The sequence below is a fragment of the Streptococcus mitis genome (assembly GCF_047459985.1).
In the GTDB taxonomy this organism is placed as follows: Bacteria; Bacillota; Bacilli; order Lactobacillales; family Streptococcaceae; genus Streptococcus; species Streptococcus mitis_DZ.
Genome location: NZ_JASHHD010000001.1, coordinates 114,185 through 229,527, shown reverse-complemented (window position 1 = coordinate 229,527; position 115,343 = coordinate 114,185). Strand labels below are relative to the sequence as shown.

The following is a 115,343-nucleotide window of genomic DNA, read 5'->3' as shown; positions in this document are numbered from 1 at the left end:
ATATCGAACTGTTAAATGAAGCTGGGAATGAGTTTTCAGAGGAAGCTATTTTGGCTGGAGAATTGACGCCAGTCTTCTTCGGTTCAGCTTTGACAAACTTTGGTGTGCAGACCTTCCTTGAAACCTTCCTCAAGTTTGCTCCAGAACCACATGGACACAAGAAAACAGACGGAGAAATTGTGGATCCTTACGACAAGGACTTCTCAGGATTTGTCTTTAAAATCCAAGCCAATATGGACCCTCGTCACCGTGACCGTATCGCCTTTGTCCGTATCGTATCGGGTGAATTTGAGCGTGGTATGAGTGTCAATCTTCCTCGTACTGGTAAGGGTGCCAAACTGTCGAATGTCACTCAGTTTATGGCTGAAAGTCGTGAGAATGTGACCAATGCGGTAGCAGGAGATATCATCGGGGTTTACGATACAGGTACTTATCAGGTTGGGGACACTTTGACGGTTGGAAAAAACAAGTTTGAATTTGAACCCCTGCCAACCTTTACACCTGAGATTTTCATGAAAGTTTCTGCTAAGAATGTCATGAAGCAAAAATCCTTCCACAAGGGTATCGAGCAATTGGTGCAAGAAGGTGCTGTTCAGCTTTATAAAAATTACCAAACAGGTGAGTACATGCTGGGAGCGGTAGGTCAACTCCAGTTTGAAGTCTTTAAGCACCGTATGGAAGGCGAGTACAATGCGGAAGTAGTTATGAGCCCGATGGGTAAAAAGACTGTTCGTTGGATCAAGCCTGAGGACTTGGATGAACGCATGTCGTCAAGCCGAAATATCTTGGCCAAAGACCGTTTTGATCAACCGGTCTTCCTCTTTGAAAATGACTTTGCCCTCCGCTGGTTTGCGGACAAGTATCCAGACGTAGAGTTGGAAGAGAAGATGTAACTCAGTACCAACAACTGGAACTAAAGTTCCTAATTGTTGGACGCTAGTCGCTATTTGGCGAACTAGCTAACTGCCTTACTAACTACGTTTGGCAAATAGAATCGATTTGCCAAACTGCGTGTCGTAGTGTAACAATCGGCTTACCTAAACGCTTCACTAGGAAAAATCCACGAATATTATCGATTCGTGGATTTTTCCGTCGTAATAGATAAAAAAGGGTAACTGCCTTGCTAGCTGAGTTTGGCAAATGGAATCGATTTGCCAAACTCTGTGTAGTGGATAATAAGATAGCAAAGTATGTAGGGTTTTACCTTAGCCTTTTATAAAAAGATGTTGAATATTAGACCTTGTTCGTCCTATTATTAACATTTATGGTAATAACTTACAAATAAAAGAAAACTTCAGATATTCACCTTTTGTGATTGGTCTGAAGTTTTCTTTTTTACTGTCCGTATTTTTGGTAAAAATCAACTTTTACTTGGATGAAGGTTTTGGCTTCACGGAGGAGTTGAAGAAGGGTGGCACGGGTTTCAAATTCTTCTCTTGTCTTGGGTAGACTGCGGTTCCGAAAGACTTCTAGATAGCGTTCGATTTCATCTAGCAAATCAGAAGCAGGATTGGTCTGGCTTAGTTGACCTGCAATTTTTGAAAAGAGTTGCGCTAAAATCAGACTTTCGCTGGCAGCTAGGTGACAGGTATTGATCTGCTGGGCCATGTTTCGCAGGATACGACTTTGTCGTTGTCTCATCTCAAAGTAGTGGATATGGTAGTCGGTTTGGTGAAAGAGGTGGTCAGAGTGATCCAAATAGACCAGTCTGAGGGCTTCTTCCAAAAGGGTGTCTAATTCTTCAACCAGCTGTGCTCGATTGCGTCCGTCCCCTCTGGATAAATAATATTTGAAGCGTTGGAGGATATCTTTTAACTTTTCTTCTACTAATATGTGGTAGTGATGAATTTCCTCTTCTCGTGAAGGCATATAGAGATTGACCAGTAAGGCAAATCCTGTACCGATAGCAAAGAGAAGGAATTCATTGACTAGGAGATCTAGAGAGGTTGATTCTTGTACCAAGAGATGGCTAACCAAAACGCTACTTGGTGTGATGCCAATTTCCCAGCCCATCTTATAGGCCAGAGGAACGTATAGGGCAAGATAGAGGCCAAGGCTCCAGATATGAAATCCGCTCAAGTGAAAAGCCAAAACACCGATAGCCAGAGCGAGAAGCATTGAAAAAAGACGATTGCGGGCCAGTTTTAAAGTACTTCTACGTGTATCAGAGAGGCTTAAAAGAGCAATAATTCCAGCCGAGACAGCTGAAGAAAGATTGAGAAAATAAGCAAGAAGGCAGGCAAGACAGGTAGCTAAGATGAGTTTTGTCGTACGTTGGCTAATAGACATAAGAATTTCCTAGTAAGTTATACTCAATGAAAATCAAAAAGCAAACTAGGAATCTAGCCGCAGGCTGCTCAAAACACTGTTTTGAGGTTGCAGATAGAACTGACGAAGTCAGCTTAAAACACTGTTTTGAGGTTGTAGATAAGACTGACGAAGTCAGTAACCATACCTACGGCAAGGTGAAGCTGACGTGGTTTGAAGAGATTTTCGAAGAGTATTAGAATAAAAGCGGAAAAGACAAGACCGAAGTAGGCTTGTCTTTATGAGTTATTTTTTGCGGGCTGCTGCGTATTCGGCAACGGCAGTAAAGAGGACATCTGTAGAAGAGTTAAGAGCTGTTTCACATGAGTCTTGGATAACTCCAATCACAAATCCAACACCGACAACTTGCATGGCAATATCGTTAGAAATACCAAAAAGGCTACAAGCAACTGGGATAAGAAGGAGGGACCCTCCGGCAATACCAGAAGCACCACAGGCTGAGATAGCTGCGACTACACTAAGGACAAAGGCTGTAGCAAAGTCAACAGGAATTCCAAGAGTATTTACTGCAGCAAGGGTTAGAACGTTAATGGTAATCGCTGCTCCTGCCATGTTGATAGTAGATCCAAGTGGGATAGAAACTGAATAGGTATCTGGGTTGAGTCCAAGATCATGGCATAGTTTCATGTTGACAGGGATGTTGGCAGCAGAACTACGAGTGAAGAAGGCTGTTACACCGCTGACACGCAAACATTTCCAAACGAGAGGATAAGGATTTCTCTTCATAAAGAGGAAGGCAATTAGTGGATTGACTACTAGAGCTATAAAGAACATGGTTGTCACCAAGAGGGCAAGTAAGATTCCATAGTTAGCTAGACTTCCGATTCCTTTATCAGAGATAGTTTTGAAAACAAGGCCAAGGATTCCAAATGGAGCTAGGTTGATGATCCATTCGACAATTTTAGAAGTCACATCAGCCATGGTTTTTAGCAATTCTTTACTGTTTTTGCTGGCCTCTTTCATGGCAATCCCAAAAATAACTGCCCAAGATAGAATACCAATGTAGTTGGCAGTAATGAGGGCATTGACTGGATTGTCAACTAGTTTGAGTAAAAGGTTGCTGAGGACCTGGCCAATCCCATCTGGTGGTGTAATTTCTGTATTGACACTATTTAAGGTAATTTCAACTGGAACGATGAAACTAGCAAAGACAGCCACAAGTGCCGCTGCAAAGGTTCCCACTAAATAAAGAAAGATAACGGTTTTCATATTGCTATCTTGGCCCTTTTGATGTTGGGAAAGGGCGTTAGCAACGAGGGCAAATACCAGAATTGGTGCGATGGCTTTTAGACCACCAACAAAGAGATCTCCAAGTAGACCAATTCCTGAAACAGTAGGAAACGTCAGTCCAAGGATTCCTCCAAGAAGCATGCCAATCAAAATCCGTTTGATCAGGCTTGCCTTATTCCAAGCATGAATGAATTTTTTCATAACAATCTCCTTTATTGTGTAATGTTTATGATTATAGTATAAATATGAACTAAAATCAAGAATTTTCTGTCTATTTTTGAAATTATTTTTGAATATTTATGGAGATTCATCACTTGTGAAAGTATGGTATAATAAATGAAAGGAGTTTTCTATGCAAGAATTTTTTCAAACCTACCTCAATAAGCTTGATATAACAACGATTATTGAGAATATCCTAACAAAGTTAATTTCTCTGTTATTTCTATTTTTACTTTTCTATATAGCTAAGAAATTGCTCCATACCATGGTGCAGAGAATTGTCAAACCTTCTCTAAAAATGTCTCGTCATGATGTTGGACGTCAGAAAACAATCTCACGTCTGTTAGAAAATATGTTTAATTATACTCTTTATTTCTTTTTGCTCTATTGCATTTTGTCGATTTTAGGTTTGCCAGTTTCTAGTTTGCTGGCAGGTGCTGGGATTGCTGGGGTGGCTATTGGGATGGGAGCTCAAGGCTTTCTGTCTGATGTCATCAATGGCTTTTTTATCCTTTTTGAACGTCAACTGGATGTGGGAGATGAGGTTGTTCTGACAAATGGTCCTATTACTGTATCGGGCAAGGTCATCAGCGTCGGTATTCGAACAACTCAACTCAGAGGAGAAGACCAGGTTCTGCACTTCGTTCCCAATCGGAATATCACCGTCGTCAGCAATTTCTCTCGGACAGACCAGGTCTGAAATTTTAGTAGATTTATGGTATAATGGAAAGAGTTTGGTAAAGGAGAAAAGATGTTTTTAGAAAAACAGTTGGGCAATGGTTGTACCTGGATTAACCTAGATTTGGACAAGTTGAAAAAACTAGAGGACCTTTCTGAAATCTACGGTTTGGACAAGGAAACCATCGAATACGCACTGGATAGAAATGAGCGTGCCCACATGGATTATCACCGTGAAAATGGAACGGTGACCTTTATCTACAATGTCTTGGACTTGAAAAAGGATAAGGCATACTATGAAGCCTTTCCCATGACCTTTATCGTGGAACATCGTCGCCTGATTACCATCAGTAATACCAAGAACGCCTATGTCATTGAACAGATGACTCGTTATCTGGACAGTCATGATATGCTTTCGATTTACAAGTTTCTCTTTGCCAGTCTGGAGATCATCAGTAATGCCTACTACCCTGTCATCGAGCAGATGGATAAGAGTAAGGACGAGGTCAATGGTCTCTTGCGTCAGCGAACGACTAAGAAAAACCTCTTTGCTCTTTCCGACTTGGAAACTGGTATGGTTTATCTTACTGCGGCTGCCAAGCAAAATCGCATGTTGCTGGAACATATCCAAGGGCATGCCCTCTATCGCAGTTTTAACGAGATTGAGAGAGAGCAGTTTGATGATGCCATGATTGAGGCTCATCAACTGGTGTCCATGACAGACTTGATTTCTCAAGTCCTCCAACAACTATCAGCATCTTACAACAACATCCTAAACAATAATCTGAATGATAATTTGACAACCTTGACCATCATTTCAGTCTTGCTAGCCGTTTTGGCAGTCGTGACAGGCTTTTTCGGAATGAATGTTCCCCTACCTTTAACAGATGAGCCCCATGCTTGGATCTATATCAGCTTGGCTAGTGCAGGTTTATGTATTGTTTTGTCATTGTTATTAAGGAAAATTGCGAAAAAAAGTTAAGAAAAGGAGCCAGAATGGCGATTGAAAATTACATGCCAGATTTTGCTGTGGAAGCAGTCTATGATCTGACAGTTCCAAGCTTGCAGGCGCAGGGAATCAAGGCTGTTTTGGTCGATTTGGATAATACCCTCATTGCTTGGAACAACCCTGATGGGACGCCAGAGATGAAACAATGGCTACATGACCTTCGGGACGCGGGTATTCGCATCATCGTGGTCTCAAATAACACTAAAAAACGCGTCCAACGAGCAGTTGAGAAATTTGGGATTGACTATGTTTATTGGGCTTTGAAGCCTTTCACATTTGGGATTGATCGTGCCATGAGGGAATTTCACTATGGGAAAAATGAAGTGGTCATGGTAGGTGACCAACTTATGACGGATATTCGGGCAGCCCACCGTGCAGGCATTCGCTCAATCTTGGTCAAACCTTTGGTTCAACATGACTCGATCAAAACGCAGATTAACCGAGCTCGCGAGCGTCGTATGATGCGAAAAATCACTGAAAAGTACGGACCGATTACATATAAAAAAGGAATTTAACTATGGAAGAAATTCTCTGTATTGGTTGTGGAGCAACCATTCAGACGACAGACAAGGCTGGTCTTGGTTTTACGCCCCAGTCGGCACTTGAAAAAGGTTTGGAGACTGGCGAAGTCTATTGCCAACGCTGTTTCCGTCTCCGCCACTACAATGAAATCACAGATGTCCAGTTGACGGACAATGATTTCCTCAAGCTCTTGCACGAGGTGGGGGACAGTGATGCCTTGGTGGTCAATGTTATTGATATCTTTGACTTTAACGGTTCTGTCATCCCAGGTTTACCACGTTTCGTTTCGGGCAATGATGTCCTCTTAGTGGGAAATAAAAAAGATATCTTGCCCAAGTCTGTTAAACCGGGCAAGATTAGCCAGTGGTTGATGGAGCGTGCCCACGATGAGGGCCTTCGTCCAGTCGATGTCGTCCTAACTTCGGCACAAAACAAACATGCCATTAAGGAAGTCATTGACAAGATTGAACATTACCGTAAGGGCCGTGATGTCTATGTCGTTGGGGTAACCAATGTTGGGAAATCAACTCTTATTAATGCTATTATCCAGGAAATTACGGGTGACCAGAATATCATTACGACTTCGCGCTTCCCAGGGACAACCTTGGACAAGATTGAGATTCCGCTTGACGACGGTTCGTATATCTACGACACACCGGGAATCATCCACCGTCACCAGATGGCTCACTACTTGACAGCCAAAAATCTCAAGTATGTCAGTCCTAAAAAGGAAATCAAACCTAAAACCTACCAGCTCAATCCAGATCAAACCCTGTTTCTAGGAGGTCTAGGACGCTTTGACTTCATTGCAGGTGAGAAGCAAGGTTTCACTGCCTTCTTTGATAATGAACTCAAACTCCATCGTACCAAGCTAGAAGGAGCTAGTGCCTTTTACGACAAGCACCTTGGAACCCTCCTAACACCACCAAATAGCAAGGAAAAAGAAGATTTTCCAAAACTAATCCAACATGTCTTTAACATCAAGGATAAGACAGACCTAGTCATCTCAGGACTAGGCTGGATTCGCGTAACAGGTACCGCCAAAGTAGCAGTCTGGGCACCAGAAGGCGTCGCCGTCGTCACACGCAAAGCAATTATTTAAACACAGAAAGGAAAGGGTTATCTGAATTCGGGCGAGCATTGCGAGCCCATAACGAATACTTTTCGCCGTGGTGGCAGTTGGTACAAGAAATTGTACCAACAACGGAAAATCTGAAACCTTAGGCTCAAATTTTAGTCATGAAAGTCCGAAGGACTTTGCTGACGTCCGTCACCACTTCAGAAAAGTATAAAAAGAAACTCTTTTAAATGAAATATGTCATTAACATCAAAACAACGTGCCTTCCTCAACAGCCAGGCACACACCCTCAAACCCATCATCCAAATCGGGAAGAATGGCCTCAACGACCAAATCAAAACCAGTGTTCGTCAGGCTCTTGACGCTCGTGAATTGATCAAGGTTACTCTCTTGCAAAACACAGATGAAAATATCCACGAAGTAGCTGAAATCTTGGAAGAAGAAATCGGCGTGGATACAGTTCAAAAAATCGGACGCATCTTGATTTTGTATAAACAATCCAGCAAGAAAGAAAATCGCAAGATTTCTAAAAAAGTTAAAGAAATCTAAGAATGACACTCCCAAAAACTGTTTTTACAGAAGAGTAAAGGAGATTAACCTATGGCAATCGAATTATTAACTCCCTTTACGAAAGTGGAGTTAGAGCCAGAAATCAAGGATAAAAAACGGAAACAAGTCGGTATTTTAGGAGGGAATTTTAATCCCGTTCATAATGCCCATCTGATTGTTGCAGATCAAGTGCGCCAACAGTTGGGATTGGATCAAGTTTTGCTCATGCCCGAATACCAACCACCTCACGTAGATAAAAAGGAAACCATCCCTGAGCACCATCGCCTCAAGATGTTAGAATTGGCGATTGATGGGGTTGAGGGTCTAGCTATTGAGACCATCGAGCTAGAGCGTAAGGGGATTTCTTACACCTACGACACCATGAAGCTTCTAACAGAGAAGAATCCAGATACAGATTACTATTTCATTATCGGTGCCGATATGGTAGACTATCTGCCTAAATGGTACCGAATTGATGAGTTGGTGGAACTAGTTCAGTTTGTGGGAGTTCAGCGCCCACGTTACAAAGCAGGGACTTCTTATCCAGTCATCTGGGTGGATGTGCCCCTCATGGATATTTCATCTAGTATGGTGCGTGACTTTATCGCTCAAGGACGAACACCTAACTTTCTCCTACCTAAGCCTGTACTAGACTATATCGAGAAAGAAGGGCTTTACTGATGGCATACCAGGACTATATAAACTGTTCCCGTGAGGAATTATTGAAAAAAATGGCAGAGCTTCTACCCGAGAAACGTTTGACCCATTGTTTGGGTGTAGAGCGCGCAGCCATTGAACTTGCAGAACGATTTGGAGTGGATGCCGAGAAAGCAGGTCTAGCAGGTCTCCTTCATGACTATGCTAAAAAGCTATCAGATCAAGAATTTCTAGACTTGATTGACCGTTATCAGCTAGATCCTGACCTCAAAAACTGGGGCAATAATGTTTGGCATGGTATGGTCGGTATCTACAAAATTCAGGAAGATTTGGATTTGCATGATTCTGAAATCCTGCGATCCATTGAAATTCATACAGTAGGAGCGAGTCAGATGACAGACCTTGACAAGGTTATCTACGTCGCAGACTATATCGAGCACAATCGTGCCTTTCCAGGAGTGGATGAGGCGCGTGAGATTGCTGAGCTATCGCTCAATAAGGCAGTTGCCTACGAAACAGCTCGTACCGTGGAGCATCTAGCTCATCAGGGATTTCCCGTCTATCCCCAAACCCTTGAAACCTATAACGCTTATGTGCACTATTTGAAAGAGGACTAAATGAAGACGGCTTTTATAATCATTGATGTTCAGAATATTTTAGTGGAAACTGGGTTTCAGACAAAAAGTCTATTGGAAAAAATTTCTTATTTACAAAACCAGGCTAGAAGCAAGAATATCGAAATTATCTATGTTCAACATATTGAGAACTCTGAAGCTCAAACATCAGAAGATTGGCAGTTATCTGAGTTTTTAAGTCGAAAACCTAATGAAAAGGTCTTTCAGAAGAAGTATAACAGTATTTTCAAAGAAACTGGTTTAAAAGAATACTTGGATAAACAGGGGATTGAAAAATTAGTTTTATGTGGTATGCAGACAGAATATTGTGTGGATACCTCTGTCAAGGTTGCCTTTGAATATGGCTATCAGCTTATTATTCCAGAAGGAACTTGCACAACGTTTGATGGCGATGACATTCCAGCAGAAACGATAAATGAATTTTATGAGGGCATTTGGGAGGGGCGCTTTGCAGATGTCCTAGATTACAAACATATTTTCTAGAAAGAGGATTAAATGAAAGAAAAAGAATTACTAGAACTAGTCGTGAAGGCGGCTGATGAGAAACGTGCGGAAGATATCCTTGCACTTGACGTACAAGATTTGACCAGCGTGACGGACTACTTTGTCATTACTAGCTCGATGAATAGCCGTCAGTTGGACGCTATCGCTGACAATATCCGTGAAAAAGTAGCTGAAGCAGGCTTTAAAGGCAGCCATGTCGAAGGCGATGCAGCTGGAGGTTGGGTCTTGCTAGACCTCGGCAGTGTCGTTGTGCATATCTTCTCAGAAGAAATGCGTGCCCACTATAACCTTGAAAAACTATGGCATGAGGCGGATTCAGTAGACATTTCAGAAGCTTTGGCCTAGAAGATGAACTCAGTTGTAGTCAACTGGGTTTTATTTGCTTATTTTAGAAAAAATGGATAGAAAGGTAAGGGCTAGTGGTGTTTACCATGGAGCTCTTAGTAGCATGATTATGGCGACTTATGAAACCTTTGCGGCTGTTTATGATGCTGTGATGGACGATAGTTTATACGATAAATGGACGGATTTTTCCCTCCGTCATTTGCCAAAGACTAAGGAGAGAAAGAAACTCTTGGAGTTGGCTTGTGGGACAGGTATTCAGTCTGTGCGCTTTTCTCAGGCAGGTTTTGATGTAACTGGACTGGACTTGAGCGCGGATATGTTAAAGATAGCGGAGAAGAGAGCAGCTTCAGCCAAGCAAAAGATTGATTTTATTGAAGGCAATATGCTGGATTTGTCCAAGGCAGGTAAATACGATTTTGTCACGTGTTACTCGGACTCAATCTGTTACATGCAGGATGAGGTGGAAGTAGGGGACGTTTTTAAAGAAGTCTATAATGCCTTAAATGAAGATGGTGTTTTTATCTTTGATGTGCATTCGACTTACCAGACTGACGACGTTTTTCCAGGTTATTCCTATCATGAAAATGCAGAAGACTTTGCTATGCTTTGGGATACTTATGAGGACGAAGCCCCTCACTCTATCGTGCATGAACTGACTTTCTTTATCAAGGAAGCAGACGGATCCTTTAGTCGTCACGATGAGGTGCATGAGGAGCGTACATACGAGGTCTTAACCTATGATATTTTGCTGGAACAGGCTGGTTTCAAATCCTTCAAACTCTATGCGGACTTTGAGGACAAGGAGCCAACAGAAACTAGCAACCGTTGGTTTTTTGTGGCACAGAAGTAGGAGAATATCATGACCATCACAGGTATTATAGCGGAGTTCAATCCTTTTCACAATGGCCACAAATACCTGCTAGATCAGGCTGATGGACTGAAAATCGTGGCTATGTCAGGGAATTTTATGCAGAGAGGTGAGCCTGCAATTGTGGACAAGTGGACACGAGCCCAGATGGCATTGGAAAATGGCGCAGACTTGGTAGTAGAATTGCCCTTTTTAGTCAGTGTTCAGGCAGCAGATTTCTTTGGCCAAGGGGCTGTGGACATCTTGGCTCGTTTGGGCATTGATACTCTAGCCTTTGGGACAGAGGAAGTTCTGGATTACCAGAAAATCGCTGACTTATACACGGACCAGGCTACTGAGATGGAGAAATTTGTGGACAATCTGCCTGATTCCCTTTCCTATCCACAGAAAACCCAAGCCATGTGGAAGGAATTTGCAGGTCTTGATTTTTCGGGTGATACGCCCAATCATGTCCTTGCTCTTGCCTATGCCAAGGCGGTTGCTGGACGAAACATCAAACTGCATCCGATTCAGCGTCAGGGGGCAGGTTATCATTCTGTGGATAAGGATGTGGATTTTGCCTCGGCGACAGCTCTGCGTCAGCATCAGTCAGACCAAGATTTCTTAGAACGCTTTATGCCCTCTGTTGAACTCTTTGAGCAGGCCAGTAAGGTGAGCTGGAAAGATTATTTTCCACTTTTACGCTATCAAATTTTGTCAAATCCAGACCTAACCATCATCTATCAGGTCAATCAAGAAATGGCTGTGCGTATCAAGGAAGCTATCAAGACAGCCCAGTCTGTGGAAGAATTGGTCGAGGAGGTTGCGACCAAACGCTATACCAAGGCGCGTGTCAGACGCCTCTTGACCTATATCCTAGTGCAGGCCAGAGAAAGTGACTTGCCAGAAGCCATTCATGTCCTTGGCTTTACCGATAATGGTAGACAGCATCTCAAGTCTTTGAAAGAGCAGGTCAATCTAGTCAGCCGAATTGGAAAAAAAACATGGGATGCCGTGACCCAAAAGGCAGATCAAATCTACCAACTAGGACACCCGAGTATAGCAGAACAGAATTTCGGCAGAGTACCCATTAGAATAGAATCAAACTAAGTCTACTGAAAGGTAGGCTTTTCTAAACAACAAGTTTATTTTAGTGAATGTATTATAAATTCCCAAAAACATATTCTATTTTAGGTTTGTGAAAATCACTTTTTTATGGTAGAATGTAAAAGAATGTATGTCATTCGGAATAACAATAAAATGAGGTAAAAACATGGAAATCATGTCGCTTGCGATTGCTGTTTTTGCCGTCATCATTGGTTTAGTCATTGGATATGTCAGCATCTCAGCCAAGATGAAATCATCTCAGGAAGCTGCGGAGTTGATGCTTTTAAATGCTGAACAAGAAGCAACTAATTTACGTGGACAAGCTGAGCGTGAAGCGGATTTACTTGTTAATGAAGCCAAACGTGAAAGCAAGTCTCTTAAAAAAGAAGCACTATTGGAGGCCAAAGAAGAAGCCAGAAAATACCGTGAAGAAGTGGACGCTGAATTCAAATCAGAACGTCAAGAACTCAAACAAATCGAAAGTCGTTTGACAGAGAGAGCTACTAGCCTTGACCGTAAGGACGACAATTTGACGAGTAAAGAACAAACACTTGAACAAAAAGAACAAAGTATTTCTGATAGGGCGAAAAACCTTGATGCGCGTGAAGAGCAATTAGAGGAAGTCGAAAGACAAAAAGAAGCTGAACTAGAGCGTATTGGTGCTCTGTCTCAGGCAGAAGCACGAGATATTATCTTGGCTCAGACAGAGGAGAACTTGACCAAGGAGATTGCCAGTCGCATTCGCGAAGCTGAGCAAGAGGTCAAGGAACGTTCTGACAAAATGGCCAAGGACATCTTGGTTCAAGCTATGCAACGTATCGCTGGTGAATATGTAGCGGAGTCAACAAACTCAACAGTTCATCTGCCGGATGATACTATGAAGGGACGCATTATTGGTCGTGAAGGTCGTAACATTCGTACCTTTGAAAGTTTGACAGGGGTCGATGTGATTATCGACGATACGCCAGAAGTGGTGACCTTGTCAGGATTTGACCCGATTCGTCGCGAGATTGCCCGTATGACCATGGAAATGTTGCTCAAGGATGGTCGTATTCATCCGGCTCGTATCGAAGAGTTGGTTGAGAAAAACCGTCAAGAGATTGACAATAAAATCCGTGAATATGGTGAGGCTGCTGCCTATGAGATTGGTGCGCCAAACCTTCATCCAGACTTGATGAAAATCATGGGTCGCTTGCAGTTCCGTACTTCATATGGACAAAATGTCTTGCGTCATTCGATTGAGGTTGCTAAGCTGGCTGGTATCATGGCGAGCGAGCTTGGTGAAAATGCGGCTCTTGCCCGTCGTGCAGGATTCCTTCACGATATCGGGAAAGCTATTGACCGTGAGGTTGAAGGTAGCCATGTGGAAATCGGTATGGAATTGGCCCGTAAGTACAAGGAACATCCAGTTGTGGTGAATACGATTGCTAGCCACCACGGCGATGTTGAAGCTGAAAGCGTGATTGCAGTGATCGTTGCTGCAGCAGATGCCTTGAGCGCAGCCCGTCCGGGCGCTCGTAGTGAGTCTCTTGAAAGCTATATCAAGCGTCTTCATGATTTGGAAGAAATTGCGAACGGCTTTGAAGGAGTACAAACTAGCTTTGCTCTTCAAGCAGGACGTGAAATCCGTATCATGGTCAATCCAGGACAAATCAAAGACGACAAAGTCACAATCTTGGCTCACAAAGTTCGTGAGAAAATTGAAAATAATCTCGATTACCCAGGAAATATCAAGGTAACCGTGATTCGCGAGCTTCGTGCAGTAGATTATGCTAAATAAATAAGAAAGAGCAGTTGAAAAATTACTGCTTTTTTGTTACACTAGATAGAAAGATTGTAGTGTGCAGAAATGGCTTTAGACATATAATCTTACAGAAATTTTCAAGTCATTTCACAAACTATCTAAAGGAGACATCATGGCAGACCGTGGCTTACTAATCGTTTTTTCAGGCCCTTCTGGAGTTGGGAAAGGAACGGTTAGACGAGAAATTTTTGAGAGTTCTGATAATCAATTTCAATATTCAGTATCTATGACGACACGGGCACAACGTCCAGGCGAAGTAGATGGTGTTGACTATTTCTTCCGTACGCGTGAAGAATTTGAAGAATTGATCCGTCAAGGACAAATGTTAGAGTATGCAGAGTATGTAGGAAACTACTATGGAACTCCTCTGACTTATGTCAATGAAACGCTTGATAAGGGTATTGACGTCTTCCTTGAAATTGAAGTGCAAGGAGCTCTTCAGGTCAAGAAAAAAGTTCCAGATGCAGTCTTTATCTTTTTGACACCGCCAGATTTAGAAGAATTGCAAGACCGTCTCGTAGGCCGTGGTACGGATAGCGCAGAAGTGATTGCTCAGCGTATCGAAAAAGCCAAGGAAGAAATTGCTTTGATGCGTGAGTATGACTACGCTATTGTAAATGACCATGTTCCTCTTGCCGCAGAACGTGTAAAACGTGTGATTGAAGCAGAACATTTCCGTGTAGACCGCGTGATTGGTCATTATCAGGATATGCTACCAAAGTCTCCGACTATTCGATAAACTATAGAAAACAGGTACAAACAAATGATGCTTAAACCCTCTATTGATACCTTACTTGACAAGGTACCATCAAAATATTCACTCGTAATCTTGTTAGCAAAACGTGCTCACGAATTAGAAGCTGGAGCACCTCCAACTCAAGAATTCAAATCTGAAAAATCAACTCTTCGTGCCTTGGAAGAAATTGAATCAGGGAATGTAACCATCCATCCAGATCCAGAAGGAAAACGCGAAGCTGTTCGTCGCCGTATCGAAGAAGAAAAACGCCGCAAAGAAGAAGAAGAAAAGAAAATCAAAGAGCAAATCGCTAAAGAAAAAGAAGATGGTGAAAAAATTTAAGGTTGGGGGGACTCAATCTTATTTTTTCTATTGCAAGAACGTACTGATACTCAATGAAAATCAAAAAGCAAACTAGGAAGCTAGCCGCAAGCTGTACTTGAGTACGGTAAGGCGACGCTGACGTGGTTTGAATTTGATTTTCGAAGAGTATGACAAGGAGGAGGTGAGAAGATGACCATAGCCAATATTATCGTAGATGTACCCTTGATGCAGACAGACCAGCCCTATAGTTATAGGATTCCGGAGGAATTTGAGGGAATGCTGGAAGTTGGGATGCGGGTTCATGTGCCTTTTGGCAAGGGGAATCGCCTGATTCAAGGGATTGTTCTTGGTTTGGAGTCCCAATCAGATGAAGAAGAGATAGAGCAAGATTTAAAAGATATTGTCGAGGTGCTGGATTTTTCTCCTGTTCTCACGCAAGAACAACTCTGGCTGGCTGAGGAGCTCCGCAAATCTGTCTTCTCCTACAAAATCTCCATCCTCAAGGCCATGTTGCCGGGATTTCTAAATTCCAGCTATGACAAGATTCTCTATCCTCAGGAAGGTTTAAGTCAGGAAGACCGAGAGCGCTTGTTTGGTTCTGAAGATTCGCTAGCCTTTTCCTCTCTGGATTTAGCTAAGCAAGCTGAAATGATGCGGTTGACTAGAAAAGGTCTGCTTGGTCTGGAATATCAGGCAGTCGATCAAAAGAAGGTCAAGACCCAATCTTGGTATGAGGTGAATCTTGCTCAATTAGAGGGTGTTGAGATTTCTGTACGCGCCAAGAAAAAGTTGGAATTGAAAGACTATTTATTGTCTCATCCTGAGAGTGCTTCCTTGGCTAGTTTGTTAGAGTCCTACTCGCGAGAGCAAGTCAACTTCTTTGTAGAACAAGGTGCTGTTACCATAGTTCAAAAGGAAGTTCAACGCTCGGCTGCTTATTTTGAAGGCATTGAGGCAAGTCGACCTTTGGAGTTGAATCCGGAGCAAAGACAGGCGCGAGATGCGGTTGTGAGTGCGATTGGCAGTCATCAGCCACCCTTCCTCCTTCAAGGGATTACAGGAAGTGGGAAGACCGAGGTTTACTTGCAGATTATCCAAGGGGCCTTGGATAAGGGCAAGACAGCTATTTTGCTGGTACCTGAGATTTCCTTGACTCCTCAGATGACGGAGCGTTTTATAGCACGTTTTGGGGACAAGGTTGCCATTCTTCACTCAGGCTTATCCAATGGTGAAAAGTATGATGAATGGCGCAAGGTAGAACGTGGCGATGCTCAAGTTGTTGTTGGTGCCAGATCGGCTATCTTTGCTCCGCTGAAAAATCTGGGTGTCATGATTATTGATGAAGAGCATGAAGCGACTTATAAGCAAGACAGCAATCCCCGTTACCATGCCCGAGAGGTGGCTATTTTACGGGCCCAGTATAATCAAGCGGCTCTGGTGCTTGGGTCTGCGACACCGAGCTTAGAGAGCCGTGCGAGGGCTGGAAAAGGTGTCTATCAACACTTACGTCTGACCCAACGGGCTAATCCTTTAGCTACGATCCCTGAGGTTCAAGTGATTGATTTTCGGGACTATATAGGACAGAATGAGACGTCAAATTTTACGCCCCCTTTGCTAGAAGCCATTCAGGACCGTCTAGCTAAAAAAGAGCAGGTGGTTCTCATGCTCAATCGCCGTGGCTATTCTAGCTTTGTTATGTGCCGGGAATGTGGGACTGTTGATACCTGTCCAAACTGCGATATTTCTCTTACCCTGCACATGGATACCAAGACTATGAACTGTCATTATTGTGGTTTTTCTAAGGAAATTCCTCATGTCTGTCCAAACTGTCAAAGTCGCAGTATTCGCTATTATGGCACAGGGACTCAGAAGGCTTACGATGAGCTAGCAGAGCTCTTTCCGCAAGCACGTATTCTGCGCATGGATGTGGATACCACTCGTAAGAAAGGCAGCCACCAAGCCTTGCTTGATCAGTTCGGGAAAGGCGAAGCTGATATTTTACTTGGAACCCAGATGATTGCCAAGGGCTTGGATTTTCCAAATGTGACTTTGGTTGGTGTTCTCAATGCGGATACAGCCTTGAACTTACCTGATTTTCGTTCTTCAGAGAGAACCTTCCAACTATTGACTCAGGTGGCAGGTCGAGCAGGTCGAGCCGAAAAGGCTGGGCAGGTCTTGATTCAGTCCTACAATCCTCAGCACTATGCTATAAGATTTGCCAAAGATCAAGACTACGAAGGCTTTTATGCCTATGAAATGGGAATCAGACGACAACTTGGTTATCCACCTTACTATTTCACCATTGGAATTACCCTTTCTCACAAGAAAGAAGAAGAGGTGGTCAAACGTGCTTATGAAGTTATGAATATTTTGCGGTCAGGTTTGTCCGAAACCAGTAACCTTCTAGGGCCAACGCCCAAACCTATTGCTCGTACCCACAACCTCTATCATTACCAGATTTTAATTAAATACCGCTTAGAAGATGAGCTGGAGCCAACCCTCAATCAGGTCTTGGCCTTGACTCAAGAAAGGGAAAATAGTGAGCTCCGTCTCAGCATTGACCATGAGCCACAGCAATTTTTATAAGAAGGAGAATATATGACAAAACTAATTTTTATGGGGACGCCCGACTTTTCAGCAACCGTCTTAAAAGGTCTTTTGACAGATGACCGCTATGAGATTGTAGCGGTTGTAACTCAGCCAGACCGGGCTGTTGGTCGTAAAAAAGTGATCCAAGAAACCCCAGTCAAGCAGGCTGCCAAGGAAGCAGGCCTTCCTATTTATCAACCTGAAAAATTATCTGGAAGTCCAGAGATGGAAGCTATTATGAAGCTAGGAGCAGATGGAATTGTGACTGCTGCTTTTGGCCAGTTTCTTCCAAGTAAACTCCTTGATAGTATGGACTTTGCGGTCAATGTTCACGCTTCTCTTCTTCCTAAACACCGTGGTGGTGCTCCTATCCATTACGCCTTGATTCAAGGGGATGAGGAAGCTGGTGTGACTATAATGGAGATGGTTAAGGAAATGGATGCAGGGGATATGATTTCTCGTCGCAGTATTCCGATCACGGATGAGGACAATGTCGGTACCTTGTTTGAGAAATTGGCGCTAGTTGGTCGTGATTTGCTTTTGGACACTTTGCCTGCCTATATTGCTGGGGAAATTCAACCTGAACCGCAGGATCCAAGCCAAGTAACTTTCTCACCAAATATCAAACCTGAGGAAGAAAAATTGGACTGGAACAAGACCAATCGTCAACTCTTTAATCAAATCCGTGGGATGAATCCATGGCCTGTTGCCCATACTTTTCTCAAAGGTGACCGCTTTAAGATTTATGAAGCCCTACCAGTAGAAGGCCAGGGAAATCCAGGTGAAATCCTCTCTATTGGTAAGAAAGAATTGATTGTCGCAACGGCTCAAGGAGCTCTATCTTTCAAACAGGTGCAGCCAGCGGGTAAGCCTAAGATGGACATTGCTTCCTTCCTCAATGGAGTTGGACGTACATTAACTGTGGGAGAACGATTTGGTGATTAAAGTAGAAACGGCTAGAAGTTTAGCCTTGGAGGTGTTGGAGGATGTTCTCGTCAATCAAGCATACTCAAATATTGCCTTAAATAAACATCTCAAGGGGAGTCAACTTTCGGCAACAGACAAGGGTTTGGTGACCGAGCTGGTCTATGGAACGGTAGCCCGTAAACTGACTCTGGAATGGTACCTATCCCACTTTATCCAAGACAGAGACCAGTTAGACAGCTGGCTCTATGTCCTTCTCCTCATGAGTGCCTATCAACTCCAATATTTGGATAAGCTTCCTGACCATGCAGTGGTCAATGAGGCAGTGGAAATTGCAAAATCTCGTAAGAAGGGTAGTGAAAAACTGGTCAATGCTGTTCTTCGTCGTATTTTGCGTGAGGGCTTGCCAGATATTGCCAGTATCAAGCGTAAAAATAAGCGTGATTCCATTGCCTACTCTCTTCCAGTTTGGTTGGTTTCTAAGCTCAAGGAAGAATATGGTGAAGAACGAGCGCAAGCTATTTTTGAAAGCCTCTTAGTGCGAAACAAGGCCAGTATTCGTGTAACAGACCTTGACCGAAAAGAGGAAATCAAAAAATTGCTCGGTGCAAGTGATTCCATGTTGTCAGCCACAGGTTTGGTCAAAGAGCAAGGGAATTTTGCAGGCCATGATTTGTTTGCGAATGGTTCCATTACTATCCAAGACGAGTCCAGCCAGTTGGTTGCTCCAACGCTTGATTTACAAGGTGAAGAGAAGGTTCTAGATGCCTGTGCCGCTCCAGGTGGAAAAACAGCCCATATAGCCTCTTATCTCACGACAGGTCAGGTTACTGCTCTGGACTTGTATGACCACAAGTTGGACTTAATCCAAGAAAATGCAGAGCGTTTAGGAGTTGCATATCGGGTCCAAACGCAAAAATTGGATGCCAGAAAAGTGCACGAGTTTTTTGGTCAGGATTCATTTGATAAGATTTTGGTGGATGCTCCCTGTTCAGGCATTGGTCTTCTGCGCCGCAAACCAGATATCAAATACAATAAAGAAACGGCAGATTTCGCGTCCTTGCAGGAAATTCAGCTAGAAATATTAGGTAGTGTTTGTCAAACACTAGGCAAAGGTGGTATAATAACTTATAGTACCTGTACTATCGTCTCAGAAGAGAACTTTCAAGTCGTACAGGCATTTTTAGAAAGTCATCCTGAATTTGAGCAGGTAAAACTAGAACATGAATGTAAGGATATCATGAAAGACGGCTGTATCCTCATTACACCTGAATTGTATGGAAGTGATGGATTCTTCATCAGTCAATTTCGTAAGATATCGGATTAGGAAGGAACTGACACATGGAAATTTCATTATTAACAGATGTTGGTCAGAAACGAACAAATAACCAAGACTATGTCAACCACTATGTCAATAGAGCTGGGCGTACCATGATTATTTTAGCTGATGGTATGGGAGGTCATCGCGCAGGGAATATCGCTAGTGAAATGGCGGTAACAGATCTAGGTATAGCTTGGGTTGATACCCAAATCGATACAGTCAATGGAGTGCGTGAATGGTTTGCCCATTACCTAGAAATTGAAAATCAAAAGATTCATCAACTTGGACAAGATGATGCCTATAAAGGAATGGGGACAACTCTTGAGGCTGTTGCTATTATTGGCAATCAGGCTATCTATGCCCACATTGGAGATTCTCGTATTGGTTTGATTCGTGGGGAAGAGTACCACCAGTTAACGAGCGACCATTCCTTGGTCAATGAATTGCTTAAAGCTGGTCAATTGACGCCAGAAGAAGCAGCTAGTCACCCACAAAAGAATATTATTACTCAATCTATCGGTCAAAAAGATGAAATTCAGCCTGATTTTGGAATGATTACCCTTGAGCCAGGAGACTATCTCTTGCTCAATAGCGATGGTCTGACAAATATGATTTCAGCTAGTGAAATCTGTGATATTGTCACAAGTGATATCTCACTTGATGATAAAGCGGCGACCTTGATTCGTTTTGCAAACAATGCCGGAGGGCTTGATAACATCACAGTTGCCCTTGTTTCTATTGAGGAGGAGGCGGCACAATGATCCAGATCGGCAAGATTTTTGCCGGGCGGTATCGGATTGTCAAACAAATTGGCCGTGGAGGTATGGCAGATGTCTACCTGGCCAAAGATTTGATTCTAGACGGAGAAGAAGTGGCAGTGAAGGTCCTGAGGACCAACTACCAGACGGACCCGATAGCTGTAGCTCGTTTTCAGCGTGAAGCGCGTGCAATGGCTGACTTAGATCATCCCCATATCGTTCGGATAACGGATATTGGCGAAGAGGACGGTCAACAGTACCTGGCTATGGAATATGTAGCCGGTCTTGATCTCAAGCGCTATATCAAAGAACACTATCCCCTATCAAATGAAGAAGCTGTCCGTATTATGGGACAAATCCTATTGGCTATGCGCTTGGCGCACACTAAAGGTATTGTCCATCGTGACTTAAAACCTCAAAACATTCTGTTAACTCCGGATGGAACTGCCAAGGTTACAGACTTTGGGATTGCGGTAGCCTTTGCAGAGACGAGTTTGACTCAGACTAATTCAATGCTGGGTTCGGTTCATTATTTATCTCCAGAGCAGGCGCGTGGTTCTAAGGCGACTGTACAGAGTGATATCTATGCCATGGGGATTATTTTCTATGAGATGCTGACAGGCCATATCCCTTATGACGGGGATAGTGCGGTGACTATCGCCCTCCAGCATTTCCAGAAACCACTACCGTCAGTTATTGATGAAAATCCATCTGTGCCTCAGGCTTTGGAAAATGTTGTTATCAAGGCAACTGCCAAGAAATTGACAGATCGTTATCAGTCAGTTGCAGAGATGTATGTGGACTTGTCTAGTAGCTTGTCTTATAATCGTCGCAATGAGCCTAAACTGGTATTTAATGATACTACTAAGGCAGACACCAAGACTCTACCAAAAGTATCCCAGAGTACCTTGACCTCGATTCCTAAGGTACAAACACAAAGTCCGAAGCCACAGACTGCGAAGCCGAGTCAGCAGGTTTCAGAAGACGATTACGCAACCAAGCCTGTTAAGAAACGGAAATTTAGAGTTCGTTATATGATTTTATTGGCCAGCATTGTTTTGGTGGCAGCCTCTCTGATTTGGATACTATCCAGAACTCCTGCAACTATTGCTATTCCAGATGTGGCAGGTAAGACAGTTGCGGAGGCCAAGGAAACTCTCAAGAAAGCCAATTTTGAGATTGGCGAGGAGAAATCAGAGGCTAGTGAAAAGGTGGAAGAAGGGCGGATTATTCGTACAGATCCTGACGCTGGAACTGGTCGAAAAGAAGGAACGAAAATCAATTTGGTTGTCTCATCAGGTAAGCAATCTTTCCAATTGAGTAACTATATCGGCCGTAAATCGACAGATGTTATCGCAGAACTCAAGCAGAAGAAGGTTCCTGAAAATCTCATCAAGATCGAGGAAGAAGAATCAAGTGAGAGTGAAGCAGGAACTGTTCTCAGACAGAGTCCAGCTGCCGGAACAACCTATGATTTGAGCAAGGCCTCAACGATTACCTTAACCGTTGCTAAGAAAGTAACTAGCGTTGCCATGCCAAGTTATACAGGATCTAGTCTTGAATTCACTAAAAATAACTTGATTCAAATTGTTGGGGTGAAAGAAGCCAATATTGAAGTTGTAGAAGTGTCGACAGCTCCCGCTGGAACTGCTGAAGGTACAGTCGTTGAACAGAGTCCAAAAGCAGGTGAAAAGGTTGATTTGACTAATACGCGTGTCAAGATTTCAATCTACAAACCAAAAACACCGCCGTCAACGTCATCATCAGCACCAGCCCAACGTGGAAACCAAGGTTCTACTACAACACCAAATCAGGGGAACCAACAAGGAAATCAACGAGAGAATGCACCTGTTACTACTCAATCAAGTAGTGAAGGGAACCACGGAAATTCTCGTGATTAAACGAATCTTTGTCATGATTTCATGGCAAAGATTTTTTTTGACTCCAGATTTGTGATAAAATAGAGGGAGTTGATAAAAGGAGGAAAGCATGGAAGAATCAAGAGAATTAAATGCCGTCATTGATGTGATTATGCTAGCAGGAACCATTCTCCTAAAAAGTGGTTCAGAGATTCATCGCGTAGAAGATACCATGATTCGTATTGCGCATTCGCAGGGGATTGTAGATTGCAATGTTCTTGCCATGCCTGCCGCTATCTTTTTCTCCATTGAAAATACCAATATTTCGCGCATGAAGCGCGTGACCTCCTCTTCTTATAACATCGAAAAAGTCTGCGATGTGAACCAGATTTCTCGACAGTTGGTTGGGGGGAAGATTGATTTAGAGAAAGCCTTCAAGCAATTGACAGCCTTGCAAGTCCAACCCCTTCCTTATACCAAGCTGCAGGTAACTCTAGCTGCGACCTTTAGTGCTCCTTTCTTTTCAATTATGTTTAGTGGAAATATTTATGATGCACTTGGGGCAGGAGTGGCTACCTTATTTGGTTTTACCTTTTCCCTCTATGTGGAGAAGTTTATCCGAATTCCTTTTGTGACAGCCTTTGCTGGAGCCTTTGTCTTTGGGATGATAGCCCAGTTTTGGGCTCGCTACACAGGCTTTCCTTCAACAGCGGATTTGATTATAGCTGGTGCGGTCATGCCTTTTGTACCAGGGATTGCCTTGACCAACGCGGTTCGTGATATTATGACCAACCACATAAACTCTGGTATGAGTAAGATGTTTGAATCCCTGCTCATTACCCTCGCTTTAGGGGCAGGAACTTCTGTCGCCTTGGTATTGATGAACTGATATGACACTTACAACCTTTTTATTACAAGCAGTAGCAAGTCTTCTTGCCATTATTACCTTTTTAATCGTACTCAATGTGCAACGCTCCATGCTCTTACCTGGAGGGATTTTGGGCATGGCTGTCTGGCTAATCTATCTCTTGCTCAAGGAACCAACCAATGTTATTGTGGCTACCTTCATTGCGGCCATTATCGGTTCATGTGTCAGCCAGATTTTGAGTATTCTTTATAAGACACCTGCTGTGGTCTTTATCTTGGCCATTTTGGCACCTCTGGTTCCGGGTTATCTCTCCTATCGAACAACCGCCTTTTTTGTGACGGGGGATTACAGTCACGCCATTGCTAGTGCAACCTTGGTTGTTATGTTGGCTTTGGTGATTTCCATTGGCATGGCTAGTGGAACAGTGATTCTCAGACTTTACTCCTACTTACGAAAACAGCATAAAAGTTAGATTACTAAGCGACTTGATTTGGTGAATCAAGTCTTTTTTCTCTCTTTTACTGTCATTTGTGATAAAATAGTATAGAACGATTTTTTACAATGAATGATAAAACAGAGGTAAATATGACAATCGGTATTGATAAGATTGGTTTTGCGACCAGTCAATATGTCTTGAAATTACAAGACTTAGCAGAAGCGAGGGGAATTGACCCTGAAAAATTAAGCAAAGGACTCTTACTCAAAGAATTGAGTATTGCGCCCCTAACTGAGGACATCGTGACCTTGGCGGCCAGTGCAAGTGACTCTATTTTAACTGAGCAAGAAAGAGCAGAAATTGATATGGTCATTGTGGCTACCGAGTCAGGAATTGACCAGAGTAAGGCTGCGGCCGTCTTTGTGCATGGTTTGCTGGGTATCCAGCCCTTTGCGCGTAGTTTCGAGATTAAAGAAGCCTGCTACGGAGCGACTGCTGCCCTCCATTATGCCAAATTGCATGTGGAAAATTCTCCAGAGTCTAAAGTCTTGGTCATTGCTAGTGATATTGCCAAATATGGTATTGAAACTCCAGGAGAACCAACTCAGGGTGCTGGAAGTGTGGCTATGTTGATTACACAAAATCCACGCATTATGGCCTTTAATAATGACAATGTAGCTCAGACCCGTGACATCATGGATTTCTGGCGACCAAATTACTCGACAACACCTTATGTAAATGGTGTCTATTCTACCCAACAATATTTGGATAGTTTGAAAACGACATGGCTTGAATACCAAAAACGCTACCAGCTTACTTTGGATGATTTTGCTGCTATTTGTTTCCACTTGCCTTACCCTAAATTAGCGCTAAAAGGCTTGAAAAAAATCATGGATAAGAGCCTGCCCCAAGAGAAAAAGGACCTCTTGCAAAAGCATTTTGACCAGTCTATTCTCTACAGTCAAAAGGTGGGGAATATCTACACAGGTTCACTTTTCCTTGGACTTTTGTCTCTTTTGGAAAATACAGATAGCTTGAAAGCTGGGGATAAAATCGCCCTTTATAGTTACGGAAGTGGTGCCGTGGCTGAGTTCTTTAGTGGTGAATTGGTTGAAGGTTATGAAGCCTATCTAGACAAAGACCGCTTGAACAAGCTCAACCAACGAACTGCCTTATCTGTTGCAGACTACGAAAAAGTCTTCTTTGAGGAAATAGACTTGAATGAAACAAACTCTGCCCAGTTTGCAGGTTATGAAAATCAAGACTATGCCTTGGTTGAAATTCTCGACCACCAACGCCGTTATAGCAAGGTTGAAAAATAATGAAAATAAGTTGGAATGGATTTTCTAAAAAATCATACCAAGAGCGCCTCGAGCTACTAAAAGCTCAGGCGCTCCTTAGTCCTGAGAGACAAGCGAGTCTGGAGCAGGATGAACAGATTGGTGTGACTGTTGCAGACCAGCTGAGTGAGAATGTGGTGGGAACTTTTTCACTGCCTTATTCGCTGGTTCCGGAGGTTCTTGTCAACGGTCAGGACTACACCGTTCCCTATGTGACAGAAGAACCATCTGTGGTTGCTGCGGCCAGCTACGCCAGTAAAATTATCAAGCGAGCAGGCGGTTTTACTGCACAAGTCCATCAGCGTCAGATGATTGGACAGGTAGCCCTTTATCAAGTTGCTAATCCTGAACAAGCGCAAGTGAAGATTACCTGTAAGAAAGCTGAACTCTTGGAGCTTGCCAATCAAGCCTATCCTTCTATCGTTAAACGAGGAGGCGGTGCGCGTGATTTGCATGTAGAAGAGATTAAAGGCGAAACAGACTTTCTTGTTGTTTATCTTCATGTCGATACCCAGGAAGCCATGGGTGCCAATATGCTCAACACCATGTTGGAGGCCTTGAAACCCGTCTTAGAAGAACTCAGTCAGGGACAGAGTCTCATGGGAATTCTGTCTAATTACGCGACAGATTCTCTGGTGACAGCAAGTTGTCGCATCGCTTTTCGCTATTTGAGCCGCCAAAAGGATCAAGGACGAGAAATTGCGGAGAAAATAGCTTTGGCTAGCCAGTTTGCGCAGGCTGACCCTTATCGAGCCGCTACTCATAATAAAGGGATTTTTAATGGTATTGATGCCATTTTGATTGCCACTGGTAATGACTGGCGTGCCATTGAAGCAGGGGCCCATGCCTTTGTCAGTCGAGATGGACACTACCAAGGTCTTAGTCGCTGGACACTGGACCTTGAAAGAGAAGAATTGATCGGTGAAATGACTCTGCCAATGCCTGTAGCGACTAAGGGTGGTTCTATCGGCCTCAATCCTCGTGTAGCTCTCAGTCATGAACTACTGGGAAATCCTTCTGCCAAAGAATTAGCCCAGATTATCGTGTCTACCGGGCTTGCCCAAAACTTTGCGGCCCTGAAAGCTCTGGTCAGTACAGGAATCCAGCAAGGCCACATGAAATTGCAGGCCAAATCCTTAGCTCTCCTAGCAGGTGCTAGTGAAACCGAGGTAGCTCCTCTAGTCGAGCGCCTCATCGCAGATAAAACTTTTAACCTAGAGACAGCCCAGCGCTATCTCGAAAATTTAAGATCATAAAAAAACTCAGACAAATCAGTCTGAGTTTTCTTGTACTTATACTCAATGAAAATCAAAAAGCAAACTAGGAAGCTAGCCGTAGGTTGCTCAAAGCATTGCTTTGAGGTTGTAGATAAGACTGACGAAGTCAGTTACATATATCTACGGTAAGGCGACGCTGACGTGGTTTGAAGAGATTTTCGAAGAGTATTAAATACTTTTTCCAGGCAATAATGTAACTGGTAAAAAGTAACCTGTTGTTGCGACTTCCTTGCCTTCGATCTTTTGCAAGAGGAGGTCAACAGTGAGGCAGGCAATTTCTTCCATAGGTTGTTTCACAGTCGTCAAATGAGGGTAGTAATTCTCGATAAAGTAGGTACCATCATAGCCGATGACCTTGAGCTCTTCTGGGACAGAAATGCCCAGTTCTTGAGCAATTTTGATAACCAAAATAGCTGTCAAATCATCCGAAGCAAAAATAGCATCTGGTCTTTGTCGAGTTAAGATATTCTTGATTTCCATTTCTTTTCTGACAGGAGAAAAGTCACTGGAAACATTAATAATAGGAGCTTTTGGGAGTACGGATGCAAAACCAGCGTGGCGTAGTCCAGTTGGTGAATTAGAATTGTCATTCCCTGTAATCATGATGATAGACTGGGCGCCTGTCTTGACCAAGGTCTGGGCGGCTAGGACCCCACCAGCATAGTTGTCAGACGAGACAACAGGAATATCTGGTGACAGGTTTCGGTCAAAGGAAATAATCGGCGCTGTTACACGATTGTAGTCTTCAATTCCCAAGTTGTGACTGCCAGAAATGATGCCGTCTACCTGATTGGCTTCTAACATTTCGATGTATTCGCGTTCCTTCTCAGAATCGTGTTCGCTGTTGCAGATGATGGCCTTGTAACCATTCTTGAAGAGTTGATGTTCCAATTTATCAATCAATTCTGCATAGAAAACGTTGGAAATATTTGGGAAAATCAAACCGATTAACTTAGCTGATTTTCCTTGCAGACTACGAGCTAGGTTGTTGGGTTTATAGCCCAATTCCCGCATGGCTTCATTGACTTTTTGGATGGTTTTCTCAGAGAGATAGCCTTTTTTATTGATAACCCGAGAAACGGTAGTAGGGCTGACGCCTGCAAGTTTGGCGACATCAGTTAGTTTTGCGACCATAATCTAATTCATAGTAAGTTCCAGTTGGGTTTCCAGATTTGATCAGGATACCATTTTGGTCTGCATGTGGGAAGACACGACCAGAAAATACTTTTTCTCCTTTGTTGATGAAAATTTCAAAGACAGAGTTATCGATGAAAATCGTGGCAGTAGTGGCCTGATTGTCGATTGGGCAAGAACGAGTTGTACCAAATTCTTGGGCGTACTGTTCACCAGCTTGGCTACGATCCACTGTCACTTGACCATTTACAAGGTCAAAGTTGATGGAAAGTCCCTTGCCTTCTTTGTCAGCAAGTAAGACAATCTCGCTCTGACTATTGGCTTCTAAGTTGAGTTCGAGTTCGTATGTGTTCTTGGTTTGAGCACGATTTGAGAACATCTCTTCAGAAGCACGAAGGTCCTTGATAGCTGCGACTGGGTATTGGTAGAGTTTACCGTCTTTGATAGTGAGTTCTTTGACCAAAGAGAAGGTTCCTTGGTGGTCAAAACGGTCAGATGGGTAAGAAACATCTGGTAAACCAAGCCAGCTAACTGCTAGAGCACGTCCGTCAGGAGCGTTGAAGGCTTGAGTTGCATAGGCTTCGAAACCATAATCCATGTTTTGAAGTTGAGACACATCTACCATTTTGGAATTTTCAGGGTCAAAGGAAGCCCCAATCTTATACATATTTGGATAGATATTATCGTAGTCTAGAACTTTCTTATCCAATCCTTGTGGACAGTAGAGGAGGACAGGTTGCTCCCCTACAAAGACCAGATTTGGGCATTCCATCATGTAGGCAGTACGGTCGTTAGCAAAGTCAAGGTCGCCAACTGCTTGCCAGTTTGTATAGTCATTATCGACAGCCTTGTAGAGACGGACGAAGCCTTTTTTCTCTAAGTCCTGTCCACCGACGATAGCATAGTATTGACCCTTAAAGTTAAAAATTTGCGGATCGCGGAAGTGGTCAGTTGAGTCAGCAGGCTGGTCAATCAAGATCTTGTCAATCTTGCTAATCTTGCCATCTTTATCCATCAAAGCCCCAATCTGGTACGGGTGACGGATCCAGTTTTCATCACGGACATTTCCTGTATAAAATAGGAACAAGTTATCGCCAAACTGCATGGCAGAACCAGAGTAAGCACCGTGGCTATCTAATGGAGTATCAGGCAAAACTTTGACTCCGGTTTCTCTAAAGTGAACCAAATCATCACTTTCAAGCTGAACCCAAGATTTTAAGCCGTGGGCTGCACCAAAAGGGAAGTTCTGGTAAAAAACAATCCACTTGCCATCAAAGTAAGAAAAGCCATTTGGGTCGTTGAGAAGTCCTGTTTTTGGCTCAACATGGTAATGAGTATGCCATGGAGATTGTGCCATATTTTCCTTTATATGTTGAATTTCTTCTTGCGTCCAATCTTGATAAAGTCTGTAACGACGCTCAGTTGTCCATTCCATTCATTCATTCCTCCGAAAATCTTATCACTTTTAATAGTAACCGTTTTCGATAAAAAATGCAAGCCTTTTATGTTAAAAAAGAGAAAAAACTGTCAAACGTTTATCATAAAATAAAAGCAGGAAATCAGTCATCTATCTACAGAAAATTGAAAGAAAGTGAAACAAAATCCTTTTTAACTCAGATTTTAAACTATTTTTTTAAAGAACACTTTCATAAAACTCTCACAATCTATCAAAACAAAAGACCTTACTCTAAGAAACAAATATTTTTTCTGCAAAACGCTTGACATATTTTTTAAACGTGATAGAATAATATTCGTAGGGCGGATAAAATCGCTTTCAAACATTTTACAAATTTTTTATAAGGAGATTTTTGCAAATGACGAATACAGAAATTGCAAAAAGAGTCATCGAAGCCTTAGGCGGACGTGAGAACGTTAACAGTGTTGCGCACTGTGCGACTCGCCTTCGTGTCATGGTTAAAGATGAAGCGAAAATTAACAAAGATGCTATCGAGAGCTTGGAAAAAGTTCAAGGTGCTTTCTTTAACTCAGGTCAATACCAAATCATCTTTGGTACTGGTACAGTAAACAAGATGTACGATGAAGTCGTAGCCCTTGGTTTGCCAACTTCAACAAAAGCTGAAATGAAAGCAGAAGCTGCTAAACAAGGAAATTGGTTCCAACGTGCCATCCGTACTTTCGGTGACGTCTTCGTTCCAATCATTCCAGTTATCGTAGCAACTGGTCTCTTCATGGGTGTTCGTGGTCTCTTGACTGCTCTTGGAATGACACTTCCAGAAGATGTGACAACTTATACTCAGATCTTGACAGACACTGCCTTTATTATCTTGCCAGGTTTGGTTGTTTGGTCAACTTTCCGTGTATTCGGTGGTAACCCAGCTGTTGGTATCGTTCTTGGTATGATGCTCGTTTCTGGTTCACTTCCAAATGCCTGGGCTGTTGCGTCTGGTGGTGAAGTAACTGCAATGCAGTTCTTCGGATTTATCCCAGTTGTAGGTTTGCAAGGTTCAGTTCTTCCAGCCTTCATCATCGGGGTTGTCGGAGCTAAGTTTGAAAAAGCAGTTCGTAAGGTTGTTCCAGATGTACTTGATCTCTTGGTAACACCGTTTGTAACACTCCTTGTAATGTCAATTCTTGGATTGTTTGTTATCGGACCAGTCTTCCACGTTGTTGAAAACTACATTCTCATTGGAACTAAAGCAATTCTTAACTTGCCATTCGGACTTGGTGGTTTCTTGATTGGTGGAGTTCACCAATTAATCGTCGTATCAGGTGTTCACCACATCTTCAACTTGCTTGAAGTTCAATTGCTTGCTGCTGACCATGCTAACCCATTTAACGCTATCATCACAGCTGCCATGACTGCTCAAGGTGCTGCGACTGTAGCCGTTGGTGTGAAAACTAAAAATCCTAAACTTAAAACACTTGCTTTCCCAGCTGCTCTTTCTGCCTTCCTAGGTATTACTGAGCCTGCTATCTTCGGGGTTAACTTGCGTTTCCGTAAACCATTCTTCCTTTCATTGATTGCTGGTGCAATCGGTGGTGGATTGGCATCTATCCTTGGTCTTGCTGGTACTGGTAATGGTATCACAATCATCCCAGGTACAATGCTTTACATTGGTAACGGACAACTTGCACAATACCTTCTTATGGTAGCTGTATCATTTGCCCTTGGTTTTGCCCTTACTTACATGTTTGGTTACGAAGATGAAGTAGAGGTTGCTGAAGGAACTACTACAGAACGCTTCGTTGAAGAAGCAGTTACTGGAAATGTTGTTGCTCTTCAAAATGAAACACTTGTCACTCCTATCGTTGGTGATGTTGTTGCTCTTGCTGATGTCAATGACCCAGTCTTCTCAAGTGGAGCTATGGGACAAGGTATCGCTGTGAAACCTAGCCAAGGTGTGGTCTATGCACCAGCTGATGCTGAAGTTTCAATCGCCTTTCCAACAGGGCACGCTTTTGGTTTGAAAACAACCGATGGTGCTGAAGTTTTGATTCACGTTGGTATCGACACTGTAACAATGAACGGTGACGGTTTTGAAGCAAAAGTTGCTCAAGGTGACAAGGTCAAAGCTGGCGATGTTCTTGGAACATTTGACTCAAACAAAATTGCTGCAGCTGGACTTGATGATACAACAATGATTATCGTTACAAACACAGCTGACTACGCTTCAGTAGCTCCAGTAGCAACAGGTTCAGTTGCGAAGGGTGATGCTGTGATCGAAGTGAAAATCTAATCAATCCTCTCTAAAGTGAAAACGAACAAATGACATGTTTGTTCGTTTTTGCTTGAATGGTAAGATTTACAGAGGAAAATCTAAAAAATAGAGAAATTTAGACTTTCGAAATATGCTATAATAAAGAAAATAAAAACAAGAGGTTTATCATGACAAAATTATATGGGAGCTTGGAAGCGGGCGGTACAAAGTTTGTCTGTGCTGTCGGTGATGAAAACTTTAACGTTGTAGAAAAAACACAATTTCCAACAACAACTCCAATCGAAACAATCGATAAAACCATCGAGTTTTTCTCAAAATTCGATAATCTTGCTGGTCTTGCAGTTGGTTCATTTGGTCCGATTGATATTGACAAAAACTCAAAAACCTATGGCTTTATCACAACGACTCCAAAACCAAACTGGGCAAATGTGGACTTACTTGGTGCTCTTCGCCGCGCCCTCAACGTGCCAATGTACTTCACTACAGACGTAAACAGCTCTGCCTACGGTGAAGTGGTTGCCCGTAACAATGCTGGTGGCCGTATCGAAAACTTGGTTTACTACACAATCGGTACAGGGATCGGTGCAGGAGTCATCCAACGTGGTGAGTTTATCGGTGGTGTTGGTCACCCTGAAATGGGTCACTATTATGTGGCTAGACACCCAATGGATATTGAAAAAGAATTTAAAGGAGTTTGTCCTTTCCATAATGGATGTTTGGAAGGCTATGCAGCTGGTCCAAGTCTGGAAGCTCGTACAGGTGTTCGTGGGGAAAATATCGAACTTAACAACTCTGTATGGGATGTCCAAGCCTACTACATCGCTCAAGCTGCAGTCAATGCGACAGTGACTTTCCGACCAGACGTGATCGTCTTTGGTGGTGGAGTTATGGCTCAACAACACATGCTTGATCGTGTGCGTGAGAAATTCACATCTTTGCTCAACGGTTACCTACCAGTGCCAGATGTGCGTGATTATATCGTTACACCGGCTGTTGCAGGCAATGGTTCAGCTACACTGGGGAACTTCGTTCTTGCTAAGAGCGTTGCAAAATAAAGCACAAAATCCGCTTGGGAAACCAAACGGATTTTTTATGTGTCAAAGCATTTGCCAGAAAAAGTCAATAATATAAGTCAAACCGTAGGTATAAACTACGAGGGTAAAGGGCTTGGTCAGAACGATGATGGTCATATAGCGCTTGAAGCTCATCTTGGTCAGGGCAGCCAGCATACAGAGAAAGTCAGCGGGACTAATGGGCCAAATCATCATAAAAATAAAGAAACGGTCAAAACGATTGCCCTTATCCAACCAACCGATGTACTTGTCGTAGGTGCGCTTGCTGACGACAGACTGGACAAAGGCAGCCCCATAGAGGCGCACCAGATAAAAGATAATAGCGCAGCCAATCACGATACCGATATAGTTGTAGATAGTCCCGATGATGTGCCCGTAGATAAAGACCCCAGCCACTGAGGTCAAGGCCCCAGGAATGATAGGGACGACCGTTTGTAAAATCTGTAAAAAGATAAAGAGAGGTGGTCCCCAGATACCTGCTTGCTGAATAAAGGCAGAGAGGGTTTCCTTAGACTGTAAAATCCCAGCCTGATAAGCCCAAATACAGAAAATCAAACTCCCAACCCCACCAACAATCGATGAGATATTGATAACTTGCTGCAGAAGGGGAGATACAGCTTTCATTTGTTTATCCTGTGACATGTAAACTCCTCATAGATAGTATAAATCTACTATACCATATTTTGAGGAGAAAGACTACACGGGATACTTCGTGTGACTTTGTCTCAAGTATGGTAAAATGGGAATAAGAAAATGACAGCTTAGAATGAGGAAAATCATGTTAGGATTGAAGTTTAATGGTACTTGGCGCAACTACCAAAAACAAGTCTTGGACAACTTTCAGGAATACCAAGCAGATGGCCATGTCCACTTGGTGGCAGCACCAGGTTCTGGGAAAACAACCATTGGTATCGAGTTGATTGCCCGCTTTGATAAGCCAGCTCTAGTTTTGGTGCCAACTGTTACCATTCGGGAACAATGGGTGGACAGGATTCGTCAGGCCTTTTTAGAGGATGAGGACCAGGTCACAAGTCTCGTGTCTCAAAATCTCAAGGATATGAAGCAAATCACCATCGCCACCTATCAAGCTTTTCACAGTGCCATGCAACAGGTACAATCTCAAGAAGATAATGGCGAGGTTGAAGACTTTGTCGGCTTTGACCTGCTTGCTAGACTTAAGGAAAAAGGCGTTGAAACCCTCTGTTTGGATGAATGCCATCACTTGAGAAATGAATGGTGGAAAAGCCTAGAAGATTTCCGTAAAAATTACCAACAACTGCAAGTCATCTCTCTCACAGCAACACCGCCTTATGACAGTGAGCCAGAACTCTGGGAACGCTATCTCCAGATGTGTGGCGAAATCGACCAAGAAATCACGGTGCCAGAACTAGTCAAGGAAGACACCCTCTGCCCTCACCAGGACTTTGTCTATATCTGTTTTCCGACCAAGGAAGAAGACAAGAAACTGGAAGAATTTGAGGATACCAAGTGGCAGTATGTCAGCCAACTAGTCGTTGATCCTGATTTTCAAGAGTTGATTAAGAGTTCCAAGGTTCTCAAAGGGGAAATCTCTGCGGATATGCTCCTTGAAGATCCCAAGTATCTTTCAGCCCTCCTTATTTATTTACAGGCTCAAAAACTGGAAATTCCCAAGCATCTACGAGATTTACTAGGAGCTGAAGGCTTGCCTGCTCTTAATTACTACTGGCTCGAAGTCCTCTTGCAAGGCCTTCTCTATCAGACACCCGACTGGTATGAGTATCCACAGGAGACAAAGAAAAAGATAGAAGCTGAGTTGAAATCAAGAGGATTGATTGAAAAACGTCAGGTCTTCTTGGTCAAATCCAAGGCCAATGACCAAATCCTCAATCAATCTCTAGGAAAACTGGCTGGCATCGTATCTATCTTTGAAACCGAGTATGCTAGTCTAGGTCAGGACTTGAGACAGTTAGTCTTGGCGGACTATATTCGCAAGGACTTTTCCAGTTATCTGGGAGATGACCAAGCACCAATCACGCAATTAGGTGTCCTCCCTTACTTTGAAACCATTCGCAGAAGTGCACAAAAACAAGGCTTGTCTGTCCCTATAGCAGTCCTTTCTGGTAGTGTCGTGATCATACCGGCTAGTGTCAAGGGAGAACTTCAAGCCCTCATTCCAAACACTAGCTTAAGCTTCTCTGCCATTGGAAAACTCGATCAAGGTGCTTATCTCCAAGTAGGCTTTCCATCTAGCTTTAAGGGGATGGTCGCAGCAGTGACCGAGCTCTTCCAACGTGGTTCTATCCAGGTCTTGGTCGGAACCAAGTCTCTCTTGGGAGAAGGATGGGATGCGCCTTGCGTCAATTCTCTCATCCTAGGAAGTTTTGTCGGAAGCTTTATGCTGAGTAATCAGATGCGAGGCCGTGCTATCCGTATCTGGCCAGGACATCCAGATAAGACCAGCAATATCTGGCACCTAGTAGCCATCAAACCTTACAAAAATCCAGCCTTTTCTAATGAAAATCAAGAAGAACAAGACCTCAATCCATATCAGGACCTGCACACCCTAGCCCGACGTATGGACCACTTCCTTGGCTTGTCCTATAAGGAAGATACCATCGAAACAGGTCTGGATCGCTTGAACTTCCCTGAGTTTCCATTTAAGAAAAAGAAACTCGAAGACTACAACGAGAAAATCATGGAACTATCCAAGGATCGTGCCTCCCTTCGTAAAAAATGGCAGGAATCTCTCATCGTTGCTGACAAGATTGAGATTGTCAATGAAGTAGCGACTGACAGTAAACGAATCCCTCTGCTTGCCCTAGCGGATGCTGAAAAGTGGGTTCGCTATTCTTTCTTACTGATTGCAGTTAATCTCCTCCTCTATCTTTTTAAAACAAATGGTATTCGTCTTGCTTGGTTAACGACTATTAGTCTTGTTTTGCTTACTATTGCTTTGGTCCGTTATTTCTTTTACAAGAGTCCTTATGTACGCCTACGTCAGGTGGGTGAAGGTATTCGTAATGCCATGCTAAAGATGGGGCATCTTTCCGATGATCAGTCGCGCGTGCAGGTGGAAGAAGATAAGGATAGCTATTGCGTTTTTGCCTATCTAAAAGGTGGCAGTATGCGAGATAAGGAGCTCTTCTCTCAGACCTTGGGCGAATTCTTTGCTCCCGTGGACAATCAACGCTACCTCTTAGTAGCAAAAAAAGCACCAGAAGGTCAATCCAAGTATTTTGTAGTTCCTAGCCTCTTTGAAAAGCGCAAGGAAGAAGCTCAGCTCTTTCTAGACGCAATCGCACCTCAGCTAGGTGATTACCAGTTAGTCTACACCCGCAACGAAGCAGGCAGAAAAATCCTGCTCGAAGCCAGACTCAAATCCCTAGCCAACAAAAACGACCGCATCATCACCAAGAAAAAGGTCAAAAGTGCCTTGAAATAGAAAAAATCACAATATATAAATAAATTTTCTTAAAAGATAAACACAAATAGAGACAGTAAGAAACGATTGACTGGTTCCAATAAGAAGGAGAAAAAAGTAAAAGTAGAAGAAGCGAGAACAGTGGCAGGATAAAAATAAACGTCTGTAGATATATTATTATCTAAAGGCGTTTTTTGGTGGATTCGTGGTATAATTTTTATAAAAGTAGGCGCTATGAAATATTTTGTTTTTTAGAAAGAAATACTATGGATGATAGATTTATTACATTAAAGCACATTGATACTTCAGTAGCAGCTAAAAATGTTGCTAAATTACTTGAAGAAAATAAAACTTATTTCTTAAATGGGAACTGGGGTTCTGGAAAAACAGAATTTCTAGTTGAAGTTGGTAAGAATACTAATAAAAAATTAGTTACGATAGACTTTTGGAGATTAAGCGATAACCGCTCAACGATTGAGATTGTTTTTTCAAAATTACACCCGTTGGTATATAGCCTTTTAAGGATTTTCATAGTTTTATGTGTCGCAGTTTCTATCTTAATGACTAATGTAGTTGATTTGGGTTTAAGTTCTTTTTTTGAATCTTTTTGTGTTAAATTAATTATTGGGAGTATTGTTTTATTAGTAGCAATCTATCAATTTTTTAAAATCAAATCAGATGGTTTTTACAGTTGTTTACTAACTTCTAAATGTCTATCATTATCTCGAAAAGTATTAGTTATTGATGATTTTGATCGAATGTCTAACAAACAACAAGAGGAGAGTTATAAAATTTTTAGCTTGCTTAATGGCAAGATTCCAATTGTTTTTGTTGGAGATATTGAGAAAGTGCATCTTAACGACAATAATTTCCTCTCTAAAATTATTGATAGACGGATAGAACTACCATTTGTTCTTCACCCATCAAATATTTGGCAAGATTATTTTGAGTTGTTAAGTAAAAAACTCAATACGAGTTTGTCAGATGATTTTTGGAGAAGGTTTAGCTTTGAAAACAGAAATTTGCGAGATCGTAATCATTTTAATGACTATGTCAATCAAGAATTCTTTTCAAGGAAGAAGTTTGAACATGTTCAAGAAGAACAGCAACTTTGGATTATCTACGCTTATCTTTTTTATCCTGAATTATATAAACAACTATTAAAGAACGAAGAAATAAAAGTTAAGGATGATGAAGAAACAAGTTTTACAGAGATTTTCAAGTTTGGGCGAAGCATACAGGAAATATTATCTGACATTCAGCAATCAGACCATAACCAATATCCACCGAACTATAAAAAGAATAAACCAGCCTATTTTCTCTATGAAGAACCTCTAAATCATACAAAAGAGGAATTTAATACATTACTTGAAACAGACAGTAATGAATTATCCAGAGAACTAAGAGAGGCAAACTATAACAAAGATTTTTATCAATATCTCTCAAGCGAATATAAATCTTTTTCTGAAATTCAGAAAGCTAAACTACTACGTATTACTATACAGGAATCTCTGAAATCTTATAATAGCTCTGCAATGGACTATATTGTTGAAGAAAAATTGAATGAAGAAATCCCTAGATATGAGAGAAATACTCCTTTAAGCAAGGAAACAATAGCTAGGATTGTAAATTTTTGGGAAACTATTCTTAGGAAAGAAGGTTTAGACCAGTCTGAAATCATTTATTTTATGGAAAAGCATAGAGTACTTAGCTTCCATGATTTGGGACTTCACTATACAAAATTAGAGATTAATAATGAAAATTTTGCCAAGCTAAATCGGAAAGATTTCTTCCTATTGACCTATCTAAGTGCGGTTAATAAATTTGGGCAATTTAAGAAATGGGATAGTAGTATATGGAATGCGATAGATTGTTTTGGAGATAAGGAATTTTTATCATTTTGGAAATTTCAAGGGATTCTATCTACTGATGAGAATTATTTTGATTTTGATATTATCCCAGAAAATATGATCTATACTCTTTGGATAGGTAAATACACTTTTGAACCACCACATGATTTTGAAGATTATAGGGAGGATGTTATTAAAAAGATTCGCCTGAAACTTGATCAGCTGGAATCAAAAGGATTCACATTTGATGAGAAAATAGATGGAGAACATAGACGCAGGGATTAGGATTTTAAAATTTGGGTATTTTTCTAGTTTATTGCTTATTTCTTACCGTTACACTAAATTAGCATTTTCTATAAAAATTACTTGCTCTACTCAGGTCGAGTGGTTTTTATAGAATTATGATAAAATAGGAGTAATAATACATTTTTGAAAGAGTTTTAGATACAACTTTGTTTCCGTATTTCCTGGGAACTAGTAGAAAGTAAGGAGAAATATGGAAAATACCAACCAACGTGCCCTTTGTCAGCAACTCTGGGCGGAAAATAAATACCTTGTTTTGAGCCATTCCAGCAATATTTACAAGGAGATTCGCCAGTATCTCAAGCAAGAAGTGGTGGAGTTGAGTCATGTTCAAGAGATGATTGACTGTGCCTGCCAGATTCCAGAACACAGGGGTCAGGTTTGCAATGCCTTTCAGCATATTTGGGGCTATTTTAAAAAGCAAGCCAGTCTTGATGAGCGCAAAGACTATATGCTTTTGCTGGATCGCTACCGCTTTGGTCAAGCCTCTAAGGAGGACTTGATTGCTAGAACTAGAGACTTGCTTGATCGCTATCCAAATAGTTACTTGCAACATTCGACCTTGCTGAAAGGAGACTCCCATGAGACTTTGGCATGAGGCTTTGATTTCACAACTTCCCCGTCCTCAGCTTTTGGGGCAACATCGAGAGTGCTGTGCCCTGCGTGGGAATGGCTGGGGCAGAAAGCATGCGACGGTTGACTATGTCTTTACCCACTCGCCCTATCGTCTATATGCCTATCACCGCTTGATCATGGAGGAGATGGCTGGCCGTGGCTATAATGTCAGTCCAGAGTGGCTGGATAAGAACTATCGTGGAAAGACCTGCCCTCCTTATGAAAACTTAGCAGAGGAAAAGCTGAAAAGTCCAATCTATAGTGAGCATGACAATGCCTACTATGAGGAGTGTCTGGCTAATCTCCGAGAGAAGGGGATAGACCTATAGTCTTTTCTAATAACAAGCCATAGGCAATTCTCAGTTTAATCAAGTTTGACTATGAACAGGGCTATCTTGAAAATCTGTTAATCATTGTTTATCAAAGGATTTGGGGAATCTTCTCCAAATCTTTTTTTGTACTTCAAATAACGATATAGTTTCAAACTATATCAAAGCCTAATTTTTTACAATTATACAGACGCTTTCTTTTCTGTTAAGATAGTTTCAACAACAATTTTTGGAGGACAAAACATGTCAACTACAATTATCGGTTTCCCACGTTTGGGTGAATTCCGTGAATTAAAATTTACAACTGAAAAATACTTTAGAAAAGAAATCTCAGAAGAAGAACTCTTGGCTGCTGCGAAAGAATTGCGTGCAAAACACTGGAACATCGTCAAGGAAAAAGGTATCACTGAAATCCCATCAAATGACTTTTCTCACTATGACAACTTCCTTGATGCTGCTTTCCTTTTCAACGTAGTTCCTGCATCAGTACAAAACTTGGACTTGTCTGATCTTGAACGCTACTTTGCTTTGGGACGTGGTTACCAAGGAGAAAAAGGGGATGTTCGTGCCCTTCCGATGAAGAAATGGTTCAACACAAACTACCACTACATCGTTCCAAAATTTGCAAAAGACACTCAAGTAAAATTGGCTGGTCACAAGATTTTCGATGAGTTCCAAGAAGCTAAAGAACTTGGTCTCAACACTCGTCCTGTCCTTGTAGGTCCATTCACTTTCCTTCAATTATCAGACTTTGAAGAAGGCGTGAAAGCAGAAGACTTCGTAGATAGCTTAGTAGCTGCTTACCAAGATGTTTTTGCGAAATTGGCTGAACTTGGTGCCACTCGTATCCAACTCGATGAAGCTGCTCTTGTCAAAGACTTGACAGAAGAAGAAAAAGCCCTCTTCTTGAACATCTACAACAAACTCTTGGCTGATAAAAAAGGTCTTGAAGTCTTGCTTCAAACTTACTTCGGTGACGTTCGTGACGTTTACGCTGACCTTGTGAAATTGCCAGTAGATGCGATCGGTCTTGACTTCGTTGAAGGTAAGAAAACTCTTGAACTTGTTAAAGGTGGATTCCCAGCTGACAAGACTCTTTATGCAGGTATTGTCAATGGTAAGAACATCTGGCGCAACAACTACGAAAAGAGCTTGGCTGTTCTTGAGCAAATCCCAGCTGAAAACATCGTTTTGACAAGCTCATGTTCACTTCTTCATGTGCCATTTACAACTGCTAATGAAGAATTTGAACCAGCTATCTTGAACCACTTTGCATTTGCAGTTGAAAAATTGGATGAGATCCGTGACTTGGATGCTATCCGCAACGGTCAAGGTGCAGAAGCTCTTGCAGCTAACAAAGAACTCTTTGCGACTGAACGTGTTGGTGAAAATGCGGAACTTCGTGCTCGTATCGCTGGATTGACAGACGCAGACTACACTCGTTTGCCAGCCTTCGCAGAACGTGAAGCAATCCAAGAAGAAGCATTCAAACTTCCAGCTCTTCCAACAACAACAATCGGTTCATTCCCTCAAACTAAGGAAGTTCGTGCTAAACGTTTGGCCTTCCGTAAGGGTGAATTGTCACAAGAAGAATACGATGCCTTCCTTGCTGAAACCATCGACGAATGGATCAAATGGCAAGAAGAAGTTGGATTTGACGTGCTTGTACACGGTGAATTCGAGCGTAACGACATGGTTGAGTACTTCGGTCAAAACTTGTCAGGTTACCTCTTCTCTAAGAACGGTTGGGTACAATCATACGGTATGCGTGGGGTTAAACCACCAATCATCTGGGGTGATGTAACTCGTCTCAACCCAATCACTGTGAAATGGTCTAGCTACGCACAAAGCCGTACAGACAAACCTGTTAAAGGTATGTTGACTGGACCTGTTACAATTCTTAACTGGTCATTCCCACGTGAAGACATCTCTATCAAGGATTCTACTCTTCAAATCGCTCTTGCTATCAAGGATGAAGTTCTTGACCTTGAAGCTGCAGGCGTGAAAATCATCCAAATCGACGAGGCTGCCCTTCGTGAGAAATTGCCACTTCGTCGTAGCGACTGGTACGAAGATTACCTTGACTGGGCTATTCCAGCCTTCCGTTTGGTACACTCAACAGTAGCACCAGACACACAAATTCACACTCACATGTGTTACTCAGAATTTACAGATATCATCCCAGCTATCGACAACATGGATGCAGACGTTATCTCATTTGAGGCTAGCCGTTCAAACCTTGAAATCTTGGACGAACTCAAAGCGAAAAACTTCCAAACTGAAGTTGGACCTGGGGTTTACGATATCCACTCACCTCGTGTGCCTAACGAAGGCGAAATCGACCACACCATCGAAGCAATTCTTGCGAAAGTACCTAGCAAGAAAGTTTGGATCAACCCTGACTGTGGTTTGAAAACACGTGGTATTCCAGAAACGAAAGAAAGCTTGATCCGCCTTGTAGAAGCTGCGAAAGCTGCGCGTGAGAAATTGTAAGAAAAGACAGTTCTCTATACATGGTTGATCAGTAAGAAATCAACTAGAAAAAGGTTCATACATATGTCACGTCAAACACCGTCCCTCTCATTTGAAGTTTTCCCTCCAAACCCAGCAGTAGGCAATGACAAAATTATTGCGGCCCTGAAAGATATGCAGGACTTGGCGCCACACTTCATCAGTGTGACTGCCAGCAATAATAAATTTAATATCAAAGAGACGACGGTTCGTTTGGCAGACTATATCCAAAATGACTTGGAGATTCCAACCATTGCTCACTTGCCAGCTATCTATCTGACTAAGGATAAGGTGGCTGAGACTATTGCAGATTTGGATAAGGTTGGGGTTCAGAAAATCTTGGCTCTTCGTGGAGATATCATTCCTGATGTGGAGCCACAAAAAGATTTCCGTTACGCGACAGATTTGATCGAATTTATCAAGGAACAGGCGCCACATTTTGAAATTATTGGAGCTTGTTACCCAGAAGGGCACCCTGATTCACCAAACCAAATCTCAGATATTCAAAATCTCAAGAAAAAAGTAGATGCAGGCTGTTCAAGCCTTGTCACTCAGCTTTTCTTTGACAACGAGCGTTTCTACGATTTCCAAGACAAATGCACCTTGGCAGGAATTGATGTTCCTATTCATGCAGGAATCATGCCAATCCTGAATCGTAACCAAGCGCTTCGTCTCTTGAAGACTTGTGAGAATATCCATCTCCCACGTAAGTTTAAGGCTATCTTGGACAAGTATGAGAATGACCCTGAGTCACTCAGAGCAGCAGGACTTGCCTATGCCGTGGACCAAATCGTGGACTTGGTAACGCAAGACGTAGTAGGCGTGCATCTCTACACCATGAACAATGCAGACACTGCTCAGTACATTCACCAAGCAACCCATGCCTTGTTTAATCATCAATCTTAAAATAACAAAAAGCAAACCATTCTTCTTTTCATAGAGGAATGGTTCCTTTTTAATAGAAAAGACCGTACTTTTTAAGAAAAATATGATAAAATAGACTCTGTACGTACTTGATACAAAGATGAGGGTATAAACGATATTTAAGCAGTCTTAATCTTATGTCAAAGAGATGTAAGTTAAAGAATCAGAACTAAAGTAATTTCGGAGTTGAACACGGGCTAAATCCCTAGTGAAAAAGATAGATTTCCTGGTGTGAGTGGCACACTGCTTTAATCTCTGCTATCATGCGTAATTGAACCCGGCCGAAAAGCTGTGTAAAAAAGATAAACTGTCTTGTCTTCATCGAAGACTTCGCCAGTTTCCTATTTTTCTACAGAAATGTTCGGCAAGCCGAAACGTCCAAAATATCTTGATCTTTGTAGGCAAGGCGTATAATTTTATCAATCCAAAGGGGATTAAAATGACAAAACAAGTGTTTCAAACGACTTTTGCGGGTCGTGAGTTGATCGTAGAGACTGGTCAGGTTGCTAAGCAAGCAAATGGCTCTGTTGTCGTGCGTTATGGTGAGTCAACTGTCTTGACTGCTGCCGTCATGTCTAAGAAAATGGCGACTGGGGATTTCTTCCCACTTCAAGTCAACTACGAAGAAAAAATGTATGCGGCTGGGAAATTTCCTGGTGGCTTTATGAAACGTGAAGGACGTCCTTCAACAGATGCAACCTTGACAGCGCGTTTGATTGACCGTCCAATCCGTCCAATGTTTGCGGAAGGTTTCCGTAACGAAGTGCAAGTTATCAACACTGTCCTTTCTTACGATGAAAATGCATCTGCACCAATGGCAGCTATGTTTGGTTCATCATTAGCACTATCTATCTCAGATATTCCATTTGACGGCCCAATCGCTGGGGTTCAAGTAGGCTATGTTGATGGAGAAATCGTCATCAACCCTACTCAAGAACAAGCAGAGCAATCTCTTCTTGAATTGACAGTAGCTGGTACTAAGCATGCTATCAACATGGTAGAGTCTGGTGCCAAAGAATTGTCAGAAGAAATCATGTTGGAAGCTCTTCTCAAAGGGCACGAAGCTGTCAAAGAATTGATTGCCTTCCAAGAAGAAATCGTTGCGGCAGTCGGTAAAGAAAAAGCAGAAGTAGAATTGCTTCATGTGGATGCTGAATTGCAAGCTGAAATCATTGCAGCCTACAACAGCGACCTTCAAACAGCGGTTCAAGTAGAAGAAAAATTGGCTCGTGAGGCTGCAACTCAAGCAGTTAAGGACCAAGTCACAGCAGTTTATCAAGAAAAATATGCAGACCATGAAGAATTTGACCGTATCATGCGGGATGTGGCTGAAATCTTGGAACAAATGGAACACGCAGAAGTGCGCCGTTTGATCACAGAAGACAAGGTTCGTCCTGATGGTCGTAAGGTCGATGAAATCCGTCCTTTGGATGCGGTTGTTGACTTCGTTCCCCGTGTGCACGGTTCAGGTCTCTTTACTCGTGGACAAACTCAAGCCCTTTCTATCTTGACTTTGGCACCAATGGGTGAAACGCAAATCATTGATGGTTTGGATCCAGAGTACAAGAAACGCTTTATGCACCACTATAATTTCCCTCAATATTCTGTAGGGGAAACTGGTCGTTACGGTGCACCTGGTCGTCGTGAGATTGGTCATGGTGCTCTTGGTGAGCGTGCTCTTGCTCAAGTCTTGCCAAGCTTAGAAGAATTTCCTTACGCGATTCGTCTTGTAGCAGAAGTATTGGAATCAAACGGTTCTTCTTCTCAAGCCTCTATCTGTGCGGGAACTCTTGCCCTTATGGCTGGTGGTGTGCCAATCAAGGCGCCAGTAGCTGGTATTGCAATGGGTCTTATCTCAGATGGTAATAACTACACAGTTTTGACAGATATCCAAGGTTTGGAAGACCACTTTGGAGACATGGACTTCAAGGTTGCAGGAACTCGTGACGGGATTACAGCCCTTCAAATGGATATCAAAATCCAAGGAATTACTGCAGAAATCTTGACTGAGGCTCTTGCTCAAGCCAAGAAAGCTCGTTTTGAAATCCTTGATGTGATTGAAGAAACAATCCCAGAAGTTCGTCCAGAATTGGCTCCAACTGCTCCGAAAATTGATACCATCAAAATCGATGTGGATAAGATCAAGATTGTCATCGGTAAGGGTGGAGAAACCATCGACAAGATCATCGCTGAAACAGGCGTTAAGATTGATATCGACGAAGAAGGAAACGTGTCTATCTACTCAAGCGACCAAGATGCTATTAACCGTGCTAAAGAAATTATTGCTGGTTTGGTTCGTGAAGCGAAAGTGGACGAAGTTTACCATGCCAAAGTTGTTCGTATCGAAAAATTCGGTGCCTTTGTCAACCTCTTTGACAAGACTGATGCCCTCGTTCATATCTCTGAAATGGCTTGGACTCGCACTAACCGTGTCGAAGACTTGGTAGCCATCGGTGATGAAGTGGATGTCAAGATTATCAAGATTGACGAAAAAGGTCGTGTAGATGCTTCGATGAAAGCACTCTTGCCACGTCCACCGAAACCTGAACATTCAGAAGATAAAGGTGAAAAGGGTCATCGTCATGGCGATCGTCCTCGTCACCACCACAAGGACCACAAACCTAAGAAAGAAACTACAGAAACACCAAAAGACTCAGAATAAGAAAAGGAGAATTGTATGGGATGGTGGCGTGAAACCATTGATATCGTAAAAGAAAATGATCCAGCGGCTCGCACCACTTTGGAGGTTCTTTTGACCTATCCTGGTGTGAAAGCCTTGGCTGCCCACCGTCTCTCTCATTTTCTCTGGGAGAATGGCTTTAAGCTCTTAGCTCGTATGCACAGCCAGTTTTGGCGCTTTTGGACACAAATCGAGATTCATCCGGGTGCTCAGATTGACTCAGGTGTCTTCATCGACCACGGTTCTGGTCTTGTGATTGGGGAAACAGCTATTGTTGAAAAAGGGGTTCTTCTCTACCACGGGGTAACTCTTGGTGGGACAGGGAAGGATGTTGGCAAACGCCATCCGACCGTGCGTAAGGGAGCTCTCATATCTGCACATGCCCAAGTTATCGGGCCTGTAGAAATCGGTGAAAATGCCAAAGTCGGTGCTGCAGCGGTTGTTGTTGCAGATGTACCTAGCGATGTAACGGTTGTCGGTATTCCTGCTAAGATTGTCCGAGTGCATGGTCAAAAGGATGAACCAACCATTCACGAAGTCGAAGAAAAACGAGAGTATTACGTCAATAAACTCGAGCAAGCGAGAGATGCCAGTCATAGATCGTCTGAGCTTTAACATTTGATTTCGTCCGTTTGAAAAGATTGGCTTTGTCAAACAAACCCAAGTGGTTTATCTGAATGCGAAAGAGTAATAAATGCTATTAGAAGAATTTGAAAATGTACCTGCTGTTATCGAGCCAACTGATCGAAGCCTTCTTAGTGGTGGAGAAATCTGTGATACCATTATCTTGTCTTTTAATGGAGAAATCCTTGAACGAGTAAAGCAGATAGATGGTGTCTACGAAGGTGGCTATCTTACCAATCTAAATGGCAAACTGCCATGGTATATCTATGAAAAAGATGGGAGTAAGGTAGCAGTTGCTATGGCTACGATTGGTGCTCCAATGGTTGTTGGACTCTTAGAAGAACTCAAAGCGAGAGGTTTTAAAAACTTTATCGTTTTAGGGTCTTGTGGAGTTCTGGACCAGTCTATTCAAGCAGATAAGATTATCCTACCAAGCTCGGCTTTACGTGATGAAGGTACTAGTTATCACTATGCTCCAGCAAGTGATGAAATAGCCTATGAGCAATCTCTACTCTTTACTATGGAAAAAGCCTTGGATAAAGCTGGCATTGAGCATATTCGAACAAAGTCTTGGACCACAGATGCCTTCTATCGTGAAACAGCTGCTAAGGTCAAACGAAGACTAGCAGCAGGAGCTAGAGTTGTAGATATGGAAGCTTCAGCTATCATGGCCTGGGCCCAATATCGACAAGCCGATGTCTATCAATTTTTCTACACAGCTGACTATGTCGACCATCACAATCACGAATGGGATGCTAGACGCGAGGATAGAAAGGCGGATGCTATGACTTTCTTTGAGATTGCCCTAGTCATTGCTCAAGAGCTAGTCATTGCTCAAGAGTTAGTTTAGACTAGTCTTTACGATAAATTCGAAACAAGAAAGGAAGGGAGCCTAACGGAAAACATAGAAATAAAACTTCCGTAGTGACTCCCTTCATCTTTTTACTTCATTCTTCTTTTATGTTTAGAAAGGAGCAAGGAAATCCGATTTGTGACAGGCAATCGGGCTAAAATTTCGTTGAACAGTTAGTTATGAAAATACCTGTTTATGAATTTTAGCTTTCCTGACTATTATTTTATGATTAAAATCTATGACACCATGTCTCGTGATTTGCGAGAATTTGTCCCAATCGAGGACGGCAAGGTTAAGATGTATGTATGTGGGCCGACAGTTTATAACTATATCCACGTAGGGAATGCCCGCTCAACAGTAGCCTTCGATACCATTCGTCGCTACTTTGAGTACCGTGGTTATGAGGTTGCCTACATTTCCAACTTTACCGATGTAGATGACAAGATTATCAACCGTGCCAAGGAAGAAGGTATCACACCTCAGGAAGTAGCGGACAAGTACATTGCGGCCTTTCGTGAGGATGTGACAGCTTTGGGTGTTAAACCTGCGACTCGTCATCCACGTGTTGTAGAGTTTATGGCTGATATCATCCGCTTTGTAGAAGACTTGATTGAAAAGGGCTATGCTTATGAGAGTCAAGGGGATGTATATTTTCGTGTAGAAAAATCCCACAACTATGCTAAGTTGGCCAATAAAACCCTAGAAGACTTGGAACTAGGTGCTTCAGGTCGTACAGATGAGGAAACAGCTCGTAAGGAAAATCCTGTGGACTTTGCCCTCTGGAAAGCTGCCAAACCAGGTGAGATTTCTTGGGATAGTCCATGGGGACCAGGTCGTCCAGGCTGGCACATCGAGTGTTCAGTCATGTCAACTGAGATTTTAGGAGATACCATCGATATTCACGGTGGTGGAGCTGACCTTGAGTTTCCGCACCACACCAACGAAATTGCCCAGTCAGAAGCCAAAACAGGCAAGACCTTCGCCAACTACTGGATGCACAATGGCTTTGTCAATATCGACAATGTCAAGATGTCTAAGTCTTTGGGAAACTTCATTACGGTACACGATGCTCTCAAAACTATCGACGGTCAAGTATTGAGATTCTTCTTTGCGACTCAGCACTACCGTAAGCCAATCAATTTTACGGAAAAAGCAGTGCGGGATGCCGAGACTAATCTCAAGTATCTGAAGAACACTTATGAGCAACCGTTTACTGGAATTGTAGATGTTCAAGAATTACAAGCATTTAAAGATAAGTTTGTAGCGGCTATGGATGAAGATTTCAACTCCGCAAACGGTATCACAGTAGTCTTTGAAATGGCCAAATGGATCAACTCAGGTAACTACGATGCGGCTGTTAAGGAAGCTCTTGCGGCGATGTTAGAAGTCTTTGGAGTGGTCTTTGTTGAGGAAGATTTGGATGAAGAGATTGAAGCCTTGATTCAAAAACGCCAAGAAGCGCGTGCCAATCGTGACTTTGCGACAGCTGACCAAATCCGTGACCAACTAGCTGCACAAGGGATTAAACTACTTGATACCAAGGATGGAGTGAGGTGGACTCGTGATTGATGTCAATCTCATTAACGGGATTGCGTTAGCCTTTGAAGGTGACGCGGTTTATTCTATGTATATCCGCCGTCATCTCATTCTTAAAGGCATGACCAAGCCCAATAAACTCCATCAAGAGGCCACTAAGTATGTATCAGCCAAGGCTCAAGCACGCTTGATTTCCCTCATGTTGGAGGAGCAAGTCCTAACGGAAAAAGAAGAAGAAATCTATAAACGGGGGCGCAATACCAATAGTCACACCAAGGCAAAGAACGCAGATGTAGTGACCTACCGTATGTCTACAGGTTTTGAAGCGGTCATGGGTTATCTTCATATGACTGAAAATGTGGAACGCCTAGAAACCTTGATTTCTTGGTGCATCCAAAAATTGGAGGGCTTGGAATGATTGCAAAAGAATTACTAGATTGGTTTCCACAAGCTCAAATCGTAGACCAACCAGTCGATAAGGAAGGTTATCTGACGCTTCCAGTATCCGCAAATCAGTGGATTTTGCTGGAGGAAGCTAGTCTGAGCGAGCGTGAAAAACAGTTGGTTGCCCTTTTGACCCAGCAGGAGCAGGCTCGTTCGCTCAATCCTTGGTATTCTTATCTGATTGAGGGCAAGGGACAAGCCCCACATGCTTTTAAAAAGATTCAGTTGGTTTATTGTCATCTTTCCTATTTTCAGCAGGAAAATCTGGCTTCTTGGTTGGATATGATGCGAACCCTATTTCCTAACTGTCAGACGGTGATTCAGGTCGGAGCTCAGGACTATGTTTTCGTGCTTCAACAAGACAAATACACCTCTGTACGAGCTATTTTAAGTGATACGATTGAAGCGGTTGAGTATGACTTTGGACTGCGTCTCTCTATCATGTTGGGTCAGGTTTGGTCTCAGACAGGACATCAAGTCCTATCAGACTTAATCAAAGCGGAGCGGAATTTGTTTAAGACTTGGTGGCGTCAGGGTCACCAAGGTGTTCACACTTTTTCACAGCTCTATCTCTGGAGTATGGGGGAAAGAGTCGTGGATTTGAGAGTAATCAAGGAATGCCTACACCAGATGATTTTGGATCAGGATCAAATTCAGGAAATTATTCTCTCATTATGGGAAAATAGTGCTGTTCTCACTAAAACAGCCCAGCAACTCTATCTGCACCGCAATTCTCTCCAGTACAAGATTGACAAATGGGAAGAGTTGACAGGGCTTCAGTTGAAGGAGTTGACGGACCTCACCTTATGTTATCAGTTGATTTTACCTGATATTATTTAAAGTTTTGTGCAAGTTGCACAGAACTTTTTCATTTTTTTGGTCACCTTGCCATAGAAATGTAAAGCGTTTTCATCTATAATATAACTATCAAATGACAAAAGGAGTTCACCACAATGGTAGAATTAAATCTTAAAAATATTTACAAAAAATATCCAAATAGCGAACACTATTCAGTTGAAGATTTCAACTTGAACATTAAAGACAAAGAGTTCATCGTTTTCGTAGGACCTTCAGGATGTGGTAAATCAACTACTCTTCGTATGATTGCAGGTCTTGAAGACATCACAGAAGGTACTGCATCTATCGATGGCGTGGTTGTCAATGACGTAGCTCCAAAAGACCGTGACATCGCCATGGTATTCCAAAACTACGCTCTTTACCCACACATGACTGTATACGATAACATGGCTTTTGGTTTGAAATTGCGTAAATACAGCAAAGAAGACATTGACAAACGTGTACAAGAAGCAGCTGAAATTCTTGGTTTGAAAGAATTCTTGGATCGTAAACCAGCTGACCTTTCAGGTGGTCAACGTCAACGTGTTGCCATGGGTCGTGCAATCGTCCGTGATGCAAAAGTATTCTTGATGGACGAACCTTTGTCAAACTTGGATGCAAAACTTCGTGTATCAATGCGTGCTGAAATCGCTAAAATCCACCGTCGTATCGGAGCTACAACTATCTACGTAACTCACGACCAAACAGAAGCGATGACACTTGCAGACCGTATCGTTATCATGTCAGCAACTAAAAACCCTGCTGGTACTGGTACTATCGGACGTGTTGAACAAATCGGTACTCCTCAAGAAGTTTACAAAAACCCAGTTAACAAATTCGTAGCAGGATTTATCGGAAGCCCAGCTATGAACTTCATCAATGTTAAATTGAACGGTGACCGCATTGTTGCTGACGGATTTACTTTGAAAGTTCCAGAAGGTGCTTTGAAAGTTCTTCGTGAAAAAGGCTACGAAGGAAAAGAATTGATCTTCGGTATCCGTCCAGAAGACGTAAATGCAGAACCTGCTTTCCTTGAAACATTCCCAGAATCAGTTGTGAAAGCAACAATCTCTGTATCAGAATTGCTTGGTTCAGAATCTCACCTATACTGCCAAGTTGGTAAAGATGAGTTCGTTGCAAAAGTTGACGCTCGTGACTACTTGCAAGCAGGTGCAACAGTTGAACTTGGCTTTGACTTGAACAAAGCACACTTCTTCGACGTAGAAACTGAAAGAACAGTTTACTAAGATAAATGAAACTCAAAACACTGCTAGAGAAATCTGGCAGTGTTTTTTGCGGTTGAGTAGAAAAACTCCTGAGATATCCCAGAAGAATGTGATTGATTATTTGAACTTGAATCCTTCGTAAATAAGCTCTGCTTTTGGATTTTGTTTCTTAATCTGTTTGGCAAGTGACTTCATCATAGAAAGAGGGCCACACATATAGACGGTTGCATGTTGGGGTACTTCTTTTTGTTCAAAATTAAGATAGCCGTCTTTTGTACTGTCTACTAGATGGAGTTCAAAATTAGGATTTTTCTGAGCATAGTCACGGAGCAAATCCAGATAGACTGCATTTTCTTCTCCACGGAAACTATAGTAGAAGTGAACCTGTTTATCTAAAATAGGATGTTCACGGATGTAAGAGATGAAGGGGGTAATCCCAATACCTCCAGCAATCCAAATCTGATTTTCTCGTCCTTCTTCTATAATCATGTGTCCGTAAGCTCTGTCTACGCTTACTTTGCTGCCGACTTGAAGATTGTCATAGATATTCTTGGTATGGTCACCTGAATTTTTGACAGTAAAGTAAAGTGTTTGGCCATGACCTCCTGAGATAGAAAAGGGATGCGGAGCACTTTCAAAGCCTTCTTGGAAAATCTTTAGGAAGGCAAACTGTCCTGATTGATAGTTGAAAGGTCTGCTAAGATGGATTTGAATTTCTCTAGTATCGTGATTTAAGCGTTTGAGATTGGTAATTTTCTCTAGATAGGGGAAGGAAATCTTTTGATAAAGGAAGGTGATATAAAAACCAGCCAGTAAGCCTAAAAGAGCATAGCTACCAACAAGAAAACTCTCCAATTGAACTGGAGAGTGGCTGTTTATTCTGCAGCTTGTTGCCAACGTTTTGCTAGCATATGAGACAGGCTAGAAATTGCTAGGTTAAAGCTGAAGTAGATGAGGGCAGTCAGGATGTAAAGGCTAAAGACCTGCTCTGGTTCGAAATAACGGCCCATGAGAATTTGGCTGGCTCCAAAGAGTTCTTGTAGGGCGATAACAGAGTAGAGAAGACTGGTATCCTTAATCACGGTTACAAACTGAGAAATGATGGCAGGCAACATTTTGCGGATGGCTTGTGGGAGAATGATGTGATAGAGGATTTGGGCTGAGGTGAAGCCTTGTGACATTCCTGCTTCGTACTGTCCCTTGTCTACGGCATTGAGACCACCTCGGATAATCTCAGCTAAGGCTGCTGAGGTAAAGAGGGTAAAGGCTGTAATACCTGCTGGTGTCGACTTCATCTTGAACACCAAAAAGATAGTGAAAATCCAGAGAAGGTTGGGAACGTTACGCACAAATTCGATATAAATGCTGGAGATGATTCGCAAGACAGGATTTTTCCCATTTCGCATGACCGCAAGTACCGTCCCAATCAGGGTAGAGAGTACGATGGCAATCAGAGAAATATAGAGGGTCAAGCCAAATCCTTTAAAGATGAAGATTAGGTTATCTGGGGTCAAAACTTCTAAAATGGATTCCATAGTAACCTCCTAAAGTGAATAGGCTTTTTTGTTGGTTTGCTCCATTTTGCGACCAAACTGGGCAACAGGGAAGCATAGAGAAAAGTAGAGAAGGGCAGCGCCTAAGAATGCTGGAATGTAGTTTCCGTTAAGTGCTGACCAAGACTTAGTCACAAACATCAAGTCGACTCCAGAGATGATAGCGACTGTAGAGGTGTTCTTGATGAGGTTGACGATTTGGTTGGTCAAAGGAGGGAGAATGATACGGAAAGCCTGAGGCAAGATAATCAAGCGCATAGCACTGATATAGGTAAACCCTTGCGACAAGGCGGCCTCCATCTGACCGCTAGGAATAGACTGAATACCTGAACGAATAACCTCAGCAATATAGGCGCCGTGATAGAGACCTACACAGAGTACAGCTGTCCAATAAATCGGAATCATGATGATGTGGTCACTGATAAGAGGTAGACCATAGAAGACGATAACAAACTGCACCAAGAGGGGAGTGTTTTGGTAAAATTCGACAAAGATGCGAGCTAAAATGCGCAAAATTGGGCGTTTACTGGTCGACATAGCTCCAAAGAAGATACCTAAGACCATGGCGAGGATAAAGGATCCGATTGCCAGGGCAAGAGTAAAGAGGAAGCCATTGAAAAATTGTCCAAAATCCTGAAAATAGGCTGTCCAAGATGATAAATCTGTCATGGGGTGTCCTCCTTAATCTGCAGTATGGCTAGATGGCTTGAGCTTGTAACGGTCATAAAGTTTTTGCAAACTGCCATCCTTGCTCCATTTGGTAACCAAGTTATCAAGATAGTCGTTGAGCTCGGTATTTGATTTTTTAGTAACGATACCGTAGTCAGATGGCTTGAAACTATCATCTAGCAGTTCTGTCCGTTTACTGATGTAACCAGATAGGATAGAGCGGTCAACGGAAAAAGCATCAATACGGTGAGCGTGGAGGGAAGTAATCAATTCTGGGTAGGAACCAAGTTCGACGAATTTAAAGGTCAGGCCTTTCTTTTTACCCAGTTCGGTAATCAAGCGTTGGGTAATGGAACCTTGGGCAATGCCGATGGTTTTTCCGTTTAGGTCTTCAATGCTTTTGATTTTGGCAGACTTATTGACCAAAAAGCCAGAAGCATCTGTGTAGTAAGGGCTGGTGAAGTTATAGAGTTTTTTGCGTTCGTCTGTGATGGTAAAGGTCGCTATATCCATATCGACCTGCTCATTGTCTAGAAGGGGGCCACGAGTTTGCGCTGTAACAGGCACATAGCGAACCTTGACCTTGAGTTCATCAGCTACCATCTTGGCCAAGTCAGTTTCGATACCAGAATAGGTTCCTGTCTTGGGATCCTTGTAACCGAAATTGGGAACGTCTTGTTTCACACCGACAACTAGCTCGCCTCTTTTTTGAATGTCTGCGACACTGGTATCAGCTTGGACTGGTTTTGTAGCAGCAAGACCGAAAAGGCTAATCAATATTGCTGATAAAAAGAATTTCTTTTTCATAGGTGCCTCCTTATTTGACTTTGTCACTTTCGTGGTTGATGATTTTGCTGAGGAATTGTTGAGCGCGAGGTTCACTTGGATTATCGAAAAAGTCATCGACATCTGTCGTATCCACCAAAACTTCTCCGTCAGCCATAAAGATGATGCGGTCGGCAACTTCACGGGCAAAGCCCATTTCATGGGTAACGATAATCATATTCATACCCTCGTGGGCCAATTTTTGCATAACTGCAAGAACATCGCCGATGGTTTCAGGGTCAAGAGCAGATGTTGGTTCATCAAAGAGGAGGAGTTCAGGATGCATAGCGAGTCCACGTGCAATGGCGATCCGTTGTTTTTGTCCACCAGATAGCATGGCTGGATAAGAATCTTTTTTGTCCCACATATTTACAAATTCCAAATATTTTTGAGCTGTTTTTTCAGCTTCTTTTTTATCAATTCCTAGAACTTTTACAGGCGCTAGTGTTACGTTTTCTAACACAGTTTTATGAGGATAGAGGTTGAAATGTTGGAAAACCATGCCAACTTCCTTGCGAAGGGGCACCAAATCTTTCTGGCTGGCACCAGCAACTTGGTGACCATTTACTAGAAGACTTCCTTTGTCAACAGCCTCTAAACCATTGATGGTACGGATAAGAGTGGACTTTCCAGAACCAGATGGTCCGAGTAGGACAACGACTTGTCCTTTTTCAAAACGGAGATTGATGTCACGGAGTGCATGGTAGTCTCCGTAATATTTTTCGACGTGTTCAAATTCTACTAAAGCCATAAGGAATCTCCTTTGTGTTACATTTTATAACATGATTCTACACCAAAAGATTTGTCTTGTCAAATCATATCAGAAAAAAGTTAGTAAAATTTTTGTAGAAAGTAATCTGGATAGAGAAAAAGTCTAAATCATGTTATAATGAAGCAATAGAATTCTTAGAAAGAGTGGATGTCTTTTTGATAACACCTACTTATGAATGGCAGTTTGCCCCGCAGGTTGAAGATGCGGATTTTACAAAGATAGCCAAGAAGGCTGGATTGGGTCCTGAGGTGGCTCGCTTATTATTTGAGAGAGGGATTCAGGACGAAGAAAGTCTGAAAAAGTTTTTAGAACCTTCCTTGGAGGACTTGCATGACCCTTATCTGCTCCATGATATGGATAAGGCAGTAGAACGGATTCGTCAGGCCATTGAAGAAGGGGAAAATATTCTCATCTATGGAGATTACGATGCAGATGGCATGACTTCGTCTTCTATTGTGAAGGAAAGTTTGGAACAGCTTGGTGCTGAGTGCCGTGTTTACCTGCCCAATCGTTTTACAGATGGTTATGGACCTAATGCCAGTGTTTATAAATACTTCATCGAGCAAGAAGGAATTTCCTTGATTGTGACGGTGGATAATGGGGTTGCGGGTCATGAGGCGATTGAATTGGCTCAGTCTATGGGAGTGGATGTCATTGTGACTGACCACCATTCAATGCCTGAAACCTTGCCAGATGCCTATGCTATTGTCCATCCTGAGCATCCAGATGCGGACTATCCTTTCAAATATTTGGCTGGTTGTGGAGTAGCCTTCAAGTTAGCTTGTGCCTTGTTAGAAGAAGTACAAGTTGAATTGCTTGATTTAGTCGCTATTGGTACCATTGCAGATATGGTCAGTTTGACGGATGAAAACCGTATCTTGGTTCAATATGGTCTGGAAATGTTGGGGCACACTCAGCGTGTTGGTCTACAAGAAATGCTGAATATGGCTGGGATTGCTGCTAACGAAGTAACAGAAGAAACGGTTGGTTTCCAGATTGCTCCTCGTTTGAATGCCTTGGGTCGCTTGGATGATCCCAATCCAGCAATTGATTTGCTGACTGGATTTGATGATGAGGAAGCGCACGAGATTGCCCTTATGATTCACCAGAAAAATGAAGAGCGCAAGGAAATCGTACAATCTATCTATGAAGAAGCCAAAACCATGGTGGATCCCGAGAAGAAGGTCCAAGTCTTGGCCAAGGAAGACTGGAATCCTGGGGTTCTAGGGATTGTGGCTGGTCGTTTGTTGGAAGAATTGGGGCAGACAGTCATCGTTCTTAATATAGAAGACGGTCGTGCCAAGGGTAGCGCTCGTAGTGTTGAAGCGGTCGATATTTTTGAAGCCTTGGATCCTTATCGTGACCTCTTCATTGCATTTGGTGGTCATGCTGGCGCAGCAGGAATGACGCTGGAAATTGAGAAACTCTCAGATTTATCTCAGGTTTTAGAAGACTATGTCCGTGAAAAAGGTGCAGATGCTGCTGGCAAGAATAAGTTAAACCTAGATGAAGAGCTGGATTTGGAGACTTTGAGTCTTGAAACAGTCAAGAACTTTGAACGTTTAGCTCCCTTTGGAATGGACAATCAGAAACCTGTCTTTTATATCAAGGATTTTCAGGTTGAAAGTGCTCGTACTATGGGAGCAGGCAATGCCCATCTCAAACTGAAAATCTCTAAGGGTGAAGCCAGTTTTGAAGTGGTGGCATTTGGACAAGGCAGATGGGCAACGGAGTTTGCTCAAACCAAGAATCTAGAGTTAGCAGTCAAATTGTCTGTCAACCAATGGAATGGCCAAACCGCTCTTCAGTTGATGATGGTGGATGCGCGTGTGGAGGGTGTTCAACTCTTTAATATTCGTGGGAAGAATACCACCTTGCCAGAGGGAGTTCCAGTCTTGGATTTTGCTGGAGAAGTGCCAGATTTAGCGACTAGTGAAGCTGTTGTCGTAAAAACCATTCCTGAGGATATTACTCAGCTGAAGACCATTTTTCAGGAACAGAATTTCTCTGCGGTTTATTTCAAAAATGACATTGACAAGGCCTATTATCTGACAGGTTATGGGACTAGAGAGCAGTTTGCCAAATTGTACAAGACCATCTACCAGTTTCCAGAGTTTGATATTCGCTACAAGCTCAAAGATTTATCTACTTATCTCAATATTCAACAAATCTTGTTGGTCAAGATGATTCAAGTGTTTGAAGAACTAGGATTTGTGACAATTAAAGATGGTGTCATGACAGTCAATAAAGAGGCACCAAAGCGGGAAATCGGAGAAAGCCAGATTTACCAACATCTCAAACAAACCGTCAAAGATCAAGAAATGATGGCGCTGGGTACCGTGCAAGAAATTTATGACTTTTTAATGGAAAAAGAGTAGACGATAGGAAAGAGTTGGCTTGCTGACTCTTTTTTATGTTCATGAATAGGCTTCAAAAGGAGCCAGTTTAGTGTTATAATAAAAAAAGAGGACTAGTTAGCTAGATAACTGGCCAAAGGAAAGCTTAGAGGTGTCAAATGGATAAGATGAAGAAAAAGAGATTACGAGCGGACTATAAAAAGCAAGAAAGACAAAAGTTCGAAGAAAGTTTGCCCTTGTCAAGGGAGCTCTTTTTTGACTTGTTTGACTTTTTGGATGTAGAACTTGAAACTCAAGCTTGTCAGGACGATTTTTTATTAACACAAACATTTCTAGAGAAGCACAATGTGGAAGTCGAAACAGTTAGAGACTTTTTAGAAGCAAATGGAGCCTACTGTGACTGCGAAGTGCTATTCAATGTCGCGGAAAGATTTGAAGAGTAACAGGAAACTAGTCAGAAACATTCTTTTTAGTTTTTCCCAGTTCTTTCTTGTTTGTGCCTTGGAGAAGAGTTGTTTATAGTTCTTTAGCTGGAAACCTTCATTTTGAAAATCATCAAAAAAATGGTATAATAGTAGGAAAAGATTCGGCTAAAAGCAATAGTGCTTTTAGAATAAAAGGGTAAGCAACCCTATAATCAAGATAAACTAAGCTTTCGGAGGAAAAATGAGTAATATCAGTTTAACAACACTTGGTGGTGTGCGTGAAAATGGGAAAAATATGTATATCGCTGAAATCGATGGGTCTATTTTCGTTTTGGATGCAGGTCTAAAATACCCTGAAAATGAACAACTAGGGGTGGATGTAGTCATTCCCAATATGGACTACCTTTTTGAAAATAGCGACCGTATTGCAGGGGTCTTCTTGACCCACGGACATGCCGATGCTATTGGCGCGCTTCCTTATCTCTTGGCTGAAGCCAGGGTGCCTGTATTTGGATCGGAGTTGACCATTGAGTTGGCCAAACTCTTTGTCAAAGGAAATGACGCAGTTAAGAAATTCAATGATTTCCATGTCATTGATGAAGATACGGAGATTGATTTTGGAGGGACTGTGGTTTCCTTCTTCCGTACGACCCACTCTATCCCAGAGAGTCTGGGTGTGGTTTTGAAGACGGCTGAAGGTAGTATCGTTTATACAGGTGACTTCAAATTTGACCAGACAGCTAGTGAATCCTATGCGACAGACTTCGCTCGTTTGGCAGAAATCGGTCGTGATGGAGTTCTAGCGCTTCTCAGTGACTCAGCCAATGCGGACAGTAATATCCAAGTGGCTAGCGAAAGTGAAGTTGGGGACGAAATCACTCAAACCATTGCAGACTGGGATGGCCGTATCATTGTTGCAGCAGTAGCTAGCAACCTCTCTCGTATTCAGCAGGTGTTTGACGCTGCGGATGAAACAGGCCGTCGTGTGGTCTTGACAGGATTTGATATTGAAAATATCGTCCGTACTGCTATTCGCCTCAAGAAATTGTCTCTAGCTAACGAGAGTCTTTTGATTAAGCCAAAAGATATGTCTCGTTTTGAAGACCATGAGTTGATTATCCTTGAGACAGGCCGTATGGGTGAGCCAATCAACGGTCTTCGCAAGATGTCGATTGGTCGCCACCGTTATGTGGAAATCAAGGACGGTGACTTAGTCTATATCGTAACGACTCCGTCTATCGCTAAAGAAGCAGTCATGGCACGTGTGGAAAACATGATTTACCAAGCTGGTGGAGTTGTCAAACTGATTACCCAAAGCTTGCGCGTCTCAGGGCATGGAAATGCGCGTGATTTGCAGCTGATGATTAACCTCTTGCAACCCAAGTATCTCTTCCCAATTCAAGGGGAATACCGTGAGTTAGATGCCCATGCTAAGGCTGCTATGGCAGTTGGGATGTTGCCAGAACGCATTTTCATCCCTAAAAAGGGAACCAGCATGGCTTATGAGAATGGAGACTTTGTCCCAGCTGGAGCGGTTTCGGCAGGGGATGTCTTGATTGACGGAAATGCCATCGGTGATGTTGGAAATGTGGTCCTTCGTGACCGTAAGGTCCTGTCAGAGGACGGTATTTTCATCGTCGCAATCACCGTTAACCGTCGTGAGAAGAAAATTGTAGCCAAGGCCCGTGTTCACACGCGTGGATTTGTTTATCTCAAGAAGAGTCGCGATATTCTCCGTGAAAGTTCAGAATTGATTAACCAAACGGTGGAAGACTATCTTCAAGGAGATGACTTTGACTGGGCAGATCTTAAAGGGAAGGTTCGTGATAATTTGACCAAGTACCTTTTTGACCAAACCAAGCGACGTCCAGCTATTTTACCAGTAGTCATGGAAGCAAAATAATCATTGAAATAAACAGAGAGAAAGTCGAATGTCGGCTTTTTCTTATAGAAAAATAGAGGAAAAATATGGCAGTAATGAAAATAGAGTATTACTCACAAGTTTTGGATATGGAGTGGGGAGTAAATGTCCTCTATCCAGATGCCAATCGAGTGGAAGAACCAGAGTGTAAAGATATTCCCGTCTTGTACCTCTTGCACGGGATGTCTGGCAATCATAATAGTTGGCTCAAGCGGACCAATGTAGAACGCTTGCTTCGAGGCACTAATCTTATCGTCATCATGCCCAATACCAGCAACGGTTGGTACACCGATACTCAGTATGGTTTTGACTATTACACAGCTCTAGCAGAGGAATTACCACAGGTTCTAAAACGCTTCTTCCCTAATATGACCAGCAAGCGTGAAAAGACCTTTATCGCTGGCCTTTCTATGGGAGGATACGGATGCTTTAAATTGGCTCTTGCTACAAATCGTTTTTCTCATGCAGCTAGTTTCTCAGGTGCCCTTAGCTTTCAATATTTTTCTCCTGAAAGCCAAGATTTGGGAACGCCAGCTTATTGGAGAGGTGTTTTTGGGGAAATTAAAGATTGGACAACCAGTCCCTATTCTCTTGAAAGTTTGTCTAAAAAATCGGATAAAAAGACTAAACTTTGGGCTTGGTGTGGCGAGCAGGATTTCTTGTACGCTGCCAATAATCTAGCAGTGAAAAACCTCAAAAAACTGAAATTTGATGTGACCTATAGCCATAGCGCTGGAACTCACGAGTGGTATTATTGGGAAAAACAATTGGAAGTTTTTTTAGCAACCCTGCCAATCGATTTCAAATTAGAAGAGAGATTGTCATAATTTAGCTTTCTTTCAGCTTGTTTTAGTAAAATAGTTTTTATTTGCTAGAAAGGTGGAGAGACATGCGCTGGATTTTTCATTTGATAGGGGCTTTCTTTTCTTTTGTGTGGCGTTTGTTTTGGCGCCTGGTTTGGACGGTTGTTCTCTTATGTGCTCTTGCATTTGCTTTTCTCTGGTATCTGAACGGGGATTTTCAAGGAGCGCTAAAGCAAGCAGAACAATCAGTAAAGATTGGTCAACAAAGTATCGACCAATGGGAAAAAACAGGGCAACTGCCTAAGTTGAACCAGACAGATAGTTACCAACACTCTGAAGGAAGGTGGTCACAGGCTTCTGCTCGTATTTACCTGGATCCCAAAATGGATTCACGCTTTCAAGAGGCATATTTAGAAGCGATTCAGAATTGGAATCAAACTGGTGCCTTTAACTTTGAACTTGTGACTGAGTCCAGCAAGGCAGATATCTTAGCTACGGAGATGAATGACGGAGGCACTCCTGTTGCAGGAGAGGCGGAAAGTCAGACCAATCTATTAACAGGGCAATTCTTGTCTGTAACGGTGCGGTTGAATCATTATTATCTGTCCAATCCTAACTATGGTTATTCCTATGAGCGCATTGTTCATACGGCAGAACATGAGTTGGGGCATGCGATTGGCTTGGACCATACAGATGAGAAGTCTGTCATGCAACCTGCAGGTTCTTTTTATGGTATCCAGGAAGAGGATGTTGCAAACCTCCGAAAATTATATGAGACAAATGAGTAGGGAACTATTTTTCCCTACTTTTTTGCTATAATGGAACTATGAATAACTTGATTAAATCAAAACTAGAGCTCTTGCCGACCAGCCCTGGTTGCTACATTCACAAGGATAAAAACGGCACCATTATCTATGTAGGAAAGGCTAAAAATCTGCGAAACCGCGTGCGGTCTTATTTCCGTGGAAGTCATGATACCAAAACAGAAGCTCTGGTATCTGAAATTGTAGATTTTGAGTTTATTGTTACTGAGTCTAATATTGAGGCACTCCTTCTGGAAATCAATCTCATCAAGGAAAACAAGCCCAAATACAATATCATGCTTAAGGATGATAAGTCTTATCCCTTCATCAAGATTACCAATGAACGTTATCCTCGTTTGATTATCACCCGTCAGGTCAAGAAGGACGGGGGTCTTTATTTTGGTCCTTATCCGGATGTGGGTGCGGCCAATGAAATTAAACGGCTACTAGATCGGATTTTCCCTTTTCGTAAGTGTACCAATCCACCGTCTAAGGTCTGTTTTTACTACCATATCGGCCAATGTATGGCCCATACCATCTGTAAGAAGGATGAGGCCTATTTCAAGTCCATGGCCCAGGAAGTCTCTGATTTCCTCAAGGGTCAGGATGACAAAATTATCGATGAGCTAAAGGGCAAGATGGCAACGGCAGCCCAGACGATGGAATTTGAACGTGCTGCGGAATACCGTGACCTGATTCATGCCATTGGAACGCTTCGGACCAAGCAACGGGTTATGGCCAAGGATCTCCAAAATCGGGATGTCTTTGGCTACTATGTGGACAAGGGCTGGATGTGTGTCCAGGTTTTCTTTGTCCGTCAGGGCAAACTTATCGAACGAGATGTCAATCTCTTCCCCTACTACAATGATCCAGACGAGGACTTCTTAACCTATGTGGGACAATTTTATCAAGAAAAATCTCACCTAGTTCCCAATGAAGTATTGATTCCGCAGGATATTGATCAAGAAGCTGTCAAGGCCTTGGTGTATACTAAGATTGTCAAACCCCAGCGTGGTGAGAAAAAACAACTGGTCAATCTAGCCATAAAAAATGCCCGTGTCAGTCTGGAGCAGAAATTTAACCTGCTAGAGAAATCTGTTGAAAAGACCCAAGGGGCTATTGAAAATCTGGGACGCTTGCTCCAAATTCCGACCCCAGTTCGCATCGAGTCTTTCGATAACTCCAATATCATGGGGACCAGCCCTGTTTCAGCCATGGTAGTCTTTGTTAACGGCAAGCCGAGTAAGAAGGATTACCGTAAGTATAAAATCAAGACTGTTGTTGGGCCGGATGACTATGCCAGTATGCGAGAGGTCATTCGCAGGCGTTATGGTCGAGTTCAACGTGACGGTTTGACTCCTCCTGATTTGATTGTCATTGATGGAGGACAAGGTCAAGTCAATATCGCTAAGAAAGTCATCCAAGAGGAACTGGGTTTGGATATCCCCATTGCAGGTTTGCAAAAGAATGACAAGCACCAAACCCATGAATTGCTCTTTGGAGATCCGCTTGAGGTGGTGGAGTTGTCTCGCAATTCTCAGGAATTTTTCCTCCTCCAACGCATTCAAGATGAGGTGCACCGCTTTGCTATTACCTTTCACCGCCAACTGCGCTCTAAAAACTCCTTTTCATCCCAATTGGATGGGATTGACGGTCTGGGACCTAAACGCAAGCAAAATCTCATGAAGCATTTCAAGTCTTTGACTAAAATCAAGGAAGCTAGTGTGGATGAGATTGTCGAAGTTGGGGTACCAAGAGCTGTCGCAGAAGCTGTGCAGAGGAAGTTGAATCCGCAGGAAGCAGTGGAATTAGCTCAAGTTGCGGAAGAAAGAGTAGATTACCAAACAGAAGGAGACCATCATGAACCATAAAATCGCAATTTTATCAGATATTCATGGGAATACGACAGCCTTAGAAGCAGTGATTGCAGATGCTAAAAATCAAGGAGTCAGTGAATATTGGCTTCTGGGGGATATTTTTCTTCCTGGTCCAGGTGCAAATGACTTGGTCGCCCTGCTACAAGACCTTCCGATTACTGTGGCTGTTCGTGGGAACTGGGATGATTGTGTCCTGGAGGCCTTGGATGGCGAATACGGTTTGGAACATCCGCAAGAAATCCAGCTCATGCGAATGACACAATTTTTGATGGAGCAAGTGGATCCTGAAACGATTGTCTGGCTACGAAACTTGCCTTTGCTGGAAAAGAAAGAAATTGACGGACTGCGCTTTTCTATCTCTCATAATTTGCCAAATAAGAACTATGGTGGTGACTTGCTAGTTGAGAATGATACAGAGAAATTTGACCAACTCCTAGATGATAAAGTTGACGTGGCAGTCTATGGTCACGTCCACAAGCAGTTGCTTCGTTATGGAAGTCAAGGGCAACAAATCATCAATCCAGGTACGATTGGTATGCCTTATTTTAATTGGCAAGCACTGAAAAATCACCGTGCCCAGTATGCCGTGATAGAAGTTGAAGATGGGGAATTGGTCAATATCCTATTTCGTAAAGTCGCTTATGATTATGAAGCGGAGTTAGAATTGGCCAAGTCCAAGGGTCTTCCCTTTATCGAAATGTATGAAGAGCTACGCAGAGAAGACAACTATCAGGGGCACAATCTGGAATTATTAGCCAGCTTAATAGAGAAGCATGGATATGTAGAAGATGTAAAGGATTTCTTGGAGGCTATAAAGTCAGAATATAAGATAGACTAGTTTCTTTAAATTGCTGAACATTAGTTGAAACTGGATGAGGGGATTCCTGATTTAAATGATTTTCTTCATTCGGTTGCTTATCCTTGTTCCAATTTCTTTCTATGAAAAATCTCTGCAAGCTCTTTCAAATTATGGTAAAATGGAAGCAGTAGAATTAGAAAAGGAAATCGATTATGAAATTTCTTGAATTAAATAAAAAACGTCATGCGACTAAGCATTTTACTGATAAGCCAGTTGATCCAAAAGATGTGCGTACGGCTATCGAAATTGCAACCTTGGCTCCAAGCGCCCACAACAGTCAGCCTTGGAAATTTGTGGTGGTTCGTGAGAAAAATGCTGAACTGGCAAAATTGGCTTACGGTTCAAACTTTGAGCAAGTCGCAACTGCTCCTGTAACTATTGCCTTATTTACAGATACTGACCTAGCTAAACGAGCTCGCAAGATTGCCCGTGTTGGTGGAGCAAAGAATTTCTCAGAAGAACAGCTTCAGTACTTTATGAAAAATCTTCCAGCAGAGTTTGCACGTTACAATGAACAACAAATCAGTGACTACTTGGCCCTCAATGCGGGGCTTGTAGCTATGAACCTAGTTTTGGCTCTGACAGACCAAGGAATCGGTTCAAATATTATCCTTGGTTTTGATAAATCAAAAGCCAATGAAGTCTTGGAAATCGAAGAACGCTTCCGTCCAGAGCTGTTGATTACAGTAGGCTACACAGACGAGAAGCTGGAGCCAAGTTACCGCTTGCCAGTAGATGAAATTATCGAAAAAAGATAGGAAGTAAAAATGACAGTTATTGATTTTACAGCAGAAGTAGAAAAACGCAAAGAAGCCCTCTTGGCTGACCTATTCAGTCTATTGGAAATTAATTCAGAACGTGATGACAGCAAGGCTGATGCGCAACATCCTTTTGGACCTGGTCCAGTGAAAGCCTTGGAAAAATTCCTTGAAATCGCAGACCGTGATGGTTACCCAACAAAAAATATTGACAACTATGCAGGACATTTTGAGTTTGGTCAAGGAGAAGAAGTTCTCGGAATCTTTGCCCACATGGACGTAGTGCCTGCTGGTAGCGGTTGGGATACAGATCCATACACACCAACTATCAAAGATGGTCGCCTTTATGCGCGTGGTGCTTCTGATGACAAGGGACCTACAACAGCTTGTTACTATGGTTTGAAAATCATCAAAGAATTGGGCCTTCCAACTTCTAAGAAAGTTCGCTTTATTGTCGGAACTGATGAAGAATCAGGTTGGGCAGATATGGACTACTACTTTGAACATGTAGGACTAGCAAAACCAGACTTTGGTTTCTCTCCAGATGCTGAATTCCCAATCATCAATGGTGAAAAAGGAAATATCACAGAATATCTCCATTTTGCAGGTGAAAATACTGGTGCAGCTCGTCTTCACAGCTTCTCAGGTGGTTTGCGTGAAAACATGGTTCCTGAATCAGCAACTGCAGTCGTTTCAGGTGACTTGGCTGACTTGCAAGCGAAACTAGATGCTTTTGTTGCAGAGCACAAACTTAGAGGAGAAATCCAAGAAGAAAATGGTCAGTATAAGGTTACGATTATCGGTAAATCTGCCCACGGTGCTATGCCTGCTTCAGGTGTCAATGGTGCAACTTATCTTGCCCTCTTCCTCAGCCAGTTTGCTTTTGAAGGACCTGCAAAAGACTACCTTGACATTGCTGGTAAGATTCTCTTAAATGACCATGAAGGCAAAAACTTGAAAGTGGCTCATGTGGATGAAAAGATGGGTGCTCTTTCTATGAATGCCGGTGTCTTCCGCTTTGACGAAGCAAGTGCTGATAATACTATTGCCCTCAACTTCCGTTATCCAAAAGGAACGAGCCCAGAGCAAATCAAGTCAGTTCTTGAAGACTTGCCAGTTGCTTCTGTTAGCCTTTCTGAACATGGTCATACGCCTCACTATGTGCCAATGGAAGATCCACTTGTGCAAACCTTGTTGAATGTTTATGAAAAGCAAACTGGCCTTCAAGGTCACGAGCAAGTCATCGGTGGTGGTACTTTTGGTCGCCTGCTCGAACGAGGAGTTGCCTACGGTGCCATGTTCCCAGACTCAATTGACACCATGCACCAAGCCAATGAATTTATCGCCTTGGATGATCTATTCCGAGCGGCAGCAATCTACGCCGAAGCTATTTACGAATTGATCAAATAATACTCAATGAAAATCAAAAAGCAAACTAGGAAGCTAGCCGCAGGTTGCTCAAAACGCTGTTTTGAGGTTGCAGATAGAACTGACGAAGTCAGTAACATCTATACGGCAAGGTGAAGCTGACGTGGTTTGAAGAGATTTTCGAAGAGTATAAAACGATAGAAGTCTGAGATGGTATGCTTAGACTTCTTTTTGGAGGGAAAGTAGATGTCTCAAATCGAAAGAATCAAGCAGGATATCATGGCTGATCCACAGAATGCCAGCTATACCGAACGCGGAATAGAGCCTCTCTTTGCAGCGCCAAAGACTGCTCGCATCAATATCATCGGTCAGGCACCGGGACTTAAAACCCAAGAAGCTGGCCTTTACTGGAAAGATAAGAGTGGTGATCGTCTGCGGGACTGGCTAGGCGTGGATGAAGACACTTTTTACAATTCAGGCTATTTTGCTGTTTTGCCTATGGATTTCTATTTTCCAGGACATGGCAAGTCGGGTGATTTACCGCCGCGAACTGGCTTTGCAGAAAAATGGCATCCGCAGCTCTTGAAAGAATTGCCCGATATTCAATTGACCCTCTTGATTGGGCAATATGCCCAGGCCTACTATTTAAAGGAGAAAGTCAGTGGTAAGGTGACAGAACGGGTAAAATATTACCAGAACTACTTGCCAACCTATTTTCCACTGGTACACCCATCACCACGAAATCAAATCTGGATGGCCAAAAATCCTTGGTTTGAGTCAGAAGTGGTGCCAGATTTGAAAAAAAGAATTAAAACTATTTTAGGAGAAAAAGAATGAAAGAAATTTCCTTTGACGCATTTTACCAGCTTTACCAAAACGACCAACTTTCTCTAGTGGACGTGAGAGAAGTGGAAGAGTTTGAAACTCTTCATTTAGAAGGTGCCCACAACCTACCGCTGAGTCAATTGGCTGATATATATGATCAGTTGGACAAGAACCACTTGCATTATGTCATTTGCAAATCTGGAATGAGATCGGCGCGTGCTTGCCAATTCCTATCAGAACAAGGTTATGAGGTTATCAATGTCCAAGGTGGCATGACTGCCTTTGAAGAACTCTAAACGTATTTCTCCTACTTGGTGTGATCTGGGTAGGAGAGTTTTATTTTTAGATAATTCTCGTTTTTCTGAATCTTGAAAACATTCAATATTTACTTCGTGAAGCTTTTTTCATACTCCTATTCATGATATACTAGGTCAGTATTTTATAAATATGAAGGAGATTTACATGGCTAAAAAAGGTGCCCTAACAGGTTTACTCCTGTTTGGAATATTTTTTGGTGCGGGGAACTTGATTTTTCCGCCTTCTCTAGGTGCTCTATCTGGAGAACATTTTCTTCCTGCCATCGCAGGTTTTGTCTTTTCAGGTGTCGGTATCGCCGTCTTGACTCTTATTATTGGAACGCTAAATCCTAAAGGATATATCTACGAGATTTCAACAAAGATAGCGCCTTGGTTTGCGACTCTTTACCTCTCAGTTCTTTACTTGTCAATTGGTCCATTCTTTGCTATCCCACGTACCGCTACAACAGCTTACGAAGTAGGGATTAGCCCACTTTTGTCGGATGCAAATAAAGGTCTTGGTTTGATTGTTTTTACCGTACTTTACTTTGCGGCGGCGTATTTAATCTCGCTTAATCCATCAAAAATCTTGGACCGTATTGGACGAATTTTAACACCAGTCTTTGCGATTTTGATTGTTATCTTGGTTGTTCTAGGAGCTATCAAATACGGTGGAACAAGTCCTCAAGCTGCCTCAGCTGCTTATCAAGCTTCTGCTTTTGGTACAGGTTTCCTAGAAGGTTACAATACCTTGGATGCCCTTGCCTCAGTTGCCTTCAGTGTAATCGCAGTTCAAACCTTGAAACAGCTTGGATTTTCAAGTAAGAAAGAATACATTTCAACTATTTGGGTTGTTGGGATCGTTGTAGCCCTTGCCTTCAGCGCTCTTTACATCGGTTTAGGTTTCCTTGGAAATCATTTCCCAGTACCAGCTGAAGCGATGAAGGGTGGAACACCAGGTGTTTACATCTTGTCACAAGCGACTCAAGAAATCTTTGGCTCAACAGCTCAACTCTTCCTGGCAGCTATGGTTACTGTAACCTGCTTCACAACTACAGTTGGTTTGATCGTGTCAACAGCTGAGTTCTTTAATGAACGCTTCCCACAAATCAGCTACAAGGTTTATGCGACAGCCTTTACCTTGATTGGATTTGCCATTGCTAATCTTGGACTTGATGCGATTATTAAGTACTCCATTCCAGTACTGGTTATCTTGTACCCAATCACGATTGCCATCGTTATGATTGTCATTGTCAACAAATTTGTGGCTCTTTCAAAACCAGGTATGCAGTTGACAATTGCTGTTGTTACAGCTATTGCCATTGCAAGCGTACTAGGAAGCTCATTTAAAGTTGAGTTTCTTGCAAATCTTGTGAACGCTCTTCCTTTTGCCAAGGCATCACTCCCATGGTTGGTGCCAGCCATCGTCGGAATCTTGCTCTCATTGGTTCTACCAAACAAGCAAGAAAGCGATGTTTTTGAAATGGAATAATGATAATACTCAATGAAAATCAAAGAGCAAACTAGGAAGCTAGCCGCAGGCTGCTCAAAACACTGTTTTGAGGTTGCAGATGGAAGCTGACGTGGTTTGAAGAGATTTTTGAAGAGTATAAAATCACTTTTGTAGCCAAGTCTACAAGAGTGATTTTCTTTTTTTATCCGATGATAAATGTGTTATAATAGGTAGCAAAAGAGGTGAAGAAATGAATCAAACAGTAGAATATATCAAAGAACTGACAGCCATTGCGTCGCCAACGGGTTTTACTCGTGAGATTTCGGACTATTTAGTCAAAACTTTAGAAGGTTTTGGTTGCCAGCCGGTTCGCACAGCCAAGGGTGGTGTTAATGTAACTATTAAAGGTCAAAATGATGAAGAGCATCGCTATGTGACTGCTCATGTGGATACGCTGGGTGCCATTGTCCGTGCTGTCAAACCAGACGGTCGTCTCAAATTGGATCGTATAGGTGGTTTTCCTTGGAACATGATTGAAGGAGAAAACTGTACCGTTCACGTAGCTAGCACAGGTCAAAAGCTATCAGGAACCATCCTCATCCACCAAACTTCTTGCCATGTCTACAAGGATGCAGGAACTGCAGAACGCACGCAGGACAATATGGAAGTGCGTTTGGATGCAAAAGTAACCAATGAAAAAGAAACTCGTGCCTTGGGGATTGAGGTCGGTGATTTTATCAGCTTTAATCCACGAACTGTCGTGACAGAGACAGGTTTTATCAAGTCTCGTCATTTGGACGATAAGGTCAGTGCAGCCATTTTGCTCAATCTCCTTCATATTTATAAGGAAGAGAAGATTGAATTGCCAGTAACAACCCATTTTGCTTTTTCAGTTTTTGAAGAAGTGGGACATGGTGCTAATTCTAATATTCCTGCTCAGGTAGTCGAATATCTAGCAGTAGATATGGGAGCCATGGGGGATGACCAGCAGACGGATGAGTACACAGTTTCTATCTGTGTCAAGGATGCTTCTGGACCATATAACTATGACTTCCGTCAACACTTGGTTTCCTTGGCTAAAGAGCAAGATATTCCATTTAAGCTGGATATCTATCCGTTTTATGGTTCGGATGCTTCAGCGGCTATGTCTGCAGGGGCAGAAGTCAAACACGCCCTTCTTGGTGCTGGTATCGAGTCTAGTCATTCTTATGAGCGTACTCATATTGACTCGGTGGTCGCAACAGAGCGTATGGTTGATGCTTACCTTAAGAGCGCATTGGTAGACTAATATGTGCTTGATTTGCCAGAGAATTGAGCTCATCAAGAAGGGAGAAAATCCCTATTTTGTAAAAGAGTTGGAAACAGGCTATCTTGTGATTGGAGACCACCAATATTTTGCAGGCTATAGTCTCTTTCTAGCCAAGGAACATGTCACCGAATTGCACCATTTAGAAAAGGAAACGAGACTCCGTTTTCTAGAGGAAATGAGTGTGGTCCAAGAGGCAGTTGCTAAGGCCTTCGCTGCTGAGAAAATGAATATCGAACTGCTAGGAAACAGATGCCCATCTTCATTGGCATCTGTTTCCTAGACGAACAGGTGATATGAATGGTCACGGCCTCAAGGGACGTGGTCCAGTATGGTGGGTTCCCTTTGAAGAAATGACCTCAGAGACCTGCCAAGCAAAACCGGATGAGATTAAAAGATTAGTCAAACTTTTATCGTATGAAGTAGATAAACTATTAGAAATAAAGGAGTAGAAATGAAAAAAAGATACCTTGTCTTGACAGCCTTGCTAGCCTTGAGTCTAGCAGCGTGTTCGCAAGAAAAAGCAAAAAATGAAGATGGTGCAGCTAAAACAGAACAAACTGCCAAAGCTGGTGGGACAGTCGGCAGTAAGTCTCAAGGAGCTACCCAGAAAAAAGCAGAAGTGGTCAATAAAGGAGACTACTACAGCATCCAAGGAAAATACGATGAAATCATCGTAGCAAATAAACACTATCCCTTGTCAAAAGACTACAATCCAGGGGAAAATCCAACAGCCAAGGCTGAGTTGGTCAAACTCATCAAAGCTATGCAAGAGGCAGGTTTCCCGATTAGCGACCATTACAGTGGTTTTAGAAGTTATGAAACTCAGACCAAGCTCTATCAAGATTATGTCAACCAAGATGGAAAGGTAGCTGCCGACCGTTACTCTGCCCGTCCTGGCTATAGCGAACACCAAACAGGCTTGGCCTTTGATGTTATTGGGACTGATGGTGATTTGGTAACAGAGGAAAAAGCAGCTCAATGGCTTTTGGACCATGCGGCTGATTATGGCTTTGTTGTCCGTTATCTCAAAGGTAAGGAAAAAGAAACAGGCTATATGGCTGAGGAATGGCACCTTCGTTATGTCGGAAAAGAAGCAAAAGAAATTGCTGAGAGTGGTCTCAGTTTGGAAGAATACTATGGCTTTGAAGGCGGAGATTACGTCGATTAAAAAATAAACTTTTCTCTTGCAATTCTAGATAAATAGTGTATAATAGATGAGTATGTGTAAAGCATACTTGTGGGAGGTAAAAATCTCTAATTACCGCCAAAACCACAAAGGAGGATTTAAAAATGGCTAAAAAAGTCGAAAAACTTGTAAAATTGCAAATCCCTGCTGGTAAAGCTACACCAGCTCCACCGGTTGGACCTGCTCTTGGTCAAGCTGGTATCAACATCATGGGATTCACAAAAGAGTTCAACGCTCGTACAGCTGACCAAGCTGGTATGATCATTCCAGTTGTTATCTCAGTGTACGAAGATAAATCATTTACTTTCATCACTAAAACACCACCAGCTGCTGTTCTTTTGAAAAAAGCTGCAGGTGTTGAAAAAGGATCAGGTACACCTAATAAAACTAAAGTTGCTACAGTTACTCGTGCGCAAGTACAAGAAATTGCAGAAACTAAGATGCCAGATTTGAACGCAGCAAACGTAGAGTCTGCAATGCGTATGATCGAAGGTACTGCTCGTTCTATGGGATTCACTGTTGTTGACTAATCAATAACATCCCTATATAACCCGCAAGACTTCATCATTTCGAGAAGTGACGTGGGAGATGAAAATCGATTGAACCACTTACAAGGAGAATAGAAAATGGCTAAAAAAAGCAAACAACTTCGTGCTGCTCTTGAGAAGATCGACAGCACAAAAGCATACAGCGTTGAAGAAGCTGTAGCTCTTGCAAAAGAAACTAACTTTGCAAAATTCGATGCAACTGTAGAAGTTGCTTACAACTTGAACATTGACGTTAAAAAAGCTGACCAACAAATCCGTGGAGCAATGGTATTGCCAAACGGTACTGGTAAAACAGCTCGCGTTCTTGTATTTGCACGTGGTGCAAAAGCTGAAGAAGCAAAAGCTGCTGGTGCAGACTTCGTTGGTGAAGACGACCTTGTTGCTAAAATCAACGACGGTTGGTTGGACTTCGACGTAGTTATCGCAACACCTGACATGATGGCTCTTGTTGGACGTCTTGGACGTGTCCTTGGACCACGTAACTTGATGCCAAACCCTAAAACTGGTACTGTAACAATGGATGTTGCTAAAGCAGTTGAAGAGTCTAAAGGTGGTAAAATCACTTACCGTGCGGACCGTGCAGGTATCGTACAAGCGATCATCGGTAAAGTTTCATTTGAAGCTGACAAGTTGGTTGAAAACTTCAAAGCATTTAACGAAACAATCCAAAAAGCTAAACCAGCTACTGCTAAAGGAACTTACGTAACAAGCTTGACAATTACAACTACTCAAGGTGTTGGTATCAAGGTTGACGTTAACTCACTTTAATCAGTAGTTTATATCAGAGGACGAGTACGAAAGTGCTCGTTTTTGTATGTAAGTTATAGTCTCTATAAAATGGTTGTCTTATTTGGCTTATAGGGTGAGTAGCAAATGAAATACTGTTTTCTCTTCCTTCTTTACTAGAAAATATGGTATAATAGGGAGTAAAAAACTTTGAAAGAAAGAAAAAGATGAATTTAAAAGATTACATTGCAACAATTGAAAATTATCCTAAGGAAGGTATTACTTTCCGTGATATCAGTCCTTTGATGGCTGATGGAAATGCTTATAGCTATGCTGTTCGTGAAATCGTTCAATATGCTACTGACAAGAAAATTGATATGATCGTAGGGCCTGAGGCTCGTGGATTTATCGTGGGTTGTCCTGTTGCTTTTGAGTTGGGAATTGGTTTTGCGCCTGTTCGTAAGCCAGGAAAATTGCCACGCGAAGTCATTTCTGCTGACTATGAAAAAGAGTACGGTGTTGATACCTTGACTATGCACGCGGATGCCATCAAGCCAGGTCAACGTGTTCTTATTGTAGATGACCTCTTAGCAACAGGTGGAACTGTTAAGGCAACCATCGAGATGATTGAAAAACTTGGCGGTGTTGTGGCAGGTTGTGCCTTCCTTGTTGAATTGGATGAATTGAAGGGCCGTGAAAAAATCGGTGACTACGACTACAAAGTTTTGATGCATTATTAATGAAAAACAGTCCCTAGGGCTGTTTTCTCTACATTAGGATATAAAAATAGACTATAGCTAGTTAGAGAAAAACTATAATTGAAAACTATATCTTCTTGCAGTATAATAAAAGGACTAAGTGTTTGAGATTTGACTTCAAACACATTCAATTATTTCTAAAAGAGTACAGTTAGGAGAAGGTTATGCCGATTAGAATTGATAAAAAATTGCCAGCTGTTGAGATTTTACGGACTGAGAATATCTTTGTCATGGATGATCAACGTGCGGCCCACCAAGATATCCGTCCCTTGAAAATTTTGATTTTAAACCTAATGCCCAAAAAAGTGGTCACAGAGACCCAGTTGTTACGGCATTTAGCAAATACTCCTTTGCAATTGGACATAGACTTTCTCTATATGGAGAGCCACCGTTCCAAGACGACTCGTGCAGAGCACATGGAGACCTTTTATAAAACTTTTCCTGAAGTCAAGGACGAGTATTTTGATGGGATGATTATCACAGGGGCTCCGATTGAGCATTTACCATTTGAGGAAGTGGACTATTGGGAGGAATTCAGTCAGGTGCTTGAGTGGTCCAAGACCCATGTCTATTCGACCCTTCATATCTGTTGGGGTGCTCAGGCTGGTCTTTATCTGCGCTATGGAGTGGAAAAATACCAGATGGACAGTAAGCTATCAGGTATTTATCCTCAAGACACCCTAAAAGAGGGTCACCTTCTTTTTAGAGGCTTTGATGATAGCTACGTTTCCCCTCATTCACGGCACACGGAGATTTCTAAGGAAGAGGTCTTAAACAAAACTAATCTCGAGATTTTATCAGAGGGTCCTCAGGTTGGGGTTTCGATTTTGGCCAGTCGGGATTTACGAGAAATTTATAGTTTTGGGCATTTGGAATATGACCGTGATACCCTGGCAAAAGAGTATTTTAGGGATCGTGATGCAGGTTTAGATCCTCATATTCCAGAAAATTACTTTAAGGATGATGATGTCAACCAGACACCTTGTCTTTGTTGGTCTTCATCAGCAGCCCTCTTTTTCAGTAACTGGGTAAACTATGCGGTCTATCAGGAAACACCTTTTGACTGGAGAAAGATAGAAGATGATGCATCTGCATATGGGTATTTATAAGAGGAATTATGACATATTTAGACGCTTTTAAATCAGGGAACTTGGTTTTACCGAGTGCCCTGCTCTTGCATTTTAAGGAACTCTTTCCTTCTAGCGACGATTTTCTGGTTTGGCAATTTTTCTATTTGCAAAATACGACAGGTTTGGAAGAAATGTCGCCAAGCCAGATTGCTGACAGGATTGGCAAGGAAATTTCGGATGTCAATCAGGCTATTTCCAATCTGACAGAGAGGGGACTGCTTCAGTATCGAACCATCGAATTGAATGGTGAAATCGAATTGCTTTTTGATGCTAGCTTGGCTTTGGAACGTTTGGATGACTTGCTTGGAGTTGCTCATTCAAGTTCAGACCAGTTGACACCTCAAAATCAGCTCAAGGATTTGGTAGAAACCTTCCAGCAGGAGTTGGGACGCTTGTTGACACCTTTTGAGATTGAGGATTTGACTAAGACACTAAAGGAAGATGGAACCAGTGCTGACTTGATTAAGGAAGCTCTTCGTGAAGCTGTTTTGAATGGGAAACCAAACTGGAAGTACATTCAGGCTATTTTGAGAAACTGGCGCCATGAAGGTATCAAAAGTGTGGCTCAAATTGAGGCTAAGCGGGCAGAGAGAGAAGCAAGCAATCCTCAGTTGACACAGGTATCTGCAGATTTCAGAAATGCTATGGATCTCTGGAAGGATTAATCCATGTCAGCAGGCTTGAAATTTGAGTAAGATTTGCAAGCTGTGTCTAATTGTGATAAAATAAATAGAAAATAAATTGAAAAAAGAGGTATGTGAAATGTCACGTAAACCATTTATCGCTGGTAACTGGAAAATGAACAAAAATCCAGAAGAAGCTAAAGCATTCATTGAAGCAGTTGCATCAAAACTTCCTTCATCAGATCTTGTTGAAGCAGGTATCGCAGCTCCAGCTCTTGATTTGACAACTGTTCTTGCTGCTGCAAAAGGTTCAAACCTTAAAGTTGCTGCTCAAAACTGCTACTTTGAAAATGCAGGTGCTTTCACTGGTGAAACAAGCCCACAAGTTTTGAAAGAAATCGGTACTGACTACGTTGTTATCGGTCACTCAGAACGTCGTGACTACTTCCATGAAACTGACGAAGATATCAACAAAAAAGCAAAAGCAATCTTTGCAAACGGTATGCTTCCAATCATCTGTTGTGGTGAGTCTCTTGAAACTTACGAAGCTGGTAAAGCTGCTGAATTCGTAGGTGCTCAAGTTTCAGCAGCTCTTGCAGGATTGACTGCAGAACAAGTAGCTTCAACAGTTATCGCTTATGAGCCAATCTGGGCTATCGGTACTGGTAAATCAGCTTCACAAGACGACGCACAAAAAATGTGTAAAGTTGTTCGTGACGTTGTAGCCGCTGACTTTGGTCAAGAAGTTGCGGACAAAGTTCGTGTTCAATATGGCGGTTCAGTTAAACCTGAAAACGTTGCTTCATACATGGCTTGCCCAGACGTTGACGGTGCCCTTGTTGGTGGTGCGTCACTTGAAGCAGAGAGCTTCTTGGCTTTGCTTGACTTTGTAAAATAATTAGTAAGCAGCAAAAGCTAGGTGGAACAGCATTCAGGTGTCTGTTCCATTTTTTATAGGAGAGGAAAGATTGAAAACAAAGATTGGTAAAATTGGATTAGCAAGTCTCTGTTTACTGGGTTTGGCAGTTAATCATGTCGCTGCAAATGAAGCTGAAGTGAAAGCATCTTCGGAAGAAAGCAGTGTTCAAGCTTCTTCTGGTAAGTTAGAAGAAAAGAAATCAGAAACGACTGCAAGTCAAAAAGAAGAAGAGAAAAAAGTTGAGACTTCTTCTAGTCAGCGTCAAGAGAAAAAGGAAGAAGTAAAAGAGACGCGAGCTAGTAGTCAGAAAGAAGAAAGTAAGCCAAATTCGACATCAGCACATTGGGAAGGTGACTTCTATGTAAAAGCAGATGGTTCAAAAGCTAAGAGCGAGTGGATTTTCGATACTAGCTACAAGGCTTGGTTCTATATAAAAGCAGATGGTCGTTATGCCCAAAAAGAATGGCATGGGAACTATTACCTCAAAGCGGGTGGTTACATGGCTAAAAATGAATGGGTTTACGATGACCATTATAAAAGCTGGTTCTACCTCAAGGCAGACGGTTCTTATGCAGATCAAGAATGGCAGAAAATCAATGGCAAATGGTACTATTTTAAGAAGTGGGGCTATATGGCTAAAAGTCAGTGGCAAGGAAATTATTTCTTGAATGGTCAAGGTGCCATGATGCAAAACGAATGGCTTTACGATCATCATTATAAGAGTAAGTTCTATCTTAAGGCGGATGGTTCTTACGCTAATGAACAGTGGCAAAAGATTGATGGCAAGTGGTATTATTTCAAGAAGTGGGGATACATGGCTCAAGATGAGTGGCATGGAAATTACTACCTTACTGAAAGTGGTGCTATGGCAACAGGTGAGTTAATTATGGACGATACTCGCTATACTTTTGCTGATTCAGGGGAACTGAAAGAAAAGAAAGCCTTGAATGTTGGTTGGGTTTATCGAAACGGACACCGTTACTTCTTTAACCATCGTGAAGAACAGGTCGGAACAGACCGGGCTAAGAAGGTTATCGATGTCAGCGAGCACAATGGCCACATTAGTGATTGGAAAAAGGTTATCCAGGAAAATGGGGTTGATGGCGTTATTGTTCGTCTGGGATATAGCGGTGTAGAAGATAAGGAATTGGCTTACAATATTCAAGAACTTAATCGTCAGGGTATTCCTTATGGTGTCTATCTTTATACCTATGCCGAAAATGAAAAAGATGCTGAGGATGATGCCAATCAGACTATTGAACTCTTGAAAAAATACAAGATGAACTTGTCATATCCTATCTACTATGATGTTGAGAACTGGGAATATGTCAATAAAAGTAAGAGAGCTCCAAGTGATACTGGAATCTGGATCAAGATTATCAATAAGTATATGGAAACCATGAAGCAGGCTGGTTACCAAAATGTGAAAGTTTATAGCTATCGCCAACTCTTGCAAACTCGTTTGAATCATCCAGATATTTTACAACATGTCAACTGGGTTGCAGCCTATACGGATGCACTTGATTGGAATAATCCTCATTATTCAGGAGAAAAAGGATGGCAATATACTTCATCTGAATACCTAAAAGGAATCCGAGGTCGTGTTGATATTAGTGTTTGGTATTAAGATGTAAAACCGAGAAAAGAGTGTACAATTGTATGCTCTTTTCTTTATTTTATCTCTGTTAAGAGAGTTTGAAAGTGACTGTGTTTTATTTTAAAAAATTCTTAAATTATCAGTCTATTGCAACTTTTCTCATGTGAGACATTTGGCTTGCTATTGGTTTTTATTAGTAGTATACTAAGGGAGTAAACACTAAGAAGTGGTTACAAAAAAAGAATTATGAGGTGAGAAACATGGTAGAATTGAAAAAAGAAGCAGTAAAAGACGTAACATCATTGACAAAATCAGCGCCAGTAGCATTGGCAAAAACAAAGGAAGTTTTGAATCAAGCGGTTGCTGATTTGTATGTAGCTCACGTTGCTTTGCACCAAGTACACTGGTACATGCGTGGTCGTGGTTTCCTTGTATGGCATCCAAAAATGGATGAGTATATGGAAGCTCTTGACGGTCAATTGGATGAAATCAGCGAACGTTTGATTACACTTGGTGGTAGCCCATTCTCTACATTGACAGAATTTCTTCAAAATAGTGAAATCGAAGAAGAAGTCGGAGAGTTCCGCAATGTAGAAGAAAGTTTGGGGCGTGTCCTTGAAATTTATCGTTACCTCATCACTCTTTTCCAAAAAGCTTTGGATGTAACAGATGAAGAAGGCGATGATGTTACGAATGATATCTTTGTTGGTGCTAAGGCTGACCTTGAAAAAACAGTCTGGATGCTTGCAGCAGAACTTGGACAAGCACCTGGTTTGTAAGAAATAATAGGAACATATATAAATCTGTAGGAAATTTCTTACAGATTTTTTCTATCTTGTAAGCTATTCCAAACCAGTCTTTTTTTGAGTTTTTTGATAAAATAGTACTATCAGTGAAAAGGATGGAAGCATGACTAAGAAAATCGTAGCTATTTGGGCCCAGGATGAAGAGGGTGTGATTGGTAAGGACAATCGTCTGCCTTGGCATTTGCCAGCAGAATTGCAACACTTCAAAGAAACAACTCTGAATCATGCTATCTTGATGGGGCGTGTGACCTTTGATGGGATGGGGCGTCGCTTGCTTCCACAACGGGAGACCCTGATTTTGACTCGTAACCCAGAAGAAAACATAGACGGAGTTGCTACTTTTCAGGATGTCCAGTCGGTCTTGGACTGGTTTCATCATCAGGATAAAAATCTGTACATCATCGGCGGCAAGCAGATTTTTCAGCTTTTTGAATCCTATCTGGATGAGATCATTGTGACACAAATTCATGCTCAAGTTGAAGGGGATACCTATTTCCCAGAAAATTTTGACTTGACGGTTTTTGAAACTTTTGCAAGTAAATCTTATTTCAAAGATGAAAAAAATGCCTATGATTTTACCATCGAATATAGAAAGAGAAAGGAAGTCTAATGGAGCGCAGTATTTTTGGATTTTTTACAGCTCTTTTGTGTGCTGTCTGTCTAGTAGCTGGAACACACGCTTTTCGTAAAAAGCGCTTTGGACTTGCTACTCTGCTTTGGCTTAATGCTTTTACAAACTTGGTGAATAGCATTCATGCTTTTTATATGACCTTATTTTAGATAGAAAGAATAGTTAGAACGGAAGGGAATCATGCCTACAAATAGGAAAAATGATATGATGGTTTATTGCTCATTTTGTGGCAAAAGCCAAGAAGAAGTACAAAAAATAATCGCAGGCAACAACGCTTTTATCTGTAATGAATGTGTGGAGTTGGCTCAGGAAATCATTCGAGAGGAGTTGGCTGAGGAAGTCTTGGCAGACTTGTCTGAGGTACCAAAACCAATTGAACTCCTCCATATCTTGAACCACTATGTAATTGGTCAAGACCGTGCTAAGCGTGCCCTGGCAGTGGCAGTTTACAACCACTACAAACGCATCAATTTCCACGATACGCGTGAAGAGTCGGAAGATGTGGATTTGCAGAAATCAAACATTTTGATGATTGGCCCTACTGGTTCAGGGAAAACTTTCCTTGCTCAGACCTTGGCTAAGAGCTTAAATGTGCCTTTTGCGATCGCAGATGCGACAGCTCTTACTGAGGCTGGTTATGTAGGTGAGGATGTGGAAAATATCCTCCTCAAACTCTTGCAAGCTGCTGACTTTAACATTGAACGTGCAGAACGTGGGATTATCTACGTGGATGAAATTGACAAGATTGCCAAGAAGAGCGAGAACGTATCGATCACACGTGATGTTTCTGGTGAAGGGGTGCAACAAGCCCTTCTCAAGATTATCGAGGGAACCGTTGCTAGCGTGCCGCCTCAAGGTGGACGCAAGCATCCACAACAAGAGATGATTCAAGTGGATACTAAAAATATCCTCTTCATCGTGGGTGGTGCCTTTGATGGCATTGAAGAAATCGTTAAACAACGTCTGGGTGAAAAAGTCATCGGATTTGGTCAAAATAATAAAGCGATTGATGAAAATAGCTCTTACATGCAAGAAATCATCGCAGAAGACATTCAAAAATTCGGTATTATTCCAGAATTGATTGGACGTTTGCCTGTCTTTGCAGCTCTTGAGCAATTGACGGTTGAAGACTTGGTTCGCATCTTAAAAGAACCAAGAAATGCCTTGGTCAAACAATACCAAACCTTGCTTTCTTATGATGATGTCGAGTTGGAATTTGACGACGAAGCCCTTCAAGAAATTGCTAATAAAGCCATTGAACGCAAGACAGGGGCGCGTGGTCTTCGCTCGATTATCGAAGAAACCATGCTGGACGTTATGTTTGAAGTACCGAGTCAGGAAAATGTGAAATTGGTCCGCATCACAAAAGAAGCTGTCGATGGAACGGCTAAGCCAATTCTAGAGACAGCCTAGAGGTGACTATGGAACTTAATACACACAATGCAGAAATCTTACTCAGTGCGGCAAATAAGTCCCACTATCCGCAGGATGAACTGCCAGAGATTGCCCTAGCAGGGCGTTCCAATGTTGGTAAGTCTAGCTTTATCAATACCATGCTGAACCGTAAGAATCTGGCTCGTACGTCAGGGAAGCCTGGGAAAACCCAGTTACTCAACTTCTTTAATATTGACGACAAGATGCGCTTTGTGGATGTGCCTGGCTATGGCTATGCCCGCGTTTCCAAAAAGGAACGTGAAAAGTGGGGGCGTATGATTGAAGAGTATCTAACAACTCGGGAAAATCTCCGTGTGGTAGTCAGTTTGGTGGATCTTCGTCATGACCCGTCAGCAGATGATGTGCAGATGTACGAATTTCTCAAGTACTATGAGATTCCGGTCATCATCGTTGCGACTAAGGCAGACAAGATTCCTCGTGGTAAATGGAACAAGCATGAATCAGCAATCAAAAAGAAATTAAACTTTGACCCAAGTGACGACTTTATCCTCTTTTCATCTGTCAGCAAGGCAGGAATGGATGAGGCTTGGGATGCAATCTTAGAAAAATTGTGAGGAAAAGAAATGGCAAAAACAATTCATACAGATAAGGCTCCAAAGGCTATCGGACCATATGTTCAAGGAAAAATCGTTGGCAATCTTTTGTTTGCTAGCGGTCAAGTTCCCCTATCTCCTGAAACTGGGGAAATCGTTGGAGAAACAATCCAAGAACAGACAGAACAAGTCTTGAAAAACATCGGTGCTATTTTGGCAGAAGCAGGAACAGATTTTGACCATGTTGTCAAAACAACTTGCTTCTTGAGTGATATGAACGACTTTGTTCCTTTTAACGAGGTTTACCAAACGGCCTTTAAAGAGGAATTTCCAGCTCGTTCAGCTGTGGAAGTAGCTCGTCTTCCTCGTGATGTAAAAGTCGAAATTGAAGTCATCGCAGAGATTGGATAAGCTAGTTGAAGTTTGGTGTTGCCAAACTTCTTTTGATATAAGGAGAAACAGATGACAAAGAAACAACTTCACTTGGTGATTGTGACAGGGATGAGTGGTGCAGGAAAAACAGTAGCTATTCAGTCCTTCGAGGATTTGGGATATTTCACTATTGATAATATGCCGCCAGCCCTCTTGCCTAAGTTTTTGCAGTTGGTGGAAACAAAGGAAGACGATCATAAGTTGGCCTTGGTAGTGGATATGCGTAGCCGTTCTTTCTTTTCAGAGATTCAAGCTGTTTTGGATGAGTTGGAAAATCAGGAAGAACTGGACTTTAAAATCCTCTTTTTGGATGCGGCTGATAAGGAATTGGTCGCGCGTTATAAGGAAACCAGACGAAGTCACCCTCTAGCAGCAGACGGACGGATTTTGGATGGGATTAAGCTGGAACGTGAGCTTTTGGCACCTTTGAAAAATATGAGCCAAAATGTGGTGGATACAACTGAACTCACTCCACGTGAGCTGCGTAAAACCATTGCAGAGCAGTTTTCAGATCAAGAGCAAGCCCAGTCTTTCCGTATTGAAGTCATGTCTTTTGGCTTTAAATATGGAATTCCGATTGATGCGGACTTGGTCTTTGATGTTCGTTTCTTACCAAATCCCTACTACCTTCCAGAGTTACGAAATCAAACGGGTGTGGATGAACCAGTGTACGACTATGTCATGAACCATCCTGAGTCAGAAGATTTTTATCAACATTTGTTGGCCTTGATTGAGCCGATTTTGCCAAGTTACCAAAAGGAAGGGAAGTCCGTTTTGACCATTGCCATGGGTTGTACGGGTGGGCAACACCGTAGTGTGGCCTTTGCCAAACGCTTGGCACAAGACTTATCCAAGAATTGGCCTGTCAATGAAGGACATCGTGACAAAGACCGAAGAAAGGAAACGGTAAACCGTTCATGAGAAAACCAAAGATAACGGTGATTGGTGGAGGAACTGGGATCCCCGTCATTCTTAAAAGTCTGCGTGAAAAAGATGTGGAAATCGCTGCTATCGTAACGGTGGCGGATGATGGTGGTTCATCAGGTGAACTCCGAAAAAATATGCAACAATTGACACCGCCAGGTGATCTTCGTAATGTCCTTGTGGCCATGTCGGATATGCCTAAGTTCTATGAGAAGGTCTTTCAGTACCGCTTTTCTGAGGATGCAGGAGCCTTTGCTGGCCATCCATTGGGCAATCTCATCATTGCAGGTCTGTCAGAAATGCAGGGTTCGACCTATAATGCCATGCAGTTATTGAGTAAATTTTTCCATACAACAGGGAAGATTTATCCTTCCAGTGACCATCCTTTGACCCTGCACGCAGTTTTTCAGGATGGGACAGAAGTAGCTGGAGAGAGTCATATAGCAGACCATCCAGGCATGATTGATCACGTCTATGTGACCAATACCCTCAACGATGATACACCTCTGGCTAGCCGTCGAGTGGTGCAGACCATTCTTGAAAGTGATATGATTGTTCTGGGACCTGGTTCCCTCTTTACTTCTATTTTGCCCAATATCGTGATTAAGGAAATCGGGCAGGCGCTTTTGGAAACCAAGGCAGAAATTGCCTATGTCTGCAATATCATGACCCAACGTGGGGAGACGGAACACTTTACAGATAGTGATCACGTGGAGGTCTTGCATGGTCACCTTGGCCGACCTTTTATCGATACTGTCTTGGTGAATATTGAAAAAGTGCCTCAGGAATACATGAATTCCAACCGTTTTGATGAATACTTGGTGCAGGTGGAACATGATTTTGCTGGCCTTTGTAAACAAGTTCCGCGAGTGATTTCATCCAACTTCCTTCGTCTGGAAAATGGCGGTGCCTTCCACGATGGGGATTTGATTGTGGACGAATTGATGCGGATTATACAGGTGAGAAAATGAGTTTCACAGTAGCAGTTAAAGAAGAAATCCTAGGTCAGCATCATCTAAGCCGGCATGAATTATCTGCCATTATCAAGATGTCTGGTAGTATCGGTCTCTCGACTTCGGGCTTGACCTTGTCTGTCGTGACAGAAAATGCCAAGCTGGCTCGTCACCTCTATGAGTCCTTTCTTCATTTCTATGAAATCAAATCGGAAATTCGCCACCACCAACGGAGCAATCTTCGCAAGAATCGAGTCTATACCGTTTTTACAGATGAAAAGGTGCAGGACTTGTTAAGTGATTTGCACTTGGCAGACTCCTTCTTTGGCCTGGAAACAGGTATTGATGAGGAGATTTTATCGGATGAGGAAGCAGGTCGTGCTTATCTCTGTGGCGCTTTTTTGGCAAATGGAAGCATTCGTGACCCTGAGTCAGGCAAGTACCAGTTGGAAATCAGTTCTGTTTATCTGGACCACGCGCAAGGAATTGCCTCCCTTCTCCAGCAGTTTTTACTGGATGCCAAGGTGCTTGAGCGTAAGAAGGGGGCTGTGACCTATCTCCAGCGTGCCGAAGACATTATGGACTTTCTTATAGTGATTGGAGCCATGCAGGCGCGTGATGATTTTGAGCGAGTTAAGATTTTGCGAGAAACCCGTAACGACCTTAATCGGGCCAATAATGCTGAAACGGCTAATATTGCTCGGACAGTTTCTGCCAGCATGAAGACCATCAACAATATCAGCACAATCAAAGATATCATGGGCTTAGAAAATCTGCCGGTGGATTTGCAGGAGGTAGCGCGGTTGCGGATTCAGCACCCAGATTACTCTATCCAGCAGTTAGCAGATAGTCTCAGCACTCCTCTGACCAAAAGTGGTGTCAACCACAGACTCAGAAAAATCAATAAGATAGCCGATGAACTATAAAACCACGAATCCTATGTGACTCGTGGTTCTTTTCTTATAAACTAGTTGAGTGTTTTGGTTGTACTTTTTGCTCAGGGTCAATGTAGTTGATGGCATTGTTGACAGCAGTTGGAGCTTCTCCAAGCCCTGTTGCAATCAAGTCGATCTTTCCGTCATAGTAGCAGCAGTCACCGATAGCATAGATACCTGCTTGGCTGGATTCTTGTTTGCTGTTGACAATAATCTTGTGACGGTTGAGTTCCAGAGCCCAGTTTTTAAGGTTACCGACAGAAGATTTAAAACCATAGTTGACAAAGAGGTGATCTAAGTCGATAGTTTCTGTTTCATCAGATTTGACTTTTGTGATTTCAAGTTTATCGAGCCTTTTTCCATCTCCAAGGAGTTGACTAGGGACGAATGGTGTCTTGATGTTTACAGATGATTCTTGCAAAGCTTGGACACTATGCTCTAAGGCACGGAAATTATCTCTGCGGTGAACAAGGGTAGTTGGTGCAATTTTTTCAAAAGCTAAAGCCCAATCCACAGCTGAGTCTCCCCCACCAAGAATCGTCACTTTCTTACCAGCATATTGCTGGATGTTGGAAACGTGGTAGTGGATATTTTCATAGCCTTCAACGCCTTCTAGTTCCAGCGGACGTGGTTTAAAGGCACCGCCACCCATAGCGATGATAACTGTTTTAGACAAGTGACTTCCTTTAGAAGTTGTAATGGCAAAGCCTTCTTCTTGTTTTTCAATCTCAAGAACCGTTTCATTGAGATGAATAGGGGTGTCAAAGCCGTTTAACTGTTCAATCAAGCGGTTGGTCAACTCTTCTCCAGTCAGGTTTGGGAAACCTGGTACGTCTAGGATTTCCTTTTCAGGATAGAGAATAGCAGGTTGTCCACCTAGTTGAGGAAGGGAGTCGATGATTTGGACCTTGGCTTGGCGTAGGTGGGCATAGAAGGCTGCAAAGAGCCCGACAGGACCACCACCTACAATGGTAATATCATAGAGTTGAGACATGGTTTCTCCTTTGTTTTTTCTAGTCAGTTTATTTTATCATATTTTTCCTTAATTTAAAATGAAGTAGGATAGGGAAAAAAATGCCAGAAAAATGGTATAATAGAAAGGAACGTGTTTGGACAGAGAGGAGACAGCAGATGAACTTTCAACAATTATCCAACCTGCAATATTGGACTAGCTTGTTTTCTAGTCCTTGGAGTATTGCCATCAATGTGTTTGATATTTTGATTGTGGCCTATATTTTATATCGTTTTACAAAAGCGATAGCTGGTACCAAGATTATGATTTTGGTGCGGGGGGTCTTGATCTTTGTATTAGCTCAGGTTGTGGCCAATATCCTTGGCTTGACAACGATTTCTTGGTTGATTAATCAGATTATCACCTATGGGGTGATTGCTGCAGTTGTTATCTTCTCTCCAGAGATTAGGACTGGTTTGGAACGCTTGGGAAGGGCGACAGATTTCTTTTCTACTACTCAAATTAGTGCAGAGGAGCAAATGATTCGTGCCTTTGTCAAATCTGTTGAATATATGAGTCCTCGTAAGATTGGTGCCCTAGTTGCCATTCAACGAGTTCGCACCTTGCAAGAATACATTGCGACAGGGATTCCCTTGGATGCCAACATTTCAGCAGAACTCCTCATTAATATCTTTATCCCCAACACTCCCCTACACGATGGTGCTGTGATTATCAGAGGAAATCGAATTGCAGTAACCTCTGCCTACCTGCCTTTAACAGAAAGCACAGGGATTTCCAAGGAATTTGGGACCAGACACAGGGCGGCTATTGGCTTATCAGAAGTGTCTGATGCCTTGACCTTCATCGTCTCAGAGGAAACAGGTGGTATTTCTATTACTTACAATGGGGTCTTCAAGCATGATTTGACGATTGAAGAATTTGAAGCAGAGCTAAGAAGAATTCTTTTGCCAGCTGTTGAGGAAAAAGCCAGTTTCAAGGAACGTTTGCTAGGAGGTTGGAAATATGAGAAAAAATAGTCTATATATCATTTCATCTCTCTTTTTTGCTTGTGTCTTATTCATCTATGCAACGTCAACCAACTTTCAAAATAGCAATACCGCAAGGCAGGTCAAATCAGAAACCTACACCAATACGATAACGAACGTTCCTATCGATATTCACTATGATGATGACCAGTATTTTATTAGCGGATTTGCATCAGAAGTTTCAGTGATATTAACCGGAGCTAATCGTGTAAGCTTGGCTAGCGAAATGCAGGAAAGCACTCGTAAGTTTAAGGTCACAGCGGATTTGACGGATGCCAGTGTTGGAACGATCGAAGTTCCCTTGAATATTGAAAATCTTCCAAGTGGAATGACTGCTGTGGCAACGCCTCAAAAGATTACAGTAAAAGTTGGGAAGAAGGTTAAGCGAGATGGGATGATTGTTGTGCCACAAGTTGACCAAAGTCAGATTGATCCCAAGTTACAAATCGATAGTGTAACCGTGTCAAATGAAAGGGTTTCTGTCACAACTGACCAAGAAACATTAGCTAAGATTGACAAAATTATTGCGCTTTTACCAACTAGCGAACGCATAACAGGTAATTACAGTGGTTCAGTACCTTTGCAGGCAATCGACCGTAATGGTGTTGTATTACCAGTAGTTATCACTCCATTTGATACAACAATGAAGGTGACGACAAAACCTGTGGCACCAAGTTCAAGCACATCAAATTCAACTACAAGCAGTTCGTCAGAGACATCTTCGTCAACGAAAGCAACTAGTTCAAAAACGAATTAAAAATAGGAAAAGGATTTTATAAAAATGGGTAAATATTTTGGGACTGATGGAGTCCGTGGAGAAGCTAACGTAGAACTGACGCCAGAATTGGCCTTTAAACTAGGCCGTTTTGGAGGCTATGTTCTTAGTCAGCATGAAACAGAAGCACCGAAAGTTTTTGTAGGACGTGACACACGTATTTCAGGAGAAATGCTAGAATCTGCCTTGGTGGCAGGTCTCCTTTCAGTAGGAATTCACGTATACAAACTAGGCGTTTTGGCAACACCAGCAGTCGCTTACTTGGTCAAGACAGAAGGAGCAAGTGCCGGTGTCATGATTTCTGCTAGCCACAACCCAGCCCTTGATAATGGGATTAAGTTCTTTGGTGGTGATGGCTTCAAACTAGATGACGAAAAAGAAGCAGAAATTGAAGCCTTGCTAGATGCTGCAGAAGACACTCTTCCTCGTCCAAGTGCAGAAGGATTGGGAACCTTGGTAGATTATCCAGAAGGCTTGCGTAAGTATGAAGGCTACCTTGTTTCAACTGGAACTCCTCTTGAAGGAATGAAGGTTGCCTTGGATACAGCAAATGGTGCAGCTTCTACAAGTGCCCGTCAAATCTTTGCGGACCTTGGCGCTCAATTAACTGTTATCGGGGAAACACCAGATGGTCTAAACATCAACCTTAATGTTGGTTCAACCCACCCAGAAACCCTTCAAGAAGTGGTCAAAGAAAGCGACTCAGCTATTGGTTTGGCCTTTGACGGAGACAGTGACCGCTTGATTGCTGTTGATGAAAATAGTGACATCGTCGATGGTGACAAGATTATGTACATCATCGGGAAATACCTTTCTGAAAAAGGACAATTGGCTCAAAATACAATCGTGACAACTGTTATGTCCAACCTTGGTTTCCACAAGGCCTTGGACCGCGAAGGCATTAACAAGGCAGTTACTGCAGTTGGCGACCGCTACGTTGTTGAAGAAATGCGAAAATCAGGTTACAATCTCGGTGGTGAACAGTCTGGTCACGTTATCTTGATGGATTACAATACAACTGGTGATGGTCAATTATCAGCAGTCCAATTGACTAAAATCATGAAGGAAACTGGTAAGAGCTTGTCAGAGTTGGCAGCAGAAGTAACTATCTATCCACAAAAATTAGTCAATATCCGAGTGGAAAATGCCATGAAGGAAAAGGCCATGGAAGTGCCAGCTATCAAGGCTATTATCGAGAAGATGGAAGAAGAAATGGCGGGGAATGGCCGTATTCTTGTTCGCCCAAGTGGAACAGAGCCTCTCTTGCGAGTTATGGCAGAAGCGCCTACAACAGAAGAAGTGGACTACTATGTTGATACTATCGCAGACGTAGTTCGAGCTGAAATCGGGATTGACTAAATCCTAGAAAACTAGATGAAAATAAAAAATTATGGTACAATAGCATATAATATTGTAGCCGAGGGAGAAAGACATGAATCTTAAACGTGAACAAGAATTTGTTAGTCAGTATCATTTTGATGCGCGTAATTTTGAATGGGAAAATGAAAATGGAGCTCCTGAAACTAAGGTGGATGTGAACTTCCAATTGATTCAACATGACCAAGAAAATCAAGTGACTTCCTTGATTGTTATCTTGACTTTTATGATTGTATTTGATAAGTTTGTCATCAGTGGAACCATTTCACAGGTGAATCATATCGATGGTCGTATTGTCAATGAACCAAGTGAATTGAGCCAAGAAGAAGTGGAAACCTTGGCTCGTCCAAGTTTGAACATGCTCAACCGTTTGACTTACGAAGTAACTGAAATTGCATTAGACTTACCAGGAATCAATTTGGAGTTCTAATATGAAGTTAGCTGTTATCACAGATTCCTCTGCCTATCTCAGTGCAGAGACCTTGCAAAGAGAAGATTTGTATGTCTTGGATATTCCTGTCAATATTGATGGTGAGGAGTATGTCGAAGGCATCAATCTGTCTGCTGAGGAATTTTATCAAAAAATGGCTCAGGCTTCTGAATTGCCTAAGACCAGTCAACCAAGTATTGCCAAGTTAGATGAAATCTTAACTTCGCTCAAAGAACAAGGTTATACCCATGCCTTGGGGCTTTTCCTATCTTCTGGAATTTCAGGCTTTTACCAAAATATCCAGTATATGGTCGATGACTATGAGGGTTTAACCATTGCTTTTCCAGACACTTTGATTACAAGTGCTCCTCTTGGTATCATGGTTGAAAGCGTCTTTAATTGGCGAGATCAAGGCGATGATTTTGCCATTATTCAGGATAAGCTAGCTATTCAAATTAGTCGTACGTCAGCTTTTATCATGGTAGATGATTTGGATCATTTGGTAAAAGGTGGACGCCTTTCAAATGGGGCTGCTATTTTGGGCAATCTGCTAAGCATTAAGCCAATCCTTTATTTCAACGATCAAGGTGTGATTGAAGTGTACGAAAAAGTTCGTACTGAAAAGAAAGCAACCAAGCGCTTAATTGAGATTATCAAGGAAGCAACGGCTTCAGGCCAATATCGGGTCATTGTCATTCACGGAAATGCTCCTGAAAAGGCTGAAGAATTGCGTCATCACTTACTTGAATCTGGAGTAGGTACGGATATTTCACTTGCTACATTTGGTAGTGTCATTGGAACACACCTAGGAGCAGGAAGTATTGCTCTGGGTTATATTCCAGTGATTTAGTTGGCGCTTATAGGCTAGTTAAGAAGTTAGCAAATGAACACGCTGGAACCCTGTGTGAAAAAGATAGTTTTTCCAAGAAGTAGACACTCCTTGATTAGAACTCCTATTTTCACTTTATGTTCTTACAGGCTTTGTATCTTAGAAATTGAACACGGACTACCTGCCTCTTGAAAAAAATGCCTGTCTTGCCTTTCATGGAAAGTCAGCGCCATTCCTTATTTTTCATGGGTAGCTAAGGTCCTTTGTATCTTGATAATTGAACACGCCTGGAACACTGTGTGAAAAAGATAGTTCTTCCAAGGAGTAGACATCCCTGGATTAGAATTCCTATTTTCACTTTGTGTTCTTACAGGCTTTGTATCTTAGCAATTGAACACGGACTACCTGCCTCTTGAAAAAAGATGCCTGTCTTGCCTTTCGTGGAAAGTCAGCGCCATTCCCTATTTTTCATGGGCAGCTAACGTCCTCTGTATCTTAAATAGGAGTAGAGATGAGTATTCGAGTAATTATTGCTGGTTTTAAGGGTAAGATGGGCCAAGCTGCTTGTCAGATGGTCTTGGATGATCCAGATTTGGACTTGGTAGCAGTTTTGGATCCTTTTGAGTCTGAATCAGAATGGCAAGGAATTCCTGTTTTCAAGGATAAGGTTGATTTAGCAGGCTTTGAAGCGGATGTCTGGGTAGATTTCACAACTCCGGCTGTTGCCTATGAAAATACACGCTTTGCTCTTGAAAATGGCTTTGCTCCAGTAGTTGGAACAACTGGTTTCACGAGTGAAGAAATTGCAGAGCTAAAAGAATTTTCTCGTTCCCAAAACTTGGGTGGCTTGATTGCCCCTAACTTTGCCTTGGGTGCTGTCTTGCTCATGCAATTTGCGACGCAGGCTGCCAAATATTTCCCAAATGTGGAGATTATCGAACTCCATCATGACAAGAAAAAAGATGCCCCGAGTGGAACAGCCATTAAAACAGCTGAGTTGATGGCAGAGGTTCGAGAGTCTATTCAGCAAGGTGCGCCTGATGAGGAAGAACTGATTGCGGGTGCTCGTGGTGCTGACTTTGATGGTATGCGTATTCACTCAGTTCGCTTGCCAGGCTTGGTGGCTCATCAGGAAGTCATATTTGGCAATCAGGGAGAAGGATTGACCCTCCGTCATGACTCCTATGATCGTAGCTCCTTCATGACAGGGGTGAATTTGGGAATTAAAGAAGTTGTCAAGCGTCATGAGCTTGTCTATGGATTAGAACACTTATTATGAGATTAACGCAAATGCCTTCTGAATTTCAGAAGGCTTTACCAGTATTAGAAAAAATTAAAGAAGCAGGCTTTGAAGCCTATTTTGTTGGGGGTTCTGTTCGAGATGCCCTCCTCCATCGTCCTATCCATGATGTGGATATTGCGACTTCTTCTTATCCAGAAGAGACTAAGCAGATTTTTCCGCGAACAGCCGATATCGGAATCGAGCACGGAACCGTCTTGGTCTTAGATGGGGATGAGGAGTATGAGGTAACCACCTTTCGGACAGAGGATGTCTATGTGGACTATCGCAGACCCAGTGCGGTTTCCTTTGTGCGTTCACTAGAAGAAGACCTCAAGCGCCGTGATTTCACAGTCAACGCTTTTGCCTTGGATGAGACAGGGGAAATCATTGACTTGTTCCATGGCTTAGAAGATTTGGAAAATCAAGTCTTGCGAGCAGTTGGAGTGGCCAGTGAGCGTTTCAATGAAGACGCTTTGCGGATTATGCGAGGTTTCCGTTTTCAGGCCAGTCTTGGCTTTGAACTGGAGACAGAAACGTTTAAAGCAATGAAGACCTTGACGCCACTTTTGGAGAAAATTTCTGTGGAGCGTACCTTCGTCGAGTTTGATAAACTTTTACTGGCGCCATTTTGGAGAAGGGGCTTGGCTTCCATGATTGAGAGTCAAGCTTATGACTATCTCCCTGATATGGCATCTAGCCAAGACAAGCTCAACAGATTGTTTGATTTGGAGACTGATTTTACTTTTGAATCCTCTGAACAAGCCTGGGCGGCTCTACTGTGGTTTTTGGAGATTGAAAATGCGCAGCCCTTTTTGAAGGCTTGGAAAACCTCACGTCAATTTGCCAAGCAAGTTCAGGATTTACTGACTATTTTGGTCTTACGTGAAAAGGGAGAATTGGGCAAGCGCGATTGTTACCGCTTTGACTTGGATTTGCTTTTACAGGCTGAAACTCTTCGTCAGGCTCAAGGGAAAGCAGTTAATCCGCAAGTCATAACAGAAACCTACCAGAGTTTGACCATTCATGACAAGAAAGAAATCCAAATCAACGGTGGTATTTTGATTAAGGAATATGGCTATCAGCCGGGACCAGACTTGGGAGAGATTTTAACAGAGATTGAGTATGCCATTGTCGATGGAGAATTAGAAAATGACCGTCAAGCCATCCATGCTTATCTGAGGGAGAAAAAATGAGTGATTTTATCGTTAAAAAACTAAGTAAGTCCGTCGGTGATAAGACCGTTTTTAAGGATATTTCCTTTATCATCCATGACTTGGATCGAATTGGTCTGATTGGTGTCAATGGCACGGGTAAAACCACCCTTTTAGATGTCCTTTCTGGTGTTTCTGGCTTTGATGGGGATGTCAGTCCCTTTTCAGCTAAGAATGATTACCAGATTGGTTACTTGACCCAGGATCCTGATTTTGATGATAGCAAGACGGTTTTGGATACGGTCCTGTCCAGCGACCTCAAGGAAATCCAGCTCATTCGTGAGTATGAATTGATCATGCTCAACTACAGTGAGGATAAGCAGGCGCGTTTGGAACGTGTTATGGCTGCAATGGACTCTCTTCAAGCTTGGGAAATTGAGAGTCAGGTCAAGACCGTTCTTAGCAAATTGGGTATTCAGGACTTATCTACTCCAGTTGGAGAATTGTCAGGTGGTCTAAGAAGACGGGTCCAGTTGGCGCAAGTCTTACTTAGCAACCACGATCTCTTGCTACTGGATGAGCCGACCAACCATCTGGACATTGCGACTATTGAATGGCTGACCCTCTTTTTGAAAAATTCTAAGAAGACCGTCCTTTTTATCACCCACGATCGTTATTTCCTAGACGCTTTGTCAACACGGATTTTCGAATTGGATCGCGCAGGCTTGACAGAGTATCAAGGGAATTATCAGGACTATGTCCGTCTTAAGGCGGAACAGGACGAGCGCGATGCGGCTCTTCTCCACAAAAAGGAACAACTTTATAAGCAAGAATTGGCCTGGATGCGCAGACAACCGCAGGCGCGTGCGACCAAGCAACAGGCTCGTATCAATCGTTTCCATGACTTGAAGAAAGAAGTTTTAGGCAATACTGCTGAGACAGACTTGACCATGAACTTTGAAACCAGTCGGATTGGGAAGAAAGTCATCGAGTTTCAGGATGTTTCCTTTGCCTATGAAAACAAGCCTATTTTGCAAGATTTTAATCTCTTGGTGCAGGCCAAAGACCGTATCGGAATCGTTGGAGACAACGGTGTTGGGAAATCAACTCTGCTAAACCTGATTTCGGGAAGTCTTGAACCGACAGCAGGACAAGTTGTGATTGGGGAAACAGTTCGTATCGCCTATTTCTCTCAACAAATTGAGGGCTTGGATGAGAGCAAGCGAGTGATCAATTATTTGCAGGAAGTGGCAGAAGAGGTCAAGACCAGCGGTGGTTCTACGACTTCCATTGCGGAATTGCTGGAGCAGTTCCTCTTCCCACGTTCGACGCATGGAAGCTTGATTGAAAAATTGTCTGGGGGAGAGAAAAAACGTCTTTATCTCCTCAAACTGCTCTTGGAAAAACCAAATGTTCTTCTCTTGGACGAACCGACAAATGACTTAGATATTGCGACCTTGACAGTTTTGGAGAATTTCTTGCAAGGCTTTGCTGGTCCCGTTTTAACAGTTAGCCATGACCGCTATTTCTTGGATAAGGTAGCGACCAAGATTCTCGCTTTTGAGGATGGCAAGATTCGTCCATTCTTTGGTCATTATACCGACTATCTTGATGAAAAAGTCTTTGAAACAGAGATGGCCAATCAAGTGCAAAAGGCCGAAAAGGAAAAGGTGATTAAGGTCCGAGAAGACAAGAAACGCATGAGCTACCAAGAAAAGCAGGAGTGGGCAAGCATTGAAGGCGATATTGAAGCCTTGGAAAATCGTATCGCTGCTATTGAAGAGGAAATGCAGGCTAACGGCTCTGACTTTGGTAAACTAGCTACTCTCCAAAAAGAATTGGATGAGAAAAACGAAGCACTCTTTGAAAAATACGAACGCTATGAATATTTAAGTGAGTTGGCGTGATGGAAGAAGTCATTAAACGTAGTCCCAAGAAAATCATTTGGAATGCCTTGTTTGGCTTGGTTTCAGTGCTTTTATTGTTGTTAGCTCTCTATTATTTCCATTCGCATTCGCAAAAAGGGACCAGATTTTATACGATAAGTCTTTTGTTAATGCTAGTTTTACTTTCTTATGTTGGAGTAGGAGTTTATCTGACTTACAGACTTTTAAGCTCGGATAAGGAATATTTGAGATTTACTGTTCAGGGGTTTTACTACAAACCGAATCCAAAGAAACCTAGTCATTTCTATGCTTGGACTGATGTAGAGGAATTTTCCTTCTCTCGAATTCGAGGGAAGTATAGGGATTCCTATCGGATTGAAGTTTATTTTAAAAACAAGGAAAATGTGCAATCTCAATCACTTCTAGCTCTACTGAAGAGAAGGTGTTTCCCTTTTCATCAATCAGCAGATTTGATCATCCCTATCTTTCTATTAGATGTAGGTCTTCCTGAAAGGGTATACGATACTATGAAGTACTATGAAAGAGAATGGCGTATCGAACAAAATCGTCAAGCAAGAAAACAGACAAAACAAGCTTCGAAAACCAAATCTTCTAAACGCTTATGAGATAGTTTAGGTTAAAGAAAATCAATCAAAAAAGCCCTATCCACTGGATAGGGTCACTGTTGGTCTTCTTTTTTTGTTTCTTGGTGGAAGATATTTTGCCAAGTCTCATGGCGACGCCAGATACTGGTATGAACGATACCGTCTAGCTCATAGCAGATGAGTTTGATTTTTTGACTGATAGAAGTGATTTGGATGTCCTTGATAGCTGAATTTAACTCTTTTTCAGCCTTATAAGCCTCTTTATCCATCTGCTTTCCATCTTGGCGGATATAGACAAAGTCTTCGGCTAGGAGTTCTTGTAATTGATTTCCTTGGTCAATCAATTGTTCACGCATGAGCAATTTTTTATAGACATTGTCTAAAATTTCATCCTCAGGGATAGGCGCCGGCTCGATATGGATATCGGTATCAAAGACGCCAAAACGTTCCTCCAGCATAGACTCGACCTGATCCGCGATTTCATGACTTTCGTAAACAGACAAGTCTGGATTCATTTCTAACGTGATATCCAGATAGATGTTGCTACCGTAGGTGCGACCTCTTTGGGATTTGACCTTACTAATCTTTGGAATTTCCATAATGGCCTTTTGATAGTCCTCAAGCAGACGGTCATCGAAGCCATCTGAAAGGCTAAAGGAAGACTCGATGAAGATATCATAGGCAGTTTTCAAGATAAAGAAGGTGATGACAATAGCAACCAGTTTATCCACAATGGGATAATTGAAACTGCTGGCCAGGATGGCGATGGTAGTTCCAAGTGAAGTAACAGCGTCAGAAAGATTGTCCTTGGCGGCGGCCTTGAGTGCCTTGGAGTTGGATTTCTTACTGAGGCGAGTGTTGTAGAGATACACCACAAACATAATCGCTGCAGAAATGATTCCTAGAGTTGCACCAAGAGGATCAATGACCGTTTCTTCCCGACTGAGAATTTTTTGAATGGTATCCCTCAGCACATCAAAGCCAACATAGAACATGATGATAGAAGTGATCAAGCTGGCCAAATCTTCAATCTTCCAGTGGCCGAAACGATGGTCACGGTCAGCAGGCTGGCGCGCCATCCGAATCCCAATCAAGAGGGCGACATTTCCAATGATGTCCGAAACGTTGTTAAAACCATCGGCCACCAAACTGGATGAATGGAGGAGGTGACCAGTCGCTAATTTGGCTGCAGACAAGATTAAATAGGTCGAAATACTGATAATGGCCCCACGCTCAGCTAACTTGAGATTTGAGATAGATTGCTTCATTCAACTTCCTTTCTAGTCACATAGCATTCTACCATTATACTGGTTTTCAAGGTAAAATTCAAATAAGGCAGTTTTTACTCTTTGAAAACTTTTCAAAATTTGGTATAATAGTACTACTCAAGGGAGTAGCTGGCAGAAACCTGTGATAGTGTCGTCATTCCGAATTTTATACTGAAAAGTATGCTTTCCGGCACTATCTTAAACAGCGAGACTTGTTATGATTAACAGGTCTCTTTTTGTTTGTCGTGAAAAGATGCGATGAGGGAAAAGAGAGTCTGTTTTGCACACAATGTCAAGGAGGAGACACATGTCAAAAGAACAAAAACGCCAAGCGTTTTACACTCAGAGTCCTGAAGAGGTCTTGCAGGCTGTGGATGCGACCGAGCAAGGTTTGTCATCAAGTGAGGCGGAAAAGCGCCTTGCCGAATTTGGCCACAATGAACTCGAAGAAGGCGAGAAACGATCAATCCTGGTCAAATTTATTGAGCAATTTAAGGATTTGATGATTATCATCCTAGTTGCGGCAGCAATCTTGTCAGTCGTGACTTCTGGTGGGGAAGATATCGCAGATGCCATTATCATCCTAGCCGTGGTTATCATCAACGCTGCCTTTGGTGTTTACCAAGAAGGAAAAGCCGAAGAAGCTATCGAAGCTCTCAAATCTATGTCTAGTCCAGCTGCTCGGGTTCTTCGTGATGGGCACATGGCTGAGATTGATTCTAAAGAATTGGTACCAGGTGATATCGTTGCCCTTGAAGCTGGCGATGTGGTACCAGCAGACCTACGTTTGCTAGAAGCCAATTCTCTTAAAATCGAAGAAGCTGCCCTGACAGGTGAGTCTGTGCCAGTCGAAAAAGACTTGACAGTCGAGCTTGCTGCAGATGCTGGTATCGGTGACCGTGTCAACATGGCCTTCCAAAACTCTAACGTAACCTATGGTCGTGGAATGGGTGTTGTTGTCAATACAGGGATGTACACAGAAGTTGGTCATATCGCAGGTATGCTTCAAGATGCGGATGAGACTGATACGCCACTTAAGCAAAACTTGAACAACCTTTCGAAGGTCTTGACCTATGCTATCTTGGTCATTGCCCTTGTTACTTTTGTAGTGGGTGTCTTTATTCAAGGGAAAAATCCACTTGGTGAGTTGATGACCTCTGTTGCGCTTGCTGTTGCAGCCATCCCAGAAGGACTTCCTGCTATCGTAACTATCGTTCTTGCCCTTGGTACTCAAGTTTTGGCAAAACGAAACTCTATCGTTCGGAAGTTGCCAGCAGTTGAAACCCTTGGTTCAACTGAAATCATTGCTTCTGATAAGACTGGTACGCTGACTATGAACAAGATGACAGTTGAAAAAGTCTTCTACGATGCAGTCCTACATGACTCGGCTGATAACATTGAACTAGGTCTTGAAATGCCTCTTCTTCGTTCAGTTGTCTTAGCCAATGATACGAAAATCGATGTGGAAGGCAACCTGATTGGTGACCCAACCGAGACAGCCTTCATTCAGTATGCCTTGGATAAGGGTTACGATGTCAAAGGTTTCTTAGAGAAATATCCTCGTGTAGCTGAGTTGCCATTTGACTCTGACCGTAAGCTCATGTCAACGGTTCACCCATTGCCAGATGGTCGTTTCCTTGTGGCAGTCAAGGGTGCGCCAGACCAACTTTTGAAACGTTGTGTTCTTCGTGATAAGGCTGGGGATATTGCTCCGATTGATGAGAAGGTTACAAACCTTATTCATACAAACAACTCTGAAATGGCCCACCAAGCCTTGCGTGTCCTTGCAGGTGCTTATAAGATTATTGATAGTATTCCAGAAAATCTTACTTCTGAAGAATTAGAAAATGATTTAATCTTTACTGGTTTGATCGGAATGATTGACCCTGAACGTCCTGAGGCGGCTGAGGCTGTTCGTGTGGCTAAGGAAGCGGGAATCCGTCCGATTATGATTACGGGTGACCATCAAGACACTGCAGAAGCTATTGCCAAACGTTTGGGAATCATTGATGCAAACGATACAGAAGGTCACGTTTTAACTGGTGCAGAGCTCAACGAACTGTCAGATGAAGACTTTGAAAAAGTGGTTGGGCAATACTCTGTTTATGCCCGTGTGTCTCCAGAACACAAGGTTCGTATCGTGAAAGCTTGGCAAAAACAAGGTAAGGTCGTTGCCATGACAGGTGACGGTGTCAATGATGCGCCAGCTCTGAAAACAGCAGATATCGGTATCGGTATGGGAATCACTGGTACAGAGGTTTCTAAGGGTGCATCTGACATGATTCTTGCAGATGATAACTTTGCGACCATCATCGTCGCAGTAGAAGAAGGACGTAAGGTCTTTTCAAACATTCAAAAGACCATTCAGTACCTACTTTCTGCCAATACGGCTGAAGTATTAACTATCTTCCTATCAACCTTGTTTGGTTGGGACGTTTTGCAACCAGTTCATCTTTTGTGGATTAACTTGGTAACGGATACCTTCCCAGCTATTGCTCTTGGTGTTGAACCTGCTGAGCCTGGTGTCATGAACCATAAACCACGTGGACGCAAGGCAAGCTTCTTCTCAGGTGGTGTTTTGAGTTCTATCATCTATCAAGGTGTACTCCAAGCAGCTATTGTTATGAGTGTTTATGGCCTTGCTCTTCTCTACCCAGTTCATGTGGGTGACAATCATGCCATTCATGCAGATGCCCTTACTATGGCCTTTGCAACCCTTGGTTTGATTCAGCTCTTCCATGCCTATAATGTCAAATCTGTTTACCAATCAATCTTGACAGTTGGACCATTCAAGTCCAAGACCTTTAACTGGTCTATCTTGGTATCCTTCATCCTTCTCATGGCAACAATCGTTGTAGAACCGCTTGAAGGAATCTTCCATGTAACCAAACTAGACTTGTCACAATGGGGAATCGTTATGGCTGGAAGCTTCTCAATGATTATCATCGTCGAAATCGTTAAGTTTGTTCAACGTAAACTCGGCTTTGATAAGAATGCGATTTAAGTGAGGTTTCTGATGTCAGCATATCAATTACCGACCGTATGGCAGGATGAAGCTAGTAATCAAGGAGCCTTTACAGGACTAAATAGATCAACAGCAGGCGCGCGTTTCGAACAAAACTTGCCAAAAGGAGAACAACCTTTTCAGCTTTATTCACTGGGAACACCAAATGGTGTGAAGGTCACTATCTTATTAGAAGAATTACTAGAAGCTGGTTTTGAGCAAGCGACTTACGACTTGTATAAGATTGCTATTATGGATGGGGATCAATTCGGATCAGACTTTGTGAAGCTCAATCCCAATTCCAAGATTCCAGCCTTATTGGACCAGTCAGGGACTGAAGAAGTAAGAGTCTTTGAGTCTGCTCATATTCTTCTTTACCTTGCTGAGAAATTTGGAGCCTTTTTACCAAGCAATCCTGTGGAAAAGGTAGAAGTTTTGAATTGGCTATTCTGGCAAGCAGGTGCTGCACCTTTTCTAGGTGGGGGATTTGGACATTTCTTTAATTATGCCCCTGAAAAATTGGAATATCCAATTAATCGTTTTACGATGGAAGTGAAACGCCAGTTGGATTTATTGGATAAGGAATTGGCTCAGAAACCTTATATTGCAGGCAATGACTATACGATTGCAGATATTGCTATTTGGTCTTGGTATGGACAGTTAGTCCAAGGAAACCTTTATCAAGGTTCTGCAAAATTCTTAGATGCCTCAAGTTACCAGAATCTAGTAAAATGGGGAGAAAAAATTGCCAATCGTCCAGCTGTTAAGTGTGGCTTGGAAGTAACTTATAAAGAAATTAAATAGTAAAAAAGTCATCTTCGGATGGCTTTTTGCTACAGTTGAGGGAAAGGGCTTGCAGTTATCAGCTTTTGTGCTATAATTGCTATAATATAGTAAACATCTAGAGGAGTGTGAGGAAGTGGAAAAGAAAATTGTGAAGGATATCTTATTTTTATCCCAGGTGTCTCAGACGGCAAGTCAGGAAGACCTGTATCTTGCCAGAGATTTGCAGGATACCCTGCTTGCGAATCGTGAGACCTGTGTTGGTCTAGCTGCCAATATGATTGGGGTGCAGAAGCGCGTGATTATCTTTAATCTTGGCTTGGTTCCCGTGGTCATGTTTAACCCAGTTCTCCTATCCTCTGAAGGTCCTTATGAGACAGAAGAAGGCTGTTTGTCCTTGATGGGTGTGAGACCTACTAAGCGTTATGAAACCATAAGGGTTGCCTATCGTGACAGCAAGTGGCAGGAACAGACTATTACTTTGACAGGTTTCCCAGCCCAGATTTGCCAGCATGAACTGGATCACTTGGAAGGACGAATCATTTAGGAGGAAAGTAAATGAAACGGATAATCTTTGAACTTATTTTTATCGCAACGACCTGGTATATATTTTTACCACCCCTTAACCTGACCAGCTGGGAATTTCTCTTTTTCCTCTGTGGGCATTTGCTGCTTGTGGCAATCTTATTTGGCTTTGGCAAGGGAATCAATCTGGTCAAAACAGTTCATGTGCGCCACGGCAAGGCAGAAGCTGCCTTAAATCTAGAGGGTTTCAAAATCAATCGGTTAGGAAAAATTCTTTTTGCTTCAATTGGAGGAATTCTGCTCTTGGCTGGTTTAGTTTCCTTGGTGACCTCCAGCATTTTTCAGGCTAAAAATTATGCCAATGTAGTTACGGTGACGGAAAAAGACTTTGCTGAATTTCCTAAGACTGATACCAGTAAGGTTCCTATTTTAGATAGAAGTACTGCTGAAAAAATTGGAGACCGCTACTTGGGTTCCCTGACGGATAAGGTATCGCAGTACGTAGCGGCAGATACCTATACCCAATTGACAATTGATGGGAAACCTTATCGGGTTACGCCACTAGAATACGCAGACCCTATTAAATGGTTTAACAATCAGGCCAAGGGAATCGGCGAGTATATCAAGGTGGACATGGTGACTGGAAATGCGGACTTGGTGGACTTGAAGACACCAATCAAGTATTCGGACTCGGAGTATTTTAACCGTGATGTCAAACGCCACCTGCGCTTTAAGTACCCAACCAAGATCTTTAAAACTCCATCATTTGAGGTGGACGATGAGGGCAATCCTTTCTATGTAGCAACGGTTTACCAAAAGCAATTTGGACTTGCGGTTCCCCGTCCTGTTTCAGTCATTATCTTGGATGCCACAAATGGAGAAACCAAGGAGTACAGCTTGGCTGATGTTCCAGAATGGGTGGACAGAGTCTATCCAGCTGAGGAAACCATTGAGCAAATCAACTACAACGGCAAGTACAAGGACGGTTTCTGGAATGCCATGATTTCCAAGAAAAATGTGACCCAGACTACCAAGGGCTATAATTACTTGTCTATCGGCAATGACATCTATCTCTACACAGGTGTGACGTCGGCCAATGCAGATGAAAGTAACCTTGGCTTCATCCTTGAAAATATGCGAACAGGGGAAATCACTAAGTACAGCTTGGCTTCTGCGACCGAAGAATCAGCCCGTGAATCAGCCGAAGGTGCTGTTCAGGAGAAATCCTACAAGGCAACCTTCCCAATTCTCATCAACCTCAATGACAAACCTCTCTACATCATGGGCTTGAAGGACAATGCGGGCTTGGTCAAAGAGTACGCTCTGGTAGACGCAGTCGAGTACCAAAATGTTATCGTAGCTACTACAGTAGAAGAACTGCTCAGCAAGTACGCCAATAAAAACGATCTTGAGATTGATAATGAAACCACAGAAAGCATCAAGGGTGTGGTAGCAGACCTCAAATCAGCTGTTATCAAGGGCGACACCGTCTACTTCTTTAAAGTTGATGGCAAGATTTACAAGGTTAAAGCCTCAGTATCCGATGACCTTCCTTACCTTGAAAATGGTAAAACCTTCGAAGGTCAAGTAGGAAAAGACAATTATCTCAAGACCTTTAAAGTGCAGTAAAAACAGCTTTATTTTAAAAATATAAGTTATAATAAGGTAAATTAAGACTAATGGAGGACAAACAAATGGGGTTTTATTTGATGGTTGCTTCCATGCTACTCGGACTGCTCGCTTTGAAGATAGGTTTTTCTCAGTTCAAGGAGAAAAAAGATAAATTCTTTTCTATCTTAACAAGTTTAGCTGGCACAGCCCTTGTTCTCGTAGCTATCTGGTTAGGATGGCCAAAATAAACAGATAAACCTCGGTCAAACCGAGGTTTTTTAGATGAATTTCTTGGTAGTGGCTCAAAAATATGCTACACTATTCATATGAAAATTTTAATCCCAACAGCAAAAGAAATGAACACAGATTTGCCAAGTATCGAGGAAACTCCTTTAAGACCAGAAAGTCAGGCTGTGCTTGATGCCTTGGCCCTCTATTCTGCTAGTCAATTGGAGAGCTTTTACAAGGTATCAGCTGAGAAGGCAGCGGAAGAATTTCAGAATATCCAAGCTTTGAAAAACCAAACTGCTCAACACTACACAGCCTTGAAACTTTTTGATGGGCTTATGTACCGTCACATTAAGAGAGACAAACTGACCGAGGTAGAACAAGTCTATCTTGAAAATCATGTCTTCATCACGTCGGCTTTGTACGGAGTCGTTCCAGCCTTGTCACCTATGGCTCCTCACCGTTTGGACTTTTTGATGAAGTTAAAAGTCGATGGTAAGACTTTGAAGAGCCATTGGAAGGCAGCCTATGATGAAGCCATGAATGGTGAAGACCTAATTTTCTCCCTCTTGTCGTCCGAGTTTGAGACTGTATTTTCTAAGGAAATCAGAGAAAAGATGGTGACCTTCAAATTCATGGAGGATAGAGGTGGGCAGCTGAAGATTCATTCAACTATTTCAAAGAAAGCGCGTGGTGCCTTCCTGACAGCCCTAATAGAAAATCAAGTACAGACGGTGGAGGAAGCTCGTTGCTTAAGCTTTGCAGGATTTAACTACCGAGAAGACCTGTCACAGCAGCAGGAATTGGTTTTTGTTAAGGAAGTATGAAAAGATATTTTGTATTTGACAATATGTATCATCAGCTATTTTATACTCTTCGAAAATCTCTTCAAACCACGTCAGCTTCACCTTGCCGTATAAATGTTACTGACTTCGACAGTTCTATCTGCAACCTCAAAACAGTGTTTTGAGCAACCTGCGGCTAGTTTCTTAGTTTGCTCTTTGATTTTCATTGAGTATTAGTTTAAAATGAGAAAAAGCGAACAAGCTAGCCTTCTGAGTGTCAGAAAAGCAGTCTTGTTCGCTTTTATTATGTTAGTTAGTTTAGTTACTTGATAGCATTGACCAAGTCTTGAGCTTGTTTTTCAAGTGAGTTTAGAACTGTTTCTTCAAGAACCAATTTTCCGTCTGCCCAAGCAGAGTCATTAACACGTGCAGCAGTGAAATCACCAACGACTTGTGTACGGATAAATGGCAAGAGGTCTTTGTAGATAGCGAAGAGTTGATCGTGACCTGCATTGGCTACAGATGAGACTGTGACAAACTTGTCTTGGAGGGCAGAAGCACTACGTGTATCAGACAAGTCAAGGGCACGAGATAGCCAGTCAAGCAAGTTTTTCACTGTTCCAGGGATAGAGAAGTTGTAGACTGGAGAGAAGATCCAGATAGCATCAGCAGCGAGAACTGCTTCACGAGCAGCAGCTACAGCTGGATGTGTTGGAACTTCCAAATCTTGGCTAAAGAGAGGAAGGGCTGAATAATCGAGGTAGCTAACTTCTGCTTTACCAGCAAGTGCTTTCTCAGCTTCGAGAGCCATTTGGTGGTTGAAAGAACCTTGACGTAGTGATCCGACGATAAATAATACTTTTTTAGACATGATGTGTCTCCTTTTTCTTAAAATTTTCGAGAATTTTTTCGTTGTTATAAAATATATTACAACAAAACAAAACAACTTGCAAGAGATTTGCTCAGAGTTTATTTGAGAATTATAAAATTGCAGAAATTCTAGTCACTGGCAACTGGAAAAGTAAGAACTGTTCGTTTTGGATTCTGGTTTGCTTTGATTTTCTATGAGTATTCCAATATTCTCTTGTAATATGATAACATAAGTGCTAAAATAAACAAGAAAACTCGCAATAGAAACCGCAGAACAGTTTTTTTCTGGTATCATTTCATAAATAATTAAAGGAACAATAATGGCATTGAAGAATGCTTCTAAAAGGGGTGGAGATCATGTAAGGCAAAGATTAACAAGTGACGGACAAAAGAAATAATAATACACTTGTTAAGGAGAAAAGATGTTAATAAGAAATTATCGGAAAAATATTGGCCTGATGGCCGGAGTTGAGTTTTTTGCATTTCTAGGGATTACCAGTTTTTGGATTCTCTTTCTCAGTCAAAACGGCATGTCTCTTTGGCAGATTGGACTTCTGGAGAGTATTTTTCATACGACCAGTCTTCTCTGCGAAATTCCATCTGGAATGTTAGCTGATCGCTATTCCTATAAGACCAACCTTTATTTAAGTCGAATAGCAGGGATTGTGTCTTCTATTCTCATGTTGGCTGGGCAGGGAAATTTTTGGATTTATGCACTAGCTATGGCGGTAAGTGCCTTGTCTTATAATTTTGATTCAGGAACAAGCGCGGCAATGGTCTATGACTCTGCTGTAGAGGCTGGAATGAAGGAGCGTTACTTATCCATTTCGAGCTTTATGTCAGGAGTGGCAGAAGGAACTCGGTCTTTGGGGACAGTGTTGGCGGGATTTTTTGTCCATGGTCAATTGCATCTGACCTACTACATCATGATTGCCACTTCTATTATAGTTCTTGTCCTGATTTGGATGCTGAAAGAGCCTAGTGTCAAGCTAGAAAAAGCTGATAGTGTGACGATGAAACAGATTATTTGGACTGTTAAGGAAGAATTGGGGCGAAATCCAATGCTCTTCAACTGGATGATTTTGTCTCAGATTGTCGGAGTACTCATGTGCATGTTTTACTTTTACTATCAAAATCAGTTACCAGATTTAAGTAGTTGGCAAATTTCAGCAGTTATGCTACTTGGTAGTCTTTTGAATATCCTCGCAGTATATCTAGCGAGTAGGATTGGAAAGAACTATGCTGCCTTGAAGCTTTTCCCTGTCCTCGTCCTGCTGACTGGAGTCACCTACCTGCTGTCCTACTTTGGAACACCTCTAATCTATATTTTGATTTATTTGATTAGTAATGCTCTATATGCTCTTTTTCAGCCGATTTTTGATAATGATTTGCAAGAGCGCCTTCCAAGTGAAGTAAGGGCAACCATGCTGAGTGTCTACTCAATGATGTTTAGCCTAAGTATGATTGTGTTCTTTCCACTGACAGGATGGTTGATTGACAATTTGGGCTTTGTAGCAACATTTCTTTATCTAGGATTCTTTTTAGTCATGATTAGCCTTCTACTGCCTATCTTTTTAGGAAAAATGGCTAAAAGAATGGATGATAAAGTGATTCTATAAAGTAAAAGAACTTACGAAAACTTGAGTGCCAAGCTCAGGTTTTTTAATACGCTGATTTTGGAGGTGTTTTCACTTTTCTTGCTCGGTTTTAAACAAGAAAAATCTGTTTTGTTTGAAGGAAGAAATAGAATTGGTTGTTTATACTCAATGAAAATCAAAGAGCAAACTAGGAAGCTAGCCGTAGACAGTACTTGAGTACGGCAAGGCGAAGCTGACGTAGTTTGAATTTGATTTTCGAAGAGTATTCTTATATTCACTTGTAATAAAGCCCAATAGATGGTAAAATAGACGAGTGAAAAAAAGACAAAAAAAAGCAAAAAATAATCTACTGTGGCAGTACGGTCTAGGGATGACGATTTTGTTTGTGGTTATCAGTGCTTCCTTTCTGTATCTGATTTCTCTTAGCATGAAACCCTATCAAACAGCTAAAAGTGAAGGAGAAAAATTAGCTCAGCAGTATGCAGGATTAGAGCAGGCTGATCAGGTTGATTTGTATAATGGCTTGGAATCTTATTACAGCGTTCTTGGTCGTAATAAACAGCAAGAAGCACTTGCCGTCCTGATTGGAAAAGATGACCATAAGATTTACGTTTATCAGCTAAATCAGGGGGTTTCACAAGAAAAAGCGGAAGCCGTTTCTAAGGAAAAAGGAGCTGGCGAGATTGACAAGATTACCTTTGGCCGTTATCAAGAAAAGCCAATCTGGGAAGTCAAGTCAGGAACTGATTTTTATCTAGTAGATTTTGAATCAGGAGCATTGGTCAATAAGGAGGGCCTATGAAACTATCCAACCGTGTTTTAGAAATGGAAGAAAGTGTGACCTTGGCTGCTGGTGCCCGTGCCAAAGCACTGAAGGCTGAGGGAAGAGATATTCTGTCTCTAACTTTGGGTGAGCCAGATTTCACTACTCCAAAAAATATCCAAGATGCCGCCATTGCATCGATTCAAGATGGGCGTGCTTCTTTTTATACAGTAACCTCAGGTCTGCCAGAACTAAAGGCGGCGGTTAATACCTACTTTGAGCGTTTTTACGGCTACTCTGTAGCGCCAAATCAAGTGACAGTCGCTGCGGGAGCCAAATATTCTCTCTATACCTTCTTTATGGCTGTGGTCAATCCAGGTGATGAAGTTATCATCCCAACCCCCTACTGGGTCAGCTATGGAGATCAGGTCAAGATGGCAGAAGGTGTTCCAGTCTTTGTTCCTGCTAAAGAGGACAATCATTTTAAGGTGACTGTAGAGCAGTTGGAAGCAGCTCGCACAGACAAGACCAAGGTTTTGGTGCTGAATTCACCATCCAATCCGACAGGAATGATTTACACTCGTGAGGAACTCTTGGCGATTGGAAACTGGGCTGTAGAAAAGGATGTCCTCATCCTTGCAGATGATATCTATGGCCGCTTGGTCTATAATGGCCATGAATTTACACCAATTTCTAGTCTATCGGAAGCGATTCGCAAGCAAACAGTGGTCATCAATGGTGTGTCTAAAACCTATGCTATGACTGGTTGGCGGATTGGCTATGCCGTCGGAGAAGCAGACATTATCGCTGCCATGTCCAAGATTGCAGGTCAAACAACCTCGAACCCGTCAGCAGTAGCCCAGTATGCAGCGGTAGAGGCTCTATCAGGTGAGCAAGATACTGTAGAAAGCATGCGTCAGGCTTTTGAGGAACGATTAAATACCATCTATCCCCTTCTTGCCGAGGTTCCAGGATTTGAAGTGGTCAAACCGCAAGGAGCCTTCTACCTCTTCCCAAATGTCAAAAAGGCCATGGAGATGAAAGGTTATACGGATGTGACAGAATTTACAACCGCTATCCTAGAAGAAGCTGAAGTGGCCTTGGTAACAGGAGCAGGATTCGGAGCTCCCGAAAATGTCCGCCTCAGCTATGCGACAGACCTAGACACGCTTAAAGAAGCAGTTAAACGCTTGAAAGCATTTATGGAAAAATAAAAGAAAAGGAAAAATAATGACAAAACGTGTAACGATTATTGATGTAAAAGACTATGTTGGTCAAGAAGTGACGATTGGCGCTTGGGTTGCTAACAAATCAGGAAAAGGAAAAATTGCCTTCTTGCAATTGCGTGATGGAACAGCCTTTTTCCAAGGTGTGGCCTTTAAACCAAACTTTGTAGAAAAATTTGGTGAAGAAGTAGGACTTGAGAAATTTGATGTTATTAAACGCTTGAGCCAAGAAACTTCTGTTTATGTGACAGGTATTGTCAAAGAAGACGAACGTTCTAAGTTTGGCTATGAGTTGGATATTACAGACATCGAAGTGATTGGTGAATCTCAAGACTACCCAATCACACCAAAAGAACACGGAACGGACTTCTTGATGGACAACCGTCACTTGTGGCTCCGTTCTCGTAAGCAAGTGGCTGTGATGCAAATCCGTAACGCGATTATCTATGCGACTTATGAGTTCTTTGACAAGAACGGCTTCATGAAATTTGATAGCCCAATTCTTTCAGGAAATGCTGCTGAAGATTCAACAGAACTCTTTGAAACGGACTATTTCGGAACGCCAGCCTACTTGAGCCAGTCAGGTCAGCTTTACCTAGAAGCAGGTGCGATGGCCCTTGGTCGTGTCTTTGACTTTGGTCCCGTATTCCGTGCTGAAAAATCAAAAACACGCCGTCACTTGACTGAGTTCTGGATGATGGATGCTGAGTACTCATACTTGACACATGATGAGTCACTTGATTTGCAAGAAGCTTATGTAAAAGCTCTTCTTCAAGGTGTTCTTGACCGTGCGCCTCAAGCCTTGGAAACCTTGGAACGTGATACAGAACTCTTGAAACGCTACATTGCAGAGCCATTCAAACGCATCACTTACGATCAAGCTATTGACCTCTTGCAAGAGCATGAAAATGATGAAGATGCTGACTATGAGCATCTTGAGCATGGTGATGACTTTGGTTCACCACATGAAACTTGGATCTCAAACCACTTTGGTGTACCAACATTTGTCATGAACTACCCAGCAGCCATCAAGGCATTTTACATGAAACCAGTTCCTGGAAATCCAGAGCGCGTGCTCTGTGCAGACTTGCTTGCTCCAGAAGGCTATGGAGAAATCATCGGTGGGTCTATGCGTGAAGAAGACTATGATGCCCTTGTAGCTAAGATGGATGAACTTGGCATGGATCGTACAGAGTACGAATTCTACCTTGACCTTCGTAAATACGGTACAGTTCCACACGGTGGATTTGGTATCGGTATCGAACGTATGGTAACCTTTGCAGCAGGAACAAAACACATTCGTGAAGCCATTCCTTTCCCACGTATGTTGCACCGTATCAAACCATAAGAACAGGAAAACGCCCATGTGGCGTTTTTTCGAATTCCAGAGTTTTTACTTGCGTAAAAAAATGTTTTCTAGTATAATAGTTTATTGTGAGCGAACCTCACTTACCCCTTGCAAAGTCTTGGGGTCATTAGACCAAAAGGAGGAACATATCAATGGCTAAATACGAAATTCTTTATATTATTCGTCCAAACATTGAAGAAGAAGCTAAAAACGCTTTGGTAGCACGTTTTGACTCTATTTTGACTGACAACGGTGCAACTGTTGTTGAATCAAAATCTTGGGAAAAACGTCGTCTTGCATACGAAATCAAAGATTTCCGTGAAGGACTTTACCACATCGTTAACGTTGAAGCAAACGACGACGCAGCTCTTAAAGAGTTTGACCGTCTTTCAAAAATCAACGCTGACATTCTTCGTCACATGATCGTCAAAACTGACGCGTAAGAAGGTAAACTATGATTAACAATGTTGTACTTGTAGGGCGTATGACACGTGACGCTGAGTTGCGTTATACCCCATCAAATGTAGCAGTTGCGACTTTTACTCTTGCAGTAAACCGTACATTTAAGAGTCAAAATGGCGAACGTGAGGCTGATTTTATCAATGTCGTTATGTGGCGCCAACAGGCTGAAAATCTTGCTAACTGGGCTAAAAAAGGCTCACTTATCGGGGTGACAGGTCGTATTCAGACTCGTAGTTACGATAACCAGCAAGGACAACGTGTCTACGTGACAGAGGTCGTGGCTGAGAATTTCCAAATGTTGGAAAGCCGTAGTGTGCGTGAGGGTCACACAGGTGGAGCTTACTCTGCACCAAGTTCAAACTATTCAGCACCTACAAATTCAGTACCAGACTTTTCACGTGATGAAAATCCATTTGGAGCAACAAATCCATTGGATATTTCAGATGATGATTTACCATTCTAATGGACAATTAAAATTATAAAGGAGAAAAACATGGCTCAACAACGTCGTGGCGGATTCAAACGCCGTAAAAAAGTTGATTACATCGCAGCAAACAAAATTGAATATGTTGATTACAAAGATACTGAGCTTCTTAGCCGTTTCGTTTCAGAACGTGGGAAAATCCTTCCTCGTCGTGTAACAGGAACTTCAGCTAAAAACCAACGTAAAGTAACAACAGCTATCAAACGCGCTCGCGTAATGGCTTTGATGCCTTTCGTAAACGAAGATTAAACAAAAGACCCCGGCGGGTCTTTTTTTCACGAGCTTTGAAATGAAAGAGCGAGTTTGCTCCGGGTGGACCTTTTTTTATGAGTTCAGGAATTCAAGACCCGGCTAGTTCTTTTTCCTGGATCTATAAACGTGCTATAATGATAGTAGGAATTTTTATAGGAATTTTTAAAGGAGCATCTTATGAAGGGAAACGCTATTATTAGAAAAATGATTGAATCGGATATCAAACACCTGTTCCAAGGTTTTATCAATCAGGGTTGGTCTGGTAGAGAGGAAATTTTGGCTAGATATTTTCTGGAACAGGAAAGCGGGGAGAGAGAAGTCTTAGTTGTGGAAATTGATGGTGCTGTAGCGGGCTACGTTACCATTTTGCCCTCTGCTAAACATGGTCCTTTTGCAAGAGTCTATCCAGAATTATCAGATTTTAATGTGTTTGAGCCTTTTCGAAATCAAGGGGTTGGGAATCAACTGCTAGAAGAAGCAGAAAAACGAGTCAAGTTTGTTTCGAGCAAGGTCACTCTTGGTGTAGGTTTGCACTCAGGCTATGGTCCTGCCCAGAGATTGTATATCAAACGAGGCTATATTCCAGATGGTTCAGGCGTTTGGTATCGAAACCAACCTTTGGAAATGAATGCCACTATTCAAAATAATGATGATTTAGTTCTGTACTTATCCAAGGACTTACAATAAAAATTGGAAACTTTTTTGAAAATAGGGGATTTAGCTACTTTATGGTATAATGGAAAGAGTTATACTCTTCGAAAATCTCTTCAAACCACGTCAACGTCGCCTTGCCGTAGATATATGTAACTGACTTCGTCAGTCTTATCTACAACCTCAAAGCAGTGCTTTGAGCAACCTGCGGCTAGTTTCCTAGTTTGCTCTTTGATTTTCATTGAGTATTAGATTGAAAGAGGTAGTGAGATGGATGCCAAATTAAGATATAAGGCAAAGAAGATCAAGATTGTCTTTTTTGATATTGATGATACATTGCGAAATTCCAAAACCGGTTTTATTCCAGCTTCAATCCCAACTGTTTTTAAGCAATTACGTGAGAAAGGAATCTTAACAGGTATTGCTTCTGGACGAGGGATTTTTGGTGTTGTACCAGAGATTCGTGACCTCAAGCCTGATTTTTTTGTAACCTTAAATGGGGCCTATATCGAAGACAAAAAAGGTCAGGTCATTTACCAACATCAGATTGAGAAGTCAGATGTTGAAGAGTATATCTCTTGGACCAAGCAAGAAGGAATTGAGTATGGTTTGGTTGGGAGTCATGATGCTAAGTTGTCGACCCGCACAGATATGATTAGTGAAGCTATCAATCCAATTTACCCTGATTTGGATGTGGATCCTGATTTTCATGAAAAAGAAGACATCTATCAAATGTGGACTTTTGAAGATAAGGGAGATGACTTGCAATTGCCTGACAGTCTCTCTGATAAACTTCGCATGGTTCGTTGGCATCAACATTCGTCTGATATTGTTCCGATTTCAGGCTCCAAAGCGACGGGTGTGGAAAAGGTTGTGGAACACCTTGGCTTGAAACCAGAGAACGTCATGGTCTTTGGAGATGGCCTCAACGACTTGGAACTCTTTGATTATGGTGGGATCAGCGTTGCTATGGGAATTTCTCATGATAACATCAAAGAAAAAGCAGATTATATTACAAAAACACTAGAAGAAGATGGCATTTTTGATGCCTTAGAAGGATTTGGTATGGTAGAAAAAGAATTGCATTTCCCACAAGTAGATATTGAAACAGTAGAAGGTCCGTTAGCGATTATTAAGACTAATCACGGAGACTTGCGTATCAAGCTCTTCCCTGAACATGCTCCTAAAACAGTGGCTAACTTTGTAGCTCTTTCAAAAGATGGTTATTATGATGGTGTCATTTTCCACCGTATTATCAAGGACTTTATGATTCAAGGTGGAGACCCAACTGGAACTGGTATGGGTGGCGAGTCAATCTACGGCGAATCATTTGAGGATGAATTCTCAGAAGAACTTTACAATATCCGTGGTGCCCTTTCCATGGCCAATGCTGGTCCAAATACCAATGGCAGCCAGTTCTTTATCGTGCAAAATCAACATTTGCCTTATTCTAAGAAAGAAATTGCTCGTGGTGGTTGGCCAGAACCAATCGCAGAAATTTATGCTAACCAAGGTGGAACTCCTCATCTAGACCGCCGTCACACTGTTTTTGGTCAGTTAGCTGATGAAGCTTCTTACGCTGTTTTGGATGCCATTGCTGCTGTTGAGACAGGGGCTATGGACAAGCCAGTTGAAGATGTTGTGATTGAAACAATTGAAATCGAGGACTAAGATGAAAATCGGTGATAAGCTAAAGGGGCGTATTACAGGGATTCAGCCCTACGGTGCCTTTGTTGAGCTAGAGACGGGTGATACAGGGCTGATTCACATTTCAGAGATTCGGACAGGCTTCATTGAAAATATCCAAGAAGCCTTGAAAGTCGATGAAGAGGTTCTGGTTCAGGTAGTGGATTTAGATGAATTTACAGGGAAAGCTAGTCTTTCTATCCGTACTTTGGAGGAAGAAAAACACCAGTTTCCGAGACGGAGACGTTTTTCAAGCGACCGTTTTAACTACGGCTTTGCTCCTCTCAAACGAATGATGCCAATTTGGACCAAGGAAGCCCTTCAACATTTGAAGAATCAGAAGCACTAGTTAGAAACCTCTATCTTTTGTAATGTTAATATAAATTTGCTATAATAGGACCATGGAAGAAGAACAATTATTAAAATCAGGGGAGCGCATTAACCAGCTCTTTTCGACAGATATCAAAATCATTCAAAATAGAGAGGTGTTTAGCTATTCGGTGGATAGTGTTCTCTTGTCACGCTTTCCACGTTTCCCTAAGAAGGGATTGATTGTAGATTTCTGTGCTGGGAATGGGGCAGTGGGGCTATTTGCTAGTACTCGAACTCAGGCGCAGATTTTGGCTGTTGAGATTCAGGAGCGTTTGGCAGATATGGCTGAACGCTCTGTCCGTTTGAATGGTTTGGAGGAGCAGATGGAGGTCATCTGTGATGATTTGAAAAATATGCCTTCTCGTATACAGGGAAGCAAGGTGGATATGATTTTGTGTAATCCGCCCTATTTCAAGGTGGATCCTCATTCTAATCTGAACGAGAGCGAGCATTATCTCTTGGCGCGTCATGAAATCACGACCAATTTGCAGGAAATCTGTCGTAGTGCCCAGAGTATTCTCAAGTCTAATGGGCGTTTGGCCATGGTTCATCGTCCTGATCGACTTTTAGATATCTTGGACAGCTTGCAACGGCATAATCTAGCCCCTAAGCGCCTGCAGTTTGTTTATCCAAAAAGAGAAAAGGAGGCCAATATGCTCTTGATTGAGGCTATCAAGGATGGCTCGACAAGTGGTTTTAAGGTCTTGCCACCTCTCATTGTCCACAATGAGGATGGCTCTTATACTCCGGAACTCGAAGAGATTTATTATGGATTATAAGGCTTATATGTATGTGCTGGAGTGCCGTGACGGGTCCTACTATACGGGTTATACGACTGACGTGAGAAAACGCCTCGCTGTCCACAATAGTGGGAAGGGAGCCAAATATACACGAGCACGCTTGCCAGTCAAACTTATCTATGCTCAAGGTTTTGCCAGTAAGGAAGAAGCCATGTCAGCTGAAGCCCTTTTTAAACGCAAGACACGTCCGCAGAAAGTAAGCTACCTGAATGAAAATCAAGATAGAAATTTACTCATACTCAATGAAAATTAAAGAGCAAACTAGGAAGCTAGCCGTAGGCAGCTCAAAGCACTGCTTTGAGGTTGTAGATAAGACTGACGAAGTCAGCTCAAAACACTGTTTTGAGGTTGCAGATAGAACTGACGAAGTCAGTCACATATATAATCCAAGGCGAAGCTGACGTGGTTTGAAGAGATTTTCGAAGAGTATCAGTTATTTTGAAGAATCGTGGGGAGTCTCCTTTGACTCCTCTTACTTTTGTCAAAAAGCGAAAAAAATGCTACAATAAAGAGAATAAACAAAATGAGGTATTATCATGTCTAAGATTCTAGTATTTGGTCACCAAAATCCAGACTCAGATGCCATCGGGTCATCTGTAGCCTTTGCCTACCTTGCAAAAGAAGCTTACGGTTTGGATACGGAAGCTGTTGCCCTTGGAACTCCAAATGAAGAAACAGCCTTTGTCTTGAACTATTTTGGTGTGGAAGCACCACGTGTTATCACTTCTGCTAAAGCAGAAGGCGCAGAGCAAGTTATCTTGACTGACCACAATGAATTCCAACAATCTGTATCAGATATCGCTGAAGTAGAAGTTTATGGTGTTGTAGACCACCACCGTGTGGCTAACTTTGAAACTGCAAGCCCACTCTATATGCGTTTGGAGCCAGTTGGATCAGCATCTTCAATCGTTTACCGTATGTTCAAAGAACATGGTGTAGCTGTTCCTAAAGAGATTGCAGGTTTGATGCTTTCAGGTTTGATTTCAGATACCCTTCTTTTGAAATCACCAACAACACACCCAACAGATAAAGTTATTGCTCCTGAATTGGCTGAATTGGCTGGTGTAAACTTGGAAGAATATGGTTTGGCTATGCTGAAAGCTGGTACAAACTTGGCTAGCAAATCTGCTGACGAATTGATTGACATCGATGCTAAGACTTTTGAATTGAACGGAAATAATGTTCGTGTTGCTCAAGTAAACACAGTTGATATCGCTGAAGTCTTGGAACGCCAAGCAGAAATTGAAGCTGCAATGCAAGCTGCCAACACAGCAAATGGTTATTCTGACTTTGTCTTGATGATTACAGATATCGTCAACTCAAACTCAGAAATCCTAGCACTTGGTGCTAACATGGACAAGGTCGAAGCGGCTTTCAACTTCAAACTTGAAAACAACCACGCTTTCCTTGCTGGTGCTGTTTCACGTAAGAAACAAGTGGTACCTCAATTGACTGAAAGCTTTAACGCTTAAGATTTTGGGTGTCAGTTCAAAATAGGAAAGTCTAGTTTGACTTATATCGAAAGGAGTTTTGGCTCCTTTTTTTCTAGGAGTGAAGCATGTTAGAAAATGGTGATTTGATTTTTGTGAGAGATGAGTCAGATATGGGACAGGCTATCCAGACTTCCACAGGCAACTATAGCCATGTAGCCATCTATTTGGATGAGATGATTTACCATGCTAGTGGAGAATTTGGTGTTGTCTGTCAAGAACCAGCAGACTTCTTTGAGTCCAATCACTTGTACGACCTCTATGTCTACCCAGAAATGGATATCCAGTCGGTGAAGGAGAGAGCTTGTAAGCATCTTGGAGCTCCCTACAATGCTTCTTTCTATCCAGATGGCGCTGGTTTTTACTGTTCCCAGTATATGGCAGAAATCCTACCGATTTTTGAGACTATTCCTATGAAATTTGGAGATGGGGAGCAGGAGATTAGTGATTTTTGGAGGGAGTATTATAGAAAACTAGGTCTGCCAGTTCCTCTAAACCAAGCTGGGACCAATCCAAGTCAGTTGGCAGCGTCGCCTCTGTTAGAATGTAAAGAAAGGAATCTTCATGATTCAGATTTTTAATCCCTCTCGTTTGACGAGACAGCCATTTTTTGGAGAATTGATCCGCTATTTGGACCAGAATGATGATGTGATTCTACGGGAAATCAAGGCCCAATTTCCAGATGTAGCAGTTGATAAACTCATGGAAGAGTATATCAAGGCAGGCTTGATTCTACGGGAAAATAAGCGTTATTATCTCAATCTTCCTTTGCTGGAATCACTTGATAGTCTCGAACTGAACCAAGAAATTTTTGTCAGAGAAGCTAGTCCAGTCTATCAATCCTTGTCGGAGCAGAGTTTTGAGACGGAATTGCGAAATCAGACTAATGCAGCTATTTTAGTTGAAAAGACGGACTTTGCTCGCACAAAAATGACCCTGTCCAATTATTTCTACAAGGTCAAACATCAGTATCCTTTGACAGAAAAACAGCAGGAACTTTATGATATTTTAGGAGATGTTAATCCTGAGTATGCCCTCAAATATATGACGACTTTTTTGTTGAAATTTCTCAAAAAAGACCAGCTCATGCAGAAACGCCGTGATATCTTTGTGGACAGTTTGGTCGTTCTAGGCTATATTGTCCAAAATGAAAATGGAAAGTATGAGTTGGCAGTTGATTTTGATAAGGAGAGATTAACTTTCTACTTAGCGTGATATCTTGTTTCTGAGCACATTGTTTGACTTTCCTTAGGATTCAGTATAAACTATATGTAACCGGTAACACATATCGGAATAAAACCAAAGGAGACAATCATATGTCACTTGAAAACAAATTGGAACAAGCAACAGGCGCTATTAAAGAAGGATTTGGTAAAGTTACTGGAGATAGCAAGACTGAAGCAGAAGGCGCTGTAGAAAAGACAGTTGCTAAGGCAAAAGAAGTAGTTGAAGATGCTAAAGGCGCTGTAGAAGGTGCCGTTGAAGGTTTGAAAAACGCTTTTAAATAAGGATAGAAAAAATCAAGGGTTTCATTTCCCTTGATTTTTTACTATCTTATAAGTAATTTTCTGCGACGGCTGCATCTCCTGGATAGGCTTCTTTCTTGCCTTGGACGATTTGGTAGCAATCTGCCCCCTTACCAGCGATAATGACAGCATCTAATTCTTGGTTTGTGATAGCCATCGCTGCCTTGATCGCTTCTTGGCGATCCGCAATCTTTTCAACAGGATGATTGATATAGCTACTAATTTCATCCGCAATGGCCATTGGATCTTCATAGTTGGGATCATCAGCAGTCAGAAAGACTCG

General features: G+C 42.2%; 113 protein-coding genes and 2 pseudogenes (2 of these 115 running past the window's edge). 101 read left to right on the top strand and 14 right to left on the bottom strand.

Annotated features, from left to right (window positions below; all coding sequences use genetic code 11):
• Positions 1-893: the 3' portion of a peptide chain release factor 3 gene (locus QM959_RS01080; protein WP_247935241.1), read on the top strand. 652 nt of this gene lie to the left of the window's left edge; 893 of the gene's 1,545 nt are visible here — the last part of the coding sequence; its start codon lies beyond the left edge, outside the window; its stop codon occupies positions 891-893.
• 442 nt (positions 894-1,335) lie between these two features.
• On the opposite strand, the gene QM959_RS01075 is transcribed toward QM959_RS01080, so the two are convergent.
• The gene (locus QM959_RS01075; protein ID WP_414370839.1) at positions 1,336-2,289 is read right to left on the bottom strand and encodes an aromatic acid exporter family protein; all 954 of its coding nucleotides are present in this window, start codon (positions 2,287-2,289) and stop codon (positions 1,336-1,338) included.
• A gap of 26 nt (positions 2,290-2,315) precedes the next feature.
• On the opposite strand from QM959_RS01075, the gene QM959_RS01070 reads away from it, so the two are divergent.
• Positions 2,316-2,507: a hypothetical protein gene (locus QM959_RS01070; RefSeq protein ID WP_414370838.1), complete on the top strand. Its 192-nt coding sequence runs from the start codon at positions 2,316-2,318 to the stop codon at positions 2,505-2,507.
• A gap of 46 nt (positions 2,508-2,553) precedes the next feature.
• Here the strand turns inward: QM959_RS01070 and sstT are convergent, their stop codons facing one another.
• Entirely contained in the window at positions 2,554-3,759 is a 1,206-nt protein-coding gene (gene sstT, locus QM959_RS01065; RefSeq protein ID WP_414370836.1) for a serine/threonine transporter SstT, read from the bottom strand.
• Between the two features lie 151 nt (positions 3,760-3,910).
• On the opposite strand from sstT, the gene QM959_RS01060 reads away from it, so the two are divergent.
• The 23 genes from QM959_RS01060 (at position 3,911) to QM959_RS00950 (ending at position 25,923) form a co-directional block, all read left to right on the top strand.
• Positions 3,911-4,477 (top strand): mechanosensitive ion channel family protein, encoded by a 567-nt coding sequence (locus QM959_RS01060; protein WP_414370834.1) that lies wholly within the window; start codon positions 3,911-3,913, stop codon positions 4,475-4,477.
• Between the two features lie 51 nt (positions 4,478-4,528).
• Positions 4,529-5,437: a magnesium transporter CorA family protein gene (locus QM959_RS01055; protein WP_414370832.1), complete on the top strand. Its 909-nt coding sequence runs from the start codon at positions 4,529-4,531 to the stop codon at positions 5,435-5,437.
• A 14-nt stretch (positions 5,438-5,451) separates the two neighbouring features.
• On the top strand, positions 5,452-5,979 hold the full coding sequence (locus QM959_RS01050) for a YqeG family HAD IIIA-type phosphatase (RefSeq protein ID WP_414370830.1): 528 nt from the start codon (positions 5,452-5,454) through the stop codon (positions 5,977-5,979).
• 2 nt (positions 5,980-5,981) lie between these two features.
• Positions 5,982-7,088 carry a ribosome biogenesis GTPase YqeH gene (gene yqeH / locus QM959_RS01045; protein WP_414370829.1) on the top strand — a complete coding sequence of 369 codons (1,107 nt, stop codon included), beginning with the start codon at positions 5,982-5,984 and terminating at the stop codon, positions 7,086-7,088.
• Between the two features lie 213 nt (positions 7,089-7,301).
• Positions 7,302-7,613: a ribosome assembly RNA-binding protein YhbY gene (gene yhbY / locus QM959_RS01040; RefSeq protein ID WP_000060171.1), complete on the top strand. Its 312-nt coding sequence runs from the start codon at positions 7,302-7,304 to the stop codon at positions 7,611-7,613.
• Between the two features lie 51 nt (positions 7,614-7,664).
• On the top strand, positions 7,665-8,294 hold the full coding sequence (locus QM959_RS01035) for a nicotinate-nucleotide adenylyltransferase (protein ID WP_368909875.1): 630 nt from the start codon (positions 7,665-7,667) through the stop codon (positions 8,292-8,294).
• Positions 8,294-8,887: a bis(5'-nucleosyl)-tetraphosphatase (symmetrical) YqeK gene (gene yqeK, locus QM959_RS01030; RefSeq protein ID WP_414370828.1), complete on the top strand. Its 594-nt coding sequence runs from the start codon at positions 8,294-8,296 to the stop codon at positions 8,885-8,887. Before QM959_RS01035 ends, yqeK begins: the two co-directional genes overlap by 1 nt.
• The gene (locus QM959_RS01025) at positions 8,888-9,388 is read left to right on the top strand and encodes a cysteine hydrolase family protein (protein WP_414370826.1); all 501 of its coding nucleotides are present in this window, start codon (positions 8,888-8,890) and stop codon (positions 9,386-9,388) included.
• Between the two features lie 12 nt (positions 9,389-9,400).
• On the top strand, positions 9,401-9,754 hold the full coding sequence (gene rsfS / locus QM959_RS01020) for a ribosome silencing factor (protein WP_247935232.1): 354 nt from the start codon (positions 9,401-9,403) through the stop codon (positions 9,752-9,754).
• Between the two features lie 109 nt (positions 9,755-9,863).
• Positions 9,864-10,604, top strand: a complete 741-nt coding sequence (locus QM959_RS01015) for a class I SAM-dependent DNA methyltransferase (RefSeq protein ID WP_247935265.1) — start codon at positions 9,864-9,866, stop codon at positions 10,602-10,604.
• A gap of 9 nt (positions 10,605-10,613) precedes the next feature.
• The gene (locus QM959_RS01010; protein ID WP_414370824.1) at positions 10,614-11,711 is read left to right on the top strand and encodes a nucleotidyltransferase; all 1,098 of its coding nucleotides are present in this window, start codon (positions 10,614-10,616) and stop codon (positions 11,709-11,711) included.
• Positions 11,712-11,874: 163 nt separating this feature from the next.
• On the top strand, positions 11,875-13,488 hold the full coding sequence (locus tag QM959_RS01005; RefSeq protein ID WP_000404936.1) for a ribonuclease Y: 1,614 nt from the start codon (positions 11,875-11,877) through the stop codon (positions 13,486-13,488).
• 136 nt (positions 13,489-13,624) lie between these two features.
• Complete coding sequence (gmk, locus tag QM959_RS01000) at positions 13,625-14,251, top strand: guanylate kinase (RefSeq protein WP_414370822.1); 627 nt, start codon at positions 13,625-13,627, stop codon at positions 14,249-14,251.
• A 24-nt stretch (positions 14,252-14,275) separates the two neighbouring features.
• On the top strand, positions 14,276-14,590 hold the full coding sequence (gene rpoZ / locus QM959_RS00995) for a DNA-directed RNA polymerase subunit omega (RefSeq protein ID WP_414370820.1): 315 nt from the start codon (positions 14,276-14,278) through the stop codon (positions 14,588-14,590).
• A gap of 171 nt (positions 14,591-14,761) precedes the next feature.
• Positions 14,762-17,158 (top strand): primosomal protein N', encoded by a 2,397-nt coding sequence (locus QM959_RS00990; RefSeq protein WP_414370819.1) that lies wholly within the window; start codon positions 14,762-14,764, stop codon positions 17,156-17,158.
• 12 nt (positions 17,159-17,170) lie between these two features.
• Positions 17,171-18,106, top strand: a complete 936-nt coding sequence (gene fmt / locus QM959_RS00985; protein ID WP_414370817.1) for a methionyl-tRNA formyltransferase — start codon at positions 17,171-17,173, stop codon at positions 18,104-18,106.
• Positions 18,099-19,412 carry a 16S rRNA (cytosine(967)-C(5))-methyltransferase RsmB gene (rsmB, locus tag QM959_RS00980; protein WP_414370815.1) on the top strand — a complete coding sequence of 438 codons (1,314 nt, stop codon included), beginning with the start codon at positions 18,099-18,101 and terminating at the stop codon, positions 19,410-19,412. The genes fmt and rsmB overlap by 8 nt, the downstream gene beginning before the upstream one ends.
• A 14-nt stretch (positions 19,413-19,426) precedes the next feature.
• On the top strand, positions 19,427-20,167 hold the full coding sequence (locus QM959_RS00975; RefSeq protein WP_414370813.1) for a Stp1/IreP family PP2C-type Ser/Thr phosphatase: 741 nt from the start codon (positions 19,427-19,429) through the stop codon (positions 20,165-20,167).
• Entirely contained in the window at positions 20,164-22,065 is a 1,902-nt protein-coding gene (gene pknB, locus QM959_RS00970) for a Stk1 family PASTA domain-containing Ser/Thr kinase (protein ID WP_414370811.1), read from the top strand. Before QM959_RS00975 ends, pknB begins: the two co-directional genes overlap by 4 nt.
• An 88-nt stretch (positions 22,066-22,153) precedes the next feature.
• Positions 22,154-22,912 carry a threonine/serine exporter family protein gene (locus tag QM959_RS00965; protein ID WP_414370810.1) on the top strand — a complete coding sequence of 253 codons (759 nt, stop codon included), beginning with the start codon at positions 22,154-22,156 and terminating at the stop codon, positions 22,910-22,912.
• 1 nt (position 22,913) lies between these two features.
• On the top strand, positions 22,914-23,363 hold the full coding sequence (locus QM959_RS00960) for a threonine/serine exporter family protein (protein WP_000176932.1): 450 nt from the start codon (positions 22,914-22,916) through the stop codon (positions 23,361-23,363).
• 113 nt (positions 23,364-23,476) lie between these two features.
• Positions 23,477-24,649 carry a hydroxymethylglutaryl-CoA synthase gene (locus QM959_RS00955; RefSeq protein WP_414370808.1) on the top strand — a complete coding sequence of 391 codons (1,173 nt, stop codon included), beginning with the start codon at positions 23,477-23,479 and terminating at the stop codon, positions 24,647-24,649.
• Positions 24,649-25,923 (top strand): hydroxymethylglutaryl-CoA reductase, degradative, encoded by a 1,275-nt coding sequence (locus QM959_RS00950; protein WP_414370807.1) that lies wholly within the window; start codon positions 24,649-24,651, stop codon positions 25,921-25,923. The genes QM959_RS00955 and QM959_RS00950 overlap by 1 nt, the downstream gene beginning before the upstream one ends.
• A gap of 189 nt (positions 25,924-26,112) precedes the next feature.
• Here the strand turns inward: QM959_RS00950 and QM959_RS00945 are convergent, their stop codons facing one another.
• On the bottom strand, positions 26,113-27,078 hold the full coding sequence (locus QM959_RS00945; protein WP_414370805.1) for a LacI family DNA-binding transcriptional regulator: 966 nt from the start codon (positions 27,076-27,078) through the stop codon (positions 26,113-26,115).
• Positions 27,059-28,513, bottom strand: coding sequence for a sucrose-6-phosphate hydrolase (locus QM959_RS00940; RefSeq protein ID WP_414370803.1), 1,455 nt, complete (start codon positions 28,511-28,513; stop codon positions 27,059-27,061). Before QM959_RS00940 ends, QM959_RS00945 begins: the two co-directional genes overlap by 20 nt.
• Positions 28,514-28,892: 379 nt before the next feature.
• Here QM959_RS00940 and QM959_RS00935 point away from each other — a divergent pair, with 379 nt between their 5' ends.
• Entirely contained in the window at positions 28,893-30,776 is a 1,884-nt protein-coding gene (locus QM959_RS00935; RefSeq protein WP_414370801.1) for a sucrose-specific PTS transporter subunit IIBC, read from the top strand.
• 149 nt (positions 30,777-30,925) lie between these two features.
• On the top strand, positions 30,926-31,813 hold the full coding sequence (scrK, locus tag QM959_RS00930) for a fructokinase ScrK (protein WP_414370800.1): 888 nt from the start codon (positions 30,926-30,928) through the stop codon (positions 31,811-31,813).
• A gap of 42 nt (positions 31,814-31,855) precedes the next feature.
• Here the strand turns inward: scrK and QM959_RS00925 are convergent, their stop codons facing one another.
• Complete coding sequence (locus QM959_RS00925; protein WP_050223185.1) at positions 31,856-32,473, bottom strand: TVP38/TMEM64 family protein; 618 nt, start codon at positions 32,471-32,473, stop codon at positions 31,856-31,858.
• Positions 32,474-32,609: 136 nt separating this feature from the next.
• On the opposite strand from QM959_RS00925, the gene QM959_RS00920 reads away from it, so the two are divergent.
• From QM959_RS00920 to QM959_RS00860, 13 genes are all read left to right on the top strand, one after another.
• On the top strand, positions 32,610-35,255 hold the full coding sequence (locus tag QM959_RS00920; RefSeq protein WP_414370797.1) for a DEAD/DEAH box helicase family protein: 2,646 nt from the start codon (positions 32,610-32,612) through the stop codon (positions 35,253-35,255).
• A 245-nt stretch (positions 35,256-35,500) separates the two neighbouring features.
• The gene (locus QM959_RS00915; protein WP_247924003.1) at positions 35,501-37,369 is read left to right on the top strand and encodes a P-loop NTPase fold protein; all 1,869 of its coding nucleotides are present in this window, start codon (positions 35,501-35,503) and stop codon (positions 37,367-37,369) included.
• A gap of 211 nt (positions 37,370-37,580) precedes the next feature.
• On the top strand, positions 37,581-37,985 hold the full coding sequence (locus tag QM959_RS00910) for a YbgA family protein (RefSeq protein ID WP_414370795.1): 405 nt from the start codon (positions 37,581-37,583) through the stop codon (positions 37,983-37,985).
• Positions 37,969-38,331 carry a TIGR02328 family protein gene (locus tag QM959_RS00905; RefSeq protein ID WP_414370793.1) on the top strand — a complete coding sequence of 121 codons (363 nt, stop codon included), beginning with the start codon at positions 37,969-37,971 and terminating at the stop codon, positions 38,329-38,331. The genes QM959_RS00910 and QM959_RS00905 overlap by 17 nt, the downstream gene beginning before the upstream one ends.
• A gap of 243 nt (positions 38,332-38,574) precedes the next feature.
• Positions 38,575-40,824, top strand: coding sequence for a 5-methyltetrahydropteroyltriglutamate--homocysteine S-methyltransferase (gene metE / locus QM959_RS00900; protein ID WP_414370791.1), 2,250 nt, complete (start codon positions 38,575-38,577; stop codon positions 40,822-40,824).
• A gap of 63 nt (positions 40,825-40,887) precedes the next feature.
• The gene (metF, locus tag QM959_RS00895) at positions 40,888-41,748 is read left to right on the top strand and encodes a methylenetetrahydrofolate reductase [NAD(P)H] (RefSeq protein ID WP_414370789.1); all 861 of its coding nucleotides are present in this window, start codon (positions 40,888-40,890) and stop codon (positions 41,746-41,748) included.
• 457 nt (positions 41,749-42,205) lie between these two features.
• Positions 42,206-44,428: a polyribonucleotide nucleotidyltransferase gene (gene pnp, locus QM959_RS00890; protein ID WP_414370788.1), complete on the top strand. Its 2,223-nt coding sequence runs from the start codon at positions 42,206-42,208 to the stop codon at positions 44,426-44,428.
• 15 nt (positions 44,429-44,443) lie between these two features.
• Positions 44,444-45,061 (top strand): serine O-acetyltransferase, encoded by a 618-nt coding sequence (gene cysE / locus QM959_RS00885; RefSeq protein WP_414370787.1) that lies wholly within the window; start codon positions 44,444-44,446, stop codon positions 45,059-45,061.
• Positions 45,062-45,140: 79 nt separating this feature from the next.
• Complete coding sequence (locus tag QM959_RS00880) at positions 45,141-45,920, top strand: nucleoside phosphorylase (RefSeq protein ID WP_414370786.1); 780 nt, start codon at positions 45,141-45,143, stop codon at positions 45,918-45,920.
• Between the two features lie 228 nt (positions 45,921-46,148).
• Positions 46,149-47,492 carry a cysteine--tRNA ligase gene (gene cysS / locus QM959_RS00875; RefSeq protein ID WP_414370955.1) on the top strand — a complete coding sequence of 448 codons (1,344 nt, stop codon included), beginning with the start codon at positions 46,149-46,151 and terminating at the stop codon, positions 47,490-47,492.
• Positions 47,485-47,877: a Mini-ribonuclease 3 gene (locus tag QM959_RS00870; protein ID WP_414370784.1), complete on the top strand. Its 393-nt coding sequence runs from the start codon at positions 47,485-47,487 to the stop codon at positions 47,875-47,877. Before cysS ends, QM959_RS00870 begins: the two co-directional genes overlap by 8 nt.
• Positions 47,874-48,743 carry a helix-turn-helix domain-containing protein gene (locus QM959_RS00865; protein ID WP_414370782.1) on the top strand — a complete coding sequence of 290 codons (870 nt, stop codon included), beginning with the start codon at positions 47,874-47,876 and terminating at the stop codon, positions 48,741-48,743. Before QM959_RS00870 ends, QM959_RS00865 begins: the two co-directional genes overlap by 4 nt.
• Positions 48,744-48,856: 113 nt before the next feature.
• Positions 48,857-49,987, top strand: a complete 1,131-nt coding sequence (locus QM959_RS00860) for an ABC transporter ATP-binding protein (RefSeq protein WP_049504000.1) — start codon at positions 48,857-48,859, stop codon at positions 49,985-49,987.
• Between the two features lie 96 nt (positions 49,988-50,083).
• Here QM959_RS00860 and QM959_RS00855 read toward each other — a convergent pair.
• From QM959_RS00855 to QM959_RS00835, 5 genes and pseudogenes are all read right to left on the bottom strand, one after another.
• Positions 50,084-50,821, bottom strand: a pseudogene (locus QM959_RS00855) (oxidoreductase); the annotation flags it as partial.
• Between the two features lie 20 nt (positions 50,822-50,841).
• Positions 50,842-51,501 (bottom strand): amino acid ABC transporter permease, encoded by a 660-nt coding sequence (locus QM959_RS00850; RefSeq protein ID WP_247934606.1) that lies wholly within the window; start codon positions 51,499-51,501, stop codon positions 50,842-50,844.
• A 9-nt stretch (positions 51,502-51,510) separates the two neighbouring features.
• The gene (locus QM959_RS00845; RefSeq protein ID WP_247934605.1) at positions 51,511-52,188 is read right to left on the bottom strand and encodes an amino acid ABC transporter permease; all 678 of its coding nucleotides are present in this window, start codon (positions 52,186-52,188) and stop codon (positions 51,511-51,513) included.
• A gap of 12 nt (positions 52,189-52,200) precedes the next feature.
• On the bottom strand, positions 52,201-52,995 hold the full coding sequence (locus QM959_RS00840) for a transporter substrate-binding domain-containing protein (RefSeq protein WP_247934604.1): 795 nt from the start codon (positions 52,993-52,995) through the stop codon (positions 52,201-52,203).
• Positions 52,996-53,005: 10 nt separating this feature from the next.
• Positions 53,006-53,764 (bottom strand): amino acid ABC transporter ATP-binding protein, encoded by a 759-nt coding sequence (locus tag QM959_RS00835; RefSeq protein ID WP_247934603.1) that lies wholly within the window; start codon positions 53,762-53,764, stop codon positions 53,006-53,008.
• Between the two features lie 176 nt (positions 53,765-53,940).
• On the opposite strand from QM959_RS00835, the gene recJ reads away from it, so the two are divergent.
• The 30 genes and pseudogenes from recJ to whiA all read left to right on the top strand — a co-directional run bounded on the left by recJ (position 53,941) and on the right by whiA (position 82,986).
• Positions 53,941-56,163: a single-stranded-DNA-specific exonuclease RecJ gene (gene recJ, locus QM959_RS00830; RefSeq protein ID WP_414370779.1), complete on the top strand. Its 2,223-nt coding sequence runs from the start codon at positions 53,941-53,943 to the stop codon at positions 56,161-56,163.
• Between the two features lie 137 nt (positions 56,164-56,300).
• Positions 56,301-56,585, top strand: coding sequence for a DUF2695 domain-containing protein (locus QM959_RS00825; protein WP_247934601.1), 285 nt, complete (start codon positions 56,301-56,303; stop codon positions 56,583-56,585).
• Positions 56,586-56,808: 223 nt separating this feature from the next.
• Positions 56,809-58,470, top strand: coding sequence for a ribonuclease J (locus tag QM959_RS00820; RefSeq protein WP_414370777.1), 1,662 nt, complete (start codon positions 56,809-56,811; stop codon positions 58,468-58,470).
• A gap of 65 nt (positions 58,471-58,535) precedes the next feature.
• Positions 58,536-59,315: an alpha/beta hydrolase gene (locus tag QM959_RS00815; RefSeq protein WP_414370775.1), complete on the top strand. Its 780-nt coding sequence runs from the start codon at positions 58,536-58,538 to the stop codon at positions 59,313-59,315.
• 62 nt (positions 59,316-59,377) lie between these two features.
• On the top strand, positions 59,378-60,079 hold the full coding sequence (locus tag QM959_RS00810; RefSeq protein WP_414370773.1) for a M57 family metalloprotease: 702 nt from the start codon (positions 59,378-59,380) through the stop codon (positions 60,077-60,079).
• 38 nt (positions 60,080-60,117) lie between these two features.
• Complete coding sequence (uvrC, locus tag QM959_RS00805; protein WP_414370772.1) at positions 60,118-61,965, top strand: excinuclease ABC subunit UvrC; 1,848 nt, start codon at positions 60,118-60,120, stop codon at positions 61,963-61,965.
• Positions 61,955-62,809 carry a metallophosphoesterase family protein gene (locus tag QM959_RS00800; protein WP_414370770.1) on the top strand — a complete coding sequence of 285 codons (855 nt, stop codon included), beginning with the start codon at positions 61,955-61,957 and terminating at the stop codon, positions 62,807-62,809. The genes uvrC and QM959_RS00800 overlap by 11 nt, the downstream gene beginning before the upstream one ends.
• A 173-nt stretch (positions 62,810-62,982) precedes the next feature.
• Positions 62,983-63,588 carry a nitroreductase family protein gene (locus tag QM959_RS00795; protein WP_414370768.1) on the top strand — a complete coding sequence of 202 codons (606 nt, stop codon included), beginning with the start codon at positions 62,983-62,985 and terminating at the stop codon, positions 63,586-63,588.
• A gap of 9 nt (positions 63,589-63,597) precedes the next feature.
• Positions 63,598-64,998: a dipeptidase PepV gene (gene pepV / locus QM959_RS00790; RefSeq protein ID WP_414370766.1), complete on the top strand. Its 1,401-nt coding sequence runs from the start codon at positions 63,598-63,600 to the stop codon at positions 64,996-64,998.
• Between the two features lie 204 nt (positions 64,999-65,202).
• A complete protein-coding gene (locus QM959_RS00785) occupies positions 65,203-65,793 on the top strand; it encodes a uracil-DNA glycosylase family protein (protein WP_414370764.1) in 591 nt (196 codons plus the stop codon).
• A complete protein-coding gene (locus QM959_RS00780; protein WP_247934592.1) occupies positions 65,790-66,077 on the top strand; it encodes a rhodanese-like domain-containing protein in 288 nt (95 codons plus the stop codon). The genes QM959_RS00785 and QM959_RS00780 overlap by 4 nt, the downstream gene beginning before the upstream one ends.
• A gap of 166 nt (positions 66,078-66,243) precedes the next feature.
• Positions 66,244-67,569 (top strand): branched-chain amino acid transport system II carrier protein, encoded by a 1,326-nt coding sequence (gene brnQ / locus QM959_RS00775; RefSeq protein WP_001074583.1) that lies wholly within the window; start codon positions 66,244-66,246, stop codon positions 67,567-67,569.
• Between the two features lie 211 nt (positions 67,570-67,780).
• Entirely contained in the window at positions 67,781-68,818 is a 1,038-nt protein-coding gene (locus QM959_RS00770) for a M42 family metallopeptidase (RefSeq protein ID WP_414370761.1), read from the top strand.
• Position 68,819: 1 nt separating this feature from the next.
• A pseudogene (locus QM959_RS00765) lies at positions 68,820-69,288 on the top strand (HIT family protein).
• A 2-nt stretch (positions 69,289-69,290) separates the two neighbouring features.
• Positions 69,291-70,007, top strand: a complete 717-nt coding sequence (gene ldcB / locus QM959_RS00760; RefSeq protein WP_414370759.1) for an LD-carboxypeptidase LdcB/DacB — start codon at positions 69,291-69,293, stop codon at positions 70,005-70,007.
• 122 nt (positions 70,008-70,129) lie between these two features.
• Positions 70,130-70,555 carry a 50S ribosomal protein L11 gene (gene rplK, locus QM959_RS00755; protein ID WP_001085807.1) on the top strand — a complete coding sequence of 142 codons (426 nt, stop codon included), beginning with the start codon at positions 70,130-70,132 and terminating at the stop codon, positions 70,553-70,555.
• Between the two features lie 96 nt (positions 70,556-70,651).
• Positions 70,652-71,341 carry a 50S ribosomal protein L1 gene (rplA, locus tag QM959_RS00750; RefSeq protein ID WP_001085672.1) on the top strand — a complete coding sequence of 230 codons (690 nt, stop codon included), beginning with the start codon at positions 70,652-70,654 and terminating at the stop codon, positions 71,339-71,341.
• Positions 71,342-71,526: 185 nt separating this feature from the next.
• A complete protein-coding gene (locus QM959_RS00745; protein WP_070478547.1) occupies positions 71,527-72,039 on the top strand; it encodes an adenine phosphoribosyltransferase in 513 nt (170 codons plus the stop codon).
• A 182-nt stretch (positions 72,040-72,221) separates the two neighbouring features.
• A complete protein-coding gene (gene metA, locus QM959_RS00740; RefSeq protein WP_020900575.1) occupies positions 72,222-73,166 on the top strand; it encodes a homoserine O-acetyltransferase MetA in 945 nt (314 codons plus the stop codon).
• Positions 73,167-73,174: 8 nt separating this feature from the next.
• Positions 73,175-73,852, top strand: coding sequence for a DnaD domain-containing protein (locus QM959_RS00735; protein ID WP_049534075.1), 678 nt, complete (start codon positions 73,175-73,177; stop codon positions 73,850-73,852).
• Positions 73,853-73,949: 97 nt separating this feature from the next.
• Positions 73,950-74,708, top strand: a complete 759-nt coding sequence (gene tpiA, locus QM959_RS00730) for a triose-phosphate isomerase (RefSeq protein ID WP_414370756.1) — start codon at positions 73,950-73,952, stop codon at positions 74,706-74,708.
• A gap of 37 nt (positions 74,709-74,745) precedes the next feature.
• Positions 74,746-76,356, top strand: a complete 1,611-nt coding sequence (gene lytC / locus QM959_RS00725; RefSeq protein ID WP_414370754.1) for a choline binding-anchored murein hydrolase LytC — start codon at positions 74,746-74,748, stop codon at positions 76,354-76,356.
• Positions 76,357-76,586: 230 nt separating this feature from the next.
• Positions 76,587-77,105: a Dps family protein gene (locus QM959_RS00720; protein ID WP_414370752.1), complete on the top strand. Its 519-nt coding sequence runs from the start codon at positions 76,587-76,589 to the stop codon at positions 77,103-77,105.
• Positions 77,106-77,235: 130 nt separating this feature from the next.
• On the top strand, positions 77,236-77,742 hold the full coding sequence (locus QM959_RS00715; protein ID WP_414370750.1) for a dihydrofolate reductase: 507 nt from the start codon (positions 77,236-77,238) through the stop codon (positions 77,740-77,742).
• A gap of 201 nt (positions 77,743-77,943) precedes the next feature.
• Complete coding sequence (gene clpX, locus QM959_RS00710) at positions 77,944-79,176, top strand: ATP-dependent Clp protease ATP-binding subunit ClpX (RefSeq protein WP_414370749.1); 1,233 nt, start codon at positions 77,944-77,946, stop codon at positions 79,174-79,176.
• An 8-nt stretch (positions 79,177-79,184) separates the two neighbouring features.
• Positions 79,185-79,772 (top strand): ribosome biogenesis GTP-binding protein YihA/YsxC, encoded by a 588-nt coding sequence (yihA, locus tag QM959_RS00705; protein ID WP_247934582.1) that lies wholly within the window; start codon positions 79,185-79,187, stop codon positions 79,770-79,772.
• A 9-nt stretch (positions 79,773-79,781) separates the two neighbouring features.
• Positions 79,782-80,162 (top strand): RidA family protein, encoded by a 381-nt coding sequence (locus QM959_RS00700; protein ID WP_001140420.1) that lies wholly within the window; start codon positions 79,782-79,784, stop codon positions 80,160-80,162.
• Positions 80,163-80,213: 51 nt separating this feature from the next.
• Positions 80,214-81,104 (top strand): RNase adapter RapZ, encoded by an 891-nt coding sequence (gene rapZ, locus QM959_RS00695; RefSeq protein ID WP_414370747.1) that lies wholly within the window; start codon positions 80,214-80,216, stop codon positions 81,102-81,104.
• A complete protein-coding gene (locus tag QM959_RS00690; protein ID WP_140224332.1) occupies positions 81,101-82,078 on the top strand; it encodes a YvcK family protein in 978 nt (325 codons plus the stop codon). Before rapZ ends, QM959_RS00690 begins: the two co-directional genes overlap by 4 nt.
• Entirely contained in the window at positions 82,075-82,986 is a 912-nt protein-coding gene (gene whiA / locus QM959_RS00685; protein WP_414370745.1) for a DNA-binding protein WhiA, read from the top strand. The genes QM959_RS00690 and whiA overlap by 4 nt, the downstream gene beginning before the upstream one ends.
• A gap of 34 nt (positions 82,987-83,020) precedes the next feature.
• On the opposite strand, the gene QM959_RS00680 is transcribed toward whiA, so the two are convergent.
• Positions 83,021-83,989, bottom strand: coding sequence for an NAD(P)/FAD-dependent oxidoreductase (locus QM959_RS00680; RefSeq protein WP_414370743.1), 969 nt, complete (start codon positions 83,987-83,989; stop codon positions 83,021-83,023).
• Between the two features lie 137 nt (positions 83,990-84,126).
• Here QM959_RS00680 and cdaA point away from each other — a divergent pair, with 137 nt between their 5' ends.
• The 9 genes from cdaA to QM959_RS00635 all read left to right on the top strand — a co-directional run bounded on the left by cdaA (position 84,127) and on the right by QM959_RS00635 (position 93,349).
• The gene (cdaA, locus tag QM959_RS00675; protein ID WP_414370741.1) at positions 84,127-84,984 is read left to right on the top strand and encodes a diadenylate cyclase CdaA; all 858 of its coding nucleotides are present in this window, start codon (positions 84,127-84,129) and stop codon (positions 84,982-84,984) included.
• Entirely contained in the window at positions 84,971-85,750 is a 780-nt protein-coding gene (locus QM959_RS00670; protein ID WP_414370739.1) for a YbbR-like domain-containing protein, read from the top strand. The genes cdaA and QM959_RS00670 overlap by 14 nt, the downstream gene beginning before the upstream one ends.
• Before the next feature lie 24 nt (positions 85,751-85,774).
• Positions 85,775-87,127, top strand: a complete 1,353-nt coding sequence (gene glmM, locus QM959_RS00665; protein ID WP_414370737.1) for a phosphoglucosamine mutase — start codon at positions 85,775-85,777, stop codon at positions 87,125-87,127.
• A gap of 73 nt (positions 87,128-87,200) precedes the next feature.
• Positions 87,201-87,575: a DUF1149 family protein gene (locus tag QM959_RS00660; protein ID WP_247934573.1), complete on the top strand. Its 375-nt coding sequence runs from the start codon at positions 87,201-87,203 to the stop codon at positions 87,573-87,575.
• A gap of 1 nt (position 87,576) precedes the next feature.
• A complete protein-coding gene (locus QM959_RS00655) occupies positions 87,577-88,425 on the top strand; it encodes a DegV family protein (RefSeq protein ID WP_414370735.1) in 849 nt (282 codons plus the stop codon).
• A 490-nt stretch (positions 88,426-88,915) separates the two neighbouring features.
• Positions 88,916-89,683, top strand: coding sequence for a 4-hydroxy-tetrahydrodipicolinate reductase (gene dapB, locus QM959_RS00650; protein ID WP_414370734.1), 768 nt, complete (start codon positions 88,916-88,918; stop codon positions 89,681-89,683).
• Positions 89,680-90,879, top strand: a complete 1,200-nt coding sequence (locus QM959_RS00645; RefSeq protein ID WP_414370732.1) for a CCA tRNA nucleotidyltransferase — start codon at positions 89,680-89,682, stop codon at positions 90,877-90,879. Before dapB ends, QM959_RS00645 begins: the two co-directional genes overlap by 4 nt.
• On the top strand, positions 90,876-92,744 hold the full coding sequence (locus QM959_RS00640) for an ABC-F family ATP-binding cassette domain-containing protein (RefSeq protein ID WP_414370730.1): 1,869 nt from the start codon (positions 90,876-90,878) through the stop codon (positions 92,742-92,744). The genes QM959_RS00645 and QM959_RS00640 overlap by 4 nt, the downstream gene beginning before the upstream one ends.
• Positions 92,744-93,349: a hypothetical protein gene (locus tag QM959_RS00635; RefSeq protein WP_414370729.1), complete on the top strand. Its 606-nt coding sequence runs from the start codon at positions 92,744-92,746 to the stop codon at positions 93,347-93,349. Before QM959_RS00640 ends, QM959_RS00635 begins: the two co-directional genes overlap by 1 nt.
• Positions 93,350-93,402: 53 nt before the next feature.
• Here QM959_RS00635 and mntE read toward each other — a convergent pair whose 3' ends face one another.
• Entirely contained in the window at positions 93,403-94,596 is a 1,194-nt protein-coding gene (mntE, locus tag QM959_RS00630; protein WP_414370728.1) for a CDF family manganese efflux transporter MntE, read from the bottom strand.
• A gap of 307 nt (positions 94,597-94,903) precedes the next feature.
• On the opposite strand from mntE, the gene QM959_RS00625 reads away from it, so the two are divergent.
• From QM959_RS00625 to yaaA, 6 genes are all read left to right on the top strand, one after another.
• Entirely contained in the window at positions 94,904-97,600 is a 2,697-nt protein-coding gene (locus QM959_RS00625; RefSeq protein WP_414370726.1) for a cation-translocating P-type ATPase, read from the top strand.
• A 12-nt stretch (positions 97,601-97,612) separates the two neighbouring features.
• On the top strand, positions 97,613-98,404 hold the full coding sequence (gene yghU, locus QM959_RS00620; protein WP_414370724.1) for a glutathione-dependent disulfide-bond oxidoreductase: 792 nt from the start codon (positions 97,613-97,615) through the stop codon (positions 98,402-98,404).
• Between the two features lie 115 nt (positions 98,405-98,519).
• Positions 98,520-98,930 (top strand): peptide deformylase, encoded by a 411-nt coding sequence (locus QM959_RS00615; RefSeq protein WP_414370723.1) that lies wholly within the window; start codon positions 98,520-98,522, stop codon positions 98,928-98,930.
• Between the two features lie 11 nt (positions 98,931-98,941).
• A complete protein-coding gene (locus QM959_RS00610) occupies positions 98,942-100,537 on the top strand; it encodes a hypothetical protein (protein ID WP_414370721.1) in 1,596 nt (531 codons plus the stop codon).
• Between the two features lie 65 nt (positions 100,538-100,602).
• Positions 100,603-100,767: a YczI family protein gene (locus QM959_RS00605; protein ID WP_247934617.1), complete on the top strand. Its 165-nt coding sequence runs from the start codon at positions 100,603-100,605 to the stop codon at positions 100,765-100,767.
• A gap of 78 nt (positions 100,768-100,845) precedes the next feature.
• A complete protein-coding gene (yaaA, locus tag QM959_RS00600; RefSeq protein WP_414370719.1) occupies positions 100,846-101,574 on the top strand; it encodes a peroxide stress protein YaaA in 729 nt (242 codons plus the stop codon).
• A gap of 280 nt (positions 101,575-101,854) precedes the next feature.
• Here the strand turns inward: yaaA and QM959_RS00595 are convergent, their stop codons facing one another.
• The gene (locus QM959_RS00595) at positions 101,855-102,403 is read right to left on the bottom strand and encodes an NADPH-dependent FMN reductase (protein WP_414370717.1); all 549 of its coding nucleotides are present in this window, start codon (positions 102,401-102,403) and stop codon (positions 101,855-101,857) included.
• A 421-nt stretch (positions 102,404-102,824) separates the two neighbouring features.
• Between QM959_RS00595 and QM959_RS00590 the strand changes: the two genes are divergently transcribed.
• The 16 genes from QM959_RS00590 (at position 102,825) to QM959_RS00515 (ending at position 115,042) form a co-directional block, all read left to right on the top strand.
• Positions 102,825-104,021 carry an MFS transporter gene (locus QM959_RS00590; protein WP_414370715.1) on the top strand — a complete coding sequence of 399 codons (1,197 nt, stop codon included), beginning with the start codon at positions 102,825-102,827 and terminating at the stop codon, positions 104,019-104,021.
• A 292-nt stretch (positions 104,022-104,313) separates the two neighbouring features.
• Positions 104,314-104,802, top strand: a complete 489-nt coding sequence (locus QM959_RS00585; RefSeq protein WP_414370714.1) for a DUF5590 domain-containing protein — start codon at positions 104,314-104,316, stop codon at positions 104,800-104,802.
• Positions 104,799-105,977, top strand: a complete 1,179-nt coding sequence (locus QM959_RS00580; protein WP_414370713.1) for a pyridoxal phosphate-dependent aminotransferase — start codon at positions 104,799-104,801, stop codon at positions 105,975-105,977. The genes QM959_RS00585 and QM959_RS00580 overlap by 4 nt, the downstream gene beginning before the upstream one ends.
• 16 nt (positions 105,978-105,993) lie before the next feature.
• Positions 105,994-107,337, top strand: coding sequence for an asparagine--tRNA ligase (gene asnS, locus QM959_RS00575; RefSeq protein ID WP_000167160.1), 1,344 nt, complete (start codon positions 105,994-105,996; stop codon positions 107,335-107,337).
• A 152-nt stretch (positions 107,338-107,489) separates the two neighbouring features.
• On the top strand, positions 107,490-107,780 hold the full coding sequence (gene rpsF, locus QM959_RS00570; RefSeq protein WP_001151778.1) for a 30S ribosomal protein S6: 291 nt from the start codon (positions 107,490-107,492) through the stop codon (positions 107,778-107,780).
• An 11-nt stretch (positions 107,781-107,791) separates the two neighbouring features.
• The gene (gene ssbA, locus QM959_RS00565) at positions 107,792-108,262 is read left to right on the top strand and encodes a single-stranded DNA-binding protein SsbA (RefSeq protein ID WP_000609602.1); all 471 of its coding nucleotides are present in this window, start codon (positions 107,792-107,794) and stop codon (positions 108,260-108,262) included.
• Between the two features lie 30 nt (positions 108,263-108,292).
• Positions 108,293-108,532: a 30S ribosomal protein S18 gene (gene rpsR, locus QM959_RS00560; RefSeq protein ID WP_000068664.1), complete on the top strand. Its 240-nt coding sequence runs from the start codon at positions 108,293-108,295 to the stop codon at positions 108,530-108,532.
• Positions 108,533-108,712: 180 nt separating this feature from the next.
• Positions 108,713-109,222, top strand: coding sequence for a GNAT family N-acetyltransferase (locus tag QM959_RS00555; RefSeq protein ID WP_414370712.1), 510 nt, complete (start codon positions 108,713-108,715; stop codon positions 109,220-109,222).
• A gap of 234 nt (positions 109,223-109,456) precedes the next feature.
• Positions 109,457-110,857 (top strand): bifunctional Cof-type HAD-IIB family hydrolase/peptidylprolyl isomerase, encoded by a 1,401-nt coding sequence (locus tag QM959_RS00550; RefSeq protein WP_414370710.1) that lies wholly within the window; start codon positions 109,457-109,459, stop codon positions 110,855-110,857.
• 1 nt (position 110,858) lies between these two features.
• Complete coding sequence (locus QM959_RS00545; RefSeq protein ID WP_020902234.1) at positions 110,859-111,221, top strand: S1 RNA-binding domain-containing protein; 363 nt, start codon at positions 110,859-110,861, stop codon at positions 111,219-111,221.
• Positions 111,222-111,273: 52 nt separating this feature from the next.
• Positions 111,274-112,023 (top strand): tRNA1(Val) (adenine(37)-N6)-methyltransferase, encoded by a 750-nt coding sequence (locus QM959_RS00540; protein ID WP_247934555.1) that lies wholly within the window; start codon positions 111,274-111,276, stop codon positions 112,021-112,023.
• On the top strand, positions 112,013-112,297 hold the full coding sequence (locus QM959_RS00535) for a GIY-YIG nuclease family protein (RefSeq protein WP_414370707.1): 285 nt from the start codon (positions 112,013-112,015) through the stop codon (positions 112,295-112,297). Before QM959_RS00540 ends, QM959_RS00535 begins: the two co-directional genes overlap by 11 nt.
• Before the next feature lie 283 nt (positions 112,298-112,580).
• On the top strand, positions 112,581-113,516 hold the full coding sequence (locus QM959_RS00530; RefSeq protein ID WP_084929702.1) for a manganese-dependent inorganic pyrophosphatase: 936 nt from the start codon (positions 112,581-112,583) through the stop codon (positions 113,514-113,516).
• An 86-nt stretch (positions 113,517-113,602) separates the two neighbouring features.
• Positions 113,603-114,115 (top strand): YiiX/YebB-like N1pC/P60 family cysteine hydrolase, encoded by a 513-nt coding sequence (locus QM959_RS00525; protein ID WP_247934551.1) that lies wholly within the window; start codon positions 113,603-113,605, stop codon positions 114,113-114,115.
• Complete coding sequence (locus QM959_RS00520) at positions 114,099-114,749, top strand: DUF1803 domain-containing protein (RefSeq protein WP_414370704.1); 651 nt, start codon at positions 114,099-114,101, stop codon at positions 114,747-114,749. Before QM959_RS00525 ends, QM959_RS00520 begins: the two co-directional genes overlap by 17 nt.
• 101 nt (positions 114,750-114,850) lie before the next feature.
• Positions 114,851-115,042, top strand: coding sequence for a CsbD family protein (locus QM959_RS00515; RefSeq protein WP_000051184.1), 192 nt, complete (start codon positions 114,851-114,853; stop codon positions 115,040-115,042).
• A 46-nt stretch (positions 115,043-115,088) separates the two neighbouring features.
• Here the strand turns inward: QM959_RS00515 and QM959_RS00510 are convergent, their stop codons facing one another.
• A protein-coding gene (locus QM959_RS00510) for a UDP-N-acetylmuramoyl-L-alanyl-D-glutamate--L-lysine ligase (protein WP_414370702.1) crosses the window boundary here: on the bottom strand, positions 115,089-115,343 show its 3' end. Its footprint extends 1,191 nt past the window's final position; only the last 255 of its 1,446 coding nucleotides appear in the window; its start codon lies off the right edge, out of view; its stop codon occupies positions 115,089-115,091.

Bases quoted from the DNA above. Each gene is read 5' to 3' on its own strand.
- QM959_RS01075 (WP_414370839.1), bottom strand. From the start codon at position 2,289: ATGTCTATTAGCCAACGTACGACAAAACTCATCTTAGCTACCTGTCTT.
- QM959_RS01070 (WP_414370838.1), top strand. From the start codon at position 2,316: ATGAAAATCAAAAAGCAAACTAGGAATCTAGCCGCAGGCTGCTCAAAA.
- sstT (WP_414370836.1), bottom strand. From the start codon at position 3,759: ATGAAAAAATTCATTCATGCTTGGAATAAGGCAAGCCTGATCAAACGG.
- QM959_RS01060 (WP_414370834.1), top strand. From the start codon at position 3,911: ATGCAAGAATTTTTTCAAACCTACCTCAATAAGCTTGATATAACAACG.
- QM959_RS01055 (WP_414370832.1), top strand. From the start codon at position 4,529: ATGTTTTTAGAAAAACAGTTGGGCAATGGTTGTACCTGGATTAACCTA.
- QM959_RS01050 (WP_414370830.1), top strand. From the start codon at position 5,452: ATGGCGATTGAAAATTACATGCCAGATTTTGCTGTGGAAGCAGTCTAT.
- yqeH (WP_414370829.1), top strand. From the start codon at position 5,982: ATGGAAGAAATTCTCTGTATTGGTTGTGGAGCAACCATTCAGACGACA.
- yhbY (WP_000060171.1), top strand. From the start codon at position 7,302: ATGTCATTAACATCAAAACAACGTGCCTTCCTCAACAGCCAGGCACAC.
- QM959_RS01035 (WP_368909875.1), top strand. From the start codon at position 7,665: ATGGCAATCGAATTATTAACTCCCTTTACGAAAGTGGAGTTAGAGCCA.
- yqeK (WP_414370828.1), top strand. From the start codon at position 8,294: ATGGCATACCAGGACTATATAAACTGTTCCCGTGAGGAATTATTGAAA.
- QM959_RS01025 (WP_414370826.1), top strand. From the start codon at position 8,888: ATGAAGACGGCTTTTATAATCATTGATGTTCAGAATATTTTAGTGGAA.
- rsfS (WP_247935232.1), top strand. From the start codon at position 9,401: ATGAAAGAAAAAGAATTACTAGAACTAGTCGTGAAGGCGGCTGATGAG.
- QM959_RS01015 (WP_247935265.1), top strand. From the start codon at position 9,864: ATGGCGACTTATGAAACCTTTGCGGCTGTTTATGATGCTGTGATGGAC.
- QM959_RS01010 (WP_414370824.1), top strand. From the start codon at position 10,614: ATGACCATCACAGGTATTATAGCGGAGTTCAATCCTTTTCACAATGGC.
- QM959_RS01005 (WP_000404936.1), top strand. From the start codon at position 11,875: ATGGAAATCATGTCGCTTGCGATTGCTGTTTTTGCCGTCATCATTGGT.
- gmk (WP_414370822.1), top strand. From the start codon at position 13,625: ATGGCAGACCGTGGCTTACTAATCGTTTTTTCAGGCCCTTCTGGAGTT.
- rpoZ (WP_414370820.1), top strand. From the start codon at position 14,276: ATGATGCTTAAACCCTCTATTGATACCTTACTTGACAAGGTACCATCA.
- QM959_RS00990 (WP_414370819.1), top strand. From the start codon at position 14,762: ATGACCATAGCCAATATTATCGTAGATGTACCCTTGATGCAGACAGAC.
- fmt (WP_414370817.1), top strand. From the start codon at position 17,171: ATGACAAAACTAATTTTTATGGGGACGCCCGACTTTTCAGCAACCGTC.
- QM959_RS00975 (WP_414370813.1), top strand. From the start codon at position 19,427: ATGGAAATTTCATTATTAACAGATGTTGGTCAGAAACGAACAAATAAC.
- pknB (WP_414370811.1), top strand. From the start codon at position 20,164: ATGATCCAGATCGGCAAGATTTTTGCCGGGCGGTATCGGATTGTCAAA.
- QM959_RS00965 (WP_414370810.1), top strand. From the start codon at position 22,154: ATGGAAGAATCAAGAGAATTAAATGCCGTCATTGATGTGATTATGCTA.
- QM959_RS00960 (WP_000176932.1), top strand. From the start codon at position 22,914: ATGACACTTACAACCTTTTTATTACAAGCAGTAGCAAGTCTTCTTGCC.
- QM959_RS00955 (WP_414370808.1), top strand. From the start codon at position 23,477: ATGACAATCGGTATTGATAAGATTGGTTTTGCGACCAGTCAATATGTC.
- QM959_RS00950 (WP_414370807.1), top strand. From the start codon at position 24,649: ATGAAAATAAGTTGGAATGGATTTTCTAAAAAATCATACCAAGAGCGC.
- QM959_RS00945 (WP_414370805.1), bottom strand. From the start codon at position 27,078: ATGGTCGCAAAACTAACTGATGTCGCCAAACTTGCAGGCGTCAGCCCT.
- QM959_RS00940 (WP_414370803.1), bottom strand. From the start codon at position 28,513: ATGGAATGGACAACTGAGCGTCGTTACAGACTTTATCAAGATTGGACG.
- QM959_RS00935 (WP_414370801.1), top strand. From the start codon at position 28,893: ATGACGAATACAGAAATTGCAAAAAGAGTCATCGAAGCCTTAGGCGGA.
- scrK (WP_414370800.1), top strand. From the start codon at position 30,926: ATGACAAAATTATATGGGAGCTTGGAAGCGGGCGGTACAAAGTTTGTC.
- QM959_RS00925 (WP_050223185.1), bottom strand. From the start codon at position 32,473: ATGTCACAGGATAAACAAATGAAAGCTGTATCTCCCCTTCTGCAGCAA.
- QM959_RS00920 (WP_414370797.1), top strand. From the start codon at position 32,610: ATGTTAGGATTGAAGTTTAATGGTACTTGGCGCAACTACCAAAAACAA.
- QM959_RS00915 (WP_247924003.1), top strand. From the start codon at position 35,501: ATGGATGATAGATTTATTACATTAAAGCACATTGATACTTCAGTAGCA.
- QM959_RS00910 (WP_414370795.1), top strand. From the start codon at position 37,581: ATGGAAAATACCAACCAACGTGCCCTTTGTCAGCAACTCTGGGCGGAA.
- QM959_RS00905 (WP_414370793.1), top strand. From the start codon at position 37,969: ATGAGACTTTGGCATGAGGCTTTGATTTCACAACTTCCCCGTCCTCAG.
- metE (WP_414370791.1), top strand. From the start codon at position 38,575: ATGTCAACTACAATTATCGGTTTCCCACGTTTGGGTGAATTCCGTGAA.
- metF (WP_414370789.1), top strand. From the start codon at position 40,888: ATGTCACGTCAAACACCGTCCCTCTCATTTGAAGTTTTCCCTCCAAAC.
- pnp (WP_414370788.1), top strand. From the start codon at position 42,206: ATGACAAAACAAGTGTTTCAAACGACTTTTGCGGGTCGTGAGTTGATC.
- cysE (WP_414370787.1), top strand. From the start codon at position 44,444: ATGGGATGGTGGCGTGAAACCATTGATATCGTAAAAGAAAATGATCCA.
- QM959_RS00880 (WP_414370786.1), top strand. From the start codon at position 45,141: ATGCTATTAGAAGAATTTGAAAATGTACCTGCTGTTATCGAGCCAACT.
- cysS (WP_414370955.1), top strand. From the start codon at position 46,149: ATGATTAAAATCTATGACACCATGTCTCGTGATTTGCGAGAATTTGTC.
- QM959_RS00865 (WP_414370782.1), top strand. From the start codon at position 47,874: ATGATTGCAAAAGAATTACTAGATTGGTTTCCACAAGCTCAAATCGTA.
- QM959_RS00860 (WP_049504000.1), top strand. From the start codon at position 48,857: ATGGTAGAATTAAATCTTAAAAATATTTACAAAAAATATCCAAATAGC.
- QM959_RS00850 (WP_247934606.1), bottom strand. From the start codon at position 51,501: ATGGAATCCATTTTAGAAGTTTTGACCCCAGATAACCTAATCTTCATC.
- QM959_RS00845 (WP_247934605.1), bottom strand. From the start codon at position 52,188: ATGACAGATTTATCATCTTGGACAGCCTATTTTCAGGATTTTGGACAA.
- QM959_RS00840 (WP_247934604.1), bottom strand. From the start codon at position 52,995: ATGAAAAAGAAATTCTTTTTATCAGCAATATTGATTAGCCTTTTCGGT.
- QM959_RS00835 (WP_247934603.1), bottom strand. From the start codon at position 53,764: ATGGCTTTAGTAGAATTTGAACACGTCGAAAAATATTACGGAGACTAC.
- QM959_RS00825 (WP_247934601.1), top strand. From the start codon at position 56,301: ATGGATAAGATGAAGAAAAAGAGATTACGAGCGGACTATAAAAAGCAA.
- QM959_RS00820 (WP_414370777.1), top strand. From the start codon at position 56,809: ATGAGTAATATCAGTTTAACAACACTTGGTGGTGTGCGTGAAAATGGG.
- QM959_RS00815 (WP_414370775.1), top strand. From the start codon at position 58,536: ATGGCAGTAATGAAAATAGAGTATTACTCACAAGTTTTGGATATGGAG.
- QM959_RS00810 (WP_414370773.1), top strand. From the start codon at position 59,378: ATGCGCTGGATTTTTCATTTGATAGGGGCTTTCTTTTCTTTTGTGTGG.
- uvrC (WP_414370772.1), top strand. From the start codon at position 60,118: ATGAATAACTTGATTAAATCAAAACTAGAGCTCTTGCCGACCAGCCCT.
- QM959_RS00800 (WP_414370770.1), top strand. From the start codon at position 61,955: ATGAACCATAAAATCGCAATTTTATCAGATATTCATGGGAATACGACA.
- QM959_RS00795 (WP_414370768.1), top strand. From the start codon at position 62,983: ATGAAATTTCTTGAATTAAATAAAAAACGTCATGCGACTAAGCATTTT.
- pepV (WP_414370766.1), top strand. From the start codon at position 63,598: ATGACAGTTATTGATTTTACAGCAGAAGTAGAAAAACGCAAAGAAGCC.
- QM959_RS00785 (WP_414370764.1), top strand. From the start codon at position 65,203: ATGTCTCAAATCGAAAGAATCAAGCAGGATATCATGGCTGATCCACAG.
- QM959_RS00780 (WP_247934592.1), top strand. From the start codon at position 65,790: ATGAAAGAAATTTCCTTTGACGCATTTTACCAGCTTTACCAAAACGAC.
- brnQ (WP_001074583.1), top strand. From the start codon at position 66,244: ATGGCTAAAAAAGGTGCCCTAACAGGTTTACTCCTGTTTGGAATATTT.
- QM959_RS00770 (WP_414370761.1), top strand. From the start codon at position 67,781: ATGAATCAAACAGTAGAATATATCAAAGAACTGACAGCCATTGCGTCG.
- ldcB (WP_414370759.1), top strand. From the start codon at position 69,291: ATGAAAAAAAGATACCTTGTCTTGACAGCCTTGCTAGCCTTGAGTCTA.
- rplK (WP_001085807.1), top strand. From the start codon at position 70,130: ATGGCTAAAAAAGTCGAAAAACTTGTAAAATTGCAAATCCCTGCTGGT.
- rplA (WP_001085672.1), top strand. From the start codon at position 70,652: ATGGCTAAAAAAAGCAAACAACTTCGTGCTGCTCTTGAGAAGATCGAC.
- QM959_RS00745 (WP_070478547.1), top strand. From the start codon at position 71,527: ATGAATTTAAAAGATTACATTGCAACAATTGAAAATTATCCTAAGGAA.
- metA (WP_020900575.1), top strand. From the start codon at position 72,222: ATGCCGATTAGAATTGATAAAAAATTGCCAGCTGTTGAGATTTTACGG.
- QM959_RS00735 (WP_049534075.1), top strand. From the start codon at position 73,175: ATGACATATTTAGACGCTTTTAAATCAGGGAACTTGGTTTTACCGAGT.
- tpiA (WP_414370756.1), top strand. From the start codon at position 73,950: ATGTCACGTAAACCATTTATCGCTGGTAACTGGAAAATGAACAAAAAT.
- QM959_RS00720 (WP_414370752.1), top strand. From the start codon at position 76,587: ATGGTAGAATTGAAAAAAGAAGCAGTAAAAGACGTAACATCATTGACA.
- QM959_RS00715 (WP_414370750.1), top strand. From the start codon at position 77,236: ATGACTAAGAAAATCGTAGCTATTTGGGCCCAGGATGAAGAGGGTGTG.
- clpX (WP_414370749.1), top strand. From the start codon at position 77,944: ATGCCTACAAATAGGAAAAATGATATGATGGTTTATTGCTCATTTTGT.
- yihA (WP_247934582.1), top strand. From the start codon at position 79,185: ATGGAACTTAATACACACAATGCAGAAATCTTACTCAGTGCGGCAAAT.
- QM959_RS00700 (WP_001140420.1), top strand. From the start codon at position 79,782: ATGGCAAAAACAATTCATACAGATAAGGCTCCAAAGGCTATCGGACCA.
- rapZ (WP_414370747.1), top strand. From the start codon at position 80,214: ATGACAAAGAAACAACTTCACTTGGTGATTGTGACAGGGATGAGTGGT.
- QM959_RS00690 (WP_140224332.1), top strand. From the start codon at position 81,101: ATGAGAAAACCAAAGATAACGGTGATTGGTGGAGGAACTGGGATCCCC.
- whiA (WP_414370745.1), top strand. From the start codon at position 82,075: ATGAGTTTCACAGTAGCAGTTAAAGAAGAAATCCTAGGTCAGCATCAT.
- QM959_RS00680 (WP_414370743.1), bottom strand. From the start codon at position 83,989: ATGTCTCAACTCTATGATATTACCATTGTAGGTGGTGGTCCTGTCGGG.
- cdaA (WP_414370741.1), top strand. From the start codon at position 84,127: ATGAACTTTCAACAATTATCCAACCTGCAATATTGGACTAGCTTGTTT.
- QM959_RS00670 (WP_414370739.1), top strand. From the start codon at position 84,971: ATGAGAAAAAATAGTCTATATATCATTTCATCTCTCTTTTTTGCTTGT.
- glmM (WP_414370737.1), top strand. From the start codon at position 85,775: ATGGGTAAATATTTTGGGACTGATGGAGTCCGTGGAGAAGCTAACGTA.
- QM959_RS00660 (WP_247934573.1), top strand. From the start codon at position 87,201: ATGAATCTTAAACGTGAACAAGAATTTGTTAGTCAGTATCATTTTGAT.
- QM959_RS00655 (WP_414370735.1), top strand. From the start codon at position 87,577: ATGAAGTTAGCTGTTATCACAGATTCCTCTGCCTATCTCAGTGCAGAG.
- dapB (WP_414370734.1), top strand. From the start codon at position 88,916: ATGAGTATTCGAGTAATTATTGCTGGTTTTAAGGGTAAGATGGGCCAA.
- QM959_RS00645 (WP_414370732.1), top strand. From the start codon at position 89,680: ATGAGATTAACGCAAATGCCTTCTGAATTTCAGAAGGCTTTACCAGTA.
- QM959_RS00640 (WP_414370730.1), top strand. From the start codon at position 90,876: ATGAGTGATTTTATCGTTAAAAAACTAAGTAAGTCCGTCGGTGATAAG.
- QM959_RS00635 (WP_414370729.1), top strand. From the start codon at position 92,744: ATGGAAGAAGTCATTAAACGTAGTCCCAAGAAAATCATTTGGAATGCC.
- mntE (WP_414370728.1), bottom strand. From the start codon at position 94,596: ATGAAGCAATCTATCTCAAATCTCAAGTTAGCTGAGCGTGGGGCCATT.
- QM959_RS00625 (WP_414370726.1), top strand. From the start codon at position 94,904: ATGTCAAAAGAACAAAAACGCCAAGCGTTTTACACTCAGAGTCCTGAA.
- yghU (WP_414370724.1), top strand. From the start codon at position 97,613: ATGTCAGCATATCAATTACCGACCGTATGGCAGGATGAAGCTAGTAAT.
- QM959_RS00610 (WP_414370721.1), top strand. From the start codon at position 98,942: ATGAAACGGATAATCTTTGAACTTATTTTTATCGCAACGACCTGGTAT.
- QM959_RS00605 (WP_247934617.1), top strand. From the start codon at position 100,603: ATGGGGTTTTATTTGATGGTTGCTTCCATGCTACTCGGACTGCTCGCT.
- yaaA (WP_414370719.1), top strand. From the start codon at position 100,846: ATGAAAATTTTAATCCCAACAGCAAAAGAAATGAACACAGATTTGCCA.
- QM959_RS00595 (WP_414370717.1), bottom strand. From the start codon at position 102,403: ATGTCTAAAAAAGTATTATTTATCGTCGGATCACTACGTCAAGGTTCT.
- QM959_RS00590 (WP_414370715.1), top strand. From the start codon at position 102,825: ATGTTAATAAGAAATTATCGGAAAAATATTGGCCTGATGGCCGGAGTT.
- QM959_RS00580 (WP_414370713.1), top strand. From the start codon at position 104,799: ATGAAACTATCCAACCGTGTTTTAGAAATGGAAGAAAGTGTGACCTTG.
- asnS (WP_000167160.1), top strand. From the start codon at position 105,994: ATGACAAAACGTGTAACGATTATTGATGTAAAAGACTATGTTGGTCAA.
- rpsF (WP_001151778.1), top strand. From the start codon at position 107,490: ATGGCTAAATACGAAATTCTTTATATTATTCGTCCAAACATTGAAGAA.
- ssbA (WP_000609602.1), top strand. From the start codon at position 107,792: ATGATTAACAATGTTGTACTTGTAGGGCGTATGACACGTGACGCTGAG.
- rpsR (WP_000068664.1), top strand. From the start codon at position 108,293: ATGGCTCAACAACGTCGTGGCGGATTCAAACGCCGTAAAAAAGTTGAT.
- QM959_RS00555 (WP_414370712.1), top strand. From the start codon at position 108,713: ATGAAGGGAAACGCTATTATTAGAAAAATGATTGAATCGGATATCAAA.
- QM959_RS00550 (WP_414370710.1), top strand. From the start codon at position 109,457: ATGGATGCCAAATTAAGATATAAGGCAAAGAAGATCAAGATTGTCTTT.
- QM959_RS00545 (WP_020902234.1), top strand. From the start codon at position 110,859: ATGAAAATCGGTGATAAGCTAAAGGGGCGTATTACAGGGATTCAGCCC.
- QM959_RS00540 (WP_247934555.1), top strand. From the start codon at position 111,274: ATGGAAGAAGAACAATTATTAAAATCAGGGGAGCGCATTAACCAGCTC.
- QM959_RS00535 (WP_414370707.1), top strand. From the start codon at position 112,013: ATGGATTATAAGGCTTATATGTATGTGCTGGAGTGCCGTGACGGGTCC.
- QM959_RS00530 (WP_084929702.1), top strand. From the start codon at position 112,581: ATGTCTAAGATTCTAGTATTTGGTCACCAAAATCCAGACTCAGATGCC.
- QM959_RS00525 (WP_247934551.1), top strand. From the start codon at position 113,603: ATGTTAGAAAATGGTGATTTGATTTTTGTGAGAGATGAGTCAGATATG.
- QM959_RS00520 (WP_414370704.1), top strand. From the start codon at position 114,099: ATGATTCAGATTTTTAATCCCTCTCGTTTGACGAGACAGCCATTTTTT.
- QM959_RS00515 (WP_000051184.1), top strand. From the start codon at position 114,851: ATGTCACTTGAAAACAAATTGGAACAAGCAACAGGCGCTATTAAAGAA.